This is a genomic window from Roseateles chitinivorans (assembly GCF_050632145.1).
Taxonomy (GTDB): Bacteria; Pseudomonadota; Gammaproteobacteria; order Burkholderiales; family Burkholderiaceae_C; genus Roseateles; species Roseateles chitinivorans_B.
On record NZ_CP192577.1, the window covers coordinates 450,816 to 564,663 of the forward strand.

At 69.6% G+C, this 113,848-nt stretch carries 98 protein-coding genes and 3 pseudogenes (2 of these 101 only partly in view); 44 read left to right on the top strand and 57 right to left on the bottom strand.

What is annotated here, in order from left to right; genetic code table 11:
• The 7 genes from ACQ86G_RS02120 to ACQ86G_RS02150 form a co-directional block, all read left to right on the top strand.
• Positions 1-913, top strand: partial view of a glycosyltransferase gene (locus ACQ86G_RS02120; RefSeq protein ID WP_431259094.1) — the 3' portion only. Its footprint begins 320 nt before the window's first position; 913 of the gene's 1,233 nt are visible here — the last part of the coding sequence; its start codon lies off the left edge, out of view; it ends in the stop codon at positions 911-913.
• Positions 914-1,054: 141 nt separating this feature from the next.
• Positions 1,055-2,305: a hypothetical protein gene (locus ACQ86G_RS02125; RefSeq protein WP_431259095.1), complete on the top strand. Its 1,251-nt coding sequence runs from the start codon at positions 1,055-1,057 to the stop codon at positions 2,303-2,305.
• A 25-nt stretch (positions 2,306-2,330) separates the two neighbouring features.
• A complete protein-coding gene (locus tag ACQ86G_RS02130; RefSeq protein WP_431259096.1) occupies positions 2,331-3,101 on the top strand; it encodes a glycosyltransferase family 2 protein in 771 nt (256 codons plus the stop codon).
• Complete coding sequence (locus tag ACQ86G_RS02135) at positions 3,098-3,862, top strand: hypothetical protein (RefSeq protein ID WP_431259097.1); 765 nt, start codon at positions 3,098-3,100, stop codon at positions 3,860-3,862. The genes ACQ86G_RS02130 and ACQ86G_RS02135 overlap by 4 nt, the downstream gene beginning before the upstream one ends.
• Positions 3,820-4,161: a glycosyltransferase gene (locus ACQ86G_RS02140; protein WP_431259098.1), complete on the top strand. Its 342-nt coding sequence runs from the start codon at positions 3,820-3,822 to the stop codon at positions 4,159-4,161. Before ACQ86G_RS02135 ends, ACQ86G_RS02140 begins: the two co-directional genes overlap by 43 nt.
• Positions 4,158-4,895, top strand: a complete 738-nt coding sequence (locus tag ACQ86G_RS02145; protein ID WP_431259099.1) for a glycosyltransferase family 2 protein — start codon at positions 4,158-4,160, stop codon at positions 4,893-4,895. The genes ACQ86G_RS02140 and ACQ86G_RS02145 overlap by 4 nt, the downstream gene beginning before the upstream one ends.
• Before the next feature lie 28 nt (positions 4,896-4,923).
• Positions 4,924-5,733: a 2OG-Fe(II) oxygenase gene (locus tag ACQ86G_RS02150; protein ID WP_431259100.1), complete on the top strand. Its 810-nt coding sequence runs from the start codon at positions 4,924-4,926 to the stop codon at positions 5,731-5,733.
• A gap of 61 nt (positions 5,734-5,794) precedes the next feature.
• On the opposite strand, the gene ACQ86G_RS02155 is transcribed toward ACQ86G_RS02150, so the two are convergent.
• The 15 genes from ACQ86G_RS02155 to ACQ86G_RS02225 form a co-directional block, all read right to left on the bottom strand.
• Positions 5,795-6,766, bottom strand: coding sequence for a hypothetical protein (locus tag ACQ86G_RS02155; RefSeq protein ID WP_431259101.1), 972 nt, complete (start codon positions 6,764-6,766; stop codon positions 5,795-5,797).
• Complete coding sequence (locus ACQ86G_RS02160) at positions 6,673-7,176, bottom strand: hypothetical protein (protein WP_431259102.1); 504 nt, start codon at positions 7,174-7,176, stop codon at positions 6,673-6,675. Before ACQ86G_RS02160 ends, ACQ86G_RS02155 begins: the two co-directional genes overlap by 94 nt.
• A gap of 13 nt (positions 7,177-7,189) precedes the next feature.
• Complete coding sequence (locus ACQ86G_RS02165; protein ID WP_431259103.1) at positions 7,190-8,113, bottom strand: UDP-N-acetylglucosamine 4,6-dehydratase family protein; 924 nt, start codon at positions 8,111-8,113, stop codon at positions 7,190-7,192.
• A complete protein-coding gene (locus tag ACQ86G_RS02170; protein ID WP_431259104.1) occupies positions 8,098-9,069 on the bottom strand; it encodes a nucleoside-diphosphate sugar epimerase/dehydratase in 972 nt (323 codons plus the stop codon). The genes ACQ86G_RS02165 and ACQ86G_RS02170 overlap by 16 nt, the downstream gene beginning before the upstream one ends.
• A 17-nt stretch (positions 9,070-9,086) precedes the next feature.
• Positions 9,087-9,680 (bottom strand): sugar transferase, encoded by a 594-nt coding sequence (locus ACQ86G_RS02175; protein WP_431259105.1) that lies wholly within the window; start codon positions 9,678-9,680, stop codon positions 9,087-9,089.
• A 59-nt stretch (positions 9,681-9,739) separates the two neighbouring features.
• Positions 9,740-10,948 carry a DegT/DnrJ/EryC1/StrS family aminotransferase gene (locus tag ACQ86G_RS02180; protein WP_431259106.1) on the bottom strand — a complete coding sequence of 403 codons (1,209 nt, stop codon included), beginning with the start codon at positions 10,946-10,948 and terminating at the stop codon, positions 9,740-9,742.
• Positions 10,945-11,670: a class I SAM-dependent methyltransferase gene (locus tag ACQ86G_RS02185; RefSeq protein ID WP_431259107.1), complete on the bottom strand. Its 726-nt coding sequence runs from the start codon at positions 11,668-11,670 to the stop codon at positions 10,945-10,947. Before ACQ86G_RS02185 ends, ACQ86G_RS02180 begins: the two co-directional genes overlap by 4 nt.
• A gap of 112 nt (positions 11,671-11,782) precedes the next feature.
• The gene (locus tag ACQ86G_RS02190) at positions 11,783-13,015 is read right to left on the bottom strand and encodes a glycosyltransferase family 4 protein (RefSeq protein WP_431259108.1); all 1,233 of its coding nucleotides are present in this window, start codon (positions 13,013-13,015) and stop codon (positions 11,783-11,785) included.
• A 58-nt stretch (positions 13,016-13,073) separates the two neighbouring features.
• Entirely contained in the window at positions 13,074-14,222 is a 1,149-nt protein-coding gene (locus ACQ86G_RS02195; protein WP_431259109.1) for a glycosyltransferase, read from the bottom strand.
• Entirely contained in the window at positions 14,219-15,523 is a 1,305-nt protein-coding gene (locus ACQ86G_RS02200; RefSeq protein WP_431259110.1) for a lipopolysaccharide biosynthesis protein, read from the bottom strand. The genes ACQ86G_RS02195 and ACQ86G_RS02200 overlap by 4 nt, the downstream gene beginning before the upstream one ends.
• Positions 15,520-16,773 carry a DegT/DnrJ/EryC1/StrS family aminotransferase gene (locus ACQ86G_RS02205; protein ID WP_431259111.1) on the bottom strand — a complete coding sequence of 418 codons (1,254 nt, stop codon included), beginning with the start codon at positions 16,771-16,773 and terminating at the stop codon, positions 15,520-15,522. The genes ACQ86G_RS02200 and ACQ86G_RS02205 overlap by 4 nt, the downstream gene beginning before the upstream one ends.
• A complete protein-coding gene (locus tag ACQ86G_RS02210; RefSeq protein WP_431259112.1) occupies positions 16,770-17,330 on the bottom strand; it encodes an acyltransferase in 561 nt (186 codons plus the stop codon). Before ACQ86G_RS02210 ends, ACQ86G_RS02205 begins: the two co-directional genes overlap by 4 nt.
• An 8-nt stretch (positions 17,331-17,338) precedes the next feature.
• Positions 17,339-18,442: a DegT/DnrJ/EryC1/StrS family aminotransferase gene (locus tag ACQ86G_RS02215; protein WP_431259113.1), complete on the bottom strand. Its 1,104-nt coding sequence runs from the start codon at positions 18,440-18,442 to the stop codon at positions 17,339-17,341.
• Complete coding sequence (locus tag ACQ86G_RS02220; RefSeq protein WP_431259114.1) at positions 18,439-19,035, bottom strand: acyltransferase; 597 nt, start codon at positions 19,033-19,035, stop codon at positions 18,439-18,441. Before ACQ86G_RS02220 ends, ACQ86G_RS02215 begins: the two co-directional genes overlap by 4 nt.
• Before the next feature lies 1 nt (position 19,036).
• A complete protein-coding gene (locus tag ACQ86G_RS02225; RefSeq protein WP_431259115.1) occupies positions 19,037-20,101 on the bottom strand; it encodes a Gfo/Idh/MocA family protein in 1,065 nt (354 codons plus the stop codon).
• 53 nt (positions 20,102-20,154) lie between these two features.
• On the opposite strand from ACQ86G_RS02225, the gene lysS reads away from it, so the two are divergent.
• The gene (lysS, locus tag ACQ86G_RS02230) at positions 20,155-21,696 is read left to right on the top strand and encodes a lysine--tRNA ligase (protein ID WP_431259116.1); all 1,542 of its coding nucleotides are present in this window, start codon (positions 20,155-20,157) and stop codon (positions 21,694-21,696) included.
• 227 nt (positions 21,697-21,923) lie between these two features.
• Here the strand turns inward: lysS and ACQ86G_RS02235 are convergent, their stop codons facing one another.
• The 7 genes from ACQ86G_RS02235 to ACQ86G_RS02265 form a co-directional block, all read right to left on the bottom strand.
• On the bottom strand, positions 21,924-22,208 hold the full coding sequence (locus ACQ86G_RS02235; RefSeq protein WP_431259117.1) for a DUF4148 domain-containing protein: 285 nt from the start codon (positions 22,206-22,208) through the stop codon (positions 21,924-21,926).
• Between the two features lie 284 nt (positions 22,209-22,492).
• Positions 22,493-23,302, bottom strand: coding sequence for an enoyl-CoA hydratase (locus tag ACQ86G_RS02240; protein WP_431259118.1), 810 nt, complete (start codon positions 23,300-23,302; stop codon positions 22,493-22,495).
• Between the two features lie 76 nt (positions 23,303-23,378).
• Positions 23,379-24,362 (bottom strand): DUF3108 domain-containing protein, encoded by a 984-nt coding sequence (locus tag ACQ86G_RS02245; protein WP_431259119.1) that lies wholly within the window; start codon positions 24,360-24,362, stop codon positions 23,379-23,381.
• Between the two features lie 238 nt (positions 24,363-24,600).
• Positions 24,601-26,367, bottom strand: coding sequence for a M61 family metallopeptidase (locus ACQ86G_RS02250; RefSeq protein ID WP_431259120.1), 1,767 nt, complete (start codon positions 26,365-26,367; stop codon positions 24,601-24,603).
• A gap of 125 nt (positions 26,368-26,492) precedes the next feature.
• The gene (locus ACQ86G_RS02255; protein ID WP_431259121.1) at positions 26,493-26,963 is read right to left on the bottom strand and encodes a DUF3429 domain-containing protein; all 471 of its coding nucleotides are present in this window, start codon (positions 26,961-26,963) and stop codon (positions 26,493-26,495) included.
• Between the two features lie 35 nt (positions 26,964-26,998).
• Positions 26,999-27,799, bottom strand: a complete 801-nt coding sequence (locus ACQ86G_RS02260) for a DsbC family protein (protein ID WP_431259122.1) — start codon at positions 27,797-27,799, stop codon at positions 26,999-27,001.
• Between the two features lie 41 nt (positions 27,800-27,840).
• Positions 27,841-28,953, bottom strand: a complete 1,113-nt coding sequence (locus tag ACQ86G_RS02265; protein ID WP_431259123.1) for an FAD-dependent monooxygenase — start codon at positions 28,951-28,953, stop codon at positions 27,841-27,843.
• 163 nt (positions 28,954-29,116) lie between these two features.
• On the opposite strand from ACQ86G_RS02265, the gene ychF reads away from it, so the two are divergent.
• Positions 29,117-30,208, top strand: coding sequence for a redox-regulated ATPase YchF (gene ychF / locus ACQ86G_RS02270; RefSeq protein WP_431259124.1), 1,092 nt, complete (start codon positions 29,117-29,119; stop codon positions 30,206-30,208).
• A 76-nt stretch (positions 30,209-30,284) separates the two neighbouring features.
• Here ychF and ACQ86G_RS02275 read toward each other — a convergent pair whose 3' ends face one another.
• Both ACQ86G_RS02275 and ACQ86G_RS02280 read right to left on the bottom strand, forming a co-directional pair.
• Positions 30,285-31,703, bottom strand: a complete 1,419-nt coding sequence (locus tag ACQ86G_RS02275) for a sensor histidine kinase (protein WP_431259125.1) — start codon at positions 31,701-31,703, stop codon at positions 30,285-30,287.
• Entirely contained in the window at positions 31,700-32,365 is a 666-nt protein-coding gene (locus ACQ86G_RS02280) for a response regulator (protein WP_431259126.1), read from the bottom strand. Before ACQ86G_RS02280 ends, ACQ86G_RS02275 begins: the two co-directional genes overlap by 4 nt.
• A 216-nt stretch (positions 32,366-32,581) precedes the next feature.
• Between ACQ86G_RS02280 and ACQ86G_RS02285 the strand changes: the two genes are divergently transcribed.
• Positions 32,582-33,385 (top strand): MipA/OmpV family protein, encoded by an 804-nt coding sequence (locus ACQ86G_RS02285; RefSeq protein ID WP_431259127.1) that lies wholly within the window; start codon positions 32,582-32,584, stop codon positions 33,383-33,385.
• A 33-nt stretch (positions 33,386-33,418) separates the two neighbouring features.
• Here ACQ86G_RS02285 and ACQ86G_RS02290 read toward each other — a convergent pair whose 3' ends face one another.
• From ACQ86G_RS02290 to ACQ86G_RS02390, 21 genes and pseudogenes are all read right to left on the bottom strand, one after another.
• Positions 33,419-34,288: a glycoside hydrolase family 16 protein gene (locus ACQ86G_RS02290; RefSeq protein WP_431259128.1), complete on the bottom strand. Its 870-nt coding sequence runs from the start codon at positions 34,286-34,288 to the stop codon at positions 33,419-33,421.
• Positions 34,289-34,315: 27 nt separating this feature from the next.
• Complete coding sequence (locus ACQ86G_RS02295) at positions 34,316-35,632, bottom strand: extracellular solute-binding protein (RefSeq protein WP_431259129.1); 1,317 nt, start codon at positions 35,630-35,632, stop codon at positions 34,316-34,318.
• On the bottom strand, positions 35,629-36,507 hold the full coding sequence (locus ACQ86G_RS02300; protein WP_431259130.1) for an MOSC N-terminal beta barrel domain-containing protein: 879 nt from the start codon (positions 36,505-36,507) through the stop codon (positions 35,629-35,631). Before ACQ86G_RS02300 ends, ACQ86G_RS02295 begins: the two co-directional genes overlap by 4 nt.
• 55 nt (positions 36,508-36,562) lie before the next feature.
• On the bottom strand, positions 36,563-37,966 hold the full coding sequence (locus ACQ86G_RS02305; protein ID WP_431259131.1) for a glycoside hydrolase family 30 protein: 1,404 nt from the start codon (positions 37,964-37,966) through the stop codon (positions 36,563-36,565).
• A 186-nt stretch (positions 37,967-38,152) separates the two neighbouring features.
• On the bottom strand, positions 38,153-38,800 hold the full coding sequence (locus ACQ86G_RS02310; RefSeq protein ID WP_431259132.1) for a diguanylate cyclase: 648 nt from the start codon (positions 38,798-38,800) through the stop codon (positions 38,153-38,155).
• 120 nt (positions 38,801-38,920) lie between these two features.
• On the bottom strand, positions 38,921-40,033 hold the full coding sequence (locus tag ACQ86G_RS02315) for a hypothetical protein (RefSeq protein ID WP_431259133.1): 1,113 nt from the start codon (positions 40,031-40,033) through the stop codon (positions 38,921-38,923).
• Between the two features lie 102 nt (positions 40,034-40,135).
• Positions 40,136-42,124, bottom strand: coding sequence for an RICIN domain-containing protein (locus ACQ86G_RS02320; RefSeq protein ID WP_431259134.1), 1,989 nt, complete (start codon positions 42,122-42,124; stop codon positions 40,136-40,138).
• A gap of 128 nt (positions 42,125-42,252) precedes the next feature.
• On the bottom strand, positions 42,253-44,235 hold the full coding sequence (locus ACQ86G_RS02325; RefSeq protein ID WP_431259135.1) for a glycoside hydrolase family 2 protein: 1,983 nt from the start codon (positions 44,233-44,235) through the stop codon (positions 42,253-42,255).
• A 110-nt stretch (positions 44,236-44,345) separates the two neighbouring features.
• Positions 44,346-45,380, bottom strand: coding sequence for a galactofuranose ABC transporter, permease protein YjfF (gene yjfF, locus ACQ86G_RS02330; protein ID WP_431259136.1), 1,035 nt, complete (start codon positions 45,378-45,380; stop codon positions 44,346-44,348).
• On the bottom strand, positions 45,377-46,336 hold the full coding sequence (locus ACQ86G_RS02335) for an ABC transporter permease (RefSeq protein WP_431261314.1): 960 nt from the start codon (positions 46,334-46,336) through the stop codon (positions 45,377-45,379). The genes yjfF and ACQ86G_RS02335 overlap by 4 nt, the downstream gene beginning before the upstream one ends.
• A gap of 133 nt (positions 46,337-46,469) precedes the next feature.
• Positions 46,470-48,151: pseudogene (locus ACQ86G_RS02340) on the bottom strand (sugar ABC transporter ATP-binding protein).
• Complete coding sequence (locus ACQ86G_RS02345; protein ID WP_431261315.1) at positions 48,151-49,089, bottom strand: ABC transporter substrate-binding protein; 939 nt, start codon at positions 49,087-49,089, stop codon at positions 48,151-48,153. The pseudogene ACQ86G_RS02340 and the gene ACQ86G_RS02345 overlap by 1 nt, the downstream one beginning before the upstream one ends.
• A gap of 142 nt (positions 49,090-49,231) precedes the next feature.
• Positions 49,232-52,015, bottom strand: coding sequence for a TonB-dependent receptor (locus ACQ86G_RS02350; RefSeq protein WP_431259137.1), 2,784 nt, complete (start codon positions 52,013-52,015; stop codon positions 49,232-49,234).
• 325 nt (positions 52,016-52,340) lie between these two features.
• Positions 52,341-53,816, bottom strand: a complete 1,476-nt coding sequence (locus ACQ86G_RS02355; RefSeq protein WP_431259138.1) for an extracellular solute-binding protein — start codon at positions 53,814-53,816, stop codon at positions 52,341-52,343.
• Positions 53,761-54,600 carry a carbohydrate ABC transporter permease gene (locus ACQ86G_RS02360; protein ID WP_431259139.1) on the bottom strand — a complete coding sequence of 280 codons (840 nt, stop codon included), beginning with the start codon at positions 54,598-54,600 and terminating at the stop codon, positions 53,761-53,763. The genes ACQ86G_RS02355 and ACQ86G_RS02360 overlap by 56 nt, the downstream gene beginning before the upstream one ends.
• The gene (locus ACQ86G_RS02365) at positions 54,597-55,562 is read right to left on the bottom strand and encodes a carbohydrate ABC transporter permease (protein WP_431259140.1); all 966 of its coding nucleotides are present in this window, start codon (positions 55,560-55,562) and stop codon (positions 54,597-54,599) included. Before ACQ86G_RS02365 ends, ACQ86G_RS02360 begins: the two co-directional genes overlap by 4 nt.
• Positions 55,559-56,701, bottom strand: a complete 1,143-nt coding sequence (locus ACQ86G_RS02370) for an ABC transporter ATP-binding protein (RefSeq protein ID WP_431259141.1) — start codon at positions 56,699-56,701, stop codon at positions 55,559-55,561. The genes ACQ86G_RS02365 and ACQ86G_RS02370 overlap by 4 nt, the downstream gene beginning before the upstream one ends.
• Positions 56,702-56,781: 80 nt before the next feature.
• Entirely contained in the window at positions 56,782-57,885 is a 1,104-nt protein-coding gene (locus ACQ86G_RS02375) for a hypothetical protein (protein WP_431259142.1), read from the bottom strand.
• 13 nt (positions 57,886-57,898) lie between these two features.
• The gene (locus ACQ86G_RS02380) at positions 57,899-58,957 is read right to left on the bottom strand and encodes an aldose epimerase family protein (RefSeq protein ID WP_431259143.1); all 1,059 of its coding nucleotides are present in this window, start codon (positions 58,955-58,957) and stop codon (positions 57,899-57,901) included.
• The gene (gene galK, locus ACQ86G_RS02385) at positions 58,954-60,165 is read right to left on the bottom strand and encodes a galactokinase (RefSeq protein WP_431259144.1); all 1,212 of its coding nucleotides are present in this window, start codon (positions 60,163-60,165) and stop codon (positions 58,954-58,956) included. Before galK ends, ACQ86G_RS02380 begins: the two co-directional genes overlap by 4 nt.
• Positions 60,162-61,304, bottom strand: a complete 1,143-nt coding sequence (locus ACQ86G_RS02390; RefSeq protein WP_431259145.1) for a UDP-glucose--hexose-1-phosphate uridylyltransferase — start codon at positions 61,302-61,304, stop codon at positions 60,162-60,164. Before ACQ86G_RS02390 ends, galK begins: the two co-directional genes overlap by 4 nt.
• A gap of 111 nt (positions 61,305-61,415) precedes the next feature.
• Between ACQ86G_RS02390 and ACQ86G_RS02395 the strand changes: the two genes are divergently transcribed.
• The 3 genes from ACQ86G_RS02395 to ACQ86G_RS02405 all read left to right on the top strand — a co-directional run bounded on the left by ACQ86G_RS02395 (position 61,416) and on the right by ACQ86G_RS02405 (position 65,188).
• Positions 61,416-62,423 carry an ArsR/SmtB family transcription factor gene (locus ACQ86G_RS02395; protein ID WP_431259146.1) on the top strand — a complete coding sequence of 336 codons (1,008 nt, stop codon included), beginning with the start codon at positions 61,416-61,418 and terminating at the stop codon, positions 62,421-62,423.
• Positions 62,424-62,643: 220 nt separating this feature from the next.
• Positions 62,644-63,825 (top strand): glycoside hydrolase family 43 protein, encoded by a 1,182-nt coding sequence (locus ACQ86G_RS02400; protein WP_431259147.1) that lies wholly within the window; start codon positions 62,644-62,646, stop codon positions 63,823-63,825.
• A gap of 13 nt (positions 63,826-63,838) precedes the next feature.
• A complete protein-coding gene (locus tag ACQ86G_RS02405) occupies positions 63,839-65,188 on the top strand; it encodes a sialidase family protein (protein WP_431259148.1) in 1,350 nt (449 codons plus the stop codon).
• A 72-nt stretch (positions 65,189-65,260) separates the two neighbouring features.
• Here ACQ86G_RS02405 and ACQ86G_RS02410 read toward each other — a convergent pair whose 3' ends face one another.
• A complete protein-coding gene (locus tag ACQ86G_RS02410) occupies positions 65,261-67,531 on the bottom strand; it encodes an aminotransferase class V-fold PLP-dependent enzyme (RefSeq protein WP_431259149.1) in 2,271 nt (756 codons plus the stop codon).
• Between the two features lie 103 nt (positions 67,532-67,634).
• Between ACQ86G_RS02410 and ACQ86G_RS02415 the strand changes: the two genes are divergently transcribed.
• The 3 genes from ACQ86G_RS02415 (at position 67,635) to ACQ86G_RS02425 (ending at position 69,993) form a co-directional block, all read left to right on the top strand.
• Complete coding sequence (locus tag ACQ86G_RS02415; protein WP_431261316.1) at positions 67,635-68,096, top strand: Lrp/AsnC family transcriptional regulator; 462 nt, start codon at positions 67,635-67,637, stop codon at positions 68,094-68,096.
• Between the two features lie 155 nt (positions 68,097-68,251).
• Positions 68,252-68,959: a hypothetical protein gene (locus ACQ86G_RS02420; RefSeq protein ID WP_431259150.1), complete on the top strand. Its 708-nt coding sequence runs from the start codon at positions 68,252-68,254 to the stop codon at positions 68,957-68,959.
• Between the two features lie 347 nt (positions 68,960-69,306).
• Positions 69,307-69,993: a PEP-CTERM sorting domain-containing protein gene (locus ACQ86G_RS02425; RefSeq protein ID WP_431259151.1), complete on the top strand. Its 687-nt coding sequence runs from the start codon at positions 69,307-69,309 to the stop codon at positions 69,991-69,993.
• 37 nt (positions 69,994-70,030) lie between these two features.
• On the opposite strand, the gene ACQ86G_RS02430 is transcribed toward ACQ86G_RS02425, so the two are convergent.
• Positions 70,031-70,672: an NrsF family protein gene (locus tag ACQ86G_RS02430; protein WP_431259152.1), complete on the bottom strand. Its 642-nt coding sequence runs from the start codon at positions 70,670-70,672 to the stop codon at positions 70,031-70,033.
• Positions 70,669-71,232, bottom strand: a complete 564-nt coding sequence (locus ACQ86G_RS02435) for a sigma-70 family RNA polymerase sigma factor (protein WP_431259153.1) — start codon at positions 71,230-71,232, stop codon at positions 70,669-70,671. The genes ACQ86G_RS02430 and ACQ86G_RS02435 overlap by 4 nt, the downstream gene beginning before the upstream one ends.
• 158 nt (positions 71,233-71,390) lie before the next feature.
• Between ACQ86G_RS02435 and ACQ86G_RS02440 the strand changes: the two genes are divergently transcribed.
• The 9 genes from ACQ86G_RS02440 (at position 71,391) to ACQ86G_RS02480 (ending at position 82,213) form a co-directional block, all read left to right on the top strand.
• Complete coding sequence (locus ACQ86G_RS02440) at positions 71,391-71,666, top strand: BufA1 family periplasmic bufferin-type metallophore (RefSeq protein ID WP_431259154.1); 276 nt, start codon at positions 71,391-71,393, stop codon at positions 71,664-71,666.
• A gap of 23 nt (positions 71,667-71,689) precedes the next feature.
• Positions 71,690-72,538: an MNIO family bufferin maturase gene (gene bufB / locus ACQ86G_RS02445; RefSeq protein ID WP_431259155.1), complete on the top strand. Its 849-nt coding sequence runs from the start codon at positions 71,690-71,692 to the stop codon at positions 72,536-72,538.
• A complete protein-coding gene (locus ACQ86G_RS02450; RefSeq protein WP_431259156.1) occupies positions 72,535-73,353 on the top strand; it encodes an HvfC/BufC family peptide modification chaperone in 819 nt (272 codons plus the stop codon). The genes bufB and ACQ86G_RS02450 overlap by 4 nt, the downstream gene beginning before the upstream one ends.
• On the top strand, positions 73,350-73,847 hold the full coding sequence (locus tag ACQ86G_RS02455) for a DoxX family protein (RefSeq protein ID WP_431259157.1): 498 nt from the start codon (positions 73,350-73,352) through the stop codon (positions 73,845-73,847). The genes ACQ86G_RS02450 and ACQ86G_RS02455 overlap by 4 nt, the downstream gene beginning before the upstream one ends.
• Before the next feature lie 165 nt (positions 73,848-74,012).
• The gene (gene groES / locus ACQ86G_RS02460) at positions 74,013-74,303 is read left to right on the top strand and encodes a co-chaperone GroES (protein WP_297524612.1); all 291 of its coding nucleotides are present in this window, start codon (positions 74,013-74,015) and stop codon (positions 74,301-74,303) included.
• Between the two features lie 50 nt (positions 74,304-74,353).
• Positions 74,354-75,991 (top strand): chaperonin GroEL, encoded by a 1,638-nt coding sequence (gene groL / locus ACQ86G_RS02465; RefSeq protein ID WP_431259158.1) that lies wholly within the window; start codon positions 74,354-74,356, stop codon positions 75,989-75,991.
• A 186-nt stretch (positions 75,992-76,177) separates the two neighbouring features.
• Entirely contained in the window at positions 76,178-77,323 is a 1,146-nt protein-coding gene (locus ACQ86G_RS02470) for a DUF1631 family protein (RefSeq protein WP_431259159.1), read from the top strand.
• A 282-nt stretch (positions 77,324-77,605) separates the two neighbouring features.
• Positions 77,606-79,726 (top strand): DUF1631 family protein, encoded by a 2,121-nt coding sequence (locus ACQ86G_RS02475; protein ID WP_431259160.1) that lies wholly within the window; start codon positions 77,606-77,608, stop codon positions 79,724-79,726.
• Between the two features lie 93 nt (positions 79,727-79,819).
• The gene (locus tag ACQ86G_RS02480; protein WP_431259161.1) at positions 79,820-82,213 is read left to right on the top strand and encodes a patatin-like phospholipase family protein; all 2,394 of its coding nucleotides are present in this window, start codon (positions 79,820-79,822) and stop codon (positions 82,211-82,213) included.
• Positions 82,214-82,249: 36 nt separating this feature from the next.
• On the opposite strand, the gene yihA is transcribed toward ACQ86G_RS02480, so the two are convergent.
• On the bottom strand, positions 82,250-82,927 hold the full coding sequence (gene yihA / locus ACQ86G_RS02485; RefSeq protein ID WP_431261317.1) for a ribosome biogenesis GTP-binding protein YihA/YsxC: 678 nt from the start codon (positions 82,925-82,927) through the stop codon (positions 82,250-82,252).
• A gap of 640 nt (positions 82,928-83,567) precedes the next feature.
• Here yihA and ACQ86G_RS02490 point away from each other — a divergent pair.
• From ACQ86G_RS02490 to ACQ86G_RS02525, 8 genes are all read left to right on the top strand, one after another.
• Positions 83,568-84,149 (top strand): c-type cytochrome, encoded by a 582-nt coding sequence (locus ACQ86G_RS02490; protein WP_431259162.1) that lies wholly within the window; start codon positions 83,568-83,570, stop codon positions 84,147-84,149.
• A gap of 127 nt (positions 84,150-84,276) precedes the next feature.
• Positions 84,277-86,439 carry a cytochrome c biogenesis protein ResB gene (locus tag ACQ86G_RS02495; RefSeq protein WP_431259163.1) on the top strand — a complete coding sequence of 721 codons (2,163 nt, stop codon included), beginning with the start codon at positions 84,277-84,279 and terminating at the stop codon, positions 86,437-86,439.
• Position 86,440: 1 nt separating this feature from the next.
• Entirely contained in the window at positions 86,441-87,862 is a 1,422-nt protein-coding gene (gene ccsB, locus ACQ86G_RS02500) for a c-type cytochrome biogenesis protein CcsB (RefSeq protein ID WP_431259164.1), read from the top strand.
• Between the two features lie 255 nt (positions 87,863-88,117).
• Entirely contained in the window at positions 88,118-90,436 is a 2,319-nt protein-coding gene (locus ACQ86G_RS02505) for a hypothetical protein (protein WP_431259165.1), read from the top strand.
• Positions 90,433-93,273 (top strand): hypothetical protein, encoded by a 2,841-nt coding sequence (locus tag ACQ86G_RS02510; RefSeq protein ID WP_431259166.1) that lies wholly within the window; start codon positions 90,433-90,435, stop codon positions 93,271-93,273. Before ACQ86G_RS02505 ends, ACQ86G_RS02510 begins: the two co-directional genes overlap by 4 nt.
• 134 nt (positions 93,274-93,407) lie before the next feature.
• Positions 93,408-94,400 (top strand): protein-methionine-sulfoxide reductase catalytic subunit MsrP, encoded by a 993-nt coding sequence (gene msrP, locus ACQ86G_RS02515; RefSeq protein WP_431259167.1) that lies wholly within the window; start codon positions 93,408-93,410, stop codon positions 94,398-94,400.
• Between the two features lie 19 nt (positions 94,401-94,419).
• Entirely contained in the window at positions 94,420-95,109 is a 690-nt protein-coding gene (locus ACQ86G_RS02520; protein WP_431259168.1) for a sulfite oxidase heme-binding subunit YedZ, read from the top strand.
• A 64-nt stretch (positions 95,110-95,173) separates the two neighbouring features.
• The gene (locus ACQ86G_RS02525) at positions 95,174-95,695 is read left to right on the top strand and encodes a GNAT family N-acetyltransferase (protein ID WP_431259169.1); all 522 of its coding nucleotides are present in this window, start codon (positions 95,174-95,176) and stop codon (positions 95,693-95,695) included.
• A 42-nt stretch (positions 95,696-95,737) separates the two neighbouring features.
• Here the strand turns inward: ACQ86G_RS02525 and ACQ86G_RS02530 are convergent, their stop codons facing one another.
• The 3 genes from ACQ86G_RS02530 to ACQ86G_RS02540 form a co-directional block, all read right to left on the bottom strand.
• Positions 95,738-96,529, bottom strand: coding sequence for an SDR family NAD(P)-dependent oxidoreductase (locus ACQ86G_RS02530; protein WP_431259170.1), 792 nt, complete (start codon positions 96,527-96,529; stop codon positions 95,738-95,740).
• Between the two features lie 334 nt (positions 96,530-96,863).
• On the bottom strand, positions 96,864-97,433 hold the full coding sequence (locus tag ACQ86G_RS02535) for a DUF6881 domain-containing protein (RefSeq protein WP_431259171.1): 570 nt from the start codon (positions 97,431-97,433) through the stop codon (positions 96,864-96,866).
• A 40-nt stretch (positions 97,434-97,473) separates the two neighbouring features.
• Positions 97,474-97,944, bottom strand: a complete 471-nt coding sequence (locus ACQ86G_RS02540; RefSeq protein ID WP_431259172.1) for an NUDIX hydrolase — start codon at positions 97,942-97,944, stop codon at positions 97,474-97,476.
• A 57-nt stretch (positions 97,945-98,001) separates the two neighbouring features.
• Between ACQ86G_RS02540 and ACQ86G_RS02545 the strand changes: the two genes are divergently transcribed.
• Entirely contained in the window at positions 98,002-98,832 is an 831-nt protein-coding gene (locus tag ACQ86G_RS02545; protein WP_431259173.1) for an APH(3') family aminoglycoside O-phosphotransferase, read from the top strand.
• Between the two features lie 101 nt (positions 98,833-98,933).
• On the opposite strand, the gene ACQ86G_RS02550 is transcribed toward ACQ86G_RS02545, so the two are convergent.
• Positions 98,934-101,051 (bottom strand): alpha/beta fold hydrolase, encoded by a 2,118-nt coding sequence (locus tag ACQ86G_RS02550; protein ID WP_431259174.1) that lies wholly within the window; start codon positions 101,049-101,051, stop codon positions 98,934-98,936.
• A gap of 291 nt (positions 101,052-101,342) precedes the next feature.
• Between ACQ86G_RS02550 and ACQ86G_RS02555 the strand changes: the two are divergent.
• The 6 genes and pseudogenes from ACQ86G_RS02555 to ACQ86G_RS02580 form a co-directional block, all read left to right on the top strand.
• Positions 101,343-102,269 (top strand): annotated as a pseudogene (locus tag ACQ86G_RS02555) (FAD-dependent oxidoreductase); the annotation flags it as partial.
• A gap of 87 nt (positions 102,270-102,356) precedes the next feature.
• Positions 102,357-102,725: a dihydroneopterin aldolase gene (locus ACQ86G_RS02560; protein ID WP_377161568.1), complete on the top strand. Its 369-nt coding sequence runs from the start codon at positions 102,357-102,359 to the stop codon at positions 102,723-102,725.
• Between the two features lie 165 nt (positions 102,726-102,890).
• Positions 102,891-103,835, top strand: a pseudogene (gene ttcA / locus ACQ86G_RS02565) (tRNA 2-thiocytidine(32) synthetase TtcA); the annotation flags it as partial.
• 241 nt (positions 103,836-104,076) lie between these two features.
• On the top strand, positions 104,077-104,718 hold the full coding sequence (locus tag ACQ86G_RS02570; RefSeq protein WP_431259175.1) for a DUF4136 domain-containing protein: 642 nt from the start codon (positions 104,077-104,079) through the stop codon (positions 104,716-104,718).
• A 130-nt stretch (positions 104,719-104,848) separates the two neighbouring features.
• The gene (gene glmU / locus ACQ86G_RS02575; RefSeq protein WP_431259176.1) at positions 104,849-106,222 is read left to right on the top strand and encodes a bifunctional UDP-N-acetylglucosamine diphosphorylase/glucosamine-1-phosphate N-acetyltransferase GlmU; all 1,374 of its coding nucleotides are present in this window, start codon (positions 104,849-104,851) and stop codon (positions 106,220-106,222) included.
• Positions 106,223-106,502: 280 nt separating this feature from the next.
• A complete protein-coding gene (locus ACQ86G_RS02580) occupies positions 106,503-106,892 on the top strand; it encodes a hypothetical protein (RefSeq protein WP_431259177.1) in 390 nt (129 codons plus the stop codon).
• Between the two features lie 93 nt (positions 106,893-106,985).
• Here ACQ86G_RS02580 and ACQ86G_RS02585 read toward each other — a convergent pair whose 3' ends face one another.
• Positions 106,986-107,771: a transposase gene (locus tag ACQ86G_RS02585; protein ID WP_431259178.1), complete on the bottom strand. Its 786-nt coding sequence runs from the start codon at positions 107,769-107,771 to the stop codon at positions 106,986-106,988.
• A 271-nt stretch (positions 107,772-108,042) separates the two neighbouring features.
• Positions 108,043-108,525, bottom strand: coding sequence for a thioredoxin family protein (locus tag ACQ86G_RS02590; RefSeq protein WP_431259179.1), 483 nt, complete (start codon positions 108,523-108,525; stop codon positions 108,043-108,045).
• A gap of 156 nt (positions 108,526-108,681) precedes the next feature.
• On the opposite strand from ACQ86G_RS02590, the gene ACQ86G_RS02595 reads away from it, so the two are divergent.
• The 4 genes from ACQ86G_RS02595 to ACQ86G_RS02610 are packed head-to-tail and all read left to right on the top strand — an operon-like array spanning position 108,682 to position 112,026.
• Positions 108,682-109,596, top strand: a complete 915-nt coding sequence (locus tag ACQ86G_RS02595; RefSeq protein ID WP_431259180.1) for a DUF808 domain-containing protein — start codon at positions 108,682-108,684, stop codon at positions 109,594-109,596.
• A 5-nt stretch (positions 109,597-109,601) separates the two neighbouring features.
• Positions 109,602-109,844, top strand: a complete 243-nt coding sequence (locus tag ACQ86G_RS02600) for a hypothetical protein (RefSeq protein ID WP_088405006.1) — start codon at positions 109,602-109,604, stop codon at positions 109,842-109,844.
• 46 nt (positions 109,845-109,890) lie between these two features.
• The gene (locus ACQ86G_RS02605) at positions 109,891-110,502 is read left to right on the top strand and encodes a UPF0149 family protein (protein ID WP_431259181.1); all 612 of its coding nucleotides are present in this window, start codon (positions 109,891-109,893) and stop codon (positions 110,500-110,502) included.
• Positions 110,503-110,526: 24 nt separating this feature from the next.
• On the top strand, positions 110,527-112,026 hold the full coding sequence (locus ACQ86G_RS02610; protein ID WP_431259182.1) for a M48 family metalloprotease: 1,500 nt from the start codon (positions 110,527-110,529) through the stop codon (positions 112,024-112,026).
• 55 nt (positions 112,027-112,081) lie between these two features.
• Here the strand turns inward: ACQ86G_RS02610 and ACQ86G_RS02615 are convergent, their stop codons facing one another.
• A complete protein-coding gene (locus ACQ86G_RS02615) occupies positions 112,082-113,068 on the bottom strand; it encodes a hypothetical protein (protein ID WP_431259183.1) in 987 nt (328 codons plus the stop codon).
• Positions 113,069-113,121: 53 nt separating this feature from the next.
• On the bottom strand, positions 113,122-113,848 hold the 3' end of the coding sequence (locus tag ACQ86G_RS02620) for a S41 family peptidase (RefSeq protein ID WP_431259184.1). The gene runs 938 nt beyond the window's last position; 727 of the gene's 1,665 nt are visible here — the last part of the coding sequence; the start codon falls outside the window, past its right edge — the gene reads right to left on this strand; the stop codon is at positions 113,122-113,124.

Genomic DNA, 113,848 nt, shown 5'->3' on the forward strand with positions numbered 1-113,848 from the left:
CCCGCGCGCGCTCGCCCGGGCCACCGCCCGTCTCCGGCTCGACGCCCTGCTGCCCGCCATTGCGCCGCAACCGGCCGACGGGACGCCATGGGTCGGCTATGTCTTCGACTTCCAACACAAGCATCTCCCTCAATTCTTCACCGGTGAAGAACGTGTCAAGCGCGACGTCGAATTCGGGCGCATGCTGGACAACGCGACGGCGGTGATCGTCAACGCGCGGGACGTGGTGAAGGACATCGAGCAGTACTACCCTCGACGCCGTGCGAAGGTGTTCGCGATGCCGTTCAGCCCGGCACCGGGCGGCGACGCGTTCTCCGTGGACGTCGCCGACGCCCGCCGCCGCCATGGCGTGGGAGGCCGCTATTTCATCGTCTGCAACCAGTTCTGGAAGCACAAGGACCACGGCACGGCATTCAAGGCCTTCGCCGCCTTGTCAGCGCGTCATCCGGAACTTCAGCTGGTCTGCACGGGCGCGACCAGCGACCATCGCTTCCCGGGCCACTTCGACGAACTGATGCGTCAGGCGGACCGGGACGGCGTGGCGGACCGCATCCTGGCGTTGGGACTGATCCCCAAGCTGGACCAGCTCGCACTGCTGCGTGGTGCCGTCGCCCTGGTTCAACCGACCCTGTTCGAAGGCGGGCCCGGCGGTGGCGCGGTCTTCGACGCAGTCGCCGTCGGCCAGCGATCCATCGTTTCCGATATCCCGGTCAACACCGAGATCGACGAACCCGGCGTCACCTTCTTCGAGGCGGGCAACGCGGCGTCGCTGGCGGCCCACATGGAAGCCGCCCTGGCGCACGAAGCGCCCGCTGCCCCCGATCCCGCCGAACTGATCGCCCGGGGCATCGAACGTCGGCGCGCCTGCGGCCAGGTGCTTCTTCAGGCAGTCGACTTCGTGCGCGCTGCCTGAGCGCCCGGCATCGCCCTCATCGACCCCGTCCGCGGCCATGAACTCCTTCCCACTCACCGCCTCGCGCCAGGTGCAGCCCCCCGGCCGCCCGCCGCCGCCGCGCTGCCGAGCCGCCGCGGCTATTCGCTGTACCTGTGGGTGGTGGCGCTGCTGCTGCCCATCGACTGGTTCGGACCGACCGGACTGCTCCTGCGCGAATTCGGCGCCAAGCCGGTCAGTCTGGTGCTGACCCTCGGCGGCCTGTACGGACTGGCCCTCTGCCGCGCCCCCCGGGGCGTGGCCGGACGGGTGGAGCGCAATGCGGTCCTGGTGTGCGGGGCACTCCTGGCCCTCGGCACGATCGCGTTCTGCATCAACCAGATCGTCGACTGGACGCCCCGCGGCTATTCCCGCAGCCCGTTCGTGCAATTCGTCAACCAGACCTTGCTCGTCGTCACGGCCATGCTGTCCGTGCTCGGCAACGCGCGTCTCGCATGGCGTCACGACGCCGTTGCCCGGCTGCGGCGCATCGTGCCTGGCGCGGCGGCCTTCCACCTGGTCATCTTCAGCCTCCAGGCGCTGTCGATCATCGATCACTTCTCGCCGGTCCTCCTGCTCTTCCGCAACGACGAGGGCGTGATCGAGCGGGCCACGGGCCTGATGAGCGAACCGTCCTACTACGGCGTCTGCGCGGCGCTGTTCGGCGCGATGCTGCTCACGCTCCCGGCCCAAGGTGCGCGCCGGGTCTTCCACGTCCTCCTGGCCGGCGCGCTCTATGGAACGGCCATCGGCATCAACGCCAAGACCATGGTCATCGTCGCGGGCGCCCAGATCATGCTGGCGATCCTCTTCCCCTCCGCCGGCAGGATCTCCACCCGCACCGCACTGCTGCTGCTCGCGGCCATCGGCGTCGCGGCGGTGTCGTTCATCGTCCGCTTCTCCGCCCTCGACGTCAGCGAGAACCTGAGTTCCGCCATGCGTTTCGGTTCGACGCTCCTGTCGATCAATGTGAGCACCAGCGGGTACGCGATCCCGGGCATCGGCATCGGCCAGTTCCACTTCTTCTATCGCGATGCGTTCGCGCCGGAGTTCCTCTACCTGAGCGAAGAGGGCCTCAACCAGTTGAGCCTGGACGCCGCCAACCGGGCGTCCACCTTCAACTTCTACACGCGCCTCCTGCTCGAGGTCGGGCTGGCCGGGTTCATCGGCTTCTTCCTGGCGATGCTGGCGCTGCTGCGTACCCGGTTGAACGCCAACACGCGCTACATCGCGACGCTGCTGAGCGGCTCGCTGGGATTCCTGATGACCCAGGACACCTACTTCTACCCTCCTCTGGTGATGGCCTGCGCATTGCTGCTCAGCGTGCGATACCTCCCCGTCACCTCCGACCCCGCCCATCCGCAACGACCATGAGCGCGCTGCCCCCGTCCCCTTTCCGATGACGCCCGCCCCGGACGCCGCCCCGCGCCCGCGCTTCAGCATCATCACCGCCACCTACAACTCGGGCGCGCTCTTCGACCGCACCGCCGCGAGCGTGCGCGCGCAGCGCCTGCGTGACTTCGAGTGGATCGTCGTCGACGGCGCGTCCAAGGACGACACCGTCGCCCGCATCCGGGCCCAGGGCGATCTGGTCAAGCACTGGATCAGCGAGAAGGACCGCGGCATCTCCGACGCCTGGAACAAGGGGCTGGCGCTGGCGCGTGGCGATTACGTGCTGCTGCTCAACGCCGGCGACACCTACGACCCCGAGTTCCTCGAGCAGGTCCTGGCCCATGCCGGCGACGGCCGCCGCGTCATCTGCAGCCACGCCCGGCTGCTGACCGAGACCGGCGAGACCGTCGGCACCATCCGCTCCGAACCGCACAAGCTCTACCGCGCGATGCACCTGGCCCACAACTGGTGCGCCGTCCCGCGCGCGCATTACGAGCAGCTCGGCGGCTACGCCGAGATGCGCCTGGCGATGGATTTCGAGTGGTTCCACCGCTACTTCCGCCGCCACGGCGTCGACGGGTTCACCGTCATCGACGCACCGCTCGGTGTCTACCACCTGGGCGGCACCAGCGACGTCAATTACGCCGCCAGCTTCCGCACCAACGCCGACATCTTGATCCACCACGGGACGCCCGGCCCGGTCGCCAACTTCTGGCGCCTGGCCTACACCGCGAAGCACGCATGGCGGGCGCGCCGGCTGCAGGAGCCCGCGCGATGAGCGCCGTCATCGTCGTGCCGTCGCTCAAGATCAGCGGCGGCAACCGCGAGGCGTTGCGGCTGACCACCGAGCTCAACCGCGACGGCCACGCGGCCAGCGTGCTCTCGCTGTGGGTCAGCCCGCATGCGATGGCCAGCACCGTGCCGGTGGCCCACCTGTCCTCGTGGCCGCCCCGTGCGGCCCGCGCGCTGGGGGAGCTGCCCATCCTGACCTACCGTTTCGCCCGCTGGTGGCGGCACACGGCGCGGCGCGCCAGCACCGTCGTCTTCACGCACTACGCGACGCTGCCGCTGGCACTGCTGGTGCCGCGTCGCCAACGCTTCTTCTTCGTGCAGGATCTGGAGTGGAACTTCGTGGGCAGCGGCCCGCTGTCCCGCCTGCTGCGCCGCGTCGTGCTGGGCATCTACCGCTCCGGCCGCATCATCTCGGCCAATGCCTACCTCAGCGAGCGCCTCGCCGACGAGGGCATGGACGTGGCGCTGGAGGCGCCGATCTGGGCCGACGCCGATTTCCTGGCGCCAGACGCGCCCACCCAGGACATCGACTTCGCGATGGTGCTGCGCAAGGGCGACCACAAGCGCCTGGACCTGTACCTGCGCTTCATCGCGCTGGCGCGTGCGCGCCAGCTGCGCGTGGGGGTCATCACGCCCGAGGACGACATCGCCGCGCAGGTCCGCGACCAGGTCGAGGTGCTGCTGCTGCGCCCCAGCACGCGCAGATGCGCGACCTCTACGCACGCAGCACCTGCTTCATCCACCTGAGCGAGCATGAGGGCTTCGGCCTGCCGCCGCTGGAATCGATGGGCGCCGGCTGCACGCCGGTGTGCCGCGATTCGGGCGGCGTGCGGGCCTTCATGCGCGACGGACCCTGCGCCGATCTGCTGCTGCCGCTGTCGATGCCGATCGAGCAGGTGCTCGCGCGCGCCGAGGCCGTGGTGCGCGATCCGGCGCGGATCGCGCGCCGGGCGTCCGCGCGCGATCATTTCCAGCGCGGACTGGTCCGCTGCGAACAGGCCCGCAGCGGCCTGGTCGCCGCCATGCTGACGGAGCAACACCAATGAGCGGCACCGAGGCCCGAGGCGTCTGCCTGTCCATCGTCAGCCACGGGCAGGGTCGGTTGATCCGGCCGTTGCTGGGCGACCTGCTGGCGCTGCGCGAGCGTCTCACGGAAGTGATCGTGACGCTCAACATCCCGGAGGACGAGGCGTTCCTGGCCGAGTTCCAGGACCGCCTGCCGATCCGCGTGCTGCGCAACGCACAGCCCAAGGGGTTCGGCGCGAACCACAACGGGGCCTTCGCCGCCAGCACGGCGCCGTTCTTCGTCGTCGTCAACCCCGACATCCGCCTGCGCGACTTCGCGCTGGACGCGCTGCTGGCGGCCGCTGCCGAGCCCGGCGCCGGCGTGGCCGCCCCGGTCGTGTACGCCAGCGACGGCCAGCTGCAGGACAGCGCCCGTCGCTTCCCGACCGTGGCGCGTCTGGTGCGCCGCAAGCTCGGCGGCCCGCAGGGCCCGGATTACAGTCTCGGACAGGTCCCGCTGGCCGTGGATTGGGTGGCAGGCATGTTCATGGTCTTCCGGCGCGAGGTGTACGCGTCGGTCGGCGGTTTCGACGATCGCTACTTCATGTACTTCGAGGACGTGGACCTGTGCCACCGCCTGCACCGCGCCGGCCTGCGGGTCCTGCTGCTGCCGCAGGCGCGCGTGATCCACGACGCCCAGCGCGCCAGCCGGCGCCAGCTGAAGTATTTCGTATGGCATCTTTCGAGCGCCTGCCGTTATCTCCTGACGGCCTGACGCTTTCTTCGCTCCTGGAGACGCAACGATGAATCGCAAAGAACTGGCGGACGGCATCCTGGCCCGCATGAACGAGCGCCGCGAGGACATCGCGACGCAATGGCGGGCCTCGGCCCCGATCCACCACTTCGTCCTGGACGACGTGCTTCCGCCGGCAACGGCGCTGCGCATCCGGAAGGCGTATCCGGCCGGCGATTCCATGCGCGTGCGCAAGAGCCTGCGGGAGCTGAAGTTCGTCGCCGCCCAGATGGACCAGTACGACCCGATCCTGGAGGAGATCCTGTTCGCCTTCCAGGATCCGCGCATCGTCGCGCTCGTCGAGGAGATCACCGGCCTGAAGGCCCTGGAACCCGACGACCTGCTGTACGCGGGCGGCATCTCGATGATGGCCAAGGGCCACTTCCTGAATCCGCACCTCGACAACTCGCACGACAAGGAACGCGAGCGCTATCGCGTCCTGAACCTGCTGTACTACGTCTCCGAGGACTGGGGCCTGAAGGACGGCGGCAACCTCGAGCTGTGGCCCGAGGGCCCCAAGGCGCCCCAGGTGACCGTCGAGAGCCGCTTCAACCGTCTGGCGGTGATGATCACCAACTCCGGGTCGTGGCATTCGGTGTCGCCGGTGAAGGCCGACCGCCCGCGCTGCTGCGTCTCGAACTACTACTTCTCGAAGCACCCGGCCGAAGGGGAGGACTACTTCCACGTCACGACCTTCCGCGGCCGTCCGGAGCAGGTGTTGCGCGATGTGGCGCTGCGCGCCGACTCGGCGCTGCGCATGGGCGTGCGCAAGCTCTTCCCCAAGGGCGCCGTGAAGACGGACCACTACTACAAGAAATAAGCGCCCCGCCACGGATCCGCGCAGCGGCCGGATCCGGGTGCCGGCCGTCGATGGGCACCGTTCAGTCCGGTCTCAGGATCAACGCCGGCACGGTGCGCCGATCAAAGGCGGCCCGGGCATGAACGTCCAGGAACGGCGGCGCGTGGTCGCCGATCACCACCACCAGCGGTCGCGGCGACGGCAGATCCCGCGCGAGGTCCGCGACGGTGGCCAGCAAACGGCCCTGTGCCGCTGTCAGTTCGCACACGTCGCGCGACACCCGTTCACGGTCGCAGAGGCCCTGCCAGTCAGCCGGCACCGTGACCGGGTCGATCGGCAGGTGCGTATTGAGCGTCAGCGTGTAGACGAACTGCCGCGGCTCCCAGAGACGGCGCGCCGACGTCTGCAGCAACTCGACATCGCAGACACCGCGGAACGCGCCGCCGCACAGCGGCAGTTCCTCGCCCAGGTCCTCCAGGAACAGGGCCTGGCGCAGACCGATCCGCGGCCACCAGCCGCGTCGATCGAACATGCGTCCCGAGAAACCGTGCAGACCTGTGGTGGTCCACCCCATGCCGGCCAGACGCGCCGGCAGACACTCGGCGGCCTGGGCGTCGGACAAGTCCGCATACGCGCCGATCACGCCGCACAGGGCGCGCAGCTCGCCGTAGGTCGTCGAGCCCTTGAAGGGGAGTTGCCTGAGTTCGACGCGATAGGCGTCACCACGGAGGGCGCCGTCCATGGCCTTCATCAGTTGCCGGCGCAGCGCCTCGTTCTCCATCCAGCCCATCGATTCCACGACCACCAGCCAGATGCTGCGATCGGGATGGGCCCGCGCCCAACCGGCCAGATCCGCGACGGCAGCGATCGATTCGCCCGGTCCGAGCGCCACCGGCGGCTCATGCCGCTGCGAGGCGGCCACCTGCCGGCTGAATGACACGATCGGGCTTCCGGCGATGTTCAGAGGCACGGCGCGGCGGTCCGCGACGGCGTAGCGCGACGAGCCGTTGAGCAGATCCAGCGCCGCCACGACGACGATGGCGGCGAGCGCCATCCCCATTCGGGCCGACGTCGTCGCGCGAGCCACCAGGATCCCCAGGCGGCGCCGATGAACATCAGCAGACTCGACGTCGCTTCCCACGAGACGAACCCCGCCAGCCTCAGATCGCCGGCGAAACGTGCGCTGTCGAGGAAGGCGGCAGGCGACAGGAAGTGGTACGCCATCGACTGGCTCACCACCCCGTCCACGGCCCAGCAAAGCACCATCAGCGCCAGTCCCCAGGCGGGACGCCAGGCGAGCACCGCGATCGCGAGGAGCAGGTCGACGCTGACCTGGGCCCGCTCGATCGCATAGAACTGCGACAAGATCCAGAACGGCAGATGCGCCAGCACCACGGCGGCAACGAAGGATCCCAGGCGACACAGCCAGCCCGAGGCCGCCCCTCGAAGGCTCAGAAGCGACATGTCCGCGCGCCCCTCACGCCAGATCGCGCCGCTGCGGCGCATAGTCGGCCAGCAGCGCCTTCAACGACCGCTTGACCTCCGGATCCGGCAGGGCCGCCCCCGGCTCGCCGGCACGCCGCAGCAGGGCGGCGAGCGTCGTCTCGTACCCGGAGTCGCGCAACTGCGCGATCCGGATGCCTTCCCGAACCGACGCCACCGTCCGCTCGTTGTCGACCAGCAACTCCTCGTAGAGTTTCTCCCCCGGTCGCAAGCCCGAGAACTCGATCTTGATCTCCCGCTGATCCTTCCCGCTCATCCGGATCATCGTCTGGGCCAGGTCCACGATCTTCACCGGCTCGCCCATGTCGAGCACGAAGACCTGCCCCGAATCCCCGATCGCCCCGGCCTGCACCACGAGTCGTGCCGCTTCGGGGATCGTCATGAAGTAGCGGGTGATCTCCGGATGCGTCACCGTCACCGGCCCGCCCTTGGCGATCTGCTCCTTGAACTTCGGGATCACGCTGCCGCTGGAACCGAGCACGTTCCCGAACCGCACCGCCATGAACCTCGTCGCGTGCCCCTGCCCGGCCATGTGGCTGATGACCAGTTCCGCCGCGCGCTTGGTCGCCCCCATCACGTTGGTCGGATTGACCGCCTTGTCGGTCGAGATCATCACGAAGCGCTCCGCGCCGGACTCCGCCGCGGCCGTGCACGCCTGGTACGTCCCCAGCGTGTTGTTCCTCAGCGCCGCCCAGGCGTTCTCCTCCTCCATCAGCGGCACATGCTTGTAGGCCGCCGCATGGAAGACGATCTGCGGCCGGTACTTCCCGAACGTGAAGCGCAGGTGCTCCAGGTCCTTCACGTCCCCGATCAGGCGCACCAGCGGGATGTGCGGGAACTTCTCCGACAGCTCCTGCTCGATCCGGTACAGCGCGAACTCGCTCAGCTCGTACAGCACGATCCTCGACGGCCCGTAGCGCGCCACCTGCCGGCACAGCTCCGACCCGATCGAGCCCCCGCACCGGTGATCAGCACCACCTTGCCGCCGATGCACTCGCTGATGCCGCCCTCGTCCAGTTCCACCGGCTCGCGCCCCAGCAGGTCCTCCGGCTCGATGTCGCGCACCTGGTTCACCGCGCGTCCCGCCAGCAGTTCCTGGCTGCTCGGCACCGTCAGCACCGCCAGGCCGGTCTTGCCCGCCAGATCCAGCGCGCGGCGCCGCTCCGGCGTCGTCGCCGCCGGCATCGCCACGATCACGTGCGTGATGCCGTGCAGGTCCGCCTGCCGCGTCGCGTCCTGCAGCGTGCCGATCACCGGCACGCCGGCCACGCGCGCGCCGCGTTTCTCCGGCGCGTCGTCCAGGTAGCCCACCACCACCCAGCCCTGCTGGTGCTGGATCCCGGCCACCAGCAGGCGCCCGGCGTCCCCCGCGCCCATCACCAGCGCGCGGCGCTGCTCCAGCGCGCTGCCGCTGATGCGGCTGCGCATGTGCTCGTACAGCATGCGGTAGCCCATGCGCATCATCGCCAGCACCATCAGCGTGAACACCGGATGCAGCGCCAGCACCGCGCGCGGGACCTTGGTCAGCTGCGCCATCAGCACCGCCACGGCCGCGACGAGGCCGGCGGTGACGCAGACCGCCGCCAGCCGCTTGACCTCGCCGAAGCCGCTGAAGCGCCACATCCCCTTGGGCACCTGGAACGCCTTCAGCAGCAGCCCGTACAGCGCCACGATGCCCAGCATCACCCAATGGTCGTAGTCGGGCCGGGCCTCGAACCAGCGCTCGAAACCGAGCCGGAACAGATAGGTCGCCTGCCACGCGAGCGCCACCGCCACCATGTCCAGCGCGAGCGCCGCGGCCTCGCGGTACGGACGGATGCGCGTCAGGAATGCGTCGAGGGACAACCAGTTCATCGTGTTCTCTTGTTCTCTCAGGCCTTGATCGCGCCCAGCGTCGCCAGGATCAGCCGGATGTCGCCGCCCAGGCTGGCGTTGCGCACGTAGTCGGCCGCCAGTCCCAGCTTCATCGGCATGACGACCTCGACGTACTCGCGCTCGGGATCCTCGGCCCGCGCCAGCAACTCGCTCTCGTTGCGGAAGCTCAGCGACGCCGGATCGGTGATGCCCGGCCGCACCGACAGCACCAGCTCGCGCAGTTCCGCCGGGTACAGCGCCACGTAGCGCGGCACCTCGGGCCGCGGTCCCACCAGGCTCATCGCGCCGCGCAGCACGTCCCACAGCTGCGGCAGCTCGTCCACCTTGCTCGCCCGCAGCCAGCGGCCGCTGCGCGTGATGCGCGCGTCGTCGCCGATCGTGATCTGCGGACCGAGCGCCGGCGCATCGACCCGCATCGTCCGGAACTTGTGGATGCGGAAGGTCCGGCCGAAGCGCCCCACCCGCTCCTGCCGGAACATCACCGGTCCGCGCGAGTCCAGCCTGATCCACACCGCCACGGCCAGCAGCAGCGGGCTCAGCAGCAGCAGGCCCACGCCCGCGCAGAAGATGTCGAAAAGTCGCTTGGCCATCGGCCGTCCTGGTCCTGTTCCCGTGTCCGTCTTCCGGAGCGTCCGCGCGCGGGCCAGGCTCAGAAGCCCAGGCTGCGGCGCACCGCGGCGATCACGCGCTCGACCTGGTCGTCGGTCATCGCCGTGTACAGCGGGATCGTGACCGTGCGCTCGTAGGCCTTCTGCGACTCGGGGAACATCTCCGGCGTCAGGCCGTAGAGTTCCTGCCAGTACGGATGCTGGTGCAGCGGCACGTAATGGACGCTGCAGCCGATGCCCTGCTCGAACATGCGTTCGATGAACAGGTCGCGCGTCACGCCGGCCGCGATGGCCGCGTCGGACAGGCGCAGCACGTACAGGTGCCAGCTGTGGACATCCTCGTTGGGCGCCTTCGGCGGGAGGATCAGCGGCAGGTCGGCGAGCGCCTCGAAGTAGCGCGCGGCGATCTGCTCGCGCCGCTTCTGGAAGGCCGGCAGCCGCTTGAGCTGGTGCAGCCCCAGCGCCGCGGCGATGTCGGTCAGGTTGTACTTGAAGCCGGGGGCCACGATCTCGTAGTACCAGCTCGGCACCTTCGCGGTGAAGCGGTCGAAGGCGTCGCGGTTGATGCCGTGCAGCCGCATCACGCGGGCGCGCTTGGCCAGCTCCGGATCGCGCGTGACCAGCATGCCGCCTTCGCCCGTCGTCATCGTCTTGTTGGCGTAGAAGCTGAACACGGTGGCGTTGCTGCCCATGGTGCCGATCAGTTCCTTCTCCAGCGTCGTGGGCAGCGCGTGCGCGGCGTCCTCGACGACCTTCAGGCCGTGCTTGCGCGCAATGTCCAGCAGCGTCAGCATGTCCACCGCCAGCCCGGCGTAGTGCACCGGGATGATCGCCTTCGTGCGCGGCGTGATCGCGGCCTCGATCTGGTCGATCGCGATGTTCATCGTCGCCGGGTCGATGTCGACCAGCTTCACGTCCGCGCCCAGATAGCGCACCACCTCCGCCGTCGCGGTGAAGGTGTGCGTCGTCGTGATGACCTCGTCGCCGGGCCCGATCCCCAGGGCCTCCAGCGCCAGATGCAGGCCGGCGGTGGCGGAGTTCACCGCGATGCATTCGATCTGCGGCTCGGCCAGGAACTCGGCGAAGGCCTGCTCGAAGCGGCGCGCCTTCGGACCGGTCGTGATCCAGCCGCTCCTGAGCGTGTCGACGACCTCGGCGATCTCCTCGTCGCCCAGCTCGGGCAGCGCGAAGGGGAGGAACGGGAGCTTGGCCTCGGCCTGAGGATCGGACTTCGGATCGGTGGTGCTCATGGTGTCTTGGTGATCAGCGCCAGCACGTGGCTGCGCAGGAAGGGGATCGTGTTGAGGACGCGGTAGGCGCCGGGGTGGACGCGACAGGCGGCACGCGCGATCGGCGGAGCCAGCGTGACGCGGCGCACCGCCATCCGGCCCTCGGGGAACAGCGCGCGCACGCGTCTCAGCGGCACGCCCCGGACATCGGGATTGCGCGGATTGTCGACGATGAAGTCGTACCAGAGCACCGCCCCGCCCGGCGTCAGCCAGCGCCACATCGCGTCGGCCAGCCGGCGCTGCAGGCCGTCGTCCAGGATCGAGGAGAACACCGTCGACTGCAGCACCAGGTCCTGGCTGCCGGGCTCGACGTCCGCCTGCGACGCGTCGCCGGCCAGCAGCCGCACCTGCTGCGGCAGCGCGGCACGCGCGACCTCCAGGCGCTCGGGCAGCAGTTCGATGCCGGTCAGGTGCTGCGGCAGCAGGCCCAGCCGCAGCATGTCCATCAGGTTGCCGCCGGCGCCGCAGCCGACTTCGGCCATGCGCCAGCCGCTCAGCGGCGCCGCGGGGTCGACCAGCGATGCCCGGTGTGCGGCCAGCAGCCGCAGCATCGCGGCCTGGCGCTCGTGCAGCATCTGCCAGACCTCCGGGCGCAGCAGGCTGTAGCGCTCCAGCCCGGCCAGCCGCTGGTCGCGGCGGGCGTAACGCTGGGCGATGGCCTGGAGTTCTCGGTCCTGGGTCATGTCGTCGTCGGCCGGGGCCGCGGTGAGGACTGCGTTGATCGGGACTGCGGGACGGAAAGGACGGCGAGGGAACGACTTGGGAAACGGTGGATTCTGACGACGATCCCGACGCTCAAGACACCGCGTCGATGAATCGCTGCGCGAGCACCGGGTAGGTGTGATTCGCCAGCACGAACTCGCGGCCGCGGCGGCCCATGGCCGCGCGCTCCTCGGCCGGGACGGCGGCGAGCTTCAGCAAGCCGTCGGCAACCGCCTTCGCGTCCTGCGGCGGCACCGTCAGCCCGGCGCCGGCCTCGGCCACCGGGTCGTTGCCCGCCTCCACCGAATGCAGCACCGGCCGCTGCGCCATCATGTAGTCCATCAGCTTGTTGGGCGCGATGCCGAAACGGTAGATCGGCGTGCGCTGCCAGCCGATGTAGGCGATGTCGACACCCTTCAGCAGCGACGGGATCTGCGCCTTCGGGATCGCGGGGAACATCGCGACGTTCGTCAGGCCCTCGTCCCTCACGCGTGCCTCGAGCTTGTCCCGCAGATGGCCGCCGCCGACGAGCACGAAGCTCAGTGCCGCGCTCTCGGCGCTCGGCTCGTCCTTGAGCCGCTTCGCCGCGTCCAGCAGCACATCCAGCGCGTTGGGCTCGCCCATCGAGCCGGCGTAGCCGACGACGGTGCGCCCCGCCGCCCGTTCGGCGTCCAGGTGCGCCTGGATCGCGGCCTCCAGCGGCTCGCCGTGCTCGGACCATTCGTCCAGCGTGATGCCGTTGGGCACGATGTGCAGCTTCTTCAGGTCGAGGCCGTGCGCGGCCATGTGCTGGTGCACCTTCGGCAGCATCGACACGACGACGTCGGCATCGCGGTAGGCGTCGTTCTCCGCCTTCTGGCAGAGCATCGCGAACGGATGCCACTTCGACATCCCCGACAGCTCGATCGGCGACAGCGGCCAGAGGTCGTGCACCTCGTAGACCAGCTTGGCCTTGGCGAGCTTCGCGACGCGGCGCGCGACCCAGATGTCCATCGGGTAGGTGCTGGAGGCGATCACCACGTCCGGCGCGAACTCGCGCGCCAGGATGTCGGCGTCCTTCCAGACCTGGCGGCAGAAGGACCAGATGTTCTTGACCCGGCCGGTGCCGTTGCCCTGGTACTCGGGCGTGTCGTAGAAGAGGTAGTTCACGCCGCTCATGGCCGCCATGCCGGGCTCGGGCTGGGTGGTGCGGACATGCGAGTAGGACGCGCCCAGGATCAGCGCCTGGTGCCCGGTCCGGACCCATTCGCGGGCCAGGTAGAACGGGCGGAATTCCATGCCGTGCTTCGGCGAGCCGGCGTAGTGGTTGATCAGCAGCAGCTTCATGGGAAGAAGGGAATGGATCGGTCGGCTCGAAGGACGCGGAAGGCTTGAAGGGCGCGGCTCAGAGGCGCTTCAGGCGCTCGATGAAATTCTTGACGGCGGGGGCGAACATCGCGTGCTCGGCGACCCAGGCGCGATTCGCGGCGCCGAGGCGGTCGGCGTCGACCGAATGGCCCGCGACGTCGCTCTGGCCGACCATCAGCTGCAGCCGGTCGGCCAGTGTCGTCAGGTCGTCACCGTCCTTCAGGATCAGGCCGTGCCGGCCCAGCAGCTTGACGTTGGGATGCATCGCCGCGTCGACGCTGCCGGTGCCGCCGGTGCCGAGCACCTCGTCGTTGGCGGGCAGGTCGGACAGGATGGGCAGGCATTCATGCGCCATCGCCTCGAGCACGGACACGGACACCGAGTCGCTCTGAGGCAGGCTGAGGAACCAGCGCGCCGGCGCATAGCGGCGCCCTTGCGAGGTCGCATCCAGGCGCCCGACGAACTCGACGCGGTCCGCCAGGCCGAGCGACGCCACCTGCGCTTCCATCGCGTCGCGCAGGGAGCCGTCGTTGGCAACGACCAGACGGGCCTCGGGCTGCTTCGCGGCGATCGCGGCGAAGACCTCGATCACGCGATGCGGCCGGTAGATCGGCTCCAGCCCGCGGTTGGCGTAGAAGAGCCAGGGCTGCTTGCGGACGTTCTGCTTCGGGAGCTGTTCCAGCCCGAACGGGAAGGTCATCACCTCGGCCGCGCCCAGCTCGCGCATGCGGGCGCTCATGTGTTCGGAGTCGGAGGTCGTGATCGTGCAGGCCTTCAGCACCTGCGTCGTCAGCCAGCGGTAGGCCCAGCCCTGCTCGGGCGCGACGAGGATGTCGCTGCCCCAGGCGGAGCCGGCGATCTTCGCGCGCAGCTTCCAGCCGCGGCGTGCCGCCCAGGCCAGCGTGCCGTGCGAGGTCAGGTAGTGCGCGTGCAGCCAGTCGGCGTCGACCCGCTTCAGCCACGCGCCCAGCGCCGGCAGCTGCCGGAGCACCGAGATGTTGCCGCCGGCATGCGCGGGATCGGTGTTCAGCGCGAGGCGGCGGTCTTCCGGGATCAGGAACTGGAACTCCGGCGCGAAGCCGCGCGTGGACGCGGCCCACAGTTCGAGCTCGCGCTGCTGCGACAGCGCGCGCGCCCATTTCAGGAGGTGGGGGCTCTCGCCGTCACCGATCAGGACCAGTCTCATGCAGGGGCTCCGTGCAGGGCAGGACGCGGCGCGGAACCGCGCACCAGCCACGCCAGATAGATCGCGAAATAAACCGGCAGCAGCACCGCGATGGCGGCCAGCGCCGTCGTCAGCGCACCGCCGGTACTCAGCACCAGCGCGACCGGCAGCACATACAGCGCGTTGCCGACCAGGCTGAAGACCAGCGCGCCGCGCTGGCGGCCGGTGACCATGGGTGTGACCGTCAGCGGCGCCGCGATGAAATGCGCCGCGACGTACGGGGCCAGCCAGCGGCCATACTCGCCGGCACGGGCCCAGTCTTCGCCCAGCAGCCAGCCGAACAGCGCCGGCCCGATCGCGATCAGCACGACCATGCAGGGCAGCGCGACCAGCGCCAGCAGCCGGATGCCGCGCAACAGCCGTGGACGGAGGTCGACACCACGCTGCCAGTCGCGGGCGAGCTCGCCCAGCAGCGCCTCGGACAGCGCGCCGCCGACCAGCGTCGCCGGCGCCTTCACGAGGCGCACCATCAGCGCGTAGTACCCCGCCGTCGCAGCGTCGGCCCAGGCGGCGATCATCGCGAGCACCAGGGTCTCCTGCGCCGCGTTGACGAAGGCATGCGGGCTGTTCAGCAACGGGAACTGCTTGTAGCGCCAGGCCAGGCGCCGCAGATGGCGCCAGTGCCAGGTCTTGCCGGCCCGGTCCAACCGTGTCGCACGGCGCCAGCGGGCCCCGCGCCGCAGCAGCCACAGCGGCGCGAGCAACGCGGCCAGGCTCTGCGACAGCACCAGCGCCGCGACACCGGCGAAACCGCCCAGCGCGGCCGCGGCCTGGGCGGCGGCCATCACCGTCTGCTGCAGCACGCGGGCCTGGGCGATCACGTCGATGCGGCCCTGGCGGTTGTTCCACAGGCTCAGCGCCTGCTGCATGCCGGCCAGCGCGACCACCGGGGCGAGCATCAGCAGCCAGGGGTCCAGCTGGTCGAGCGCCACCCAGCGCCCGCCCAGCTTCGCGTGATGCGCCATCACCAGGTGCCAGCCCGTGGCGCCGACCGCCGTGAGCAGGCCCATGCCGAGCGCGATCCACAGCGCCAGCTGCAGCACCAGCGCCGCCTCGCCGTCGCGGCGGGGCAGGACGATGGCGAACTCGTAGCGCGCGTTGGCGATCGTCGCGAGGTTCGCGGCCAGCGCCACGAACAGCGCCCAGTGGCCGAGCGCCTCCGCGCCGTACCAGCGCGTCAGCAGCGGCGCGATCAGCATCGGGATCGCCTGCGTGAACATCGACGCGCCGGCGAGCTGGGCGAAGCGGCGGCGGACGGTCATCGGACCTTGCCCCCGTGACGCTCCGCGATCGCGCGCAGGTCGGCGCGTTGCGACGGGCGAAGCCGTGCATGGCGTCCCAGCGGCAGGTTGAGCACGGTGCGGGCGGCGCGCTCGCCGTTCGGGCACTCGCCCTCGGCGTAACCGAAGCGCCGGCTGCCGCGCGGATGGACGACGTCGTCGAACCAGGTGCCGCCGACGATGCCGGCGTCCTCGAGCGCCGCGATCGCCGCGTCGCGCGTCGCGGCATCCGGCAGCAGCACCGGATAACGCAGCAGCACGGCACCGGGCGCGCGCACGGGCCACTCCCAGCCCGGCAGGTTCGCCAGCAGCGCGTCGTAGTCCTGGGCCTGCGCGCGGCGCATCGCCTGCAGCTCGTCGCAGCGTCGCGCCTGCATCAGCCCGACCGCCGCGCTCAGCGGATGCAGGCCGGCGCGGTAGTCGGGCGCCGTCTCGCCGGCGACCTCGCTGTCGGGCGTCTTCGCGACGACGCCCAGCATCCGCGACGGCGCGCGCAGCAGCGCGACCAGCGCGCGCAGCGCCGGGCGCGGCAGGCTCATCGTCAGGCGGTGCCAGCACAGGGTCAGCAGCTGCTTGACCACGGTCGATGCCGCTGGCGAGCGCAGCGCGGGCATGCGCGCCGCGAAACGCGCGCGCGATGCGGGATCGTGGATCACCAGCGCCCCGCCGATGCCGGTGGTCAGCGGCTTCGAATACTCGAAGCTGAAGAAGGCCGCGTGCCCCAGCGTGCCGACGGTGCGGCCGATCGCGTCGGTGCTGCCCCAGGCGTGGGCCGCGTCCTCGACGAACACGACGTCCGGATGCTTCGCCCGCAGCGCGTCCAGGCCCTCGGTGACGAGACCGAAGTTGTGCGGCACGACGACGAGCCGGGTGTCCGGGGACATCTCGTTGGAGAGGGCGTCGGGCGTCGGGTTGAAGTCGTCCCGGGCGATGTCGACGTAGCGCACCGCGAGCCCGAGGTGCATGAACACGTTGGGCACGACGACGCAGGTGTAGCCCGGCAGCAGCACCTCCGAGCCGATCGGCAGGTCCAGCGACGCGACGAACGCGTGCAGCGCCGCGCGTCCCGTGCCGAAGAGGCGGACCTCCCCGACCTCCGCCGGATCGAGGCCGAGGGAACGGGCGAACGCGGCGCGGAAGTCCTCCACGCCGGCCTCGCCGCGGCGGAGCCAGTGCAGGAGCGCCCCGGGCAGGTCGCGCCAGCGCAGCGCGCCGGCGACATGACCCTTCACGGGCCGGTCGACGGCGGACGGGCCCCGTCGATCCGGTGGAGCGGACGCGCCGGCACGCCGCCGTAGACCCAGCCGCTGGGCAGGTGGCCGCGCACCACCGCATGCGCCGCGACGACGACGCCGTCGTCGATGAAGCTGCCGGGCAGCACCGTCACGCGGGCACCGATGAACACGTTGCTGCCGATGCGGATCTCGCCGCGCCGGTAGTGGTCGCGGAACAGGCCCGCGGCCGTCACGGCGTTGGATTCGCAGAACAGCATCAGGCCGGGACCGATGGCGACGTCGTCGCCGATCGACAGGGCCTGGTCGCCGACCAGCAGATAACCGCCGGGGGCGATGCGGCTGCGCGCGCCGATCGTGAAACGGCCCTCGCCGGTGGCGAGGACCTGGACGTCGCGGTACAGGATCGATCCCGCGCCCAGCACGCTGCCCGCGCCGCAACGCACGCGCGCGCCGGGGTGGATCTGCGCGCGCACGCCCACGTCCAGTCCCAGCCACGCCGCGACCCGCGCGCGCATCCGGGCGCGCACCGCATCCAGCGTGTAGCCGATCAGCATCGGGGCGGTCAGGTCAACGCAGCCCGCAGCGCGGCCACGACCTGGTCCTGCTGCGCCTCGCTCAGGTCGGGGCTCATGGGCAGGCTCATCACGCGCTGAGCGGCGGCTTCCGAGTTCGGCAGCGGCGTCGCGGCGCGGCAGCGCTGCTCGTAGGCCGGCTGGCGGTGCAGCGGCTTCGGGTAATGGACCGCGGTCGGGATGCCGGCCTGCTTCAGCGCTTCCAGCACCGCGTCGCGGCGGTCCACCTGCACGGTGAACTGCGCCCAGACGCAATCGCGGTCCTCGCGCACCGCCAGGCGCTGCAGCGGCAGCCCGGCGATCAGGCGCTGGTAGCGCTCACCGATCGCCAGGCGCTGCGCGATCTCCCAGTCGAAGCGTTCCAGCTTGCCCAGCACCACCGCGCACTGCAGCGTGTCCATGCGGCCGCCGACGCCCACCCGTGTGTGCGTGTAGCGCTGGCTCTGGCCGTGCACGCGGATCTCGCGCGCGGCCTGCGCCAGCGCGTCGTCGTCGGTGAACAGCGCGCCGCCGTCGCCGTAGCAGCCCAGCGGCTTGCTCGGGAAGAAGCTGGTCGCACCCCAGGTCGACAGGCCGCAGCTCTTCTTCCCCTTGTAGGAGGCGCCGAAGCTCTGCGCGGCGTCTTCGATCACGGGGATGTTCCCGTGCTTCGCCGCGACCGCATTGATCGCGTCCATGTCGCAGACCTGGCCGTACAGGCTCACCGGCATGATCGCCTTCGTGCGCGGCGTGATGGCGGCCTCGATCAGGGTCGCGTCGAGGTTGCAGCTGTCGGGCTCGATGTCGACCAGCACCGGCACGCCGCCCAGCAGCACGATGGTCTCGACCGTCGCGGCGAAGGTGAAGGGCGTCGTGATGACCTCGTCACCGGGCTGCAGGTCCAGCGCCATCAGCGCGATCAGCAGCGCCTCGGTGCCGCTGGCGACGGTGATGCAGTGCTTCGCGCCGACGTAGGCCGCGAGCGCGGTCTCCAGCTCCTTGACCTCCGGGCCCATGATGTACTGGCCGTGGTCCAGCACACGCTGGATGCGCGCGTCGATCGTCGTCTTCAGCGCGGCGTACTGGGCCTTGAGGTCGATGAAGGGAAGGCTCATGGCGCGGGATCCTGGGTCTTGACCAGCGTCAGCGTCTGGCCGTCGAGTTCATAGAGATCGCCGCCTGCGGGGCAGGTCGCGCGGCCGTGGCCGTCGACCGGCAGATCGAGCTTCTCGCCGTGGCGGCTCATCCAGCCGATCTGGCGGGCCGGCACGCCGACCATCAGCGCGTACGGCTTCACGTCGCCCTTGACCACGGCGCCGGCGCCGACGAAGGCGTACTCGCCGATCGTCGCGCCGCAGACGACGGTGCAGTTCGCGCCCAGCGTCGCGCCGCGCTTGACCAGCGTGCGGCGGTACTCGCTCTTGCGCGGCACCGCCGAGCGCGGGTTGTAGACGTTGGTGAAGACCATGGACGGGCCGCAGAAGACGTCGTCCTCCAGCGTCACCGCGTCGTAGACCGACACGTTGTTCTGGATCTTCACGTTGCGGCCGATCGTCACGTCGTTGCCGACGTACACGCCCTGCCCCAGCGAGCACCCGTCGCCGACGCGCGCGCCGGCGCACACGTGGCTGAAGTGCCAGACCTTGGTGCCGTCGCCGAGCTGGGCGCCGTCGTCGACGACCGCCGAGGCGTGTTGCCAGAAGCTCATGTCAGAACACCAGCGGCAGGCCGACGCGCTGGCCGTCGCGGGCGCTGCGGTAGGCGGCGATCAGCAGCTCCAGCGAGCGCAGGCCCTCGTAGCCGTCGACCTGGGCCTGCGCCTCGCCGCGCAGCGTCTGGATGACGTTGTCGTAGTAGGCGGCGTGGCCGAAGCCGTAGACGCTGGTCGTCTCGTAGCTGGCGTTCTTCACCAGTTCGTCGTCGGGATGCGGCGTGTCGAAGGTCCAGTGCTCGATCTTGTTGACGGCGGTGCCGCCGATCTTGACCGTGCCCTTCTCGCCGAGGATGGTGATCGAGCCTTCCAGGTTCTGCGGATAGGTCAGCATCGTCACGTTGATGCTGGCCAGGCCGCCGTGGCGCAGGCGCAGGGCCAGCACGCCGGTGTCCTCGGCCTCGATGTCGCGGGCCAGCGTGGCGGTGTAGGCGTGGACGTTGTCCACCGGGCCCACCAGCCAATCCAGCAGGTCGACGTAGTGGCTGGCCTGGTTCATGAAGGCGCCGCCGTCCATGTCCCAGCGGCCGCGCCAGCGGGCGGCGTCGTAATAGCTCTGCGGGCGGGTCCAGAACACGTTGACCGTGCTCATGAAGATGCGGCCGAAGCGGCCCTCGTCCAGCGCCTTCTTGACCAGCTGCACGGTCGCGTTCAGGCGGTTCTGCTTGACGACGAAGAGCTTCACGCCCGCGTCGCGGCAGGCGCGGACCATGGCCTGGCCCTCCTCGAACTTGGTCGCCATCGGCTTCTCGCTGAGCACATGGCGGCCGGCCTGGGCGCAGGCGATGGCCTGCTGCGCATGCAGCCCGCTGGGGGTGGACAGCACGATCAGGTCGGCGTCCGAGCCCGCCAGCAGCGCGTCCAGCGAGGCGAAGCCGCGGTCCGCGGGCAGGCCGGTCTGGGCCAGCGCGGCCTGCACCGCCTCGGGGCGCGTGTCGCAGACGGCGACCAGCTCCGCGCGGCCCTGATGCCGGGTCAGCGCGTCGACGTGGTTCTTCGAAATTCGGCCGCAACCGACCAGGGCGACGCGGACCGGGCGGTCCAGGATGGGGAACTGAGGCATGGGGCGTGATTTTAAGAGCCTAAAATCGCCCCCTGCCTTTTTTGCAGCCCACGATGAGCCAGCCCCAAGACCCCCAGACCGGCACCGACACGCCGGCGCCCGCCCAAGACGAGAACAAGCTGATCGCCGAACGCCGCGAGAAACTCGCCGCCGTCCGCGAGAAAGCCAAGGCCAAGGGGGTCGCGGCCTTCCCCAACGACTTCAAGCCGCAGCACCGCGCGCAGCCGCTGCAGGCGCAGTACGGCGAGCTCCCCAACGAGGAACTCGAGCCGCAGGCCGTCGCGGTGACGGTGGCCGGCCGCATGATGCTCAAGCGCATCATGGGCAAGGCCAGCTTCGCCACGCTGCAGGACGCCACCGGCGCGATCCAGCTGTTCCTGTCGAAGGACGCGCTGGGCGAAGAGGTCTACACCGACTTCAAGCACTTCGACCTGGGCGACATCCTGGGCGCGGAGGGCACGCTCTTCCGCACCCGCACCGGCGAACTCTCGATCAAGGTCACGACCCTGCGCCTGCTGACCAAGTCGCTGCGCCCGCTGCCGGACAAGTTCCACGGCATGGCCGACCAGGAGCAGAAGTACCGCCAGCGCTACGCCGACCTGATCTCCGACGGCAAGGCACGCGACCGTTTCGTGGCGCGGTCCAAGGCCGTGTCCTCGATCCGTTCGTACATGGTCGAGAACGGCTTCCTGGAAGTCGAGACGCCGATGCTGCACCCGATCCCGGGCGGCGCGAACGCCAAGCCCTTCATCACGCACCACAACGCGCTCGACCAGGAGATGTACCTGCGCATCGCGCCGGAGCTCTACCTGAAGCGCCTGGTGGTGGGCGGTTTCGAACGCGTCTTCGAGATCAACCGCAACTTCCGCAACGAGGGGATCAGCGTCCGGCACAACCCCGAGTTCACGATGATGGAGTTCTATGCGGCCTACTGGACCCACCAGGAGGTCATGAGCTTCACCGAGGAGGTGATCCGCCACGCCGCGCGTGCCGCCACGGGCAGCGCCCAGGTCACCTACGCCGGCAAGCCGGTCGACCTGGAGAAGCCGTTCACGCGCCTGTCGGTGCGCCAGTCGCTGATCGTGCATGCGGGCGTGACCGAAGCCGAGGCCGATGACGCCGAGGTGCTGCGCGCCAAGCTCAAGGAACTGGGCGAGGAAGCGCCGAAGCACTGGGGCCTGTCGGCGCTGCAGTTCGGCCTGTTCGAGGCGGCGGTCGAGGAGAAGCTCTGGGAGCCGACCTTCATCGTCGACTACCCGGTCGAGGTCTCGCCGCTGGCGCGTGCGTCGGATGCGGACCCGACCATCACCGAGCGTTTCGAGCTCTTCATCACCGGCCGCGAGTATGCCAACGGCTTCTCCGAGCTGAACGATGCCGAGGACCAGGCCGCGCGCTTCCAGTCGCAGGTCGCCAACAAGGATGCGGGCGACGAGGAGGCGATGTTCTTCGACGCCGACTTCATCCGTGCCCTGGAGTACGGCATGCCGCCGACCGGCGGGTGCGGCATCGGCATCGACCGCCTGATGATGCTGATCACCGACAGTCCCTCGATCCGCGACGTGATCCTGTTCCCGGCACTGCGCCGCGAAAGCTGATCCAGGCGCAGCAGATGCGCACCACCTGACCCCATTCAACGTGCAGTCAAAGGCTGCGAGTGGGGCCGGAATGGGGCTGGGGGTTCGCGGACGCGATGCCCCCTGCCCCGTGGAGTGCCCGCGCTTGGCCTCACGAACGCAAAAAGGACACCCTCCGGGTGTCCTTTTTCTTGCTGGCCCCCAGGCCGGCCGGTGCGTCCGGCAGTGTCTCGGGGGAAGCGTGGGCCTTACTTGGCCGAGTTGCCTTCCGTGGCGGCGCCCTTCTTGGCGGCGGTCTTGACCGCGGCCTTCTTGGCGGCGATCTGGGCCGAGGTCGGCGCGTTGATGCCGTTCTCGAGCGAGCCGACGCCTTCCTGTTCGGACGTCAGCGCGGACAGTTCGCCGGATTCACGGGCGGCTTGCAGCTCGGCGATGACTTCGGCGCGGGTCTTCTGGACCGGTTCGGCGGCGAAGGTGGCGCCGGCGGTCAGGAAGGTGGCGGCGATCAGGGTGGTCTTGATGAAGGTGTTCATGGCGGGCTCCTAGCGGTTCGTTGCACCGGACTCCGCACTCCGCGTCGTCCATGGGTTGAACTCTAGGCGCCAGCGCCTAGGGGAAACACTAGGCAATCTGGAAAGATCCGTTCACGGATTGTCAACAATCCCCCAACCGGTAACTCAGCGTACACCGATCGGGGTCAAGGATTGTTTCAATCAGGGCCGGGAATGAGGTGGACTGCCGAGGCCGCTGGCCCTCACTTCCACCCTCTCCCGCGGTGCGGGAGAGGGGCCACCCCAGTGCTCCTGCGGCGAATGGTTCAGCTGTGCTTGAACACCGGCGCCCGCTTCGCCAGGAACGCGTCCATGCCCTCGCGCTGGTCGTCGGAGCCGAACAGCGCGTGGAAGTAGCGGCGCTCGATCGCGACGCCGTCGGTCAGCGGCCCTTGGTAGGCCAGGTTGACCAGTTCCTTGATCAGCATCGTCGACGGGCCGCTGAAGCCGTTGATCGTCTCCGCTGCGGCCAGCGCCTCGGTCATCAGCTGATCGGCCGGCACCACGCGCGACACCAGCCCGGCGCGCTCCGCCTCGACCGCGTCCATCATGCGGGCCGTCAGCAGCATGTCCATCGCCTTGCTCTTGCTGACCGCGCGCGGCAGGCGCTGCGTGCCGCCCGCGCCGGGGACGATGCCCAGCTTGATCTCCGGCTGGCCGAAACGCGCCGTGTCCGCCGCGATCAGGAAGTCGCACATCATCGCCAGCTCGCAGCCGCCGCCCAGCGCAAAACCTGCCACCGCGCCGATCACCGGCTTGCGCACCTGCAGGATGGTCTCCCAGTTCTTGGAGATCAGCCCGCTCTTGAACGCCGAGATGAAGGTGTGCGGCGCCATCGTCGGGATGTCCGCGCCCGCCGCGAAGGCGCGCTCGCTGCCGGTCAGCACGATGCAGCCGATGCCCTCGTCCGCGTCGAAGGCCAGCAGCGCGCGGCCCAGTTCGTCCATCAGCGGGTCGCTCAGCGCATTCAGCTGCTTGGGGCGGTTCAGGCGGATCACGCCGGTCTTGCGGTCGCCCGTGCCGGCCACCTCCACCAGGATGTTCTCGAACGTCACGCCGGTCAGGGCTGGGATCATGGGATGTCTCCTTGAACTGGAATGGCGGCAACTATAGGGGCGCCCGCGGACGGCGATGTCCGCGGCTCCGGGACGCTCAGGGGCCTGCGGCGGAGGCCGGGGCGGCCGGCGCCTGCGCCTGCTTCGGCGGCGCCTTCAGCACCAGGTCGATGTGCGTGCGCGGATCCTGTGGCCGGTTCTGCCAGATCCGCACCCGCACCGGCAGGTACTGCAGCGACGGCGCCAGCCAGAACTCCGCCTGCATGTCGCCGCGCGTGTCGGACATGTCGGAGTCCACGTGCCACGCCGGGATGGTCCCCAGCGGCGTCGCGACGTCCTCCAGGTCCCTGATCTTGTAGCGCCAGAGATGCACATGGCGCGGCAGCGCCAGCGGCTGCTGGATCAGCACGTCGCCCTGCGCCGCCTGCCGGCCGGTCAGGAACAGCCAGGTGAACTGCACGAACTGGCTGGCCGCGTCCTGCGTGCCGTCGGGCACCGGCTCGCGACGACCATCGGCCAGGCGCACGCCGCCGAGATCGAAGAGCATCGTCGTCTGGCGCTTCCCGCCCGCGAGCCCGCCGGTCACCTCGTCGAAGCGCTTCGGTGCCAGGCCCAGGGGCGTGATGTCGCCGTCGCTGCTCATCCGGCGCGACATCAGCGGCGCGATCTTCGGACCGATCCAGGCTTCGAGGTGGACCTGATAGTGCGCGCCGTCGCGCAGCCATTGCACGCGGGCATCGCCATGAATGGCACCGCGGAAATCACCGGTGAGCTTGTACTCGAGCTCCGTCGACAGCGGCCACTCGATCCCCGGCGTCCATTCGCCGACCGCGTCCGAGACCGCCAGCGCCGGCGGCATCGCCAGCGCCTGCAGTTCAGGCGGCGGCTCGCTGGCGGCGGGATCGGGCGGCAGCGGCGCCGGTCCTCGCCGAGCGCCGGCATCGATTCGATGCGGCGTTGCGGCGTGCCCGGCGGCTCGTCCTTCGGCGGCGTGGTCGACGGCGCCGGCGGTGGCGCCGGTGCGAGTTCCCGGACGAAGGCGGCCTGCAGCCGCTCCGGTTCCGGCGTGTCGGGCATCCATTGATCGTGGAGGTCTCGGGCGCCGCTCAGCAGCCAGAGATGGGCGGCGACCACCGCCGCCGTGAGTCCCGCCAATGCCACGTGGTGCCGGCGGACGCGGGCCGCCGCGTCGCGCCAGCGACGCGGATCGGCCAGGCGCGTCGCGAGGGCCGCCGCACCCCTGGCCGTTGCGGACAGCCCGCGGCCGACCACCCGTCCGGCGTGCTGGATCTGCCGGATCTCGAGGGCGAGCCGCCGTCTCAGCCACCCAGCCATGCGCGCCGCAGGCTTTGCGCACGCGCGGGCGCCTTGTCGAGCAGACCCAGGCAGACCGGCCGCGCGGCGCTGTCCTGCGTCGGCAGCGTCAGCGCGAGCGTCAGCATCCGCTGGTCACGCGTCACCAGCAGTTCCAGCCGTTGCGGGTCGATGTGGTTCAGCGTCAGCGGCAGGTCCTCGAGCTTGCGCACGCGCCAGCCGTTGCAGGCGACGATCTCGTCGCCCGCGCTCAGCCCCGCGGACAGCCCGGCGCCGTCGAGCAGCACGTTCTTGACCGTCACGATGCCGTCGTTCTCCGTCACCCGCAGGCCCAGGCGCTGCGCCAGCGTCGGCTTGTCCAGGCACCAGCGCACGCCGACACGTTCCAGCAGCTGGGGCAGCGGCAGGTCCTCGGTGCCATGCACCCAGGTCGACAGCGTCTGCGCGACCGCCTCGCCGCCGATGTCGACGAGCTTCTGCAGGATCTTCGCCTCGCTGACCGGACCGCCGCCCGTGTCCTTCCAGAGGCCGCGCATCAGGTCGTCCACCGACTGCGGCTTCTCGCACTTCTCCGCGCCGCGCAGCGACAGGTCGAGCGCCAGCGCCACCATCGACCCCTTGGCGTAGTAGCTGACGACCGCGTTGGGCGTGTTCTCGTCCTGGCGGTAGTACTTGGTCCAGGCCTCGAGGCTGGACCGCGCCACGCTCTGGTGCTTGCGCCCGGGCGCGCCCAGCACCTGCGTCAGGGTGTTGGCGATCAGCTTCAGGTAGCGGGCCTCGTCGATCAGGCCGGCGCGGACCAGGAAGAGGTCGTCGTAGTACGAGGTGAAGCCCTCGAAGAACCACAGCAGCTCGGTGTAGTTCTCCTGCTCGTAGTCGTAGCGTTCGAACACGTCCGGCCGCAGCCGCTTGACGTTCCAGGTATGGAAGTACTCGTGGCTGATCAGGCCCAGCAGCTTGACGTAGCCGTCGCTGGTCTCGGACTGGCCCAGCCGCGGCAGGTCGCGCCGCGCCGCGATCAGCGCGGTGCTGGCGCGGTGCTCCAGGCCGCCGTAGCCGTCGTCGGTGCAGTTCAGCAGGAAGACGTAGCGCGACATCGGCGGCTTGCTCTTGCCGCAGTGCCAGAAGGCGATCTGCGTCTCGCAGATCTTCTGCGCGTCGCGCAGCAGACGCTCGCCGTCGAAGATCGGCAAGGCGCCGGACACGACCAACTCGTGCGGCACGCCGCCGGCGACGAATTCGCCGCGCCAGAACGGCCCCAGTTCGAACGGATGGTCGGCCAGCTCGTCGTAGTCGGCGGCCTCGAACTGCAGCGGCGCGTCCTCGACCGGCGCCATCGCCGTGGCGACGTCCCAGCCCAGCGGCAGGCCGGTGAGCTCGACGCGATGCGGCAGGTCGTCCTTGCCGTGCGCGCGCAGGCACAGGCTGGTCGCGTTGAAGAAGCCGCGCTGCGCGTCCAGGAAGGCGGCACGCACGGACGTGTCGAAGGCGTAGACGGGATAGCTGATGACCAGCGCCCCGCGGCCGGCGCAGTCGAATTCCCAGCGGTTCTTCGCCGTCTGCGTGACCAGCACCTCGCGCTGCCCCTGGCGCGCCGTGACGGCGCCGAGGTGACGCGAGAACTCCCGCACCAGGTAGCTGCCCGGGATCCACACCGGCAGGCTCAGGGCCTGGCGCGGCTCCGGGGCCGGCACGGTCAGCGTGACCTCGAAGCGATGCGCATGCGGGTCGGCGACGGCGATGCGGTAATGGATCGTGGGGCGAGCGGTCATGGGGAACAGCCTACCAAGGCTGGCCCGCGCGTGGTGCGGGCTGTGCGCGTTTTTGGGCGGTTCTCGTTCAGGAGACCCGCACCAGGGTTCGTCCGGATCGACGCCCGTGCGGGCGTCGAGAAGGCTCAGGTGCCTTGCGCGGCGATGAAGCAGCTGAGCGCGGCCACGGCGCTCAGCCGGAAGCGCAGCGTCAGCCACGGCGAGGCGCCCAGCGACGGGTACAGCTTGCGGTCGGCGAAGTAGCAGGCGATCAGCAGGAAGCCCTCGATGACCAGGCCGGCATAGGGCGGCATCGTCGAGGCGATCCAGGCCAGCACCGCGGGCACGATGCCCCAGATGAACGGGGTGGGCGACGGGATGCTCTGGCGCATGCCCAGGCCCCAGTGGATCGCCCCCAGGAACGTGATCACGATGGCGGCGTAGCGCGACAGCCCGTCGGTGACGTAGGGGTGCGCGTCCTCCCGCACCAGCCAGACCAGCACCGCACCGAGCACGAAGGGGATCAGGCCGGCATAGCCCAGTCGCGCGGCGATCGGGTTGACGGAGGCCGAGGCGGCATGTACCGGGGCGGCGTGATGGGGCGTGCGGTCGCTCATGGGGATCAATCGGGATCAGGACTTCTTCGGCGGGATCAGGATTTCTTCTGGGTCTTGTCCGCTTCCTGGATCGCCTGGAAGCGTTGCTCGAGCTGCTGCGGACTGATCGCGCCCGGGGCGCGGGTGCCGTTCTCGAACAGGATGGCCGGCGTGCCGTTGACGCGGATCTTCTGGCTCAGCGCCAGGTTGCGCTGGATGGCGGAGCTGTCGCACTTCGCGTCGGCCGGGCCCGCCATCGCGCCGTCGATCATCCAGTTGCGCCAGGCGACCGTGTTGTCCTTGGCGCACCACACGGTCCGCGACTTCTCCGGCGAGTCGCCGCCGAGGATGGGGATCACGAAGGTGTAGACGGTGATGTTGTCGACGTCCTGCAGCGACTTCTCGAAGCGCTTGCAATAGCCGCAGTTCGGGTCGGCGAAGACGGCGATGCGGCGCTTGCCGTCGCCCTTCTTCCAGACGATCGCATCCTTGAGCGGCAGCGAGGCGAAGTCGATCGCGGTGAGCTTCTCGATGCGTTCCTGGGTGACGTTCTTGCGGTTCTTGAGGTCGAGGATCTCGCCCTCGACGAGGTACTGGCCGCTGGCGTCGGTGTAGCGGATCTCGCTGCCGATGCGGACCTCCCACAGCCCGGCGATGGGGCTGGGACGGACCTCGTCGATCTTGATCTCCTTGGGCATCATCGTCGCGAGGTTCTTGCGGATGGTGTCCTCGTTGGCCTGCGCGGAGCAGCCGTACAGGCCGAGCGCGGCCAGCGACGCCACGAGGGGCAGGCTCTTGCGGGAGAAGCGGGAGACGCGGGAGACCCGGGACAAGGACTTGGACGGCAATGCGGTCATGGGGACTTTCAAGGGACTTCAGGGTGAACGGACCAGGCCGTTCATTGGCCGAGCGCGCGCGCCGTGAGCCACTTCTTGAGCGGGCCCGCGCGGTCGACCAGGCGCAGGCCATCATTGCGGAGCCGGGCCAGGACGGGGGCCTGGCTGGCGAAGCCGCGCAGCAGGCCGTCGGTCAGTTCCCCCATCGCCCAGGTCGGGGCGACGCGGGCGCGGGCGTAGCGGCGCAGCAGCTTCTCGTCGCCGAGGCTGCGCCAGGATTCGCGACGGACGATGACGTCGACCAAGGCCTCGACATCGGCCAGGCCGAGGTTCAGGCCCTGCCCGGCCAGCGGGTGAACGAGGTGGGCGGCGTCGCCGAGCAGCACCCAGCCGGGGCCGCACAGCGCGTCGGCGCGGCACAGCTGCAGCGGCCAGGCCTGACGCTCGCCAGCGAGCTTGAGCGTGCCGGCGGCCCCGCCGGTCGCTTCGAGCAGCGCGGATTCGAATTCGGCCGGGCCGGCGGCCATCAGGCGGCGGGCCTCGTCCTTGGGCAGCGACCAGACCAGGCCGTAGCTGTGGCCGGGTTCGGGACGGTCGAAGGGCAGCAGCGCCAGCACGTCCGGCGAGCGGAACCACTGCCAGGCCTGACCCTGGTGCGGCTTGCTGGCGATGAGCCGGGTGGCGACGCCCAGGTGGCCGTAGTCGTGACGCTCGTAATGCACGCCGAATTCCTGCGCCGCGCCGGTGTCGCGGCCTTCGCACAGGGCCCGCAACGTGGCGGGGACCGGCTCGGTCACGCGCTGCACGTGCGGGGCGAAGCGCAGCGCGGCGTCGAGCTGGTCCTCCAGCGCGGCCGCGTCGACGATGTGGGCGAGTTCGCCGGCGCCCTGCTGCCAGGCGCTGAAATGCAACTCGGCGCCGGCGCGGTCGCCGTGGATGCGCATGTCGTGCACGGGGGTGCGGGCGTCCTCGGCCAGGCCCTCCCACACGCGCAGCCGGCCGAGCAGCGCGACGGACGCGGCATTGAGCGCGTAGGCGCGCACGTCCGCGGAGGAGGATGGGGAGGCGGTCGGCCGGGCGAGCAGCGCCACGCGCAGGCCGCGGGCGCCGAGCGCCAGCGCCAGACTGCGACCGACGCAGCCGTTGCCGCGCACCAGGACGTCGAACTTTTCCATGGAGGACGATTGTAGGCAGGGGCGATGGGGCGGTCCCGACCGGTCTTCCAGGCGGCGCACGGCGCCCGGACCGGCGGTTGACTAAAATGCCGGTTTCGCCCGCGCGCTGCCGCAGGTCCGTACAGCCCCAGCATTCCCCCAGCATTTCCCCCGAAAGCCAACCATGAGCCTCAAATGCGGCATCGTGGGCCTGCCCAATGTCGGCAAGTCCACCCTCTTCAACGCGCTGACCAAGGCCGGCATCGCCGCCGAGAACTATCCCTTCTGCACGATCGAGCCGAACGTGGGCATCGTCGAGCTGCCCGATCCGCGCCTGGGGAAGCTGGCCGAGATCGTGAAGCCGGAGCGCATCGTGCCGGCGATCGTCGAGTTCGTGGACATCGCGGGTCTGGTGGCGGGGGCGTCCAAGGGTGAAGGCCTGGGCAACCAGTTCCTGTCGCACATCCGCGAGACCGACGCGATCGTGAACGTGGTGCGCTGCTTCGAGGATCCGAACGTGATCCACGTCAACGGCAAGGTGGACCCGATCTCCGACATCGAGGTGATCCAGACCGAGCTGTGCCTGGCCGACCTGGGGACGGTGGAGAAGAGCCTGCACCGCTACAACAAGGTGGCGCGCGCCGGCGACAAGGACGCGGCGGCGCTGGTGAAGGTGCTGGAGAAGTGCCAGGTCGCGCTGGACCAGGCCAGGCCGGTGCGCTCGATCGACTTCAGCAAGGAAGAGCTGGTCATCCTGAAGCCGCTGTGCCTGATCACGGCCAAGCCGGCGATGTTCGTGGGCAACGTGGCGGAAGACGGTTTCGAGAACAACCCGTTCCTGGACCGCCTGAAGGAGTACGCGGCGGGCCAGAACGCGCCGGTGGTGGCGATCTGCGCCAAGACCGAGGCCGAGCTGTCGGAGATGGAAGACGAGGACCGCGCGATGTTCCTGGCCGAGATGGGCCAGGACGAGCCGGGTCTGAACCGCCTGATCCGCGCCGGCTTCAAGCTGCTGGGCCTGCAGACCTACTTCACGGCGGGCGTGAAGGAAGTGCGCGCGTGGACCATCCACGTCGGCGACACGGCGCCGCAGGCGGCCGGCGTGATCCACACCGACTTCGAGCGCGGCTTCATCCGCGCGCAGACGATCGCCTTCGACGACTTCATCCAGTTCAAGGGTGAACAGGCCGCGAAGGACGCCGGCAAGATGCGCGCGGAAGGCAAGGACTACGTCGTCAAGGACGGCGACGTGCTGAACTTCCTGTTCAACGTCTGACCCTCCTTTTCCGCCCCCGAAACGCCCGCCTCCGCGGGCGTTTTTCATGGCGGGCCGAACGCGGGGACCGCGACGCTCATGGTGCGTGCGACCCGTCCCCCTCGCGCGCCACGCGCCAGAGCAGCGTCACCTGGAGGCCTCTGCCCCCGAGGCCCGGCGAGAGCTTGACCCGGCCTCCCAGCTGACGCGCGGCGGCCAGCACGATGGACAGGCCGAGCCCCGAGCCGGATGTGGACTGGCTGGCCGCGTGGCCGCGCCAGAAGCGCTCGAAGGCCTGCTCCCGGTCGACGTCGGCGATGCCCGGCCCGTCGTCGCTGACGCTGATCGCGCACCAGTCATCCTCGCCGCGCTCCAGCACCGCCTCGACGTGTCCGCCGGCGCTGCCATGGCGGATGGCGTTGCTGACGAGGTTGTGGACGATGGTCTCGACGCCGTGTTCCGGCACCCAGGCGATCAGGCTGTCGCAGCCCTGGTAACTCAGCTCGATGCCGCGCGTGGCGGCGTCGCTCGCATGGAGCGCGAGGCAGTCGCGCATCAGGTTCGCCAGGTCGATGCGCGACCGGCGAGCCCCGTCGCCTGCCTCCAGGCGCGCGAGCACCAGCAGCTGGTTCACCAGCCGCGCCGAGCGTCCGACGCCCAGGCCCAGGCGCTGCATCGCCTCGTCTCGCTGCGGCCCCAGCGGCGATTGCTTCAGCGTGTCGTACTGCGCCGAGATGACGGCCAACGGCGTCCGGAGCTCATGCGCGGCATCGGCAAGGAAGGCCCGCTCCCGCTGCAGCAGCTCGGACAGTCGTGCCAGCGTGTCGTTCAGCGCGTCCGCCATCGGCATCAGCTCGCGATGCGGCGGATCGATCTGGACCGGCGCCAGATCGCCGACCTGCCGCGCCGCCAGGCTCTCCGACAGCCGCCGCAGCGGCGCCAGTCCCGTCCAGACCGCCAGCCAGATCGGCAGGAACAACAAGGGGATGCAGGCGAGCAACTGGGCCAGCGCGGTCGCGTTGAAGGTGCCGGCGCGGAGCATCCTCATGCGCATCTCCCGGGTCTGCGCCACCAGGATCACGCGAGCACCGCCCAGGGACACCTCGCGATGCACGCGCCACCGTTGACCGTCCACATCGGCATCGAAGAATCCGTCGACGCCCGTCTCCTGGAACTCGGGCAGCGGCACGCCGCCGCGCGCGACCCGCGCCTGCGCGCCGTCCCGGATCTCGAACCCGTAGGGCGCCCCGTCCACGCCCGCCAGGATGCCGTCTTCCACCAGCTTCAGGCGCACGCTCTCCAGCGCGGAATGCAACGACAGGTCGGGGTCCCTGAGCACGCTGTCGATCACGTGCGACATGGCGCGCATCTCCTTGTCGAAGTCGCCCGAGTCCGACCAGGTCGAGGCGCTGAAGGAGATCCCCGTCACCACGACCCAGACCACCGCATAGGCGCCCAGCAGCGAGACCAGCTGCCTGCGCGCGATGGACGGGCGCGTGAACCAACGGCGCATCATTCGGAGAGGCTGTAGCCCACGCCGCGCGTGGTGAGGATGCGGGTCTCGCCCAGCTTGCGGCGCAGGTTGGCGATGTGCCACTCCAGCGCGCCGAAATCCAGCGGTTCCGACAAGGGCGAGATCGCCTGCGCGAGGCGATGCTTGGCGACGACTTCGCCCGGACGCCGCGCCAGTTCCGCGAGCACGCCGAACTCCTTGGGCGACAGCGCGACGAGGGCGTCGTCCAGCCTGACCTCGTGGCGCGCGGTGTCGATGCGCAGCGGGCCGATCGTCCAGATCGCGGTCGCATAACCGCCCGCGCGTCGCGTCACGGCGCGGATGCGCGAGGCCAGCTCCTCGGCGGCCACCGGCTTGAGGACGTAATCGTCCGCGCCCGCGTCCAGCCCGGCCACGCGCGTCTCCAGCGCGTCGCGCGCGGTCAGCACGATCACCGGGACCGTCAGCCCCTGCTGGCGCCAGTGCGTCAGCAGCTTGAGTCCGTCGCCGTCCGGCAACCCCAGGTCGAGCAGCACGCAGGCGAACCGTGCCGCGTCGTCGCCGTCGGTCAACGCGCGGGCCGGCGCCACGCCGCGCACCCATTCGCTCGTGAACCCGCAACCGGCCAGCGCGCGCTGCACGTCGGCACCGAGATCGAGGTCGTCTTCAACGAGGAGGAGGTGCACCGGCAGGACCCGAGAGGCTGTGGAACGACCAGTCTAGCCAACGCCAACCGAGGACTTGCCCAGGTCCTCCGCGGCTACGGCGCAACGGGGGCACTCGGCATTTCCTGGGCATCGACTTTCAACAATCCCGTCACCGCATGCCGACCCGCCCGGGTCACGCGTCCGATTCACCCGCATCACCTGCATCACCTGCATCACCCGCCTCGACACCCAGCCATGACTTCACTTCAACAGTTCCGCATCACGCTCACGACCGCCCTGCTGGCCTATGGTTGCTCCGCATTCGCGCAGGAATCGGCCCCGCCCCTGGGCCTCAGCGGTCAGGTCGGCGTTGCCGCCGTCAGCACGTCCACCTACCTCGGCAGCCCGAACCGCGTGACGGTGCCGGCCCCTGATCTCAGCCTCAGCTACCGCACCCGCGATTGGGGCCACATCGATCTCGATGGGCGCTCGGGCCTGAGCTGGAATGCCGAGGTCGGCGCGTTCTGGGGCGGCATCCTGGTGGGGGTCGATCCTGGCCGGAAGGAACGCAAGCCGAGCGGCGGATTCCCCGTCCCCGGCGACACCCGCCTCAAAGGCATGGGAGACATCCGCAGCAGCGCGCAGGTCGGCGCGATGGCGGGATACGGACCGGTCGGGGTCATGGTCCTGAAGTCGGTCGGCAGCCGTGGCAGCGAGGGGGCGCAGTTCAGCCTGCTGGCCCGGCACGCGATGCCGGTGGGAGACCGGCTCACCGTCACGGTGGACGCCAGCGCGACCTGGGCCGACCGCAAGATGATGCAGGCCTACTTCGGTGTCACGCCGACGCAGTCGGCCGCCAGCGGCTTCGCGGCCTACGCGCCCAAGTCCGGCCTGGAGAAGGCGGACCTGGCGCTGGGCGCGGAGTACAAGATCGCCGATCACTGGACGGTGAAGGGCCACATCGGCGCGACCCGTCTGCTCGGCGACGCGCGTCGCAGTCCGATCGTCAGCAAGCCGACGGTGGCGACCGTCGGGGCTGGCGTGGCGTACCAGTTCTGATCGTCACGAGGCGGGGCGGAATCCGCCTCAGGATCACTTCCCCGCCTGATACACCTTCACGTAATCGACCTCGTACCCGATCGGGAAGATCTTGTCGTCGATCTCCCCGCCGAGGTCACCGCCGATGGCGAGGTTGAGGATCAGGAACTGCGGCTTGTCGAACGGCCATTGCGCCGTGCCCTGGCCCAGGTTCGGATACGCCGCGTGCACCTGACCGTCGATGCCGAAGCGGATCTCCTTCGGCGTCCACAGCATCTGGTAGTTGTGGAACACGCCGCAGGCCGTGGCGAGCTTGCGGCCGTCGCCGACGCCGTGCCCGCCATGCCCCGAGGTCGTGTGCACGGTGCTGAACACCCAGTCCGGCTTCTGTCCCATGTGCTCGAGGATGTCGAGCTCGCCCGACGCCGGCCAGTCGCCCTGGCTGCCGAGCGTCCAGATCGCCGGCCATGTGCCCTGCCCGCAGGGCAGCTTCGCGCGGATCTCGAAGTAGCCGTAGGTCCACTCGGCCTTGCCCTTCGTGATCAGCCGCGTCGACGTGTACTGCTGGCCGCCCCAGTCGGCCTGCGTCGACAGCGACTCCTTGCGCGCCGTGATCACCAGCCGGCCGTCCTTCAGCGACGCGTTCTCGGCGCGCGGGCCCGAGTAGTACTGCTTCTCGCGGTTGTGCCAACCCTGCTTGTTCATGCCGGTGTCGTAGGCCCACTTCGACTCGTCGGGCAAGGTGCCCTTGTCGAATTCATCGGCCCACACCAGCGTGTAACCCGACGGCAGTCCGATCGGGCCGGTCGCCGCGCCGCCCTTGCCTGTCGCCGTCTGGGCCTGCGCGAACGCGGCACCGCCATCGATCGCGAGGGCGGCCAGCAAGGGCAGCGCCGCCCAGCGACGCGTCAGTCGTTGCTTCATGAACCGGGTCTCCGTGTCTGTGGATGTTCAGCGCTTCGCGCGCCGTTGCAGCAGCTGCTCGGCGTCCGCCAGCGCCACCTTGATCGTCTTCTGTCCGCGCAGCACCTTGTCGAGCTCGGTCTGCACGACCTCCTCCGCGAACTTGGCCTGCTTGTGCACCGGCAGCGCCGTGATGCGCAGTGCGTCGTCGCGCCACAGCAGCCGTGCGCGCTGGCCGCCGAGGAAGTCCACCGGCTCGCTGAAGAACGGGTCGTCGTGGACGTCCCGCAGCGCCGGGAAGGCGTCGTAGGACTTGAAGGCCTGCAGCTGCCGCTGCGGGTTCAAGGTCATCAGCTGGATGAAATCCCACGCCAGCCGCTTGCGCGACGGCGCCGACTTGCGCGCGATCGCGTAGAAGGTGCCGCCGTACGGCGCGTGCGACCCGCCCGGCAGCGAGGACACCCGCCACAACCCCTTGGTCTCCGGCGCGATGAACGCATTGAGCTGTCCCACCAGCCATGCGCCGGACAACTCCGTCGCCAGACGTCCCTGCTTGAAGCCCGCCCCCCAGTCGTTCGACCAGGCCGGCACCTTCGCGTCGAGCCCCTTCTGCCGCGCCCGCAGCGCGACCTCGAACGCGCGCTCGAAGCGCGGCGAGTTCACCAGCACAGTGGACTCGGTGTCGAAGTAGATGCCCTCGCCCGGCTTCAATCCGTCGGCGATCAGGATGTCCTTGATCTCCTGCACGTTCGCGATCAGGTAGGCCCCGGTCCGCGCCTTGATGCGCTCGCCGGTCGCCACGTAGGCGTCCCAGCTGCGCGTCAGGTCCTCCGGCGTGACCTCCGCGCGCTCGGTGACGTCCTTGCGGTAAAGCAGCGTGCCCGGCCCGATGTCCGCCGGCATCGCGACCACCGCGCCGCTGCGCGCGATCGCCTGGTCATACGCGTAGGGCACGATGCGCGACCGGAAGGCCTCGATGCCGAACGGCGGCTGCCGCAGATCGTCGAGCCCGCCGCCCTGCGCGAAGCGGCCGACGAAGCTCGACTCCAGCGCCATCACGTCCGGCAGGCCCACCGCCGTCGACAGCGCGGTCGTCATCGCCGTGTGGTGGTCGCTGTACTGGCGCATCAGGATGCGCAACTCCACGTCCGGATGCATCGCCTGCCACGCGGGGATCGCGGCCTTGGCGATCTCGTCCATCAGCGGGAAGGCGGCGATCGTCAGCACCTCGCGCGTCTGCGCCAGCGCCGGCACGACCAGCACGCCGGACCACGCCGGCGCCGTCATCGCCGCGAGCATGCCGCGGCGGGTCAACCCGCGCGGGAGGCGCCGATCGCGCCCGTGGTTCTCGTCATGTGCGCTCAAAAGTCGAGCTCCATCGTCAGGACGGTGCCTTCACCCAGCGATCCGCCCGGCGGCGGTTGCAGGTAGACACCGAAGCGTGAGGCCTCGCCCGGCCAGCGTTGCGCGCTGAGCTCGGAAATCGCCGCGTCGACGCCGGGGCTCACCTCGCCGGTGTCCGGGTCCACATTCGGGACGATGCAGCGCTCGCAGGCCGAGGCGTAGGTCATGCGTCGCCACCAGCCCTCGCCGTCGCGCCAGACCAGCTGCAGCAGATGTTCCTCGACGAACGGCACCAGCGCTTCCTGCAGGCCGCGCAGCACGAGGTTGGGACGCAGCCGACGCACGTCGACGCGATCGTGCCGATGGGCCGCGAGGTGCTCGTTGAGCTCGACGACCGACCCCGTGGAGACCGCATGCAGCGCATTCGGCGCCGTCGCCAGCATCGACGGGCGCTCGAGCTTGACGAGGCGGAGGTCCTCACCGGTGACCTCGCGCAGGAACTGCGCGGCCACCGCGCCCGCGTCGCGACCCGGATAGATCACCATGCGGCGCTCCTCGGCGTGCCAGATGAGCGCCTGCGTGACATCGCCCTCCGCCTCGCGCGACAGGCGCAGCGGCTGCTGTCCTTGGGCGCGCAGCAGCAGCGCGTCGGCCAGCAGCTTGGGCTGCAGCAGCGCCAGCTTCGAATGCGATCCGAGCCAGGCGAGCTCGCCCCGTGCATCGACGACGATCCACTCGCGATCGCCGACGATGCGGCCGTCCGCATCGAAGCGCAGATCGGACACGCGCACGCCGGCGCAGGACTTCACCGGATACACGTACAGCGCCTCGACGCAGGCGTAGGCCGTCGATGACGCGCTGGCGCGGTCGCCGTCGGCGGCGGCCCTGGTGGTCATGGCGCCCGTGGAAGCGGTGGTGGGGGCGATGGGGGCGAAGTGGCCCACGTCGACCTCAGCGCGGCAGCACGTAGGTCGCGATGCAGCGCGGCGGCAGCGCGGCGACGCCCGCCTGGCCGTCGATGCGCAGCGAGAAGCGGTGTTCCCGCTCGCTGCGGTTCATCACGACGACGGCGATGCTGCCGTCCTCGTTGACGGCCGCGGTGCATTCCAGGTCCTGGCTGCTCGCCGAGCACAGCACGCGGAACGCGCCCGGCTTGATGAAGCGGCTGAAGTGGCCGAGGTAGTCGTACGAGCTCTGCGGCATCAGCCGGTTCTGTTCGCGGTCCGCGAGCATCGGCGCGCTGCACAGGTTGCCGACGTGGTTCGGGCCGCCGGTCTCGTCGAGCAGCAGGTTCCAGTCGATCCAACCCACCGTCCAGCGGTTCAGGTCGTTGAGGATGCTGCGGCCGTAGCGCTCGCCGGTGTTCCACGAACCGATGTGCGGCCCGCCTTCCTGGCAGCCTTCGGTGAACAGCAGCTGCTTGTCCGGATACGCGTCGTGCAGCAGGCCGACGTGGTCGAAGTGGTCCTCGACGTACCAGTGGAAGCCGCAGCCCCACACGTATTTCGCGGCCTCGGGGTCCGAGTAGACGACGTCGGCGCGCTGCACCATCTGGTCGCGGTTGTGGTCCCAGATGACGACCTTGATCCGCTGCAGTCCCGCCGCATGCAGGGCGGGGCCGAGGTGGTCGCGGACGAAGTCGCGTTCCTCCTCCGCGGTGTAGACGCAGGAGTCCCAGCGCTGCACCGCATCCGGTTCGTTCTGCACCGACACGCCCCACACGGGCACGCCTTCGGCCTCATAGGCCTGGATGAACTTCACGTAGCACTGCGCCCAGGCCTTCGCGTACTGCGGCAGCAGCTTGCCGCCGTTGTTCATCTGGCCGTTGGTCTTCATCCATGCGGGCGGGCTCCACGGCGACACCAGCAGCTTCATCGGTCCCGGCGCGACCTTCATCGCGGCCTGGATCATCGGCAGCAGCGCACGGCGGTCGCGGTCGATGTTGAAGTGCGTCAGCGCCTCGTCGCCCGGCACGTCCGCATGCGCGTAGTTGCCCAGCGCGAAGTCGCAGCTGTTCATGTGGACGCGGTTGAACGTGTAGCCGTGGCCCGCGGTCGCGTCGAAGTAGGCGTGCAGGAGCGCGTTCGCCTCGGCGGGCGGCAGCTTCTGCCAGGTCGTCGCGGAGGCCTCGGTGAAGGCGCCGCCGAAGCCCTCGATGCGCTGGAAGCGCTTGGCGCTGTTCACCACCAGCTTGGGCATGCCGGCGATCGCGGCATCGGCCATCAGCTGCGCCACCGGCTGCAGCGCCAGCTCGGGCTGCGCCTTCAGGCGCGTCGAGCTCGCCAGGTCCGCGCCCTTGGCGGACAGGGTCCATCGCAGGGACGCGTGCGCGCCCGCTGAAGTTGTCTCCGTCATCGAACTACCTTTGTTGTCGTGTCCAGGCCAGCGCTTGAAAGCGCTTTCATGGCCCGAGCATAGAGGCAGTCGGCTTGACGGTCAATTCAGGGATGGCCCGGAGGTGGGGCGCGACGCGCACGACGGGCGGGCGTGCCCGGCGTCGCAGCCCCGCCGCTGCCCCCTCGCTGCCCCCTCGCTGCCCGTTCAGCGGCCGGTCCGCTGCGCCCGCTGCCCCCGAGGTTCCCGCGGATGCAAGGTGTCGGTGCCGGCTGCCGCTGCGCGCCGGGCCGGCTCGGGCATCAGGCGACGACCGCCCTGCCGCCAGCCGCGCCACAGTTCCTCGAGATAGGGCACGAATTCGAGGAAGGCGACGACGGCGAGGACACCGACGATGTAACCCACGGGCAATGCCGGCGACTTCCAATGCAAGGCCCAATCCGCCGGCTCGGTGCCGCTGCCGAAAAGCGCAAGGAGCTGCGGCCAGTGGAGGGACGCGACCGCGATGATGGCCATCAGCGGCACCATCTCGAGGAAGCTGTGGACGTGCTGCTCGATCGGCGTCACGACGCGCGCGGTGACCGCGTAGCTGACGTCCCAGAGCGCCGTCGCCTCGTGGACGAAGAAGGCCACGATCATCAGCGCGATGACGCCCGCGTTGATCTGCAGGAACAGCCCGGCCAGCACGGGCAGGCCGACCTCGGCGAACATCAGCAGATGGATCAGCGATTCCTTCGCGCCGGTCGTGCGGCCGATGCCGGAGGCGCGATGGCAGAACCAGTCGACCATGCCCGCGATCAGCCAGACGGGCACGATGAAGTACAGCAGGATCAGTTCGGTGGGATCTTGGGTCATGGGAAGCGGCACTCGCGTGCGGAGAGTTCGTTGAACTCCCGCAGCAAGCCCGGGTCCCACGAGCGCGTTCTAGATCCCCGCCCCTAATGGACGGCGTCCCTCAGGCTGCGCCGGAGTCGGTCACTTCCCCGCCTTCTCCGTGCTCTCCGGATACGCCTTCCTCAACGCCTCGTACTGCGCCTTCGTGATCGGCATCATCGAGCCGTGCCGCAGCTGGGCGGGCATCTCGAAGCGGTCCCACTCCTTGCGGCGCGAGTTGCCCCAGACCTCCACCCACGGCCCTTCGAGTCGCGGCGCCATCGACAGGCCGTAGCCGTTGCCCGCGTACTGCTCGTAGTACAGGAACCAGTCGATGCCGTTGGGCGCGCGGACCAGCGTCGGTGCCTCGCGGAACGCGGGGCTCAACGCCGGGCCGGGCTCGGGATACGGGCCGAGCAGTTCCTGCGCGCAGGTCATGCGGATGGTCTTGCCCGTCGTCCAGATGTAGGACGGGTAGCGCTCGTCCTTGATCACCGCGCAGTAGCCGCCCTCCGGATTCGCGATCAGGAAGGTGTCGATCGTCGCCATCTCCCAGTTGAACAGGCGCTTGGGCGGCGCGTCGAAGCGCTTCAGGTCCGGCGACAGCGCATAGAGCGTGCGCTGGCTCGACCAGTAGCGTTCGGGATCCTCGGGGACGCCGGGCACCGTGGCCGTATGCCACAGCACCACGAACTGGTTCGACGGCTTGTCGAAGTAGAGCTTGGGCGCGCCGATGCGCTGCATCGCGTTGGGCAGGCCGGCGACCTTCGACAGGTCGGGCCGGTAGGTGCCGAAGACCTGCCACTTGACCAGGTCGTCCGAGACCCAGAAGCGGATGTCCGGATCGTCGTCGCTCTTGTTGCCGACCAGGTAGAAGCGGCCGTCCGGCCCCTGCGCGATGGACGGGTGGCCGTGGTACTCCTCGTTGACGGCCTTGCCGCCGTTGAGCTTCGTCCAGTGCAGGCCGTCCAGGCTCACCGCGTAGTGCAGCACGCCGTAGCGCGCGTCGGTCATGTGGGCGAAGAGGTAGGCCTCCGGGCCGGTCTTCGCGAGCGCGGCCGCGCTCGGCGGGCCGGCCGTATGGGCCGGGTTCGCCACGACGGCGGGCCGCGCCGCGGCCGGCGATGACGTGGCAGTCTGTGCCGCGGCGACACCCGTCGTCGTCACGGCGGCCATCGCCAGGATCGCGCCCGCAAGCGCCCGGATACGTCTCATGTCTCTCTCCTTGTTTGCATTGCTGACTCGATCCTGCGCGATGGCTTCTCCTGCAGGAGCCGCGCGCGCCTCGACGCGCGGCTCCTCACTCACATCCCTGCGTCACGGCGCCGAGATCGCCCATCGCTGGCAGTCGCCGCCCAGCCATTCCCACTGCTGGACCTTGGCGCCGTTGGCCGTCGAACACGCGTTCACGTCGAGCACGCGGCCGCTGTTCTTGTTGATGAAGCGCCAGTAGCCGGCGCCGACGTTCTCGATGCCCCAGCGCTGCGTGGCCGCGTTGTTGGACGTCCATTGCCGCACCTGCGCGCCCATCGCCAGCGAGGCGTCCTGCACCTCCAGCTTCAGGCCGCTGTTCACCGAGGTCAGCTCATAGAAGCCGTCCGGGGTCGCGGTGACGTTCCAGCGCTGGCAGTTGGCGCCGCTGTAGGGCCACTGCTGCACCAGACCGCCCGCAGCCGTCGAGCAGCCGGCCACGTCGAGCGCCTGCGCGCTGTGCTTCGCGATCACCTTGTAGGTGCCGTTGGCGACGTTGTTCGGGCTGACGCGTTCGAACTTCCAGCGCTGGCAGTCGCCGCCGATCCAGCTCCATTGCTGGACCTTGGTCCCGGCCGCGGTCGAGCACGCATCCACGTCCAGCACCAGGTTGCTGTTCTTGTTGATCACCCGGAAGTAGCCGTCGCCGACCGGTTCGATGCGCCACTTCTGGCAGTTGTTGTTGACCACCGTCCAGGTCTGCACCTTGCCGCCGTTGGCCGTGGAGCAGCCGTCGACATCGAGCTGCTGCCCGCTGTGCTGCGCGGTCAGCGTGTAATCGCCGTTGCCGGTGTTGGTGACGCGCCAGCGCTGGCAGTCGCCGCCGACCCAGCTCCATTGCTCGATCTGCGTGCCGGCGGCCGTCGAGCAGCCCGTCACGTCGAGCACCTGCCCGCTGTGCTTCGCGACGAGCCGGTAGACACCGTCCGCGACCGGCTGGTTCAGCGGCACGCTCGCGAACTGCACGCGGCAGGCGACGTTGGCCATCTGCAGCACGCGGGTGCCGTCGGTCGACGGCAGCAGCTGGCTGCTGTAGTTGCTGCACGGATCGGTGCCGGTATTCGGCGTCACCAGCGGCGCGGCGGCCTCGGTCCACGGCCCGGCCCCACCGTTCGTGTTGAACATGTAGATGCGGCCGTTGACATCGTCGTTGATCGCGTTGCCGGCGTTGCGGCGCACGATCTGGCCGATCAGCAGCAGGCGGCCCTGCGCGCTGCCGTCATTCATCCACGACACCGTCGGCGCATGCGAGAAATGGTTGCCCGCCGTCGATTCGACGCGCGTGCCCATGTTGCTCGCCGTGCCCCAGCTGCTGCCGTTGGACGAGGTCCGGAGGTACACGTCGCAGCTGCGCGAGCCGCAGATCTCGTAGCTCATCACGTAGCTGCCGTTGGGCAGCCGGCGCACGATGGGCATGCCGGGACGCAGGTCGCCGTTGTCGCTGATCCCGACGTCGATCGTGTCGGCGCTCCAGGTGAGTCCGCCGTCGGTCGAGACCTTGTGGGCGATCAGCTGGTTGAAGCCGCCGGACTTGTATTCCTCGCTCGAATAGAACATCAGCAGCCGGCCGGCGCTGTCGACCGAGAACTCCGGCTCCCAGGTGCCGACGCTGCCGGTCGCCGCGATGGCGTGCGAGGTCCAGGTCCGGCCGACGTCCGTGCTGCGGTAGATGCGGATCGAATACGCGCTGCCGTTGCGGGTCGTCGTCGCCCAGAACAGCGTGCCCGGCGCGGTCGAGCCGAGCTGCTGCGGCACCTCCCACATCCCGCTGCAGCAGTGCCACGGCTCGGGCACCGTGACGCTGCCGACCTGGGTCCAGGTCGTGCCCTGGTTGGTGCTCTCGTAGATCAGCGACTGCGCGCCGCCGAGGTCGTAGGACGCGATCAGGCGGCCGTTGGCACCACCGCTGGCGGCCAGCCGGATCATCCGCGGGTAGAAGCTGTCCTGGTTGCCCAGGACCGTCTCCGCCGCCTGCGACGGTCCGGCGACGAAGGCGGTCGCCGCCATCACCATCGCGAGCAGCCAGCGCCACCCACTCCAAGCGAACTTGCTCATGCGTGTCTCCATCTGCGGCCTCGCGGGCCGCGTTGCTGTCGTCGAACGGCGAGGTAAGCGGCGCCGGTCAGGGGAAGGGGCGGCTCTGCGGCCGCCGCCGGGTTGTCTGGGACGAGGCGGTCGACGCCTCAGCGCGGGCCCGCGGCGCCTGAGGCGGCGGAGGCCGCCGGCGCCGCCGATGCAGCGGGTGCAGCGGGCGCTGCCGATGCGGCGGGCGCGATGGAGGCGGCCGATGCGGCAGGCGCCACTGGAGCAACCGCCTCCGGTGGCAGGCCGTCGATCAGCGCCTGGTTGGCCTTGGCCACGCGATCGAAGTCCAGCTTCTTCACGCGGCGGTCGTAGGTGAAGAAGCCGTTGAGCTCCTCCTCGACGTCCGTCGTCTCGGTGTAGATCGCCGCGCTCAGGCCCTTGTCGGCGCGGAAGCCGCGCAGCGTGTTGACCTGCGCGACATACGCGTCGTTGATCGCGGCCGCGCTGTCGAACAGGTGGTAGCAGCACTTGGACTCGGGCCGGTACATGTGGTCGGGCACCTTCAGGCTGTTGCCGCCGTACTCGCCGAGCACGGCGATGCGCCACGGCTGATACGCCGGCGCGGCCGGGCCGGGATAGTCGTGCAGGTCGATCAGGTCGCCGCCGCCCTCGTCGTGCGGCTCGAAGTTGATGCCGGAGTGCGCGTTGATCAGCCGCGTCGGATCCAGCGCGCGGAACTGCGCGGCCATGCGGCGATGCTCGAAGTCGCCCCAGCTCTCGTTGAAGATCACCCAGGTGACGATGGACGTCTCCGACCGCAGCTGGTCGACGATCCCGCGCCACTCGACCTCGGTCTTCGCGCGCACGGCCAGGTCGGTCTCCGCATCCCAGGCCTGCGGCATGTCCTGCCACACCAGCAGGCCGAGCTTGTCCGCGTGGTGGAACCAGCGCGCCGGCTCCACCTTGATGTGCTTGCGGACCATGTTGAAGCCGAGCTTCTTCGTCTCCTCGAGATCGAAGCGCAGCGCGGCGTCGGTCGGCGCGGTGTAGAGACCGTCCGGCCAGAAACCCTGGTCCAGCGGACCGAACTGGAACACGAACTTGCCGTTCAACAGCGGGCGCGGCACGCCGTCGACCATGCCGACCTCGATGCTGCGCATGCCGAAATAGCTGTCGACCTGGTCGACGACCTTGCCGTCGCGGCGCAGCGTGACCTTGAGGTCGTAGAGGAAGGGATCATCGGGAGACCACAGCCGCGGCTGCGGCACGGGCAGCGAGAGCGCCTTGCCGGCGGCGCCGCGCACGCGACCGATCGCCTTCCCGTCCTTCAGCGCGACGGCCTCGACCTGCAGGCCCTTCGCCTCGCCGGCACGGACGGTCAAGGCCAGGCGCTGCTCGCCGACCACCGGCGTCATGTCGAGCTTGGCGATGTGCGACTGGCCGACCGGCTCGAGCCACACCGTCTGCCAGATGCCGGAACTCGGCGTGTAGAAGATGCCGCCCGGCTTCAGCGACTGCTTGCCGAGCGTGCCGTCGTTGGTGCTCGGATCGAAGGCCGCGACCACCAGCTCATTGCGGCCGGGTTTGAGTTGGGGCGTGATGTCGAAGCCGAAGGACGTGTAGCCGCCTTCGTGCTGGCCGACACGCGTGCCGTTGACGTAGACGGTGGCCAGCCGGTCGACCGCGCCGAAGTTGATGCGCACCCGACGACCGGCCCAGGCGGCGGGCACCTCGAAGCTGCGGCGGTACCAGAGGTTCAGCTCGCCGAGACGCTCGATGCCCGACAGCAGCGATTCCACCGGATACGGGACGCGCACGCGTTCGGCCGATGCCGGGAAGCGCGGTGCGGAGGCCGGAGGCACACGCGCGTCCGGCGCGCTCGTGCCGCCCCAGTAGTCCCACTGGCCGTTGAGGTTGAGCCAATCCGCGCGGACCAGTTGCGGACGCGGGTACTCGGGGAACGGCACCGGGGCCTTCAGGGCGTCGTCGGTCCACGGCGTGGTGAGGCGCACATGCGGCGCGGGCGCGACGACGGCCTGCGCGTCCTGCCAGGGCTGTGCCATCGCGATGGGGGCGGTGCCGGCGAAGGCGGCGGCCACCGCGAGCATCGCGGCGATCCGGGCGGAAGAGTTCGATGACATCGATCAGATTCCTCGTTGTTCCGATGAAGACGTTCGGGCGCCGCGTCGGCGGCGACCGCCGCGGCTGGACACCGGCCCGCCCACGAGGCGCGGACCGACGTGGTCGGGATTCAGGCGCGCCGCGACGAGCGGCCGTGCCACAGCACCATCACGCGCTGCAGCCCGCAGAACAGCCCCAGCAGCGCGCCGATGACGATGCGGGTCCACCACGAGCTCAAGGTGCCGTCGAACAGGATCAGCGTCTGGATCAGGCCCAGCATCAGCACGCCGGTCAGGGCACCCAGCACATGACCGATGCCGCCGCTCAGCAGCGCGCCGCCGATGACGACCGCGGCGATCGCGTCGAGCTCCAGTCCCTGCGCATGCAGCCCGTAGCCGGACAAGGTGTAGATGCCGAAGAGGACGCCACCGAGCGCGGCACAGCCGCCGCTGAGCGCGTAGACGCCGATGCGGGTGGCGGCGACCGGCAGGCCCATCAGCCGCGCGGACGTCTCCTGGCCACCGAGCGCGAAGACGGCGCGGCCGAACGGCGTCGATCGCGACACGGCCACCGCCAGCACGAGCACCGCCAGCGAACAGACCGCACCCGGCGTGATCTCGCCGAGCGGCCCGAGCGACCAGCGCGCCTGTGACCACGCGGTCAGCGTCGTGTCGGTGATCGGGATCGAGTCGACGCTGAGCAGGTAGCAGAGTCCGCGCGCCAGGAAGAGCCCGGCCAGCGTCACGATGAACGGCGGGATCGCGAAGACATGGATCACCGCGCCCATCAGCGCCCCGAAGGCGGCGCCGCCGATCAGCAGCAGCGGGATCAGCACCAGCGGCGACAGATGCGCGCGTTCGACGCCGAGCGCCAGCAGCATCGTCGTCAGCGCGACGACCGATCCCACCGACAGGTCGATGCCGCCGGACAGGATCACGAAGCTCATGCCGACGGCGACGACGAGCAGGAAGGCGTTGTCGATCAGCAGGTTCAGCAGCACCTGGGTCGACAGCAGTCCCGGGTAGGCCGAGGCGCCTGCCAGCGCGCCGACGACCAGCAGCAGCACGGAGGCCCAGCTCGGCAGATCCCGCGCGTGGATCAGGGATCGGACGTTGCGCAAGCCGCGCCTGACATCGCTGGCGTTTCCGGTCGTGGCTCCGCTCATGACGTCGCTCCCACCCGGCGTTGCCAGCGCTCGCGCCAGGCGCGCCACACCGGCGCCTGGCTGATCGACACCGCGAAGACGACGGCGGCCTTCACCACCAGCGTGACCTCGGGGGCGATGCCCAACGCATAGATGCTGGTCGTCAGCGTCTGGATGATCAGCGCGCCCAGCAGGCTGCCGCGCAGGCTGAACCGGCCGCCGAGCAGCGAGGTGCCGCCGAGCGCCACGGCGAGGATCGCGTCGAGCTCCAGCATCAGGCCCGCGTTGTTGGCGTCGGCGCTCTTGATGTTGGCGCTGATCATCAGTCCGGCCACGCCGGCGCAGAGGCCGCACGCGATGTAGACCGCCAGCGTCAGCCCGGCGGCGTGCACGCCTGCCAGTCGCGCCGCGGCCGGATTGGCGCCGCTGGCCTGGAGGAAGAGTCCGAGCGCGGTGCGGTGCTTCAGCAGGCCGAACAGCGCCGCGACACCCAGGGCGATCCAGGGCGCGAACGGCAGCCCCAGCAGGAAGCCGCTGCCGAGGAAGAAATACGGCTCGTGATAGATAGTGATGATCTGGCCATCGGTGATCAGCTGCGCGATGCCGCGCCCCGCGACCATCAGGATCAGCGTCGCGATGATCGGCTGGATGCCGCCGGCGACGACGAGCAGGCCGTTGAACAGCCCGCACAACGCGGCCGCGCCCAGTGCGCCGAGGATCGCGGCCGTCATCGGCATCGCCGCGCCCTCGCCCGTCACGAGCAAGGCCGCCACCGCGCCCGCGATCGCGACCACCGCGCCGACCGAGATGTCGATGCCGCGCACGGCGATCACCAGCGTCATGCCCATCGCGACGACCATCAGCGGCGCCGCGCGGTTGAGGATGTCGATCAACGGGCCGTAGGCATGGCCGTCCTGCCAGCGCAGGCTCAGGAACTGCGGATTCAGCAGCGCGTTCAACGCCCAGAGCGAGAGCAGGACATAGGCGGCGTGCCGCGCGCCGGCATGGTGGTCGGCCCCCGCCGCGCGGGGCGATTCGCGACGGTGCCGGCCGCCGCGGTCGTGGCCGCGCCGGCGTCACGCCGCCAGCGGCGCAGGAAGGACGGTGCGCTCATGCGTGCGCCTCCGTGGCACCGGCCATCTCGTGCAGCAGGCGGTCCTCGTCGAGCCCGAGCGCGTCGAGTTCCGCCACCTGGCGGCGCTCGCGCAGCACGGTGACGCGGTCGCTCGCGCGCAGCACCTCCGGCAGCTCCGAGGAGATGAAGATCAGCGCCATGCCTTGACCGCACAGCGTCAGCACCTGGTCCATCAGGTCCTGTTTGGCGGCGATGTCGATGCCGCGGGTGGGCTCGTCGAGGATCAGCAGCCGCGGCTCGGTCGCGAGCCAGCGCGCGAGGATGGCCTTCTGCTGGTTGCCGCCGGAGAGCAGGCCGATGGGCGTCTCCGCATCGGCGGTCTTGATGCCGAGCCGGGTGATGAAGCGCTGCGCGAGCTCGCGTTGCGCGGACCCCGTCAGTGTCCTGAACACGCCACGTCGGGCCTGCAGTGCCAGCACGATGTTCTCGCGCACGCTGAGCTCCGCGACGATGCCGTCGATCTTGCGTTCTTCGGGGCAGAAGGCCATGCCAGCGCGGACCGCATCGCGCGGGCTGCGCAGACGCACGGCGGTGCCGTCGACGCGGATCTCGCCGGTGTCGGCGCGATCGGCGCCGAACAGCAGGCGCGCCGTCTCGGTCCGGCCGGCGCCGAGCAGACCGGCCAGACCCAGCACCTCGCCGGCGGCGACATGGAGGCTGATGTCTTCGACCGCGCCACGGCGCCCGAGCCCCAGGGTGGCGATGATCGACGGCCGCTGGCCCTCACCCCCACCCTCTCCCGCGCTGCGGGAGAGGGGCCACCCCAGTGCTCCTGCCCCGATCGACTCGCTCCCGCGCTTACCCCCTCTCCCGCTTCCGGGAGAGGGTCGGGGTGAAGGCCCGCGGCCGTGGAAGTGCTGGAGCTTCTTGCTCCCTCTCCCGCTTGCGGGAGAGGGTGGGGGTGAGGGCCCGCGGCCGTGGAAGTACTGAACTCCCGACCGAGCATCAAGGTCACGAGTTCCATGCGCGGCAGCTCGGACACCGAACGCTCCCCGACGAACTCGCCATTGCGGAACACGGTGAAGCGGTCCGCCACCGCATAGGCCTGATCGAGGAAATGCGTGACGAGCAGCACCGCGACGCCTTCATCGCGGAGCTTGCGGATCATCGTGAGCAACCGCTCCGTCTCCGCTTCATCGAGCGACGACGTCGGTTCATCGAGGATCAGCACCCGCGCCTGCTGATGCAGCGCGCGGGCGATGGCGATCATCTGCTGGACGGCCACCGGGAAGTCGCCGAGCGGTCGTCGGACATCGGCCTGGATGCCGAGCCTTGCGAGTGCCGCGCCAGCCTCCTCGCGCACACGCGGCCAGTCGATGGCCACGCCGCCCCACCGGCGCGGAAACCGCCCGGCGAGCACGTTCTCCGCCACCGACAGGTTCGGGCAGAGCTGGACCTCCTGATGCACGACCGCGATGCCGGCGCGCTGCGCCTCCAGCGGCGACCCTGCCGCGAAGGCCACGCCGTCGAGCGTGATCGACCCCGCGTCGCGGTCCTGCACCCCGGCGAGGATCTTGATCAGCGTGGACTTGCCCGCGCCGTTCTGCCCCATCAGCACCTGCACTTCGCCGGCGCGCAGCGTCAACGCCGCGTCCAGCAATGCGGGCACCCCGCGGAAGGCCTTCGCGACCCCGCGTGCCTCCAGCACGATGCTCATCAGTACTTCCGCTTGGGCAGTTCCTGCGCCGCGACTTCGGCGGGGAACACGCCCTCCTCGGTCACGATGCGGCGCGGCACGGTCTTGCCGGCCTTCAGGTCCTTCACCGTCTGCATCAGCTGCGGCCCCAGCAGCGGGCTGCACTCGACGGTGACGTTGAGCTTGCCCGCGACCATCGCCTGGAACGCGCCCTTCACGCCGTCGATGGAGATGATCAGGATGTCCTTGGCCGGCTTCAGCCCGGCCTCCTCGATCGCCTGGATCGCGCCGATCGCCATGTCGTCGTTATGCGCGTAGAGCACGTCGATGTTGCGGCCTTCGGCCTTGAGGAAGGCCTCCATGACCTCCTTGCCCTTGGCGCGGCTGAAGTCGCCGGTCTGCGAGCGCACGATCTTCAGGCGCGGGTCGGCCTTGATGCCTTCCTCGAAACCCTTCTTGCGATCGAGCGCCGGCGCTGCGCCGACAGTGCCCTGCAGTTCGACGATGCGGATCTCCTTGCCCGCCGGGCGGCTCTTCACCTTGTCGGTCAGCCACTTCGCGGCGCGACGGCCTTCCTCGACGAAGTCGGAACCCATGAAGGTCGCCCACAGCGTCTGGTCCGTCTCCTGCACCGTGCGGTCGGTCAGGATCACCGGGATGCCGGCGGCTTTCGCCTCGCGCAGCACCGTGCCCCAGCCGGTCTCGACGACCGGCGACAGCGCGATCACGTCGACCTTCTGCGCGATGAAGGCGCGCAAGGCCTTGATCTGGTTCTCCTGCTTCTGCTGGGCATCGGCGAACTTGAGATCGATGCCGGACTCCTTCGCCGCAGATTTGATCGAGGCCGAATTGGCGGTGCGCCATTCCGACTCCGCGCCGATCTGCGAGAAGCCGAGGACGATCTTCTTGTCGGCGGCGAATGCGCTGGGGATCGCGCCGAGCGCGACGAAGGCGCCCATCGACACGGAACCGAGAACGAAACGGCGGCGCGCGGCCGGACGAGCTTGTCGCATGGAAACTCCTTGGTCTGCGAAGGTCGCTGGCCCTCACCCCCGCCCTCTCCCGCAAGCGGGAGAGGGGAGGGAACGGGAGGGCGCCGGATCAGTACTTGGCGTTGAAGCTCAAGCCGTAGAACTTGTCGTCCGACCGGATGTCGTGCGGGAAGCTCTCGTTCTGGAAGTAGCTGTAGTACTTCGACCCGGTCAGGTTGTTGGCGTTGAAGCTCACGCTCAGCTTCTCGCTGAACGCGTAGCCGATCGCGAAGTCCAGCCGGCCGTAGTCCTTGACGCGGTTGTAGGTCGGCGGCACGTTCGGATCGCAGGCCGCGACCGCCATGCCGTTCTCGGCCGACGGCGCCAGCAGGCAGCCGAAGGAGCCTTCGTTGAACTTGCTGCGCCAGGTGTAGGTCAGGCGGCTGGTGAAGCCGTACTTCTCATACAGCAGACCGGCGTTGAAGCTGTGCTTGGACACGCCCAGCAGCGGCTTGCCGAACAGCGGATCGGTCTTGGTGTTGACCTCGCTGTCCGCCAGCGTGTAGTTGCCGAAGACGCCCAGGCCGCTGAACGCGCCCGGCAGGAAGTCCATGAAGTACTGGCCGCTCAGCTCCAGGCCCTTCAGCGTCGCCTTGCCGAGGTTGCGCGGGCGGCTGATGTCGTACTCGACGCCGTCGATGACCTCCGGCGCGGTCGAGCGCACGACGCGGTTCTTCAGCACGCGGTGGTACACCGCCGCCTGCAGGTAGCTGCCCTTGTTGAAGTACTTCTCGATCGACAGGTCGTAGGCGGTGCTGGTCTGGTCCTTCAGCTCCGAGTTGCCGCCGCTGCCGCTCGGGCGGATGTTGGCGTTGGTCGGGATCGAGTAGGTCAGCGACGGGTTCAGGTCGCCCAGCGCCGGACGCGACATCGTCTTGCCGGCGGTGGCACGGACCAGCAGGTTGGGCACGACTTCCAGCTTGGCGCTGAAGTTGGGCAGGAAGCGCGAGGCCGTCGAGCTCGCGGTCTGCGGCGTCACCACGCCGTTGACCCGGCCGGCGCCGCTGATGTCGCGCTCCAGGCGCACGAAGCGGCCGCCGATCACGCCGTCCAGCGGCAGGCCGGCGAGCTTGGTCTCGTAGTGCGGCTGCACGTAGACGGCATAGGTCTTCTCGTCGGAGTCGTAGTTGTTGAGCGGGTCGTAGGACGGATCCCCCAGGGCGCCGCCGTACAGCGCGCGCAGCGTGTCCGTGTTGTTGAGCAGGTAGTCCGGATTCGGCGTCATCCACGGCGAGCAGTTGTTGATCTGCGGGATGCAGTTCGGCGCCGTGATCAGGAAGTTGCCCGGCAGCTGCGTCGCGCTGCTCACCAGCGTCGCGCGGTTGCCGCCGGGGGCGTTCGGGCCGCCCGGCGCATTGGCGCGCCAGTGCGATTCGCGCTTGGTCACGCGCGCGCCGAAGTCGACGTTGCTGATGAAGCCGCCCAGCTCGTAGTTGCCGCTCAGCGCCACCGCGTCCTGCTTGGACTTGGCGCGGTTGATGTCCTGGAACAGCGAGTTGGCGAAGCGGAAGTCCGTCGCCTGGCCGAGCGGGTTGCCCGGCATGTTGGTGGTGCCGTAGCCGCCGTTGTTGATGACGATGTCGACGGCGTTGATCTGCTTGCCGAGGTCGACGATGACCGTGCGGTTGCTGTTGGTCGACTCCATCCGCGACAGGTCGAGGTTCATCGACAGCGGACCCGAGTTGTACTTCCAGCCGCCCGCCAGCACGCGCTGGTCGGTGGACTGCTTCTTGGCCTGCGTGCTGGTCAGCCCGGGCACGTTGTTGAAGGTCGCCGACACGCCGTTGCACAGGCGCTGGATCGGTTGCGACGACGGGCCGAGGAAGCCCGCGCCGTCGACGTGCGCGTCGAAGCAGTCGTCGCTGCCCTTCGGGTTGGTGATGTTCTGCGCCGCGAAGATGTCCGAGAAGATGAAGAAGGTCGCGAACTTCGCGCGGTAGCCGGCGTAGAGGCCGTCGACGTAGAACTCGTTCTCCTGGTTCGGGCGCCACTGGAAGGACGCGTTGACCTGCGGACGCTGGTACTCGCCAGTGTCGGTCAGGCCGCCGACGCAGGTCGGCAGCACCAGGCCGGGCGCTCCGGGCGGGCCGTTGGTGCCCGAGCGCGGGTCGCAGTTGAACGAGATCGGCCGGTTGAACTTGTGGTCGGCGTAGGAGATGTCGACCAGGCCGCCCATCTCGCCCGCCGGCGTGTTGGTGCGGTAGGAGCCGAGCAGGCCGAGCTTGGTGCTGGGCTTGTCGGCGTAGTCGCCCTGGCTGGCGCGGCCGTTGAGCACCAGCGTCAGGCCCTTGCTGAACTCCAGCGGCTTGCGCAGCCGCAGGTCGATCGCGCCGGCCACGCCGCCTTCGATCAGGTTGGCGCCGGCCGACTTGTAGACGTTGGCGCGCGAGATCGCTTCCGCGGGCAGGTCCTGGAACGCGAAGCCGCGACCCACGCCGGTGAACATCTCGCGACCGTCGACGGTCGTGATGATGTCGCCGATGCCGCGGATCAGCGGGTTGACGATCTCGTTGTTGAAGTTGACGACGGTCTGCACGCCCGGCACACGCTGCAGCGCCTCGGCCACGGTGTTGTCGGGGAACTTGCCGATGTCGTCGGCGACGATGGACTCGACGACCTGGTCGGCGTCGCGCTTGGTCTGCACCGCCGCCGCGCGGCTGGCGCGCTGGCCGACGATGACGACCTGTTCCAGCTTGGTGCCCGCCGCGCCCGAGGCGGCGGTCTCAGGCGCGGCCGGGGCCGCGGGAGACTTGGGGGCGTCCTGCGCCAGGACCTGCTGGCCAGCGAGGCACAGCGTCAGGCAGGCAGCCGCCGAGATCGGCGAGAGCCGGAGGGAATGGGGGATTCGATTCATTGTTGTCTCCAAGGGCCTCGTGACCGGTGCGCGGGGAGGAACGCACGCCTGGTCCGGGCCGGGTTTTAATACAAACAACTTTTCTTGCAGTATTCGGCGAGATTCGGCGCCTGCCGGCACTCGATGCGTGCCTGCCGCTGCCCCGGTGTGGCGGGATCTCCGCCGGACCGGTCCTACTTCTGAAGCTCAGGAAGCCGTCGAAATCGACGCGAACGCTGTGACCGTCGCGGGGACCCGGGCTCGTGCTCCGGGCTGCGCCGACACGGTCTTTCAGGACCTTAGCGTTCGGTTTTTGTGATTATTCACAAATTAATTCGTTATAAACCTAGCGCAAACCATGAGAGACGCCGGCCTGTGCCGTCGGCGCCACGCCCGTGTCGCTGGAGGCCGTGCCGAGGAAGCGCGATTCGCGCTCCAGCAGGCGGTTGATGCGCTGCTGGCCCTTGGCCAGCGTCGCGTCCAGCGGTTCGCCGGAGACGACGATGGAGGCCACCGTGTCCCCCAGCAGGCCCATCACGCGGGACTGCCGCGCGACGGTCGTCGGCAGGCCGGTGCCGTGCGCGGCGACCGGGCCGAGCGACGCGCGCATCGGCAGCGCCTTGAACGCGGCGCTGTCGACGGCCGACTGCCGCGCGGGCAGTTGGCCGGTGCGGGCCCAGGCCAGGCTCTCGTCGTTGAGGAAGCGCAGGAACCGCAGCGCCGCGGCGCGCTCCTGCGGCGTCTGCCGCGGGTTGCGCAGCATCACCCACACGTGGCTGTCGGCCCAGGTCGCGGGCTGCGTGAAGAGCGTCGGCTCGGGCACCGCCTCGTACTGGCCGCTCAGCGGATTGCCGGCCTTCGCCGCGCGCGTGGTGAGATCGCCCAGCAGCCAGGTGCCGTTGGGCATCACGCCGCCGGCGCCGGCCATGAAGGCCTGCAGCGCGGCGCTGTAGTCCATGTTGCGCGTGGACAGGCCCTCGGCGTAGACGGTGCGCATGAACTGCACGGCCTCGCGGACCGGCGGCGACGTGAGGTCGACCGCCTGGTCGCCGCGCGGGAACAGCGTGCCGCCCTGCTGCGCGACCAGCCCCAGGACCGAGCGCGCGAAGAAGCTCGGATCGTTCAGCGTCAGCCAGACGAAGTAGGGCTTGCCGGTCGCGCGCTTGAAGGCGCGGGCCTGGTCGAGCGCCTCGGCTGCCGACCTGGGCAGACGGGCATGGCCCTTCGCATCGACCAATCCCGCCTGCTTCATCAGCCCGAGGTTGATGTGCCACAGCGCCGCATGCGAGTCGTACGGCAGCGCGACGACATGGCCCGCGAAGGTCACGCCGTGGCGCGCATGCGGGGTGAAGTCCTCGACGGCCACGCCCTCGCGGGCGAAGCCGTCCTCGAGCGGCTGCAGCAGGTCGCGCTTGGCGAAGTCGCCCAGCACCGAGCTGTGCATGATCGCGATGCTCGGCAGGTCGCCGCCGACGATGCGCGCGCCCAGCTGCTGGTAGTAGGCCGAGTGCTCCACGACCTGCGTGTCGACGTGGATGCGGCCGGCCTCCCGCGCGTTGAAGCGGTTGGTGAGCGCGGTGATGATCCCGCACTCGCTGCTGGCCTTGGACGGATCGGTGACCTGGCCGTACTCCGCGTCGCAGCTGCCGAAGAAGCGGGCGAGCGTGATGTGGACTTCGCCGCCCGACGCGCCCCCTGCCCTTGCGCGAACGTCGCGACGTTCACCGTCAGCAAGGCCGCGAGCGCGATGTGCTTGAGGATGCGCTTCATGCCGCCTTCCCTCCCGCCACCGCGGCGACGATGTGCCGCTGGAAGAAGGCATAGAGCACCAGCACCGGCAGCGCCGCGAACACCGCCTGCGCCATCAGGAAGCCCAGCCCCTCGGACTGCGCGAAGTTGGTCTGCGTGGCCGCCAGGCCCAGCGTCAGCGTGTACATCTCGGGACGGGTCGCGGAGATCAGCGGCCACAGGTAGTCGTTCCAGGCCGCCAGGAAGCTGAAGATCCCCAGCGTGGCCTGCGCCGGCAGCGTCTGCGGCAGGATCACGCGCCAGAAGATCTTCCAGCGCGAGGCGTTGTCCATCAGCGCCGCCTCTTCGAGCTCGCGCGGGATCGCCTTGAAGAACTGCGTCATCAGGAACACGCCGAACGGCGCGGCCAGGCGCGGCAGGATCAGCCCGGCATAGCTGTTGTGCAGGCCGAGCTCCGCGAAGATGCGGTGCAGCGGGATCACGACCGCCGGCTCCGGCACCGCGAGGCCGGCGAGCGCGAGCGCGAAGGCGATGCGGCGGCCGGGGAACTCGCAGCGCGCGAAGCCGTAGCCCGCCAGCGACGAGATGAACAGCACCAGTGCCGTCTGCACCAGCGCGACGACGCAGCTGTTGAGCACCCAGCGGAACACGGCCGGATTGGCCAGGATGTCCGCATAGTTGCGCAACGTGAAGGGCGTCGTGAGGATCGCATCGGTGCGCTCCATCAGCACCGCGTTCGACTTCAGCGACAGCGCGAAGACCCACGCGAGCGGGAGCATCCACAGCAGCGCGAGCGCGATGGCGGCGCCCAGGAGCACGCGGTCCCACGGACCGTTCTGCCAGACCCGGGCGCTCATGCCTGCGCTCCTTCGCGACGCTCGGCCCAGCGCTGGACGGACACGCCCAGCACCATCAGCACGAACAGGATCTGCGCGGCCGCGGCGGAGTAGCCCAGCGCCCATTGGTCGAAGAGCGCCTCGTAGATGAACATCACCAGCGTGCGGGTGCTGTTGTTGGGACCGCCGTTGGTCAGCAGCTGCGCCTGGCCGAAGACCTGCAGTTGCCCGATCACCTGGATGATCGCCACCATGATCAGCGTGCGGCGCAGCGCCGGCAGCGTGATGAAGCGGAAGCTGCGCCAGCGGCTGGCGTTGTCCAGCGCGGCGGCCTCGTAGAGATCCGGCGGGATCTGCTGCAGCGCGGCGAGGATCAGCATCATCGGCAGGCCGATGCCCCACCACAGCGTGACCAGCGCGATGAAGGGCAGCGCCAGGGATTCGTTGCTGAGCGGCGCGAGATCCGGCAGGCCGAAGGCCGCGAGGCCCTGGCTCAGCAGCCCGCGGTCGGGCAGCAGCACCAGGCGCCAGATCAGCGTCACGACGGTCACCGACAGCACGTTGGAGGCGAAGAAGGTGCCGCGCAGCCACGCGCCGGTGCGGCCGGGACGGTTGAGCACCAGCGCGAGCGCGAGGCCCAGGCCGACGAAGGCCGGCGTGCAGATCGCCGCGAAGAAGATGGTGTTGCGCGCGCAGAGCAGGAAGACCTCGTCGCGCACCAGGTCCAGGAAGTTGGCCAGGCCGACGAACTGGCCCTTGCCGGTCAGCAGGTCGACGGCGTTGAAGGAGAGCCAGACCCCTTCGAGCACCGGCGCCGCGAGCAGGCCCAGGTAGCAGAGCGCGAACGGCGCAATGAAGGCCCAGCCGACCCACGCCGGTCCGTCCATGGCGGAGCGGCCCAGCGCGCCGCGCGGCGGCTCGGCGCCCGAGACGACCTCGGCCGCCTCGCTGGCGGTGCCGGCGGTGAGTGTCGCGGCGCTCATCGGACTTCCGCCGCGGTGGCGCCCGCCACCAGCGCTTCGGCCGGCACGCCGTCCGGGCGCGGCTCGGCGTGATGCGCGAGGCCGGCGCCGTCGAAGAGGTGCACCTGCTCGAGGTCCGGTCGCAGGCGGACCGTCTCGCCCATCGCGAGCGTGCTGCTCACCGGGACCTCAGCCACGACGACCGTGCCGTCGCCCAGCCCCACGTGCGCGAGGCTGCGTTCGCCGAGGCGCTCCAGCAGCTCGACGCAACCCGCGATCGGGCCGTCGGCGGCGAGGCGCAGGCCTTCGGGCCGCACGCCGATCTCCAACTGGCCCGCGATCGGCTTCGCCGCGATCTGCGTCGTCACGACGGCGCCGCCAGGAAGTCGGACGGCGATCCGCCCCTGCTGGTCGGCCATGCGCTCGACCGGCAGGAAGTTCATGGACGGGCTGCCGACGAAACCCGCGACGAATCGGGTGCGCGGGCGCTGGTAGATGTCCATCGGCGGACCGGCCTGGTCGATGCGGCCGCCGTTGAGCACGACGATGCGGTCGGCCAGCGTCATCGCCTCGACCTGGTCGTGGGTCACGAAGACCATCGTCGCGCCCAGCCGCTTGTGCAGCCGCGCGAGCTCGATGCGGGTGCGGTTGCGCAGCTTGGCGTCGAGGTTGGACAGCGGCTCGTCGAACAGGAAGGCCTTGGGCTCCTTCACCACGGCGCGACCGATCGCGACGCGCTGTCGCTGGCCGCCGGACAACTGCGCGGGACGGCGCTGCAGCAGCGTGTCGAGCTCCAGCATGCGCGCGGCGTCCTCGACGCGGCGGCGCACCTCGGCGTCGGCGATGCCGATGTTGCGCAGGCCGAAGGCCATGTTGTCGAACACGCTCATGTGCGGGTAGAGCGCGTATTGCTGGAACACCATCGCCAGCCCGCGCCGGCCGGGCGGCAGCGCGGTGACGTCCTGGTCGGCGAGCAGGATGCGGCCGCCGGAGACGCTCTCCAGCCCCGCCAGCATGCGCAGCAGCGTGGACTTGCCGCAGCCCGACGGGCCGAGCAGCACGATGAACTCGCCCGCCCCGATGCTGAGCGAGAAGTCGGGAATGATGTCGACGGAACCGTAGCGCTTGGCCACGCCGTCGAACACGATGCTTGCAGTCATACGTCTCCTGCCGGGCGCCATCCGTCGCAGCGCCTCTGGTCATTGGCGACCGGGGCCGTGGTGCCCCGGTCCGCCGTGTCTCAATCCGCGCGGGTCGATCCGCGCTTGCGGGCGCCATGTTGCCGCAACAGCTCGGCCTCGCGCTCACGATACGGCGTGCCGTCGGTGTGCAGCACGTCGTGGAACCAGACCAGCGGCGGATCGATGGTGTACGGCTTCTTCCACGAGTCCCACGGCATCTTCGTCTGGCTCTTGCCGTCGACGAAGCCCCAGTTGAGCATGCCCACGTCCTCGCGCCAGGCGATCGGCAGCGCGACGTCGAAGGTCGAGCCCAGGCTGCGCGCCATGTACTCGGTGCAGATCAGCGGACGGCCGTAGGCCTGCAGCTGCCGGATGCGGGCCTCGAGTTTCTCGGGCCAGCTGTAGTCGTGGAAGCTGACGACGTCGGAGCCGGCCAGTTGGGCCCGCTGCACCGCGTTCAGTTCCTTGGACTCGGGGCCCCAGTCGTCGCCCAGCCACACGCCGCTGGTCAGCGGCTGCGAGGGCTGCTGCGCGCGTGCCCAGTCGAAGACCTGCGGGATCAGCTCCGCCACCAGCGCGATCTTGTCCTTGGCCTCGCGCGGCAGGTAGTAGCCCATGCCGCCGCCCTGGTTGTCGGGCTCGTTCCAGACGTCCCAGTAGGTGACGCGCGGATCCTGGCCGTAAGTCTTGACGATGTCCTCGACGTAGGCGCGCAGCGCGGGCCAGGTCGAGCGGTCGGCGAGCTGCGTCGCGGACGGGCTCTGCACCCAGCCGGAGTTGTGCACGCCGGGGATGGGCTCGCGCTGCGGGCCGAGCTTCGGATGGGGATCCCAGCAGGAATCGAACAGCACGAACATCGTCTTGATGCCATGGCGGTCGGCGATGTCCAGGTACTGGCCGATGCGGCCCTTGAAGCCCGCGGCGTCCTGCGCCCACAGCAGGTCGTGCAGGAACACGCGCATCGTGTTCATGCCCAGGCCGGCGGCCCAGCCGAGTTCGAGGTCGATGCGGTCGGCGTCGAAGCTGTCGGCCTGCCACATGGCGAGCTGGTTGATGGCGGAGGCGGGCACGAAATTCGCGCCCAGCGCCGGCGGCTGCGCCTGGAACCAGACGTGGGCCTGCTCGGGCGTCCAGCGGGCGGGAGCGGAGGTGGCATTGCTCATGGGAGTCTCGGGGTCAGGCCTTGTCGGCCGGGGAGGTCGAGGAAGAGGACGAAGGGGAGGCCGGGGAGGCCGAGGGAACGAATCGGTAGGTCAGGCGATGACGATAGACCTCGCCGGGACGCAGCACCGCGCCGGGTTGCGGCCATTCGGGGTGATGCGGACTGTCGGGCAGCGCCTCGGGCTCGATCGCCAGGCCGCCGTGCTTGAGGTGCGGGCGGCCGTGCCGGTCGGGCGTCTGCGGCAGGAACTCGCCGGCATAGAACTGCAGGCCGGGCGCGTCGCTGTGCAGCGCCAGCATCAGCTGGCCATCGCCTGAACGGAGCACCGCGGCCGCGCCCTCGCCGGCCGGCTCGTCGATCAGCCAGCAGTGGTCGTGGCAGGCGGGCAACACGTCGAGTCGACGCAGCGCCTCGAGCGCGTCGCCGATGCGGCGCGGCTGGCGGAAGTCGAACGGCGTGCCCGCGACCGGCGACTGCTCGCCCGTGGGGATCAGGTCGGCCCGCACCGGCAGGTAGCGGCTGCCCGCGATCCGCAGCTGTTGATCGAGGATGAGCCGGCCCGGTCCATCGAGGTTGAAGTAGGCATGGCTGCTGACGTTCACCAGCGTCGGCGCATCGGTGCGCGCCTCGAAGCTGATGCTGACCGTCAACGGGGCTTCGACGCGGTAGACGACGCGGACGTCCAGGCGGCCCGGATAGCCCTGGTCACCATCTTCCGAGCGCAGCGTCAGTTCCAGCGACTGCTCGTCGTGATGCGCGACGTCCCAGACCTTGCGGTGGAAACCGGCCGTGCCGCCATGCAGCTGGTTCGGCCCTTCGTTCGCGTCCAGCGCGAAGCGCTGTCCGTCGAGTTCGAACGACGCGCCCGCGATGCGGTTGGCGTAGCGGCCGACCACGGCGCCGAGATAGCCCGGCTGGCGCAGGTAGTCCGCCGGCGTTTCGTAACCGAGCAGGACCTCGCGGTCATCGCCGTTCACGGGGACCACGCAGGACATCCACGACGCCCCCGCATCGGTGATGGCGATGCGCAGTCCGTCCGGCGAGCGCAGCTCGAAGGTCTTGAGCGCGCTCATGCGAGCACCCCCGCGCCATCGGAGGCGGCGCAGACGTGGACTTCCGCCGCGCGGCCGTCCGGCGAACGGTAGCCGCGTTCGACGGCGACGCGGATCTCGTCGACCATCGCCCGCGGGGCGAGCGCGATGACGCAGCCGCCGAAGCCGCCGCCGGTCATGCGCGCACCGCCGTGTTCGCCGATGACATCCTGCATCAGCGCGGCGAGCGCGTCGATCGCGGGAACGGTGATCTCGAAGTCGTCGCGCATGGACCAGTGGGATTCGCGCATGAGGTGGCTGATCGCGGCGAAGTCGCCGCGAGACAGCGCGTCGGCCAGGCCGGCACAGCGGTGGCTGTCGGAGATGATGTGGCGCGCGCGGCGGCGCACGACCGGGTCGAGCTGTCCGCCGAGCCGCGACCAGAGCGCGTCGTCGACATCGCGCAGCGCCCTCACGCCGAGGCCCTGGGCCGCCGCCTCGCATTGCTGGCGGCGCAGGTTGTATTCGCTGTCGACGAGGCCGCGCTGGATCTTCGAGTCGACCACCAGCACCGCGATGTCCTCGGGCATCGGGATCGGTCGGACCTCCAGGCTGCGGCAGTCCATCAGCAGCGCGTGACCCTGCACGCCGAGCGAGGACGACAGCTGGTCCAGCACGCCGCAACGGCAACCGGCGTAGACGTTCTCGGCGCGCTGGCCGGCGAGCGCCATCGTCGTCGGCGGCAAGGTCCAGCCGTTCAGCGCGGAGAACGCGTGGCCGATCGCCATCTCCAGCGAGGCCGACGAACTCAGCCCCGCGCCCTGCGGCACGTTGCCCGCGATCGACAGCGTCGCGCCGCCCACGGCGTGGCCCTGCTCGCGCAACACGGCGACCATGCCTTGCACGTAGCGCAACCATTGGGGACTTGCGGACACGTCCGCCGCGTCGCCGATGCGGAAGCGGCCAACAGCGCCCCGGGCGCCGTCGTCCTTCCCGCCCTTGGCGTCCGTCCCGCCCGGCAGGTCGCAGGCGAGGACCTCGATCACCTCGTCGTCGCGCCGCGCCGCGGCCACGACCGTGTCGCGGTCGATCGCGCAGGGCATCGCGAAGCCCTCGTTGTAATCGGTGTGCTCGCCGATCAGGTTCACACGCGCCGGGGCGCGGCTCAGGCGCTCCGGCGACTGGCCGAAGGCGCGCTCGAATCCTTGCACCGCGCGGTCGCGCGGTGTCGCTTGACGATCCTGGCTCATGCGCCCTCCGCCTGTGCGGCGCGACGCGCCTGCCGGTAATGCACGGTGTCGCTGACCTCGCGCAGCCGCTGCGCGGCGGTCTCCGGCGTGAGGTCGCGCTGCGCCTCGCCGAGCATCTCGAAACCGACCATGAACTTGCGCACCGTCGCCGAGCGCAGCAGCGGCGGATAGAAATGCGCGTGCAGCTGCCAGTGGCCGTTCGCGCCGTCGTCCGGCCGTCCGGCGCCGTGCGGCGCCCCGTGCCAGCCCATCGAGTACGGGAAGGAGCACTGGAACAGGTTGTCGTAGCGCGTCGTGAGGCGACGCACGGCGACGGCGAGGTCGTCCGCCTGCGCCGGCGTCATCGCGTCGAGCCGCAGCGTGTGCGCCTTCGGCAGCAGCAGCGTCTCGAACGGCCAGGCGGCCCAGTACGGCACGAGGGCGACCCAATGCTCGGTCTCGACGATCACGCGCTCGCCCGCGACCAGCTCGTCGCGGACGTAGCGCACCAGCAGCGGTTCGCCGTGGCGATCGAGGTAGTCGCGCTGATGCGTGTCGGCGAGCACCGCTTCGTCGGGCAACTGGTCCAGGCCCCAGACCTGGCCGTGCGGATGCGGGTTGGAGCACCCCATCGCCGCACCCTTGTTCTCGAAGACCTGCACCCAGCGGTGACGCGCGCCCATGTCGGCGGACTGGTCCATCCAGGCGCGCACGACGGCATGCAGTTCAGGGAGATCGAGCTCCGGCAACGTGCGGGCGTGATCCGGCGAGAAGCAGAGCACGCGGCACTCACCGGCGACAGGCGCCGCCTGGAACAGGTCCGCGCCCGCCTCGTCCGCGACGGCGAGGCCCGCCTCGTCGCCGCGCGCCGGCTGCAGTGCCGCGAAGTCGTTCGTGAACACGAAGGTCCCGGTGTAGTCCGGGTTGTGCTGGCCGTTCGCGCGGACATTGCCGGCGCACAGGTAGCAGGTGGGGTCGTGGCGGGGCAGCGGCGTGTCGTCGACCGACTCCTGCGCGCCCTGCCAGGGCCGCTGCGTGCGATGCGGGGAGACCAGCACGTGACGGCCGGTCAGCGGATTGCGGCGGCGGTGGACGCGGCCGGGGGAATCAGCGGAGGTGGCGGTCTCGGCGCCTCGCCCGTCGTGGTGTGCGGGGTTCATGGCGGCCATTATCACGAACTTGTTTGTTAGTAATGATCGGTCTTTACCCTAAGGCCTCAGAGGAGCGGAGCGATCCGCATAAACTCGCGAAAAATCTTTTGGGGACGCGCAATGGTGGAGGTCTCGGGCAGCCGGGTCTTGATGGTCGAGGGGGACGCGGCGCTGGCCGTGGCCAAGGCCCTGGCGTCGGACACGCGACAGGCGATGCTGGGGCTGCTCACGCACCAGGTGCTGAACGTCTCCGAGCTGGCGGGCGCGATGAACCTGCCGCATTCGACGGTGAGCTTCAACATCAACCAGCTGCAGGCCGTGGGCCTGGTGTCGGTCGAGGTCGAGCCCGGCACGCGCGGCCAGCAGAAGCTCTGCTCCAAGCGCTACGACGAGGTGCGCCTGCGCCTGCCCGGCGCGGCCATCGAGTCGCGGCCCAACGTCATCTCGATCAGCATGCCGATCGGCAGCTATCGCCACGTCGAGGCCAAGCCGACCTGCGGCCTGGTCAGCGAGAGCAAGATCATCGGCATGCTGGACGACTCGCGCTCGTTCTTCGAGCCGGAGCACGTCTATGCGCAGCTGCTGTGGTTCGGCGGCTCGGGCTACGTGGACTACGCCTTCCCCAACAACCTCCCCTACGGCGCGGTGCCCAGCCACCTGGAGCTCTCGATGGAGATCTGCTCCGAGGCGCCGCAGTTCAACGAGGACTTCCCGTCCGACATCACGCTCTGGATCAACGACCGGGAGATCGGCACCTGGACCAGCCCCGGCGACTACGGCGGCAAGCCCTCGCTGCTGATGCCGAGCTGGTGGCAGGTGGACCGCACCACGCACGGCCTGCTCAAGCAGTGGAGCGTGGGCGAGAAGGGCTCGATGATCGACGGCGTCGCACTGGGCACGGTGAAGATCGGCGACCTGGACCTGCCGCAGACCAACCACATCAAGGTGAGGCTGGGCATCAAGGACGACGCCCGCAACCGCGGCGGCCTCAACCTGTTCGGCCGCAAGTTCGGCAACTACCCGCAGGACATCGTCATGCGGATCGCGTTCGATTTCCCGCGCGGGCACGGCCCGGACGCGGTCGGCGCGGATGCCTCCGCCTCGCCGAGACCGCGCGAGATGCGCTGAGGAAGCGCTGAAGTGCTGAGAGGCGCCGGGGAACCTCGAGAAGTACTCAGGCGCGCCGGACGCGAAAGCGGCAGCCCCTGAAAGCCGGTGGAATTTCAGCGAGGCTCGTTAGTAACAAACATACTTGTTATTAATGACCGATCCGGTCTACCATCCGCGCCGATCCCACCCGGGGCGCGGCATGAGGCCGCGCCGATGCGGCGGGACAGGAGACCTCCCCATGCATCCAGACACGGACGCGGACCTGCCGCGCCGCCGTTGGCTCGGTCTGGCCGCCGGCCTGGGACTCGCGGGCGCCGCGATGTCGACCGGCTGCGCCAGCGCCTCATCCGCCCGCCCCTCGGCCGCTGCGCCGGCCGCCCCGTCCTCTGCCTCCTCCGCTTCCACCGCCGTGAAAGCGGCCGCCGCCTCCGGGACCGCCATGCCGACCACCTTCACCAACCCCGTGCTGCCGGACCGCGAGGCCGGGGATCCCTTCGTCGTCTTCCATGAAGGCGCGTACTACCTGACGGCGACCTTCGATCCCGAAGGCGGCGTGTGGGTCTACCGCTCGGACCGGCTCAGCGACTGGCGCCAGGCCGAGCGCAGGAAGGTCTGGACCGCCGATGCCAGCGGCCCGCGCAGCGCCATGATCTGGGCGCCGGAGTTGCACCACCTCGACGGCCGCTGGTACCTGTACTTCACCGCGTCCGATCACGTCGACGCCAACCACCGGCACTACGTGCTCGAGGCCGACCACCCGATGGGCCCGTACCGCGACCTCGGGCGCGTGCACCTGGCGCATGAGCGCTATTCGATCGACGGCTCGGTGCTGCGGCTGGCCGATGGCCGGCTGTTCTGGATGTACGCCGACGCGGGCCTCTGGATCGCGCCGATGTCGAGCCCGGCCAAGGCCGACGGTCCCGGCGTGCGCATCGTCCAGGGCGAGCACGACTGGGAGCGCGGCTGGCACAAGGTCGACGGCAAGTGGCAGGTCCAGCCCAAGGACTACTGGATCGAGGCGCCGCAGCCGTTGCGGCATGCAGGCCGCGACTTCGTCGTGTACTCGGCGGGGCACACGGCGGCGGTGTACTACCTCGGGCTGCTGGAGCTGACCGGGAAGGACCCGATGGATCCGAAGAGCTGGACCAAGCATCCGAAGCCGGTGTTCGGCCCGACGGACGGACCGACCGGCGTGGCCGGCGTCGACGGCGTCTTCGTGCCGGGCCACAACAGCTTCACGAAGTCGCCGGACGGCACCGAGGACTGGCTGGTCTATCACGCCAAGGACAGCGCCGAGAACGACCCGCACGGCCGCACGATGCGCATCCAGCGCTTCACCTGGACGGCGGACGGCCGGCCGGACTTCGGCCGCCCGGTCCCCTCGGGCGTGCCGCAACGCAAGCCCTCGGGCGAAATCTGACCCGGAGGACACGATGACCCCTCGCTCCCCCTCCACCGCCTCCGCCGCCTCCTCCACCGAACGGGCGTCCGCGCCCCGGCCTCTGGCCAGGCATCCCCTCCTCCGCGGCTTGACGACCGGCGCCGGCGTGCTGCTGACGGGCCTGCTGCTCGCCGCCTGCGCCAGTTGCGGCGGCGGCTCGTCGAGTTCTGACGCGGCCACCCCCAGCGCCCCGCCCCCGGTCACCCCGCCACCGGTCACGCGCGCTGGCACGCTGCTCAACGGCGACGCGCCGGCCTTCTATCCGCGACTGATCCGACTGCAGCATCAGAGCGACGCCTCGCTGAACGGCGCGCTGCTCGCCAGCGCGATCACCTTCGACGGCGATCGCGGCCAGGGCAAGCTGTTCCTCAGCAAGGATGACGGCACCACCTTCCAGCCGCAGGGCGTGGTCACCGACGCAGCCTGGCCGAAGGGCCTGTGCTGCGGCTCGGTCCATGAGTTGCCGTCGGCGGTCGGCGTGCTGCCGGCAGGCACGCTGCTGTGGTCGGCCTCGGTCGGGCAGGACACGCCCGGCCAGCCGATGACGCATCCGATCCACCGCAGCAATGACGGCGGCAAGACCTGGCGCTTCCTCGCGAACTGCGGCGTCGGCAACAAGCCGCGCGGCGCCGACGGGACGGGGATCTGGGAGCCCGAGTTCCTCGTGACGCGCGACGGCGCGCTCGCCTGCCTGTATTCGGACGAGACGGACGGCACGAGCGCGGGCGTCTCGCAGACGCTCAAGCGCATGAGCACGATGGACGGCGCGACCTGGACCGCGCCGCGCGTGATCGTCGACGCGGTGAAGCCGACCGACCGTCCCGGCATGGCGGTGGCGAGCCGGCTCGGCGACGGCAGCTTCCTGCTGAGCTACGAGCACTGCAGCACCGCCGGGCTGGACTGCCGCGTGGCGCTGAAGCGCTCGTCGGATGGGCTGGACTGGGGCGATCCGGCCGTGCGCGGACCGGAGCCGAAGACGGCCGACGGTCGCTTCTTCCGCCACACGCCGACGCACGTCTGGCTGCCGGGTCGGCAGCGGATCGCGTTGATCGGGCAGATCCTGTTCAACGCCGCCGGACAGGTCGATGCGGCCGGCAACGGCGCGACGATCTTCCTCAGCTCGACCGCCGACGGCAGCGGCGCGTGGACGACGATGGAAGCGCCGGTCAAGCCGCTGAGCCCGCCCGCGCAGACGAACTGGTGCCAGAACTATTCGTCGCCGCTGCTGCCGAGCGCGGACGGATCCCGGTTGATCATGCTCGCGAGCGACTTCGAGACGAACGCGACAGGGCAGCAGGTCTGCCGCACCCGGTTCGGCAGCGCGGCGCTGCCGGCGCCCTGAGCCCTTCTTCCCCCTCTGCCGCGTGCGGCGGAGGACGGGGTTGAGGGCCAGCGGCCGACGCCGTACGCCCGCTCAGATCGCGATGGCGTCGAGCGCGGTGGTGGTCCGGGCGGTCGGCCACAGCGCGAGGCCGCCGGCCAGGCTCCACGCCCGACCGTGCCCGAGCCGGCGCAGCGCCCGCGCCGCCTGCGCGCTGCGGTTGCCGCTGCGGCAGAAGAAGATCACCGGCGTCTGCTCCGGCAGCGCGCGCCAGCGCGGCAACGCGTTGATCAGCGCCGACAGCGGCACCGCCTCCGGCGCGAGTTCCTCCGTGGGGCTCATCCGCGCCTCGTAGGCCTCGCGGACGTCCACCAGCACCGGCTTCGCCCCGAATCCGTCGCCCAGCATCGACTGCAAGCCGGCGACGTCGAGTTCCACGCGCTCCGTCGTCCGCGCGCAGTCCACGCGCGCGCCACAGGCCATGGTCTGGTACTCGGTCGGCGCCAGGTCGTGCTCCAGCACGCCCTTGCCGATCGCGAAGGCCTCGGCGCTCAAGCGGCCCTTCAGCACACCGTCGAGCAACGGCTGCGCGCCGCATTCGACGGCGAGCGTCGTCGCGAAGCGGTCGTCGTAGTCGTGGCCCGGCAGCAGCAGCCCGTTCGGACCGACGTGGCGTTCCAGAGCCTTCAACGACGGGCCGAAGTCGGCCGGCGCGCTCTGCTCGAAATCGCTGCGACCGAGCGCGCCCGGCATCACCGTGTCCCCGACGAAGGTCGCGATCGTCTCGCTGCCTGTGTGCAGCAGATAGGCGGTGGAATCTTGCGTATGCCCCGGGATCGCGAGGCGCGACAGCCGGTGCGCGCCGAGCGCGATCTCCTCGCTGCCATTCGGCCACCCCAGCGCGTCGACGCGGTCAGCGAGCGCCTCCTCGGCGAGCAGGCTCGTCATCGCGTCCCGCAGGGACTGCGCCGACGACGCATGGTCGCCGTGGCTGTGCGTGTCCAGGATCGCGGCCAGCGTCAGCCCGCGACATCGCATCCATTGCGCCAGCGTGCCGGTCAGTTCGGGCAGCGGGTCGACGACGACGCAGCGACGGCTCGACACATCGGCGACGACGTAGCAGCAGGCGCCGTCGACGGCGAAGCGCGTGAGCAGTTCGGGCGCCTGCGGGGTCTCGTTCGGCGCCGGCGTCTGGCAGGTCGCGCGCAGCGACTCGCCGCAGGCGCGCAGACGTCTGCAGGCTTCGTCGATGGTCGACTCGGCATCGGCCGCGCCGAAGGACAGCCGCACCGCGGAGCCGGCGCGCCACGCCGGCAGACCCATCGCCTGCAGCACGTAGCTCGGCGCCGCCTTCGACGCGCCGCAGGCGGAGCCGCCGCTGACGCGCAGTCCGGCGGCGTCGAACAGGTCGAGCAGCAGCTTCGCGCTCAGGCCCGGGACCGACACGTTGAGCGTCGTCGGCAGGCTGGTGTCGAACGGTGCATTGAACACGACGCCGGGGAACGCGTCGCGCAGCGCGTCGGCCAGGCGCTGCCGACGGTCCAGCAACTGGCTGAGCGACGCGAACACGCCGCCGCCCTCCAGCGCTTCCAGCACCGCGCCCAGCGCCGCGATGCCCGCCATGTTCTCGGTACCCGAGCGCTGCGCGCCCTCCTGCCCGCCACCCGCCATCAGCGGCGTGAACGGGGCGCCCTCGCGGACGTAGAGCATGCCCACGCCCTTGGGCGCATAGAGCTTGTGGCCGGAGAACGGCGCGTAGTCGATGGCGCGCTCGCCGAGCAGCAGCGGCAGCTTGCCGAGCGCCTGCACGCCGTCGACGAGCCAGAGCGCGCCGGTGCCGCGCAGCGCGTCGGCGATGCCGTCGAGGTGGCTGATGACGCCCGTCTCGTTGTTCGCGGCCATCGTGCAGACCAGCCCTGCCGACAACGCGTTCGCGCGCAGCCAGGCCAGGTCATGGCGGCCGTCGATGTCGACGGGGATGGCGACGATCTCCAGGTCCAGGCCCAGCAACGTGTTCCAGTGACGCAGCGCTTCAGGCACGGCCTTGTGCTCGGTGGCGCCATAGAGCAGCCGGGGCGGGATGGCCTGACCCGCCTCGCGGCGCTGCCGCAGCGCGGTCAGCGCGGACAGGACGGCGGTCTGGATGCCCTCGGTCGCGCCGCTGGTGAACACCAGCCGGCCCCCCGGCGCGCCCAGCACGCGGCGCGCGGTGGCGCGGACCGCGTCGAGCCGGGCCCGGGCCTTCAGCCCGCTGCCATGGATGCTGCTCGGGTTCCCGAACGCGTCCGCCATCACGGAGAGCGCGGCATCGCGGGCCTGCGGCAGGACGGGGGTGGTGGCGTTGGCGTCGAGATAGATTTCCATGACCGTCGATTGTCAGAATTCACTCGTGGAATTCGGGTGCAAAATCTATCTTTACTTTGCCAATTTCGGCAATTTCATTCCAAGATTGATCGACATGGCGAAACTGGATTCCATCGACCGGAAGATCCTGGATATCCTGCAGCGCGACGCCTCCGTGCAGATGAGCGATCTGGCGGCGGAGGTGGGACTGTCGACGACGCCCTGCTGGCGCCGGGTGCAGCGGCTGAAGGAATCCGGGGTGATCACCCGCAACGTGATGCTGGTGGACCCGAAGCAGGTCAACGTGGGCGTGACGGTGTTCGTCTCGGTGCGGACCAACGTGCATTCGCAGGCCTGGTTCGACCAGTTCCGCGCGGCGATCGACGCGATCCCGGAGGTCGTCGAGTTCTATCGGATGAGCGGCGATGTCGACTATCTGCTGCGCGTCGTCGTGCCGGACATCGCCGCCTACGACCAGGTCTATCGCCGGCTGATCGCCGGGACGCAGCTGTCGGACGTCAGCTCCAGCTTCGCGATGGAGGAGCTGAAGTTCACGACGGCGTTGCCGTTGTCGTATATCGCCTGAGGCTCGCGTCTGACAAGTCGGAGCACGGACTGACCCCGACCAACAGCGGGCGTATACCGCAATTCGTCAAGTCATCGAACCAGCCCATTTGCACATCGTTTGAGGCGTCGAAGCGACCCTGAGAATTTTGGCTCCGAAGAGGAGATTCTCAGCAGATGACAGTCGAGACGAACGATGTGGCCCGCGGAGACGCGGTCGCGGTTGGATGGGCGAGCCGGGGCTCGACGGCGATCAGTCCCTCGCAGTTGCCGAACGCCCTGCCGGCGGCACCGGCTGCCTACGTCCAGGCGGCCTCATCGGCGATTCCATCAGCCACCATGCAGGTGTCGATGGTCTCCGGCGCGGACATGGCAAAGGCGGACCTGTTCGCTTTGTTCCAGGGCTGGGTGAAAGGCACGCGTCCGGCGCCAGGCGACGCTCCGGATGAAATCGTGTGGTTCCTCAGCAAGCGCGCGACCGCGCTCATCAACACCTGGCTCAACAACCGGAAGCTCGCAGCGTTGCATGCCAACGGCGCGAAGCTCGGCGCCATCGTGATTTCGCGGGAGCGAATCGAGCATGTGCGAGAGAGTCGGTCGACGAAGGACAGCGTCGGGGCGCCCGGTGTTGTCGAACTGCTGGCGGGGCTGTTCATCCACGGCATCCCGAAGTACGCACCGCACCCGGAAAACAGGAAGTACCCGACCCAACTGCTGATGTTCGATCCGGCCTACAAGGCGAAGGACTCGGCGGCAAGCGGCGAATCGCCTGTGGCCGCGCTCCAGTTCATCGGCACCCCTGTGGCGCACCTTCGTCTGGAGACGGCGTACTGGGCAAACCCCGGAAAAACAAAGGCGCTTGATGCTCAAGCGCTTCGAAAATAGAAAATGACTTCGCAACCAAGGAGGACGGCTGAGAGACCGGATTCCGACCCTTGGTCGGTCACCTTGTCCAGAGGGAACCTCTGCAAGGTCTCCCATTTTCCTCATCAACATCGAGTCGAGTGCACCGAGCTCGATCACCGGGACGCCTTTCCGGGTCTCTCGGTTGCGAAGTGATTGAAGTGTACCGGACGAGGGCCGTCTCGGCGTTTCAAGCGGGATGCCCGGCCTTGTCACTGGAAGGCAGCGCAGCGGCGGCTGGATTCGGCCTTCACGCGTTTCTAATCTTCCGGGCCGGACCGGTGGGAGCCCCGCTGCTCCAGACAAGCCGCGGCACCCGGGAGATCACCATGAACGTCCGCTCGCTGCTGCGCAGGTGCGCGCTCGCGTTGTGCTCGCTGCTGCTGCCGCTGCTCGCCGGGAACGCCCGGGCCGAGGAGTACCGCTACAGCTTCGTGACGACGCCCTTCACGACCACCGCGTTCTTCCCGAGGGCGTCGCCCGATGTGCCCCAGGATTGGACCTTCGAGAGCCGGCTGGTGGTCAGCGTCTATACCGACGGGCTCCTGACCGGCCCTGCCGGCGAGGCCGACATCCGGCGCTTCGAGATCACCTGGGTCCTGGGCGCCGGCGCACCGCCGATCTCCGGCGGCACGCTCGGCTCGCCGTTCCCGGATCCGGGCTGGGTCTGCTGCTCCGTCTATACCGAGTACACCTGGAACATGAACATCGGCTCGCTGGATGCCAACGGCCTGCCCGCCACCTGGGACATCTGGATCAACCGCTACGAGATCAACCCGCAGGCCCAGGTGAACTTCCGGCTGGCGTCCTCCAACACCGGCAACAGCCTGTCGCAGGTCGCGGACAGCTACTTCTACATCGGCGGCTCGGGCACCGCCGCGCCGGGCACGCTGGCCGGCGTGTGGTCCGTGGCGCTGGTGCCGGAACCCGGGACCGGCGCACTGATGCTGGCGGGCCTCGCGATCGCCGGCCTGGCGGCCGGACGGCGGCGGCGGATGAGCGCGCGGGCTCAGTGACTCGCGAGCGGGCGCCGACGGCGCCCAGGCCGCGCGTTCACCATCTCAGCCAATGCCGCCCCGCGAGCGCCCCCAGCGCCGCGGACATGCCCATCCCGAGCACGTACCAGATCGCCACGAAGGGCGCCTCCATCTCGGGGCAGTGCAGCGAGTAGACGCACGCGCCCACCGCGCCCGCCAGCCAGCCGGCGGCCGCGCCGGTCAGCACGGGCCGCGTCGGCGCCAGGCCGCGCAGCGCCCACAGCAGCCCGATGCCGATCGGCAGCGCCGTCGCCGTCACGTTGAAGACGCAGACCCGCCACGTGGTGCCCAGCACCAGCGGCAGGCGCGCGCCGGGCTCGGCCATCCAGAGCACCACCGCCGCCCAGATCCACAGCAGCGACACCGGCAGCCACACGCCCAGCCACCAGCCGTTCATCCGCGCGCCGGGGTGACCGAGGCGGAACACCACGACCAGGCCGGTCGCCGCCACCGCGAGCGGCATCGCCACCTTCCGCCAGAACGCGGCCGTGCCCATCACCTCGGCCAGGTCGGCACGGATGCCGAAGGCGCCCTGCACCCACGCCAGCGCGAGCATCACCCCCACCAGCAGCGCGACGGCGAACCGCCGTTCGCCGGTGCGCGTCGGCACCGGGCCGGCGTCCTGCGCCAGCAGTCCGATCAGATCGTCGGTCTTCATGTCATGTCCTTCCACAGCCGCGCCAGCGTCTTCAATCCCCGGTGCACGCCGACCTTCACCGCCGACTCGCTCAGGCCCGTGAGCTGGGCGGTCTCCTGGACCGACAGCCCTTCGACCTTCGTATGCAGGATCGGCAGGCGCTGGTTCGTCGGCAACCGGTCCAGCAGCCGGCTCAGGTCGCGGCGCGAATCGCCGGCCTCGTGATCGGCGGCCGCAAAGACCGCGAGTTCGTCGTCGAGCGGCTCGTTCAGCGCATCGTGCCGCTCCCGCCGCCGCCAGAGGTCGACCAGCTTGTAGCGGGCGACCGCGTGCACCCACGCCGTCAGCGGCTCGCCGCGGCGGTAGGTCTGGCGTTGCGCATGCACGGCCATCAGCGTCTCCTGCACCAGGTCCTCGACCTCGTCCGGCAACTGCTGCAGGCGCCGCCGGAAGTACCCGCGCAGCAAGGCCCCCAGACGCTGGAGGAAGCGGTGGTAAGCCCCCGCATCCCCGTCCAGCCCGGCCACGAAAAGGTCGTGCAACTCATGCTCTGTCGCGATCACGGGATCTATTCGCGTCATGGGGTCGGAAGGTTACAGGGGCTCTGAAAAAAGAGATCGAAAAATTTCCGGCACCGCTGTAACCCCTTGCCGATCGGCTACGAACTAGCTTGCGGAACGTGACGGGCAGACCGCCGCGTCCGACCCTCAACTCGCATCCAACGCACAAGGAGTGCCCCATGAAGTCGACCACACTGAGCCTCGCCCTCGTCACCCTGACCGCCCTGTCCGCCTCCGCGATGGCGCAGGACGCCAAGCCCGCCGCCGAGAAGGAACGCTGCTACGGCGTCTCGATGGCCGGCAAGAACGATTGCGCCGCGGGCCCGGGCACCAGCTGCGCCGGCACCGCCAAGATGGACTACCAGGCCAACGCCTGGAAGTACGTCCCGGCAGGCACCTGCACGACGATCAAGACGCCCAAGGGCATGGGCTCGCTGGCCCCGGTCAAGTCCTGACCCTTCCCGCCCGTTCGACCGCCATGACACACACGCTGGGCGCCGGCCTGGGCTTCAAGCCCGAGTTCGCGGAGGACGCGCTGGCCTCGCGCGATCCCGGACTCTGGTTCGAGGTCCATCCCGAGAACTACCTCGTCGCGGGCGGCCCGCGCCTGGCGCTGCTCGAGACCTTGCGCGCGAGGCACCCGGTGTCGCTGCACGGCGTGTCGATGTCGCTGGGCGGCGCGGCGCCGCCCGACCCCGACCATCTGCGGCGTCTCGCCGCATTGGCGGACCGGCTGCAGCCGGCGCTGGTGTCGGAGCATCTGGCCTGGAGCCGCTTCGGCGGCGCCTATGCGCCGGACCTGCTGCCGGTGCCGCGGACGACGCAGGCGCTGCGTCACGTCGCCGCGAACCTCTCCCGCATGCAGGACGCTCTCCGGCGACGCGTCGCCATCGAGAACCCCACGCATTACCTGACCCTCGCCCACGAGTGGGGCGAGGTCGACTTCCTGCATGAACTGGTCCGTCGCACGGGCTGCGGGCTGCTGGTCGACGTGAACAACGTGTTCGTGTCCGCGAGCAACCTCGGCCTCGATGCGGACAGATGGATCGACGCCATCGACGGCGACGCGGTGATGGAGATCCACGTCGCCGGTCATCGCGCCGACAGCGATGCCGGCACCGGGCTGTTGATCGACAGCCACGACGACGCCGTGGCGGCACCGGTCTGGGTGCTGCTCGATCGGCTGACCGCGCGCATCGGCCCCCGACCGACGCTGATCGAACGCGACGGCAATCTGCCGCCATTCGCCGACCTGATCGCCGAACGCGAACGCGCGCAGTCGCTGCTCGACGTCCGGGCCCGGGTGGGGCTGGAGGTTGCGGCATGACGCAGGTCGAATCGCGCGTCGAACTCTCCCTGAACGACGCGGACACCGGGTCGCTTGCCAGATTCCAGGCAATGTTCTGGCGCGACCTCTGGGTCGAGCCGGACGCGAGCGCCGCGCCTGTCGGCGCAGCGACTGCCCTGCAGCCCGGCTTCGCCGTCTACCGCAACACCGTGCTGAAGGGCTGCGCGGACGCGCTGCTGTCGCTCTATCCGTCGGTGCATCGCCTGACCGGGGACGAATGGATGAAGGCCATCGCGCTTGACGCCGTGCGTGCCGACCCACCGTCGGGCGGCGACCTCCAGCACTACGGCGCGAGCTTCCCCGCGTTCCTCGATGAAGCGCTCGCGGACAGCGAGTGGCCCTGGCTCGGCGACGTCGCAAGGCTGGACCGACTGTGGAATGAGAGCCATGTGGCTGCCGACGCGTCGGTGCTCGACGTCGGGACGATCGCCCGGCTCGATCCCGAACGACTGGCCGCCGCCGCCCTGATACCGCATCCCGCGGCGCGCTGGCGCTGGTGCGCCGGCTGGCCCGCGTTCAGCCTCTGGGACGCCGCGCGCTCGCAGGCCGCCGATCCGAATCCCCCGCACTGGCAAGGCCAGGGCGCCCTGCTCACGCGGCCCTCGGGCGCCGTCATCGCGCTCGAGATCGACGCCGCCGGTTGCGCGCTGCTCGACGCCTGCGCCGAGGGCACCCCGCTCGGCGTGGCGCTCGACGCGGTCCAGGCCCGCTTTCCCTCCTTCGACCCCGGCGCCGCGCTGGGGCGTCTGCTGAATCAAGGCGCCTTCGCCGCCGTCACGGAGATTCCGACATGACCCTGATCCCCTCGACTTCCCGCCCGACCTCCCCTTCAGCGTCCGGCGCCTCCTGGTCGCCGGCCGCCCTCCGGGAGCGCCTGGAACGCCTCGTCTCCCCCGATCTCATCGCATTGGCCTGCCGGTTCAGCATCGCGGGCGTGTTCTGGCTCTCGGGCCGGACCAAGGTCGAGGGCTGGTTCACGCTGACCGACACCACCTTCCTGCTGTTCCGACAGGACTACGCGCTCCCGCTGATCCCGCCGGAATGGGCGGCCTACCTGGCCACCGGCGCGGAGCATCTCCTCCCCCTCCTCCTGGTGCTGGGGCTGTTCACGCGCGTGGCGGCGCTCGGCGTGCTGGGGATGACGGCGGTGATCCAGACCTTCGTCTATCCGTCGGGCTGGCCGACCCACCTGAGCTGGGCGGCGCCGATGCTTTACCTGCTGGGCCGCGGGCCAGGGCGGTGGTCGCTGGACCATGTCGTCGGCTGGGGTCTTGAGCGCCGCCCTTGAAACGTCAACACCCGTCCATATAATCTCCCTGCTAGCACTCGCAATGGTCGAGTGCTAACAAGCCCCGCGGCCCTGCCGAGGGGCTTACTTCTTGTGAGGGGCTGGCCGGTGCGATGAGCGCACGGCGGGTCCTTGAAGCAAGTCTGCATTAGTCAAGGAGATCTGATGAAACTGCGTCCTCTGCACGATCGCGTGATCGTTAAGCGCCTGGAAAACGAAACCAAGACGGCCTCCGGGATCGTCATCCCCGACAACGCCGCCGAGAAGCCCGACCAGGGCGAAGTGCTGGCCGTCGGCCCGGGCAAGCGCAACGACAAGGGTGAATTCATCGCCCTGAACGTCGCCGTCGGCGACCGCGTCCTGTTCGGCAAGTACAGCGGTCAGACCGTCAAGGTCGACGGCGACGAGCTGCTGGTCATGCGCGAGGAAGATCTGTTCGCCGTCATCGCCAAGTAATCGGCGACCGCGACAGACATTCATTCAGATAGAGATTCGGAGAGATACACATGGCAGCAAAAGACGTTGTCTTCGGCGGCGAGGCCCGTGCCCGCATGGTCGAAGGCGTGAACATCCTGGCCAACGCGGTCAAGGTCACGCTGGGCCCCAAGGGCCGTAACGTGGTGCTGGAGCGCTCGTTCGGCGCCCCCACCGTCACCAAGGACGGTGTCTCGGTCGCCAAGGAGATCGAGCTCAAGGACAAGCTGCAGAACATGGGCGCCCAGATGGTCAAGGAAGTCGCTTCCAAGACCTCGGACAACGCCGGTGACGGCACCACCACCGCCACGGTCCTGGCCCAGGCCATCGTCCGCGAAGGCATGAAGTACGTGGCCGCCGGCATGAACCCGATGGACCTGAAGCGCGGCATCGACAAGGCGGTCACCGCCCTGGTCACGCAGCTGAAGGCGGCCTCCAAGGCCACCACGACCTCCAAGGAGATCGCCCAGGTCGGCACCATCTCCGCCAACTCCGACGCCGACGTCGGCGAGATCATCGCCAAGGCGATGGACAAGGTCGGCAAGGAAGGCGTGATCACCGTCGAAGACGGCAAGAGCCTGGACAACGAGCTCGACATCGTCGAAGGCATGCAGTTCGACCGCGGCTACCTGTCGCCGTACTTCATCAACAACCCGGAAAAGCAGTCGGCGATCCTGGACAACCCGTTTGTCCTGCTCTACGACAAGAAGATCTCGAACATCCGCGATCTGCTGCCGACCCTGGAAGCCGTCGCGAAGTCGGGCCGTCCGCTGCTGATCATTGCCGAAGAAGTCGACGGCGAAGCGCTGGCGACCCTGGTCGTCAACACGATCCGCGGCATCCTGAAGGTCGTCGCCGTGAAGGCCCCGGGCTTCGGCGACCGCCGCAAGGCGATGCTGGAAGACCTGGCCATCCTGACGGGCGGCAAGGTCATCGCCGAGGAAGTCGGCATGTCGCTCGAGAAGGTCACGCTGGCTGACCTGGGTCAGGCCAAGCGCGTCGAAGTGGGCAAGGAAAACACCACCGTCATCGACGGCAACGGCTCCAACGACGACATCCAGGCGCGCGTCAAGCAGATCCGCGTCCAGATCGAGGAAGCCACCAGCGACTACGACCGCGAGAAGCTGCAAGAGCGCGTGGCCAAGCTGGCCGGCGGTGTTGCCGTCATCAAGGTCGGTGCCGCCACCGAAGTCGAGATGAAGGAAAAGAAGGCCCGTGTCGAAGACGCGCTGCACGCCACCCGTGCCGCCGTTGAAGAAGGCATCGTGGCCGGCGGCGGCGTTGCGCTGCTGCGCGCCCGTCAGGCTGCTGGCGCCATCAAGGGCGACAACGCCGACCAGGACGCCGGCATCAAGCTGATCCTGAAGGCCATCGAAGCCCCGCTGCGCGAGATCGTCTACAACGCTGGCGAAGAGTCGTCGGTCGTCGTCAACACCGTGCTGGCCGGCTCCGGCAACCATGGCTACAACGCGGCCAACGGCACCTACGGCGACATGATCGAGATGGGCATCCTGGACCCGACCAAGGTGACCCGCACCGCGCTGCAGAACGCCGCGTCCGTGGCCTCGCTGATGCTGACGACCGAGTGCATGGTCGCCGAAGCGCCGAAGGACGAGTCCGCCGGCCCGGCCATGCCCGGCGGCATGGGCGGCATGGGCATGGACATGTGATGTCCGCCTGAGCCAGACGCGCAGCCCTCGGGCCGCGCGTCCTCGCTCTGCAAAGGGGTCGCTTCGGCGACCCCCTTTTTCATTTCCGTGCAGTGGACTCACCCTGTCCTGACTTGAGGCGAACCCGGACGCCCTCTCCCGGTACCCAGATCGTCATGCGCCCTCGTGGCGGGCAACCTGTCAAGCATGATGGTCCAAGCGTCATCGACTTCCCTCGCGTTCCTGATCGACCAGACACTGGCCGAGGTCCCCACCTTGGCGCACGCGGTGTACAACGGCCTGCAGGATGAACTCAAGGATCGCCTCGAGCATCAGTACCTGCTGGGCTGCTGGAACAGGCACCGGGCCCGCTTCATCGCCGATCTCGAAGACTCGCTCTCGCAATCGCTCCTGATCGCCAGAACAGGTGGCGCGCCACTGCCGTACCAACGTCCTCCGCAGCGGGACGGCGAGCTGCCCTTGAGCCTCGTCGATGACGCGCAAGTCCTGAAGGATGTCGCGATCGCCCATGTGACCCAGGCGATCGAGGAGCACTCCCGGGCCGAACTCCACCAGTTGGGCAACTTCTTCGCCGCGCTGCGCGGCATTGCCCGTCCGCTGAAGAACGACAACCCGCTGCGGGCCGCGTTGTTCGCACAGGCGCTGGCGCGCACGATCGACGGTGTGCCTGTCGACGCCGACAGCCGCTACGCCTTGATGCGCATGGCTGCGCCACCGCTGACGGCCAGCCTGCACCACCTCTACAGCTCGCTCTGCCAAAGCCTGAGAGCGGCCCGGTTGAGCGGCCTGCTGATCAGCCACGGCTCGCCGAGCCAGGGGGCGGAGCGGCGCCAGCGCCAGTGGGGCACGGTGCCGGACATGACGATGCGGCCAGCGGCACCGGGCTCGTTCGCCATGTCAACGCCGGCCGTCCCACAGTCCGACGAGGACCTGCAGGGTCGCGAGCAGCACCGCCAGGCATGGCTGCGGAAGCTGCGAAGCCAGTTGCAGCGCCAACTCGACCACGCCCAGGCCGGCAAGCTGATCCGGCGTTTCCTGCTCGGTCCCTGGATCGAGGTCATCGCCCAGGTCATGATCCAGCATGGGGAGGAGGCGTCGGAGACGCGGACCTGCCTGGGTCTGGTGACCACGCTGCTCCACAGCGTCTCGCCGCAGCCGGACGAAGCCGCCCGTGAACGCCTGAGGGCCCAGTTGCCTCGCCTGATCGAGGCGCTGAACCGTGGCATGGACGTCATCGCACTCCCGCCGATGGAGCGAAAGACCTTCCTCGACGCGCTGATGCGCCGGCACGGTCGCGCGCTGCAGTTGCCTGGATGCCTGATGTCGCGCTGAGCGTGAAGCGGGCACTCCGGCGCTGCTGTCCACTCGACGACGGGTCAGCCGGGGCGGCGTCGTCGGGCCAGCCCTGCCAGTTTGCAGGGCTCGGCGCAGGGCCCGGCGCAGGGGCCGGTGCAGGGGCCGGCGTGTTGCACTTCGATACGAAGTAAGCTTCGCGCTGCCGATGTCCGGGGACGCCAATCGCCCAGAATCGTTCTGGCCGCCGGTCCGGTCCCACCGTCACCATCGGGCTTTCCCCAGGTCGCACGTCCCCGTGCCCCAGGGGATGTCACCTGAATGAGGGGCGACCATAATGCGGCTGACAACTTGTCACAAATGATGGTCCAAGCGTCTTCGCCCTCCCTGCAGTCCCTGCTCGACGACATGCTCGCGCATGTGCCCTCGCTGGCGCACGCGGTGTACAACGGCCTGCAGGACGAGCTCAAGAGCCGGCTCGAACATCACCAGCTGCTGGCCGGCTGGTCCAGGCGCCGCGCGAGCTTCGCCGCGGACTTCGAAGGCTCCCTCACCATGCTGCTGAAGATCGCCCGCGACGGCGGCGATCCGCTGCAACAGGAAAAGCCGGCGCCCCAGCGCGGCAACGACTTCTCCTTCAGCCTCGTCGACGAGAGTCAGGCGCTGAAGGACGTGGCAATCTCGCACGTGATCACCGCGATCGAAGACCAGTCGCGGGCCGAGCTGCACCAGCTGAGTAACTTCTTCGCCGCGCTGCGCGGCATCGCACGGCCGCTGAAGAACGACAACCCGCTGCGGGCCGCGTTGTTCGCGCAGGCCCTGGCGCGCGCCATCGAAGGCGTGGACCTCGACGCCGACGGCCGGTATGCGCTGATGCGCCTGGCCGCGCATCCGCTGGCGATCCGGCTTCAGCCGATCTACACCCTGCTCTGCCAGGGCCTGAGACAGGCGCAGTTGAGCGGCATGCTGACCAGCCACGGGTCGGCAATCAAGGAATCGGAACTGCGACTGCGTCAGTTCAAGACGCTGACCGACACGCCGACGCAGAACGCCACGCTGGATCAGGTCGCCATGAAGCTGGACCTGATGAACACGCGCGCCGCCGAACTCGGACCGGCCCGCGTCGCGACGTCCTCCTCCCCCACCGGGGCACTGGGTGCGCCGCCGCCGAAGCTGGGTCCGGGCACCGGCGCGCCCGGCTCGGACCTGCTGTCGCGCCTGTACGACCAGATCCTGGCCGACGACAGCCTGCAGCCGCCGCTCAAGGTGCTGATGGGTCGCCTGCAGGTCGCGATCGTGCGCCTGTCCAAGGCCGATCCGACGTTGCTGCGCCGCCAGGACCATCCGACCTGGCAGCTGCTGAACCGGCTGGCCGCGCACGGCGCGGGCTTCCAGCGCAGCGACGATGCCGAACTGAAGGCCTTCCTGCAGTTCCTGGAACGCGTGATCCAGCCGCTGCTGGACAGCGCGCATCCGTCCGCCCTGCAGTTCCAGCAGGCGCTGACTGAAGTCGATTCCCACATCCGCGCGCAGGCCGAGGCCCGCGGCCAGCGCAGCGCCGTGGCGCTCGAGCGGCTGGACCGCGAGCAGCGCCGCCAGGAATGGCAGCGGATGCTGCGCGACCAGCTGCAGCATCAGCTCGACGACGCCCAGGCCGGCAAGCTGATGCGCCGCTTCCTGCTCGGCCCCTGGGTCGAGGTCATCGCGCAGGCGATGGTCCAGCACGGTCGGGACGCGTCGGAGCCGCAGACCTACATCGAGCTCGTGGACGCCTTGCTGCACAGCGTCTCGCCGCAGCCGGACGAGGCCGCCCGCCAGCGCCTGCGCAGCCAGTTGCCGGAGCTGGTCCGCGCGCTGGATCGCGGCATGGACGCCATCGCGTTGCCGCCGATGCAGCGGCAGACCTTCCTCGACGAGTTGATGCGTCAGCACGGTCGCGTGCTGCGCGGACAGCCGGCCGTCGAGGAAGCCTTGCCGGCCGCGCCCTCGCTGCGCCGTCCGGCGCAGACGCCGGAGGAACTGCTGCAGCAGCTGCTCGACGAACGCGAATCGCAGCTCCCGTCGCGCTGGGCCCACGAGCGCGTCGACCGCGGCCAGTTGCCGACGGTGCCGGTGGCGCTCTACAGCGAGGAGCACTCGCCCCACGCGCATGCCGCGCTGCAGGACTGGATCGCCGGCGTGCACATCGGCGGCTGGTACCACCTCTTCCACCGCAGCGAATGGATCACCGCGCAGATCGCGTGGATCAGCGACAGCCGCCAGATGTTCCTGTTCATCGGGCAGGTGGCGGAGGAGCGTCACTCGGTCACCCGCGGCGCGCTGGAACAGCTGGTGGCCAACGGCCTGATCACGCAGCTGGAAGACCAGCCGCTGCTGCAGCGCGCGATCGGCACGCTGATGCTGGACCTGGATCGCGCGCCGCACAACGGCAACGATCACTGACGGACGCCGCCGGTTCGATATCGAACCGGTTCGGGTCACAATGCGCCCGCCTCGCGCGCTTGCCGCGGGGCTTCCCGCAGCCCGATGTCCGCCGTGTCCCGAGATCCCCGCGCCCTTTCCCGCGTCCAGCCCCGCGTCCAGCCCCGCGTCCTAGCCCGCGCACTGAGCCGCGCACTTGCCCGCGTCAGCCGCCACCGCCGGCTGACGCTGTTCGTCGCCTGGCTCGCGCTGACCACGCCCGCCGTGCTGCCCGCGCAGACGGTGCCGCCCAATCCCCCGCCCGGTCCGGTGGCCACGCCCTCGGCCGACCAGGCCCGGCGGCCCAAGCTCGGCCTGGTGCTGTCGGGCGGCGGCGCACGCGGCCTGGCGCACGTCGGGATCCTGAAGGTGCTCGAGCGCGAGCGCATCCCCGTCGACATCGTCACCGGCACCTCGATGGGCGCGATCATCGGCGGCCTCTACGCCAGCGGCATGTCCGCCGACGATCTCGACCGCGAGCTGTCGAGGATCGCCTGGGACCGGCTGTTCGCGAGTCGCGTCGACCGCCAGGACCTGTCGCAGCGCCGCAAGGAGGAGGACTTCGAGTTCTCCGCGACGATCGAGTTCGGCCTGCGCGACGGCGAGGTCCGCGTGCCCACCGGCACGCTCTCCAGCCGCGGACTGGAAGCCCTGCTGCGCCGGCTGACGCTGCCGGTGCGCGAGGTCCACCGCTTCGACCGCCTCCCGACGCCGTTCCGCGCCGTCGCCACCGACATGGAGAACGGCCGCGAGCGCATCCTCGCCGAAGGCGACCTCGCCCTGGCGCTGCGCTCCAGCATGAGCGTGCCCGGCGTGTTCGCGCCGGTCGAATGGGAGGATCGCATCCTCGGCGACGGCGGCCTGGTCAACAACCTGCCGATCGACGTGGCCCGCGAGATGGGCGCGACGCGGCTGATCGCGGTGAACGTCGGCACGCCGGTGGGCGGGCGCGAGACGCTGAACTCGCTGCTCGGGCTGACCGCGCAGATGATCAACATCCTGACCGAGCAGAACGTGCAGCGCTCCATCGCCAGCATGTCCGCCGGCGAGGACCTGCTGATCACGCCCAGGCTGGGCGCGCTGACCTCGGGCGACTTCGACAAGGTCCGCGACCTGATCCGCGCCGGCGAGGAAGCGGCCGAGGCGATGCTGCCGCGGCTGCGCGCCTACGCCGTCGACGAGCGGACCTACACGGACTGGCAGATCGCGCGCATCGGCACCAAGGCGCCGGGCGTGTTCATCGCCGCGGTGAAGATGGAAGGCTCCGACAACACCAACCCGGAGCGCTTCCGCAGCCAGCTCGAGTCCAAGCCGGGCCAGCCCTTCAACAACGAGACGGCGGAGCGCGACATGCGCTTCCTGTCCTCCAGCGGCGACTACAACCGCGTCGACTATCACGTCGAGCAGCGCGCCGAAGGCGAGACGCTGGTCTTCAACATGGAAGACAAGCCCTGGGGGCCGAACTACTTCCGCGTGGGGATGGATCTGTCCACCGACTCGGGCGGCGACAGCTTCTTCAACCTGCGCCTGAGCCACAACCGCCACTGGCTGACCGACAAGGGCACCGAGTGGCGCAACCAGGTCACCATCGGCGAGACGCCGCGGCTCTACACCGAGCTGTACCACCCGCTGGGCCTGAAGCTGGGCGTGGCCGACGACTGGTTCGCCAGCGCCTGGGCCGAGGCCAACCAACGCAAGCAGATCGTCTACGACGACAACGACCCGGACAACGCCAGCGTGGGCCAGGCGCGGCTGGTGCGGCGCGACGCCTCGGTGGGTCTGGACCTGGGTCAGCCGTGGGGGCGCTGGGGCGAGGTGCGCCTGGGCGTCATCACCCAGATCCGCCATGCGAAGCCCGACCTGATCACGCTGCTCACGCCGGAGATGGGCAAGCTGCGCTGGACCAGCTATGAGCGCGGCTTCCGGCTCCGGACCGTCGTCGACCAGCTGGACTACGCGAACTTCCCGCAGCACGGCTACCGCTTCACCGTCGAGGCGCAAGGCGGACGCCAGGACAACCGCAACCTCAACAGCGGCCGCTTCCTGCGGCTGAACACGGACGGGAACGTGGTGCGCAGCTTCGGCGGGCACACGGTCAGCCTGTACGCGCGCGCCGTGGCGTCGCAGCAGCCCGACGACACGGGGCTGGGCGGCTACACGCTGGGCGGGTTCCACCAGCTGTCGGGCTACAACCCGAACCAGCTCAGCGGCAACTCGCTGCTGTTCACGCGGGCGACCTACTACCGGCGCCTGAACGACCAGCCCTTCCTGTCGCGCGGGTTCTTCGTCGGCGGCACGCTCGAGGCGGGCAACACCTGGCTCTCCCACCGCGACATCAGCGTCAAGGACATGCGCTACGCGAGCAGCATCTTCCTGGGTTCGGACACGGGATTGGGCCCGCTGTACGTGGGCATCGGCTACGCACCGCGCGGCGGCACCGCGTTCTACGTGTTCATCGGCCGGCCGTGAACGACATCGCCGGCCCGGGGCCGGCGACAGGCGGGGTCAGGCCTTGCCGGCGCCGTCGTCCGGGGCCGCGTCGTCCTCTGGGCCATCCTCCGATGCGTCGTCGTCGTCACCCGCGTCATCCTCGCTGTACGGCACGCGCGGCTCGGCGTGCGCCCAGTCGTAGATCACTTCGGCGACGTCCTCCAGGCCCTGCTTGCTCAGCGCCGAGAACAGCGTGACGCCGATGTCGGAATCCTCGGTCGCCAGCACGCCCAGCTCCTTCTGGACCTGCGCCAGGATGGCGGCGCCTTCCTTGCGGTTGAGCTTGTCGGCCTTGGTCAGCACGACCAGCAGGCTGACCTCGCCGGCGGTGACGCGGTCGGACACGTACTCGAGCAGCTGCTTGTCGAGGTCGGTCAAGCCGAGGCGGGAGTCGACCATCAGCACCACGCCCGACAGCTCCTCGCGCTGGCCGAGGTAGTCGGCCATGACGCGCTGCCAGCGCAGCTTGGCGTCGCGGGCCACCGCGGCGTAGCCGTAGCCGGGCAGGTCGGCGAACAGCGCGGTGGGCGCGTCGCGCGGGCCCACCGCGAACAGGTTGATGTGCTGCGTGCGGCCCGGCGTCTTCGACGCGAAGGCCAGGCGCTTCTGCTGCGCCAGCGTGTTGACCGCCGTCGACTTGCCGGCGTTGGAACGACCGACGAAGGCGATCTCCGGCAGGCCGCGCGGGGCCAGGTCTTGCGCATGCGCCTCGCCCTCGCCCTCGCCCTCGCCAACGCCCTCGCCGACGCCCTCGCCAACGTCCTCGCCGATCGCTTCGGATTGCGAGCCGCTTTCCGACGCGTCTTCCGAGGTGTCCTCCGCGCCGCCGACGTCCTCATCCTCATCAAGCAGCGCCTCGTCGAACCCGGCGGCCTCGGCCTCGGCCAGCGCCGCCTCCTCGCGCGCCCGCGCCTCTCCGGGCAGCACACCGTCGACCGGCAGGTGCTTGAGCTGGCTGGCCGTGGTCAGGAAACGCGCGGTGTGCGTCCAGGCCAGCGCGCGCTTGCCGGGCGTCATCGGCTCGGTGCTGGCGGTTTTCTTCACCGGCGGGGGCAGGCCTTGCGCCTTCGCCTTTTCGGCGTTCTTCGCGCGGGCCTTGGCGGCCGCGCGCATACCCGTTTTCCCGGGGCCCTGCTTCTTCTTTGACGCGCCAGCACGTCCCGCGCCACGGCCTGCGGGTTTCCCTGGGGCCGCAGGGGCGGGTTTCTTGTTGGAATCGGTCATCGGGCTGCGCAGGCTCTAAAGAGGTGCATTGTAAGATCCTGCGGTTGCGCTCACCCAACCCTCAACATTCATGAAGACTGCCGCTTTCTTGTTGTCGAGCATGGTTTTGATGTCCGGCGCCGCCAACGCCAATGAACCCACCCCAGCGGCCAAGCCCGATCTGACCAAGGGCCAGGCCATCAGTTCGCAAGTCTGCGCCGCCTGCCACACGGCGGACGGCAGCCGCGGCAGCCCCGCCAACCCCATCATCGCCGGCCAGCACGCCGACTACCTCGCCAAGCAATTGCACGAGTTCAAGTCGGGCAAGCGCAAGAACGCGGTGATGTCGGGCATGGCCGCGCCGCTGACGGACGACGACATCCGCAACGTCGCCGCGTTCTACGCCAGCAAGGGCTCCAAGCCCGGCTTCGCGAAGAACAAGGAGCTGATCACCCTGGGCGAGAAGATCTACCGGGGCGGCATCGCCGACAAGCAGGTGCCCGCCTGCGCCGGCTGTCACAGCCCCAACGGCGCCGGCATCCCGGCGCAGTACCCGCGCCTGGGCGGCCAGCACAGCGACTACACCGAGGCCCAGTTGACGGCGTTCCGCGCCGGCGGCCGCCCCAACAGCCCGCAGATGCTGGCGATCGCCGCCAAGATGAGCGACCGCGAGATCAAGGCGGTCTCCGACTACATCGCCGGCCTGCGCTGAGCGGCCGTCCCCCGGGGCGCACCTTTCGGGGAAGGTTCCGACGAACGAGGCCGGTGATCCGATCACCGGCCTTCGCTTCTGCCGGCCCTCGCCCGTTTCGTCACCCGGGGCGACGAGAATGCCGGCCATGACCCAGTCGTCTCCTCAGCCGTCCCCCGAGATGTCCCCCGAGAGCCCTCCCCGCCCGAAAGCCCAGGCGGCCGCGCGCGCCGTGCTCGACGACGCGATGGAACTGGTGGCGTCGATGCGCTTCGCCATCGCCCTGCTGACGGTCCTGTGCATTGCCTCCGTGATCGGCACCGTCGTGCAGCAGCGGCAGCCGATGCCGAACTACGTCAACCAGTTCGGCCCGTTCTGGTCGGAGCTGTTCGGCAAGTTCGACCTGTACACCGTCTACAGCGCCTGGTGGTTCCTGCTGATGCTGGGTTTCCTGGTCGTGTCGACCAGCCTGTGCATCGCGCGCCATACGCCCAAGATCCTGCGCGACCTGAAGACCTACAAGGAGACGATGCGCGAGCAGTCCATCCAGGCCTTCAAGCACAAGGCCCTGGGCTACCTGCACATGAATCCGGAGGCCGCGCTCGGCCAGATCAACGCATGGCTCGGCGCCGAAGGCTGGAAGGCCCGCGCGCAGGTGCGCAACGGCGGTGTCATGATCGGTGCGCGCAAGGGCTCGGCGCACAAGATCGGCTACCTGGCGGCGCACTCGGCCATCGTGCTGATCTGCCTGGGCGGACTGTTCGACGGCGACCTGGTCGTGCGCGTGATGATGTGGGCGCAGGGCAAGCAGATCTACCAGGGCGACGACCTCACCAAGGTCACCGACATCAACCGCCTGACGCCGGCCAATCCCAGCTTCCGCGGCAACCTGTACGTGCCCGAGGGCAGCCGCTCGTCGACCGCGCTGATCTCGATGCCCAGCGGCGTCGTGGTGCAGGACCTGCCCTTCGACGTCGAGCTGAAGAAGTTCATCGTCGAGTACTACTCGACCGGCATGCCCAAGCTGTTCGCGAGCGACGTGATCCTGCACGACCGCCGCGACGGCACGTCCACCAAGGCAACCGTCAAGGTCAACGAGCCGGTGACCTTCCGCGGCGTCACGCTCTACCAGAGCAGCTTCGAGGACGGCGGCTCGTCGCTGAAGCTGAAGCTGCGCGCGCTGCAGGCGGCGCACGACACGCCGCTGGACGGCAAGGTCAACGGCACGACGACGCTGACGGCCGACGGCGAGAAGTACGGGCTCGAGTTCACCGGCCTGCGCGTCATCAACGTCGAGAACTTCGCCGACGACGGCAAGGACAAGAACGGCACCGACGTGCGCAAGGTCGACCTGGTCGGCCGGCTGGAGCAGCACCTGGGCTCGGGCGCCAACCTCGAAGGCAAGAAGACGCTGCGCAACGTCGGCCCGTCGTTCAGCTACAAGCTGCGCGACGCCAGCGGCCAGGCCCGCGAGTACAGCAACTACATGCTGCCGCTGGAGCTGGACGGCCACCGCGTGATCCTGCTCGGCGTGCGCGACACGCTGTCGGACAGCTTCCGCTACCTGCGCATCCCGGTGGACGGCAAGGACAGCATCGAAGGCTGGCTGGCGCTGCGACGCGTGCTGGCCGATCCGGCCCAGCGGCTGCAGGCGGCCCGGCAGTACGCGCTGGGCGCCAGCCCGGCGGACAAGCCGGCGATGCAGGCGCAGCTGGAAGCGACCGCGCTGCGGACGCTGACGCTGTTCGCCGGCGCCGAGGGCCTGAAGGCGGACGCGCCCGCGCAGGGCGCGGCCGTCGGCGGCCTGCCGGCGCTGTCGCAGTTCATCGAACGCGAAGTCCCCGAAGCCGAGCGCGCCCGCGTGTCCGAGGTGCTGCTGCGCATCCTCAACGGCAGCCTGTACGAGCTCCACAAGCAGGCCGAGGAACAGCTCGGCCATCCGGCGCCCCAGCCGGGCGAGGCCACGCAGGCCTTCATGACGCAGTCGGTGATGTCGCTGTCGGACGCGATGTTCTACCCGTCGCCGGTCATCATCCAGATGGACGACTTCCAGCAGGTGCAGGCCAGCGTGTTCCAGGTGACGCGTGCGCCGGGGCAGACCCTGGTCTACCTCGGAGCGGTATTGCTGATCATCGGCGTGTTTGCGATGCTCTACGTCAAGGAACGCCGGCTGTGGATCTGGCTGGAAGCCGCGCCGGGCCGCAACGAACAGACCCGCGTCCGCATGGCGCTGTCCAGCAACCGCGACACCCCCGACCTGCCCGTCGAATTCGAATCGCTCAAGCAGCGCCTGCTGCATGAGGAGGCCTGACATGAACACCACCACCGCGGACTCGTCCCACATGCCTTCCCAGCTGCCCTCGCAGCTGCCGGGTTCCACCGAGGCCACGCCCGCACGCTCGCTGGTCATCGGCAAGCGCGGCTACTTCCAGGGTCGCAACCCGTTCGACTGGATCTTCGCGGCGCTGGTGCTGATCGGCGCCGGCTTCGCCTTCAGCCGCTACAGCGCCTCGATGGATGTCTACGAGAAGGGCATCCTGGCCGGCGCCACGCCGGCGCTGATCGCGCTGGGCTGGTTCTGGCGGCCGATGCGGCTGCTGTGCCTGATCGTGGGCGCGGCCAGCCTCTTCGCGATCCAGCTCTACCTGCGCCAGACCGACAGCTTCGGCGCCGACCTGGCGGCCGGCGAGAAGGTCTTCTTCCTGAAGTACATGCTGTCCAGCCAGAGCGCGATCCTGTGGATGAGCGTGCTGGTGTGGATGAGCACGCTGTTCTACTGGCTGGGCTTCCTGAAGAAGGACGGCGTCAGCGCGGCCGAGGCGATCGGCACGCGGCTGGCCTGGGGCGCCGTGGGCATGGCGCTGATCGGCACGATGGTGCGCTGGTTCGAGAGCCACCAGATCGCGCCCGACATCGGCCACATCCCGGTCAGCAACCTGTACGAGGTCTTCGTCCTCTTCACCTGGCTGACGACGCTGATGTACCTGTACTACGAGCAGCGTTTCGCGACGCGGGCGCTGGGCGCCTACGTGATGCTGGTGGTGAGCGCGGCGGTCGGTTTCCTGCTCTGGTACACGATGGCGCGCGAGGCCCACGAGATCCAGCCGCTGGTCCCCGCGCTGCAGAGCTGGTGGATGAAGATCCACGTGCCGGCGAACTTCATCGGTTACGGCAGCTTCGCGATGGCCGCGATGGTGGCCCTGGCGACGCTGCTGAAGACGGCGACGCCGCGCGCGCTGGTGATCGGCCTGATCGGCGTGCCGGTCGGCCTGGTGCTGGTGCTAGTGGGCTTCCGCTTCGGCGCGAACGTCTCGCCGGAGATCGCGACCGGCCTGAACGGCTGGGCCGGCAAGATGGCCGGCGTGGCGGTGTTCCTGGCGGCCAGCGTCGCGTTGCGCGGCCCGCTGACGGCGCGTCTGCCGACGCTGACGGTGCTGGACGACCTGACCTACAAGTCGATCGCGCTGGGCTTCGCCTTCTTCACGATCGCGACCATCCTGGGCGCGTTCTGGGCCGCGGAAGCCTGGGGCGGCTACTGGAGCTGGGACCCGAAGGAAACCTGGGCGCTGATCGTCTGGCTGAACTACGCCGCCTGGCTGCACATGCGGCTGATCAAGGGCCTGCGCGGCGTGGTCGGCGCCTGGTGGGCGCTGATCGGGCTGCTGGTCACGACCTTCGCGTTCCTCGGGGTCAACATGTTCCTGTCGGGACTGCACTCGTACGGGACGCTTTAAGGCGGTCGCCCCTCGACAGGGCGGCGTCGGGCGGGAGCCTGACGCCGCCCTGATCCATTTCTGGCGGGACTTCTGGCGGGACGCACGCTGCGGGCGCGGCAGCGCGCCACCCTCCTGTGTCATGGCCGTGGCACGAGGAGGTAGTACGAAGGGAGCGACTTCGCATCGGCGCCCAGCCCTTCGCCATATGCGGATGACAGATAAGCAAGGACGCTGACAGTCGGAAAAAGCCAGCACAGCTGGGGAGGCGTCCCGATGAGCAACTTCTTCCGAACGCACTTCGGCGGGCGAGCCGCGCAGTCCACGCCAACGACCACCGGCACCACCGCCAACCCCGCCACGGGGACGGGCAACACCGGCGCACCACAGACCCCTCAGCAGGCGCCGCAGTCCTTCGCCCTGCGCAACCTGGTCACCCGCAACAACAACGCGACGCAGGCGCGGCCGCGCGGCGCGGCGCCGACACGCGCAGGCGGCGGACAGGCCGCGCCGCTGCAGCCGCAGACGCCCGCCCAGCGCCATCCGGAGATCGGCCAATCCCTGAACCAGGCCCGGGACGCCCACGCGGAGGTCCCGGTGCGCGCCGATCGACAGTCGGACGCGAATGCAGTCGAGCGTTCGCGCGGCGAGTCGATCCAGGATCTGCAGCGGCAGCACACCGGCGCCGACGCGGAAGCGACGACGCAATTGACGGCCCGGCGCCAGACGGCGACCCAGGCGGCGACGGCCGAAGGCGCCGCACAGACCCTGGTCGATCAACGGCAGGCGACCTTGGACGGCCACCACCAGCAGTTCCAGCTCGCCGACGGCGCGACGGCCGGACTGGTGGCCGCCCGCAACGCCGCGCGCGACGACCCGGCCTTCACCGCGGCGGTCCAGGCCCGGAACCTGGCCCAGACCGCCTTGGCGACCGCGCAGCACGCCGCCGCGCACCCACCGCCGCCGGCCGCGCCGCCCGCGCCCGGAGCGCCGCCGAATCCGCCGGCATTGACCGCCGCGCAGCTGCAGGCCAATGTCCAGCAGGCGCAGACCGCCCTCACCCAGGCCGCCGCGACCTTGCAGCCGCTTCAACAGGCCTTCGACACTGCGCAGCAGGCTGTGGACACCAATGCCACGGCCGTCGCCACGCATCGCACCGCGCGCGAGGCCGCACGAGCGCCCCTCGCCGCGGCGACCACGGCGCACGCCGCGGCGCATCGGGCCAGGACCGCCGCGGACAACGCAGTCACCGCGCTGGAAACGGCGCAGCAGCGGGCCACCGCTGCGTTGACTCAGCACCTGGGCCCGATGACGGCGCACCACACCGCCGCGACCGCCGCCGCCACGGCCGCGACGACGGCCGCCGACGCGCATCGCGATCTGGCCACGCTGACCGCGCGCGTGGCCACGACGACCGAACAGGCGCATCTGGCCAACGACACCCTCGCCGCGCGTCGCAACGACCGGACGACGGCGCAGAACACCGTCGACGGGCTCCAGCAGCAGCTCGCCCCCGGCGGTCCGTTGCGGCGGGCCGTCCGCGACGCCGAGCAGACGGTCCGGAGCCTTCAAGCCGGCCTGAACCAGGCGAACCAGGCCGGACCGTCGACCGGTCCCCAGGTCAACGTCACCGTTCTCCAGAGCCGGCTCACCGTGGCACAGCGCGACCTGCGCAGCGCCCAGGCGCCGGTGATGCGCCTCGAGGGCGAATTGACCACCGCCCGGACCGCCCTGGGCGCGGCCGACACCGCGCTGCAAGCCGCGACCACGGCCGCGCAGACCGCGAACATCGCGCGTGCCGCCGCGACCGCCGCGCACGGCACGCACCAGCGTCAGGTGGCCGGGCCGGCGGATGCCGCCGCGGCGTTGGCGGTCACGACCCGCGACGGACTCCAGGGGGCCGCCGACACGTCGAGGGACGCGCTCCACCAGGCCGTGACCCAGCTGTGCGAGGCGATGCGGCCCGCGCCGGCCACGCCGCCGGCGGACGAGCGCGGCGTCGTGAAGAAGGGCACCGACGGGATGGGCCGGGCCTTCGAGGCCCTGAAGAACCGCACCGGCCCCGCCAAGCTCGACTTCGCCACCGGCAACTTCAGCGGGTCTACCAACGGCGGCGCACCGACGCGCTTCCGCGACAGCCCGTCGCCCGCGAACACGGTCACCACGGCCACCAGCGCGAGTCAGCTCAACGCCGTCGACAAGAAGGTGAAGACCGCGACGGCCGCGGCGGCCAACCTGCTCAGCGGCGGCGACGTGTCGACGAAACAGCCGGCGCGTCTGCCGGACGCCTTCAGCAATGCGGTGGCGTTCACGACCGAGGTGAGCCGCAAGTTCACCGCGCACGCGGACGGCACGCCCGGCGCCGCCACCGCCGCGCAGGCCACCGAGGCCACGCCCGCCGCGACCCGGCTGGCGCAGGGACTGCTGGGTCATCCGCGCTCCAACGCCGCCAGCCGGCCTGACGGCCACCCCTTGCGACACGACGAGGCGCTGCTGATCGCGTCGGTGCTGCGTTCGGTGACGCAGGATCCGGCCAAGGCCACGGCGGTCTACAACCACATCTGGAACTCGGCCCCCCGCCACTCTCGAACGTGACGCCGCGCGCCGCCAACACGCCGTCGCCGCTGGCCGACGGTGGCGCCACCGCGCCCAGCACCGATCCCGAGATCCAGCGCATGGCCAACACGGCGCGCCGCGCGCTGGCGGCGACCACGGGCGGCATGGAGGCGCTGCTCGCGATGCAGGGGCTCAGCCTGCCCGCGGCGACCGATCCGAACCGGCTTCACGCGGAGCACGCCGTCGAGCACTACAAGCTCGGCCTGCGCGCCGAGGATGCGCTGGTGAAGCTGCTGGGCGTCGGCGGCACGCAGTCGACGGCCGACATCCAGGCCGCGACCGACACGCCGGCGGCACGGCGGGCGCAGATGCGCAATCCCGACTGGCTGGGCACCGGCAACGCGCGGCGCGCCGGCGGCATCGGCCATCGCGAGGAACATCGCGCCACGCTGCCGGCCCAGGCGCTGGAATTCGCGCTCGCCAACATGAACCGCGCGCCCGGCGCCGCCGAGACGAACGCGGCGATGAAGCCCGCCTACGTCGCACTGCGCAACGGCTTCACCGAGAGCGGCCAGGGCAGTGATTTCCACCTGATGGCCAAGCGGCTGCACAAGTTCAACACCTACATCGACCTGGCCTGCAAGACCTCGGTGGCGGGCCCCACGGCGCTGGACAAGCTCAAGGACCCGGTCGGCACGATCCGGCGCAAGGTCGGCAAGGACAAGACGCCGCTGAAGACGCTGATGCAGGCGGGGCCGCTGGGCTCCAACCTCGGCACCGTGCCCGGCGAGCACGCGAAGCGCCTGACCCAGGCGCTCGCCGACAGCCAGACGCAGTTGCGCGGCGACCTGACGGCGAAGTACGGCGCGCTGTCGCAGCAGGACCACGCCCGCGGCGTGATGCGCCTCGCCGCGATGCAGTTGTGGGCCGAGCAGGTCCCGGCAGCGTTCAATCCGAAGATCGATCTGACGCAGGGCACCCGGATCTCGCCGGAGGCGGTGATGGCGCGCGCGCAGGCGCTCAACCAGACCCTCGCCGGGGAGGCGGGACAGCCGCCCCGGGCGCTGCACGACGCGACGATGGCCGACGAAGCCAGGACCCACCTGGGCAAGCCGCTGATGGTCAGCACGCTGGACGGGTGGTTCGGCGGCGGCAAGCTGGCCGACTCGTCGGTGACGATCAACACGCCGCAGATGACGGCACTCAACGACGACGTGAAGATCCTGCGCGGCAAGGCGCAGCTGGACAGCAAGCTCGACGACCTCCAGACCCGCTTCGATGCCGCCAGCAAGGACGACCGCAAGGACATCCTGCGCCAGGTCATGATCTCGGTCGTCGCCGGCGGCGACATGGCGGATTACAGCGACGGCCGCAAGAACGGCATCGGCGGCATGTTCGGCTACCTCGCGGCGCAGGTCGACGGCATCGGCGGCGTGAGCACCGGCATCACGCCGGTCGGCGAGTTCAACGTCGACCACACGCGCACGGCGGTCCTGCGCGCCGGCGTGGCCTCCAACACCGGCGTGATCTACCTGGGCAACGAGACCAAGGTGACCGAGATGCTGGGCGTCGGCGTGCGCGCCGGCGCGGCGCTGGGCCCGGTGGGCGTGACGGGGCAGGTGATGGGCCGTCTCGGCGGCTCGCACCTGTTCAGCGAAGGCCTGATGATCCGCACCAACAAGCAGGGCAAGGAACACGAGTCGCTGCCGCTCCCGCCGGCGCCCGGGCAGCCGCAGGCCCAGCCGGGCACGCCGCCGGCGATGACGTCGAACAACTGGAAGCGGATGAGCGAGACGGTCGTCAACTCGGTCTTCGAGCTCGCCTCGCAGCCGCCGGCCCAGCGGCCGAAGAACGGCGGCGAGATGTGGAAGGAGATGGTGGCGCGCGTCGGCGACTACCGCGACATCTCCTTCGGCTGGAACGCCGGCCAGAACCACCAGATCAACGGATCGATCAGCGCCGACGGCATGCTGGGCGGCTCGGTCGGCCTGGGCAGCGCCTCGGTGACGGGCAACATCGGGCTCAAGCACACCTTCCTGAACCGCGGCAAGGCGCGGGACACCAGCGGCGCGACCAAGGCGGTGCAGGCCAGCAGCGGCTCGCGGACCGCGCTCGGCATGGGCGCGACAGCGGGCATCTCGCATCCCACGATCAAGAACCACGACCATCCGGACGTCGGCCTGTTCACGCGGCACAAGGTCGGCATCGAGACCGACATGGTGCTGCAGGCCAAGAACGGCTTCGTGCGCATCACCACCGAGGACGGCAAGGTCAAGCCGAACATCTCCTACAAGCACCGCGAGTTCGCGACGCAGGACGCCTTCTTCAAGCTGGTCAACAGCCAGCCCGAATGGGCGGCGCGCCTGGGCGAGCGCGGACCGGACGGCACGCTGCGCGGCGGCGACGAGATGCTGCAGGGCTTCCTGCAGCAGACGGCCAACCTGCCGGCCGGCAACAACCGCCTGTTCATCGAGCGCAAGTGCCTGACGCAGGACGCGGCGGATGCGATCAACGCGTGCATGGAACAGCTGGCGGTGATCGAGCGCCCGCTGGCGCCGGGCACGGCGCCGGATCCGGACGCGGCGGCGCAGATCCGGTCGCTGCAGAAGCAGATCGCCGCGCACGTGAGCGACGAGGGCAGCTGGCAGCCGTTCCGCCTGTTCGTGAACGAGACCAACCAGCGGGTGAAGGAGCAGTCCTCGACCGGCGGCGAGATCCGCGCCACGCCGAACAAGGTCGACGACAAGGAAGCCGGGCCGACGGGGATGGCCGAGCGTTTCCTGGGCGGCGGCAAGGTCACGATCGGCGGGAAGATCAACAGTGCCCACGGCGGACGGGACCTGATCACCATCGATGCGTTGCCGGTGAGGGCCTGAAGCGTCGGGCGCCGCCGGCGCTCCCCGGGGCCGCGGGGGCGGCACCGCCCGGACGCGGGGGCCTTAAGCGCAACCTCATGTCAACAGGCGGCGACTGTCGTAAGGTTCGGGCTTCCCTGCCCCGAAGGTCCGCCATGCATTTCCACCCGCGCCGCGACGGCCAGCGCATCCGCGCTTCCGAGATCACCTCCCGCGAGGTCTACGACAGCCGCCGCGACTGGTTGAAGTCGGCCGGCGCGCTCGGTCTGACCGGGCTGGGCCTGGGCGGCCTGTCCGACCTGGCGGGCGCGCAGACGGCCGGTCCCGGCAAGCTGGCGAAGCTGCCCGGCGCCAGGAGCGCCGTGCCGGGCGCGACGGTGATGGAAAAGCTGACGGCCTACAAGGACGTCACCTCGTACAACAACTTCTACGAGTTCGGCACCGACAAGTCCGATCCCGCGGAGAACGCGCACACGCTCAAGCCGCGGCCCTGGTCCGTGGTCATCGAGGGTGAATGCGCCAAGCCGGGCCGCTTCGGCCTCGACGACCTGCTGAAGGTCGCGCCCATGGAAGAACGCGTCTACCGACTGCGCTGCGTCGAGGGCTGGTCGATGGTGGTGCCCTGGGTGGGCTACTCGCTGGCCGAGCTGCTGAAGAAGGCGGAGCCGACGTCCAAGGCCAAGTACGTCGAGTTCACGACGCTGGCCGACAAGGCGCAGATGCCGGGCGTGCGCTCGGGCGTGCTGGACTGGCCCTATGTCGAAGGCCTGCGCCTGGACGAGGCGATGCACCCGCTGACGCTGATGGCCTTCGGCCTGTACGGCGAGGTGCTGCCGAACCAGAACGGCGCGCCGCTGCGTCTGGTGGTGCCGTGGAAGTACGGCTTCAAGTCGGCCAAGTCCATCGTCAAGATCCGCTTCGTCGAGAAGCAGCCGGTGAGCAGCTGGACCAAGGCGGCGCAGCAGGAGTACGGCTTCTTCTCCAACGTGAACCCGCAGGTCGACCACCCGCGCTGGAGCCAGGCCTCCGAGCGCCGCATCGGCGAGGACGGCCTCTTCGCCAAGCGCCGCCCGACCTTGATGTTCAACGGCTACGAGGCGCAGGTCGGGCAGCTGTATGCCGGCATGGACCTGAAGAAGAACTTCTGACGCCGCCAGGGATCCCGCCATGAGTGCCTCGCCCGCCGCGCCATCCCGGTCGCAGCCAGCCCCGCCCACGCCTCGACGCCCGCCCGCGAAGCGCCATCCGCTGCTGCATCCGGCGGCGAAGGTCGTGCTGTTCCTGCTGTGCCTGCTGCCGCTGGGCTGGTACCTCTTCGGCGCGATCGCGCAGCCGGATCTGCTCGGCGCGAATCCGGCGGAGACGCTGATCCGCGGCCTGGGCGACTGGACGCTGCGTTTCCTGTGGATCACGCTGGCAGTGACGCCGGTGCGCACCTGGACGAACCAGCCGGCCCTCGCGCGCTTCCGGCGGATGCTGGGGCTGTTCGCCTTCTTCTACGCGAGCCTGCACCTGCTGGCCTACGGCTGGCTGGACAAGAGCCTGGACCTGAGCGACATCCTGCGCGACATCGCCAAGCGGCCGTTCATCCTGATGGGCTTCGTGGCCTGGCTGCTGCTGGTGCCGCTGGCGGCGACCTCGTTCAACCGCGCGATCAAGGCGCTGGGCGCGGCACGCTGGCAACTGCTGCACAAGCTCGTCTACCTGATCTCCATCGTCGGACTGATGCACTTCATCTGGATGCGCGCGGGGAAGAACAACTTCGCCGAGCCGATCGTGTACGGGACCATCCTGGCGGTGCTGCTGGGGTGGCGCGTGTGGACGCGTCTGAAGCGTCCGAAGCGCGTGCAGCCCTGAGTCGATCGGGCAGGCGGTCCGCGCGTCGGCATCGCCGGGCGCGACGCCGCTATGCTCGGCGCCCATGCTGAGCCTCCATCCCGTCTCCGAGCGCGACCTCGCCGATCTGCGGCGCTTCGAATTCGACAACCGCGCGTTCTTCGAAGCCCACATCAACGCGAGGCCCCCGTCGTACTACGCCGACGGCGGCGTCGAAGCCGCCATCGCGACCGCACGCCGCGAGGCCGAGGCGGGCACCGGTCACCAGTTCCTGATCCGCGGCATCGCGGGTGCGCTGGTCGGCCGCATCAACCTGAGCCAGATCAAGCGCAAGCACTACCACTCGTGCGAGCTCGGTTATCGCATCGCCGAGCACGAGAACGGCAAGGGCCATGCGAAGGCAGCGGTGCGCCTCGTGTTGGAGAAAGCGTTCGGCGAGCTGGGCCTGATCCGCATCGAGGCCAAGGCGCGGGCCGGGAACGCCGGCTCGATCAAGGTCCTGCAACGCAACGGCTTCACCGAGTTCGGCCGCTCGACGCGCAGCTTCCAGCTCGATGAAGCGTGGGAAGACATGCTGCATTTCGAGTGCCGCGCGCCGGGGCAGTAGCGGCAGTAGCGCCACCTCGCCCCGACGACTCGCCCCTTCGCGTCAGAACGCACTCTTGACGACGCCGCCGTCCACCCGGAGCGCCGCCCCCGTCGTGGCCGACGCGAGCGGACTCGCCACGTAGGCGACGAGGTTCGCGGTCTCCTGCGGCGCGGCGAAGCGCTTGATGAGCGAGGTGGGACGCACATGCTCGAAGAATTCGGCTTCGACCTGTTCGAAGCTCTTCGCGTTGGCCGCGGCCAGGCTCTCGACGAAGTCGCCGACGCCGCGCGACTTCGTCGGTCCCGGCAGCACGCTGTTCACCGTGATGCCGGTGCCCGCGACCGACTCCGCCAACCCCCGGGACACGGCGATCTGCGCGGTCTTCGTCACTCCGTAATGGACCATCTCGGGCGGGATCTGGATCGCGCTCTCGCTGGAGATGAAGATGATGCGGCCCCAGTTGGCGCGCCGCATCTGCGGCAGCACGAGCCGGGCCAGGCGGACGCCGCTCAGGACGTTGACCTCGAAGAAGCGGCGCCAGTCCTCGTCGGGGATGTCCTCGAAGGGCTTGGGCTCGAAGATGCCGAGGTTGTTGACGAGGATCTCGATGCCCGCGAACCGGCGCACCACCGCCTCCGCCGGCTCGGCCAGGCTCAGGTCGCCGGCGAACCCCTCGGCCGTCGCGCCCGTCTCCGCGCGGATGCGCTCGATGGCCTCGTCGACGGCCGCCTGCGTCCGTCCATTGACGATGACGCGTGCGCCTTCCCGCGCCAGGGTGCTGGCAATGGCGTAGCCGATGCCGGCGGTGCTGCCGCTCACGAGTGCGAGCTTTCCATTCAACTGCAAGTCCATGTCGTGGCTCCCTTTCAATCCTGATGGCCGGGGGTGACGGTGTCGAAATCCCGGCGGGTTGCATCACAGCGCGTCGAACTTTGCGCCTGTTCCTCGAAGGCTGCACAAGGCCTGTTCCCGGCCGGGTCTTCGAATTCGGGATAGACGGATCCGGTGCGGCCGGAACGACGCGCTCAGAGAGACGCGTCGAGTGGAAGCAGGACGAAGAGCGTTGGCATCGAAGGCGATCTCTGGCGTGGAGGCACTGTCGGTTCAAGCGCCTCGACCGTCTACCTTCCGCCGGGTAAGCCTGGCATTGCACTTTCGGGCGATGCGGCAGCGAGCAGGAGCGCCGTCAAGCCGGCCAACGCTGCCCGGCCACTGCGGCCGACCACGCACGCTCAAACTCGAGCGCATCGAATCCGAGCACCTCGAACTCAGGATCCGCATCGATCTCGGCGGCGGACGGCGTCTCCACTGCGCCCAGTTCACAGTCGTCGAATTCCTCGCCCTCCTGCGCATAGGCCATCCGACCATCGGCGTACACGTGGACCTTGCGGACCTCGTGGCGTTCAACGTCCAGCTCGCAGTACAGCAGCACGGGATCACGACTGTCCCAGTGATGCCAGCGCACTTTCAGGTGAGTGACCGACACGGGCGATTGGCCCTGCCGTAGCGCCCACTCGTCGGGATAGGGCCAGTAGTCCTGGGCGTGATGCGTCGTGTAGGCGCCCCACTCCTGCAGCGCGTAGTACCGGGTCATGGCCTCGAAATGGCTGCCGGCCCGCAGCGTGGTCACGAGCCGTGCACCCGGGCCGCGCCGGGTCCGGGCCGCATCGCCGTCGGGGCCGGCCAACTGCAAGCTCGGCAACCACTGCCCCTGCTCATCCGGCACTTCCCACACTTCATGCAGCAATTGAGCCATCGATCCGTTCTCCGCAGACTGCGTTCCCCGTCCACCTGGCCTACCAATACCCAGCCGTGCGCAGCATGCCGGGCAGATCCTCCGGCCACACCGTGGCCGTCGTTGCCGCCAACTCGGCGGCCGACCACCAGCGATGGTCGGCCATGACCTGACGTTCCAGGGCCGTCCAGGCATCGCGCGTCAATGCACGGTCGGCGGCGCGCACGACGAAGAACCGTTCCTGCGCCCACACCCGTTCGCCGTCGGGCAGCAGGAGCTCGAAGTCGCGCCTCGCGATCGACTCGCCGACGTCGGAGACGACGATCCCCGTCTCCTCCCGCAGTTCGCGGATCGCGGCTTCGGCGAAGGATTCATCCGGCTCGACGCCGCCGCCGGGCGTCGCCCAGAAATCCGCGCCCGCCATCGGTCCGTCCTTGTGGACGAAGCGGAACAGCAGCAGGTTCAAGTCGGGATCGAGGACCAGCAGTCGCGCCGACGGACGTCGGCGCAGGGAAGCAGCTTCAGGCGTCATGGGCGGCGATTGTCCGCCGTCGATACTCGACCGGTCTTCATCGCCTCATCCCGCTTCATGACCGACCGCGACGAGTCCGACGCTCCCAGGGAAGTTCCCACGCACGCGCCCGAGCTGCCTCCGGCCCTCGCATCGAGACTCGCCGGCCACGCCTGGCACCGCAACCTCGTCGGCGAGGCCGGCGCGCAGGTCCATCGACTGCATCGGACGGAGGGACCGGCGCTGTACCTCAAGCACGGCGACGGTGACGCGGCGACGGTCATCGCCGACGAGTTCTCCCGCCTGCAGTGGTTCGCCGACCGCTGGCCGGTGCCGCGCATCGAGCACTTCGAGTGGTCGGACGGTGCCGCGTGGTTGCTGACCCGCGCCTTGCCCGGCCGCACCGCCTACGAGTGGCTGGCCGACGATCCGGCTCGCGCCCCGGCGATCGTGACGTCCCTCGGTCGCCTGCTTCGCGACCTTCATGCGCAGCCCATCGCATCCTGTCCGTTCAATGCGGACCATCGCCTGCAACTCGATCTCGCCCGGCGGCGCCTCGAAGCCGGACTGATCGATGCCGACGACTTCGACGATGCGCGCCAAGGATGGACGCCGCAACGGGTGTGGGAGGCACTCGGCGCGATGCTTCCGCTCGCGGAAGATCGGGTCGTGAGCCACGGCGACTTCTCGCTCGACAACATCCTCCTGAGCAGCGGCGACGAGGTCGTCGGCGTGATCGACCTCGGCCGCGCCGGCATCGCAGATCGCCACCGCGACCTCGCGATCCTCGCGAACTGCCTCGACGAATTCGATCCGGCGCTGCGCGACACGCTGTTCAGTGCCTACGGCCTCGCGAACCCGGACGCCCGCAGGCTCGAGTTCCACCTGCTGCTGGACGAATGCTTCTGAGAGGCAGCCCGTGCGACGGCAAGCCGGGCGTCACCGGTGGCTCCCGCCCGGCACCGCGATCCACCGCCCGGTGACGAAGCGGGCGCCCGTCGCCCGCCGGCCTACTGCGCGCCGTGGCTCGCCGGGACGTCGGCGGTCGCCGAGGCCGGACGATCCGTCCCGGGGGTCGGCCCCACCCCGATGTGACGTTCGAGGAACTTGAGCATCTCGGTGTAGAGCTCGACCTTGTTCTCGAGCTTGCCGTAGCCGTGACCCTCGCCGAGCTTGATCATGACGACCTCGGGCGGCTTCCCCGCCTTCTTGAGCGCGTCGACCATCAGCCGAGTCTGCTCGATGGGCACGCGGTAGTCGTCCATGCCGGCATAGATGAACAGCGGCAGGCGCGAGCGGTCGGCATGGCGGGCGGGCGCCACCTCGTCGGCGACGCTCCAGTCGTCGCCCTTGACGCCCAGCACCCGCTTCCAATGCGCGACCGCCCCCTTGTTGTAGGCGTAGTCGGTCTGCGTCGACGTGTTCTGGACGCGGGGATCGCTCGGCGCCATCCCCGCCACGGCACAGGCGAAGACGTCCGGCGACTTGATCGTCGCCCACAGGGCGGCCGCGCCGCCGTAGCTGGCGCCGCTGATGCAGATGCGCTTCGGATCCGCGAAGCCTTGCGCCACCGCCCAGGTGGCCGCGTCCTCATGGTCCTCCGACATCTTGCGTCCGTATTCGCCGAAGCCGGCGCGATAGATCCTGGTGCCGAATCCGGGGGTGATGCGGAAGTTGGGCAGCACCACCGCGTACCCGCGCGAGGCCAGCGCCTGGGCCTCCATCACGCCGAAGCCCCCCATGAAGCCCCAGGTGTCGGCCCTGGCGAACGGCCCGCCATGGATGTGCACGACCACGGGCAGCTTCTGGCCGGGCCGGTAAGTGGCAGGCAGGAAGTAGTAGGAAGGGATCTCCAGCCCGTCGCGGGTCTTCAGCAGGAACGGCCGCATCGCCACCAGGTGCCGCTCGTCCAGCACGTCGGACGACCGCAGCAGCTCCCGCAACGACTTGCGCTCCTCGTCGTACAGGTAGTAGACGACCGGTGCGCGGTCGCTGGAGACGCTGACGAGCGCCAGCCCCGAATTCGTATCCTGCACCCGCACGGTCCGGCCCGGGAACGACTTCTCGAGCATCACCTGCCGGCGCGCCAGCCTGTCGTCGAAGTAGGCGGTCTGGACGAACTCGTCCTCGAACCGCACTCCGGCCACCTTGCCGTCGATCCCGATCAGGTGGGCACCCGCGCCGCCGTCACCGGTCAGCCCGAGGTCGTAGCGCGGGTGTGCCGCCAGCACCTCGGCCATCTCGCCCTTCGCCACATCGAACCGGTACAGGGCCGAGGTATCCCGACCGCCGTGGTACGACACGATCAGATCCCGGTTGTTCTCCGCGAACTTGAGCGGCGTCCAGCGATAGCGGGTCTCCGCGGTGAACTTCGCGATCTCGCGCCATTCCCCTTCCATCGTGTCGCGCAGCATCACGCGGACCACGCGCCGGTTCTCCGGCAGTTCCTCGTCCGCCTTGTCGTCCATCACGGCCAGGCGCGGCAAATTCTCCTGGTCCGTCACCCATTGACGCACCCGTCCCGGATGACGCTCCGTGAGCAGCACGCGCTCGTTCGTCTCCAGGTTGATGCGATACATGTCCGGCGACCCGGCATCGCGCAGGTTGGCGTGGACGACGATCTCGTTCTTGCCCTTGCCGCGGCCCGCGTAGCTCATGGACCGGATGTGCAGCTGCCCCGCGCCGACCTGCTCGCGCACGGTGCTCGCGAGGGTGCGTGTCCTGCTGCCGTCGGCGCGGACCGCGAACAGCCCCCCGCCGTCGCCGGAATCCGGGCCCGTCGGCGAGCCCAGTCGTCCCATGGAGAACACCAGCCACTCCGGACTGGCCCAGTCGAACCAGGTCACGTCCAGCTCGGTGAAGCTGGAGTGCTGCTGGACCTTCAGCGTCGCCGCGTCCAGGACCACCAGATTGCGCTTGCCGCCCACCGGCGCCAGCACCGCCAGCAGCTTGCCGTCCGGCGACAGCAGCGCGTTGCTGTACTGCGCCGGCTTGACGTATTCGGCGATCGGCAGCGGTGCCGACGCCGCATCCGCCTCTCCCGTCCCCGCCAGCGCGCCGCCTGCGGCCAGCATCGCTCCCAGCGTCACGGCCGTCAGGCCGATGCGCCACATTCCAACCAGGCTCATGCTCTTTCCCTCGGATTCAAGCGGGTCGTCGAGGCGCCCCGTCACGGGCGCGGTCACCAGGCGCCCTCCAGCCGGCGATTATGAGGAGCCCCGCCCCTGTCGCCCGCCCCTCTGGCGCGGAAGATCCCTCGGGGTTTTCCTGGCCGCCGTCGCGCGCCTGCCGAAACGATTGGGGATAATCGGGGGTTGCGCCCGCCTTTCCGCCCGCCCCTGCTCGCCCCTGCCGTTTGCCCTCCCATGCCCGACGCCCTGGCCGCTCCTGTTCCGGAGGTCTCTCCGCGCCCCCTGCCCATGACGGTGGATGCCGCCATCATCGGCGGCGGCCCGGCGGGTTGCAGCGCCGCGAGCTGGCTCACGCAGCTGGGTCTGAGCGTGGCGTTGATCGAGCGCGCGCCCCGCCTGTGCGACAGCCTGCGGCCGCTCGACTACCGGCAGGACTGGCTGCTCGGCGCGCCCGGCGACTCGCTGGCGGCGCTGGGCGAGCGGTACGCGCGCCACGCCGCGGCCCAACCGGGCGTCCACACCGCGCTCGGCCAGACGGTCAACACGCTCGACTGGCAGGCCGAACAGGGTTGGACGCTCTACCTCGACGGCGGCCCGGCCTTCGCGGCGCAGGCCGGCGACACGCCCGAACCCGCCGCGACCGGCAACCTGCGCCCGCTGCGCGCCCGCTCGCTGCTGCTCGCCACCGGACTGACGCCGCGCCATCCCGCGCCGCTTTACCCCGAGCGGGACCGCCACGACCGCGTGCTCGACGCCATCGAGCTGACCGCCGCCCGTGACCGCCTGCCGCCCGGCAAGGTGCTGCTGCTCGGCGGCGGCGACAACGCCATCGAGAACGCGCTGTACCTGGCCGGCCGCGGTCATGCGGTCACGCTGTGGTCGCGCTCCGAATGGCGCGCGCAGAGCCACCTGATCCAGCAGCTCGACGGCGTGAGCGGCCTGCGCCGCCGGCCTGCCCAGGCGCTGCCGACCGCGGTGGCCGCGTCGCCCGACGGCGTGACCGTGACATCCAAGGCCTACGGCGAGGAGCGCTTCGACCACGTCGCCGTGCTGCTCGGCTACGAGCCCGCGCCGTCCGCCTGGCTGCTGGTCGCCGATGCGCTGCAGCGCGCCGGCGTCACCGCGCCGTCGCAGCCCTTCCGCGACGAGCCGCGCTTCGGCGTGCTGGGCCTGTTCGTCGCCGGCGACGCCAGCGGCCGCCAGCATCCCTGCGTGCAGACGGCGCTGGGCGACGGCGTCGTCGCGGCCAAGCAGATCGAATCCTTCCTGCGTCCGCTGCGCGAGTCGCAACCGCCCCCGGCGCTGCGCCGCAACAACCGCCAGGTCATCCACATCAACGGGCTGCGCTTCGGCGCCAACCTCGGCGTGCTCGACTTCGAGCGCGAGGGCCCGCAGCCCATCCTGGTCGACGCCGAGATCAACCTCGGCGCGCAGACCATCGTCTCGCGCGATGCCGACATCGGCCACGTGCTCGACTACCGCCGCGTGCGCACCATCATCATCGACGAGTGCACCGCGGAACACACCGACCTGCTCGAGGCCCTGCTGGGCAAGCTCTGCGTCCGGCTGATGAAGCTGCCCGGCGTGGTGGGCGTGCGCATCAAGGTGACCAAGCTCGAAATCTTCCCCGACTGCCAAGTCGCCATCTCTGCCGAATGCGGCACCTGGTAGCCCCACCCCCTACGCGCTGACGCGCGCCCCTCGAGGGGGCGGGCCCGGCGGCCCGGCAGAGCCGGTTCCGCGGGCCCTGCTTGACGAACACATTGAGGACCGAACATGACCGACTCGACCACCACCATTGACGGCATCGACCTGGCCGCCGCGGATGCGGCCGCCAAGAAGCATGCGCACGAGATGAACAAGCTCTCGAAGCGCCTGCACCGCCAGGTCGGCCAGGCGATCGGCGACTTCAACATGATCGAGGACGGCGACAAGGTCATGGTCTGCGTGTCCGGCGGCAAGGACAGCTACTCGCTGCTGGACATCCTGATCAACCTGCGCGACCGCGCGCCGATCAAGTTCAGCATCGTGGCCGTGAACCTCGACCAGAAGCAGCCCGGCTTCCCCGAGGACATCCTGCCCGCCTACCTGAAGTCGCGCGGCGTCGACTTCCACATCGAGGAGCAGGACACCTATTCCATCGTCAAGCGCCTGGTGCCCGAGGGCAAGACGACCTGCTCGCTGTGCTCGCGCCTGCGCCGCGGCATCCTCTACCGCGTGGCGGGCGAGCTGGGTGCGACCAAGATCGCGCTGGGCCATCACCGCGACGACATCGTCACCACGCTGATGCTGAACATGTTCTTCGGCAGCCGCATGAAGGGCATGCCCGCCAAGCTGGTCAGCGACGACGGCAAGAACGTCGTCATCCGGCCGCTGGCCTACGTGAAGGAATCGGACCTGGAGCGCTGGGCCGAGCATCGCGAGTTCCCGATCATTCCGTGCAACCTCTGCGGCAGCCAGCCGAACCTGCAGCGTGCCACCGTCAAGGCGATGCTGCAGGACTGGGACAAGCGCTTCCCGGGCCGCGTGGACAACATGTTCACCGCGATGGGCAACATCGTGACCTCGCACATGATGGACCGCGAGCTGTTCCCGTTCCAGACCATCAAGGCCACCGGCGCCCCGGTCGCCGACGGCGACATCGCCTTCGACGAGGACGAGCAGTGCGGCACCCCGGCGCCGGCCACCGGCGTCGTCAACTTCGTCCGTCCAGGCGCCAAGGGGCAAGTCCCGGCCCCCGTCGACGACGCGGGCGAGGCCTACTCGGCCGCCGAGGACTGACGCCGCGGCTCCGCACGCCCTCTTCCCCTCGCAGAAGCCCGGCCCCGCGCCGGGCTTCGCGCTTTCCAACGAAGAGAAACCCGCCGCTTACCGCACCCTCACGCGCTCCGCACGCGCGGGTCAACCGGCTGGGGCCACAATCGTTGCACTGTCACGCCGCACCTCGGCGTCGGCGGGGCGTCGCCGGGCGCGGCAACTGCCCGGGTCGACGGTCCGTCGCGGTATCCGACTGGAGGTCTCCATGTTCACCTTGAATCGTCGAGTCGCCCTGCTGAGCCTGGGCGCGGCAGCCGCGCTGTCGCTCACCGGCTGCGCGGCCCTCAATACCGTCACTGCCGACGCCCAGACCTTCGGCAGCTGGCCGGCGGGTCGCCAGCCCGGCACCTTCGCCTTCGAGCGGCTGCCGTCCCAGCAGCGCAACGAGGCCAACCAGGCCGCGCTCGAGGACGCCGCCCGCGGCGCGCTGCTGAAGGCGGGCTTCACCGAGTCCGCCGACCCGAAGTCGGCCGACGTCGTCGTGTCGCTGGGCGCGCGCGTCAGCCGCTCCGGCCCCGCGCCATGGGACGACCCGCTGTGGTGGCGCTGGAACGGCAGCTACTGGGGCTGGCGCTACGGCCCGGCCTGGCGGCCGTACTACAGCCGCTGGGGCTACTCGTACCCGATGGATCCGATGATGGAGCGCCGCTACGACCGCGAGGTCGCCATGCTGCTGCGCGACCGCAAGACCAACGAGCCGCTGTACGAGGCGCGCGCCTCCAACGACGGCCTCACCGAGGGCGGCAAGGAGCTTTTCGGCGCGCTCTTCGAGGCCTCGCTGACCGACTTCCCGCAGACGCGGCCCGAACCGCACCGGGTGAGCGTGCAGTTGACGCCGGCGAAGTAGGCCGGCCTCCGCCCGCGGGCGCCGGGCGGCACCCACAAGTGGCGACAACCGGTCACCGTGATGCCATGAAACGCATCGCGGGCGACCCCGATAATCGTGGTCTCTCCACCAGGGAACCGCGATTCTTCTTATGTCGCTGAACATCGTCGTCATGGCCGCGGGCAAGGGCACCCGCATGAAGTCCGGCCTGCCCAAGGTGCTGCACAAGCTGGCCGGCCGCGCGTTGCTCCAGCACGTGCTCGGCAACACCGCCGCGCTGGACGCGCAGGCCCGCATCGTGATCACCGGCCACGGGGCGGACCAGGTCGAGGCGGCCGTCGGCGGCGAGGGCCTGCGCTTCGTGCGCCAGGAACCGCAGCTCGGCACCGGCCACGCGATCCAGCAGACGGTCCCGGCGCTGGTCGCCGGCGGCACCACGCTGATCCTGAGCGGCGACACGCCGCTGATCAGCACCGCGACCACGCGCGCGCTGGTCGAGGCCTGCGGCGGCGACAAGCTCGTGCTGCTGACCATCGAATACGCCGACCCGACCGGCTACGGCCGCATCGTCCGCGAGGGCGAGCTGGTCAAGGCGATCGTCGAACACAAGGATGCCAGCGAGGCGCAGCGCGGTATCCGCGAGTGCTACACCGGCATCATGGCCGCGCCGACCGAGGCGCTGAAGCGCTGGGTCGGCCAGCTGGACAACAACAACGCCCAGGGCGAGTACTACCTGACCGACATCGTCGCGATGGCCGTGGCCGAGGGCGTGGCCGTCGTCGGCGTGAAGACCCGCGACGAGACCGAAGTGCTGGGCGTGAACAGCCCGTCGCAGCTGGCGCAGCTGGAGCGTCGCTTCCAGCTCGTCCAGGCCGAGGCGCTGATGACGGCCGGTGTCCGTCTCGCCGACCCGTCGCGCTTCGACCTGCGCGGCACGCTGAGCTGCGGCAAGGACGTCGAGATCGACGTCAACTGCGTCTTCGAAGGCCAGGTGACGCTGGGCGACGGCGTGCGTGTCGGCGCCAACTGCGTGATCCGCAACGCGACGATCGCCGCCAACGCCCGCATCCACGAATTCACCCACATCGACGGCGAGGCCGCCGGCGCCAGCATCGGCGAGGGCGCGCTGATCGGCCCGTTCGCGCGACTGCGCCCCGGTGCGCAACTGGGCGCCGAGGTCCACATCGGCAACTTCGTCGAGGTGAAGAACTCGACGCTGGCCAAGGGCGCCAAGGCCAACCACCTGGCCTACCTCGGCGACGCGACCGTCGGCGAGCGCGTCAACTACGGCGCCGGCAGCATCACGGCCAACTACGACGGCGCCAACAAGCACCGCACGACGATCGGCGCCGACGTGCACGTCGGCTCCAACTGCGTGCTGGTCGCGCCGGTCACGCTGGGCGACGGCGCCACCATCGGCGGCGGATCGACCATCACCAAGGACGTCGAGCCCGGCGGCCTGGCTGTGGCGCGGGGCCGACAAACCGTGATTTCGGGCTGGAGCCGCCCCAAGAAGGCGAAGTGATTCACCCAAATCAGCGATGAAACGCCGTAAGCTCGGCTTGTTCGTGTCACGAAGTGTGACAAGTTCCCGGGTATCGGCGCTTCGGCGTCGAACTGAAGAGCGTTCCCCCCGAGCCGTGGGAGGCGCGTTTGCCGGTAGCTACCTAGGATCTGTGTCGTTGATTGGCTGAACCGCTGTTCCCCAGCTGAATCCTTATGGCGAACTCCAAGACTGCATCCCCGCTGCTGCCCCAGGACGACGACGTGCGCGCCGTCCCCCGGCGTCCGCCGCGCTGGACGCGTTGGCGGACCGCTCGGACGATCCGGCCGCCCAGGCGGCCCGGGCCGAGTCGCTGGAACAGCTGGCGATGTCGCATGCGATGTCGGATCAGGCCGCGGAAGCCTGCTTCTACCTGTGCCGCAGCCTGGGACTGGCTCGCCAACAGCGGGCGCCGGACGCCGAACCGGATCTGGAACTGCTGTTCCAGTTGCTGGGTGCGCTGGCGGATCTGCCGGCCGAGGTGTCGGCCCTGCCGATGCCGGAAGGCCAGGCCGACGGCCTGGGTGTCGCCGAACTCTGTCATCAGCTGAGCGCCGCTCGCGACATGACGACAGCCGCCTGGAACGAGGCGGCCGAGTCGGATGAGTCGGTGGCAGCATGCCCTGCAGCGCCGGCAAGAGCCTTGCACTGACGCCACGGCAGCGTTGAAAGGCTGCCAATCTAGGCGCAAAGCGGAGCCGTAGCAGCGCTACGGCGAGCATTTGCAACGACGAGTGGCTGCCTTTCAGCGCTGCCGTTCGTGGCCGGCTATGAGGCGGCTTACGCGGGAGACAGACAGTCCCAATTCGCGCGCGAGTTCGGTCATCGATTGACCGCCTTCGGTATGCGCGCGATACAGCGCCTCTTCCCGGCTGCCGCTGGACTTGAGCCAATCCCCCCAACGGCGTGGCCGCGGCGTGCGGGGCGGGTGTTCGCTCAGCCGGACGGTTCGCTGCACAAACGCCGCATCGCCCAGGAAGATCTGATGCCGCAACTGGCTCCAGATGTCCAGATCCGGCTCGGCCTCCACGATCGCCTGATACCGCTGCGCCGCCTTGCGGCGATCCGCCGCGTTCTGCGGCACGCGGCCCAGCACGTTGGTCCACAGGCCGTCGACCTCCAGCCATTCGGGCGCCGTCACCAGCCCGGCATGCGCCTGCAGGCTGCTCCAGCGCCAAGTCGTCGGCGACGACGCCAGCCCGGCGCGCCGCCCGATCAGTTCCACATAGCGGCAGGCATCGAGCAGCAGATGCTCGCGATCCACCAGCACCGCCTTGAAACGCCCCTGGAAGACATGCCCGATCTGCCCATGCCGCCGGTTGTGCGCCTGGGTGTACACGCCGTTCAGATGGCGCATCAATCGGGAGAGGTTCGCCTGCCGCGTGAACAGCAGCAGTTCGTAGTGTTCGCGGCCCAGCCCGTAGGCGAGCACCTGGGCGTCGAAACGCTCCGCCGCCTGCTGGATCAGGCCGAGCATCGCCTGGCGATCCTCGTCGTCGGTGAAGACATGCGCGTCGCCGCGCGTCGCCACGTGGTAGACGGCGCCGGGAAATTCGATGCGAAGGGGCCTGGCCATGCCCAACAAATAGGCGATGGCCGCACAAAAGACAAGCGCCCGGCGCCGTATTCGGGCCGGGACGCAAGACTTGACCCCTGATCGCGGGGCCTGCGGGCATGCTGCAGTGCGGAAGGGTCCGCCGGCGCGACCGCGGCGATAGCCGGAGCACTATCGGGGGTCAGGACTCAACAGCAAAACCTGGAACCCGGAATCCCTGCCTATGCATGGATCCGGGAGTTCCGGCTCAGCTCTTGCCGAGCGACTCCAGCACCTTCAACACGGCGTCTTCGCCCATGTTGCGGGCGTCGGCGAGTTCGCCGCCCTTGGTCGTGCCCAGGACCTGGCCGTCGGTGCCGATCACCGCGACGGTCGGGATGCCCTTCTTCAGCGTGACACCCATCTGGTTGGCGACGTCCACGTTCTTGTCGAAGCGGCCGACGTTGACCTTGACCGTCACGAAGCGCTTGTCGACGGCGGTGCCGAGGTGGCCGTCGCCAAAGCCCTTGTTCAGCGCCAGGCAGTCCTTGCACCAGTTGGCGCCGTAGACCACCAGCACCTGCTTGCCGTCCTTGGCGGCACGGGCGACGGCATTGTTGATGTCGGCGCGGGCGTCGGCCTGCTCGTCGTAGGGACCGGGTCCCGAGGCGGCATCGGCGGCGTGGACCGAGGTCACGGACACCGCGGCGAGCGCGGCGGCGAACAGCAAGGAGGCGGTGCGGCGTTTCATGACGCCGGAGTGTGCCACCGGCGGCAATCCCGTGACGGCGACGCGGCGCGGCCGAGGCCGAGAAACCGCCCTTCGCGGCTCGAAAGCCGGACGGCTTGCGGTACAAAGGCGGGCTTCGCACAAATCATCACTTTCAGGGAACGGGATCCTTCCGCCATGGCCTCCAGCCTGCTCGCACTGCTCGACGACATCACCACGGTCCTGGACGACGTGGCCCTGCTCTCCAAGATGGCCGCCAAGAAGACGTCCGGCGTCCTGGGCGACGACCTGGCGCTCAACGCCCAGCAGGTCACCGGCGTCAGCGCCGACCGCGAACTGCCGGTGGTCTGGGGCGTCTTCAAGGGCTCGATGGTCAACAAGGCCATCCTGGTCCCGGCCGCGCTGGCGATCAGCGCCTGGGCGCCCTGGCTGGTCACGCCGCTGCTGATGGTCGGCGGCGCCTACCTCTGCTTCGAGGGCGTCGAGAAGCTCGCCCACAAGTGGCTGCACACCGCCGAGGACGACGCCCACGAGGCTGCGCTGTCCGAGGCCGTCAAGAACCCGGCCGTCGACCTCGCCGCGCTGGAGCGCGACAAGGTCAAGGGCGCGATCCGCACCGACTTCATCCTGTCGGCCGAGATCATCGCGATCACGCTGGGGACCGTGGCGGACGCGTCCTTCACGACCCGGCTGCTGGTGCTGTCCGGCATCGCCATCGTGATGACGATCGGCGTGTACGGCCTGGTCGCCGGCATCGTCAAGCTGGACGACGCCGGCCTCTGGCTGAGCCGCAAGGCGGCCGCCTGGCAGCAGGCGCTGGGCCGCGGCCTGCTGTGGCTGGCGCCGTGGCTGATGAAGGCCCTGTCCGTGGCGGGCACGGCGGCGATGTTCCTGGTCGGCGGCGGCATCCTGACGCACGGCGCGCCCTTCCTGCACCACGCGATCCAGCACGTCGTCGAGGCGATGGGCGTCACCGGCTTCGTCCGCACGGTCGTCGAGGTGCTGGGCGACGCCATCGCCGGCATCCTGGCCGGCATCGTCGTCGTGGCGGTGGTGACCGGTATCCAGCGCCTGCGTCATCGCCGAGAATGACGGCCATGAAGACGCATCACATCGAAGTCCAGAAGCTCAAGGGCGCCTCGAACTCCTCCACCAGCGGCCTGGTGACCTTCAAGCTGGATGCCCTGGTCAAGGAACGCGAGCCGGTCGACGGGATCGAGCCCAGCACGCTGCTCGTCATGACCGAGGCCAACGCCCGCGTGCTGATGGCGCTGCTCAAGACGCAGCTGACCGACATGGACGGCCGCAAGCCCAAGAGCCGTCACGGCCGCCACGGCTGACCTCACCGAATCCACCGAACATCGCCCCGACCCTCCAGGATCCGACATGGACTTTCCGCAGTACCAGCCCGACAAGGCCCTCTACACCCCGCTGACCGACGACGAGCTGTCGGACCTGGACGACTTCCTGTCCGAGCTGGACAACGACGCAGCGATGAACATCGAGGCGCTGGACGGCTACCTCAGCGCGCAGCTGCTGAGCCCGCTGCCGCTGAGCGGCAAGCCCGGCGCCGAATGGATGAGCCCGGTGTGGGGCGGCGGCGACCCGTTCCCCAGCGGCAAGCAGCGCAAGAAGATCGCCCTGCTGCTGCTGCGCCACGTGCACAGCCTGTCGGTGCAGTGGACCTCCAAGCAGGACGAATGGGAGCCGATCTTCAGCGTCGCCGAGGAAGGCGAGCAGCAGCTGGTGGACGCCGAGGACTGGTGCACCGGCTTCATGATCGGCGTCGACCAGGACGGCGAGGCCTGGACGCCGCTGTTCGACCACGTCAAGACGGCCGCCGCGCTGGCCCCGATCGCGCTGCTGGGCGGCGACGAAAGCCAGCTCAGCGCCGAAGACCAGGAAAAGCTCACCGACCTGCACTGGCGCGACGCGCTCAGCCGCGAAGTGCCGGAAGGCGTGCTGACGCTGTGGACGCTGCGTTCGCAGGCCGATTGACGATGAACGGAGACCGATGATCCGATGAAGCGCCACTTCCCGTTCGCGGTGCTCGCCACCGCCGTCTTGCTGACGATCGCCGGCTGCGGCACCAACGTCGTCAATCCGGTCACCGGTCGCACCGAGCGCAGCGCGATGAGTCCGCAGCAGGAAGTCGCGACCGGCCGTCAGGCGCATCAGGACGTGCTGAAGGAATATTCGGTCGTCGACGACCCGAAGCTCCAGGCCTACGTGACCGCGCTGGGCAACAAGCTGGCGGCGCAGTCGCACCGGGCCGAACTCGAGTGGCATTTCACCGTGCTCGACAGCCCGGAGGTCAACGCCTTCGCGCTGCCCGGCGGGTATGTGTACGTGACGCGGGGCATCCTCGCGTACATGGAGAACGAGGCCGACCTGGCCGGCGTGATGGGACACGAGATCGGCCACGTCACCGCGCGGCACGGCGCGCAACGCGCGACGCGGCAGCAGAACGCCGGCATCGGCGTGCTGGCGGCGACCGTGCTGGGCGCGGTGCTGGAATCGCGCGGCGTCAGCGGCGCGACCGACATCGCGGGTCAGGTCTCGCAGAACGCCGCGGCGGGCTACGTCGCCTCCTACAGCCGCGAGCAGGAACTGCAGGCCGACCAGCTCGGCGCCGAGTACCTCTCGCGCAACCGCTACGACCCGAAGCACATGGTCGACGTGATCCAGGTGCTGAAGGACCAGGAGCAGTTCGCCGCCGACCAGGCCAAGGCGCAGGGCAAGCTGCCGCAGACCGGCAACAGCTGGCTGGCCTCGCACCCGAGCAACGAGCAGCGCCTGCAGCGCATCCGCGACGAGGCCGCGCAACTGACCGGCGGCCAGCCGGTCGATGAGAACCGTGCGGCCTTCCTGCAGGCGATCGACGGCATGGTCTTCGGCGACAGCCCGTCGCAGGGCCTGGTGCGGGGCCAGCAGTTCCTCCATCCATCGCTGGACATCGCGCTGACGGCGCCCACCGGCTGGACGCTGCAGAACGGCAGCGAGACCCTGACGGTGATGAGTCCTCAACGCGACGCGGCGCTGATCCTGCAACCGGTGCCGGAGAAGGCGGGGACCGTGCACGACGACATCCTGCGCCGCTGGGGCGCGGAGCAGGGCCGGACCGACGCGAAGACGATCAACGGCCTCAAGGCCACGCACTTCAGCGGCGTGCGCAAGAACGCGCAGGGCCAGCGCGGCAACGCCGAGCTCACGCTGATCACGAGCGCCAAGGGCGCGGTGTATGCGCTTGTCTACGCGGCCAAGGACGGTCAGACGCTGCAGGCGCGTCGCGCGTCGCTGACGCAGACCGAAGAAAGCTTCCGCGCGCTGACGGCCGACGACAGGAAGCTGGCCAAGCCATGGAAGGTCGCACTGCGACCCTACCCGGCGGGCGGCTTCGCCGAGATGGCGAAGACCTCGGTGATCACCGAGGCGCAGCTGAAGCTGCTCAACGGCCGTTACGGCGGCGAGGCGCTGCCGAAGGTCGGTGAGCGCGTGAAGACGGTGTCGGCGACGCCCTGAGGCCGCGGCCGGTGCCGCGCTGCGGGAGGTCGGTCGACACTGTGGACGTCCCGAATCACTGCACGGGCGAGACCTCCATGCCGGCGCGTCGCAGGTCCTGAAGCAACCCGTCGCAGTGGCGGGAGCTGCCCTCATAGGGAAAGAGATGGGCGGCGCCCAGGGCCTCGAAGTGCGTCTTGCCGTCGTCGAGCCCCAACAGGCGTGGCAGCCAGCGTTCATTTCTTGGACAGACAAACACGTCCGTCAACAGATTCGGGTCGGTGTGGCCTTCCACAAAAATGCCGCGAGCGGCCTCTTCCATCTGTCGTTCGGCGATGGCGGACGTAGCCTGTTCGGGCGGATGCTCGGGATCGAAGTTGTCGACATGCCATCTCAGGATGTCGGCGCGCGTCTCGCTGCCACAGTAGGCCGCCCAAAGGTCGTCGGACTCATCCGCTGGGCGGGTGTCGATATCGGGCCGACGCGCCAGCAGCAGTTGGATCACCGGCGCCGGCAGCAAGTCCCCCGAGCGCTCGACAGACGATTGCACCAGGAATCGATACTGCAGCCGCAGCATCAGCACGAGGCCGAACTCGGAGACGTCGCGCACATAGAGCGCCGCATTCTCACGAAGCACCTCCTCGCTGGGAGTGCCGCCGGGAAGATCCGCGAGCACAGTCCTGAAATAGGACACGGCACCTCGTTGCAACAGGGCCCGTGCCTGCGTCACCACGGCGGCGTCCGTTCCTTTCAAGGGCTCCGGACAGGGCCGCTGCTGGTCGACGAACGTCGGCTCGCCGCCTTCGAAATGCAGCACATCCGACTGGGCGAATGCGGGAAGCACCGTGCGCTGGAAATAACCGTCCTGCTCCAGACGACTGCCGAAATGCGAAATTCCCAGGATGAATACGGTTGTCCCGGGGTGCGGCGTGACCCGCCACAGGCGAATCGGTTCGCGGTCGGCGGCCACTGCAGGAGGGACCGCCGCAAGCATTCCCCACGTGAACAACGCGCCGAGGCAAATCTTCATTGCCTTCCGAACGTCCGAACAGAATCGCCCCATCGACTGTCCCTCTGCCATCGACGAATCAATCCCGAAGATTCTTTCCGAAGACTTCAGCGACTGACAAGATCCCCTCTTGGGGTGGTATTCAACAGCGGCTCCCGACGGGCTGCGCAACGACGACCTGCCTCCGCCACGTACATGGCGGCGCTCAGTACCGGGTCCCGGCCAGCGGCAAAGTCCTCCGCCTGGATGACCACGTCGATGTCCGGGGTCAGTCCTTCCGCCGGCGCGAGCCGACCATCGGCGGTCATCACGTCATTGGCCGTGAACGATGCGACGAGTCCTCCAGGCAGTGAGACGGCGGCGATGTTGCCGTAGGTGCCGAAGGTCTTCGCACCGACGGTGCAGACCGTCGTGACCGACTGGAGCAGCAGCACCGAATAGTTGCCCTGGCTTTGCGTCTCCTCGCCGATGAGCGCGATCATCCGGGCAGGCCAGTGCACGGCAGCGCGCCTCAGGATCGTCCGAGGGATCTCTGCCCCCTCGGCCAGGCCTGCCCGAGGTTCCCAGTTCAACGGGCTCCTGGCGACCGGCTGCTTCTGCAGGCGGGCGGCAAGGTCCCATGCAGCGCCTCGCGGATAGCGGCGCAGGTCGACGATCAGCGTCTTCGCGCCGCGCAGGAGCGGGTCCACCGTCGAGAGATCCTCGATCGCCGAAAGGTCCAGATAGCCGACTGTTTTCGACAGCCGTCGCGCGGCGGGCCGGCTCACTTCCAGCGAAGGCTCCCGCGTCGCGAGCAATGTCAGATCGATCTCCCTGCCCTCCCGCCTCACGCGA

Excerpts from the sequence above, each read along its gene's own strand:
- ACQ86G_RS02130 (WP_431259096.1), top strand. The coding sequence starts at position 2,331 with ATGACGCCCGCCCCGGACGCCGCCCCGCGCCCGCGCTTCAGCATCATC.
- ACQ86G_RS02135 (WP_431259097.1), top strand. The coding sequence starts at position 3,098 with ATGAGCGCCGTCATCGTCGTGCCGTCGCTCAAGATCAGCGGCGGCAAC.
- ACQ86G_RS02140 (WP_431259098.1), top strand. The coding sequence starts at position 3,820 with ATGCGCGACCTCTACGCACGCAGCACCTGCTTCATCCACCTGAGCGAG.
- ACQ86G_RS02145 (WP_431259099.1), top strand. The coding sequence starts at position 4,158 with ATGAGCGGCACCGAGGCCCGAGGCGTCTGCCTGTCCATCGTCAGCCAC.
- ACQ86G_RS02150 (WP_431259100.1), top strand. The coding sequence starts at position 4,924 with ATGAATCGCAAAGAACTGGCGGACGGCATCCTGGCCCGCATGAACGAG.
- ACQ86G_RS02155 (WP_431259101.1), bottom strand. The coding sequence starts at position 6,766 with ATGGCGCTCGCCGCCATCGTCGTCGTGGCGGCGCTGGATCTGCTCAAC.
- ACQ86G_RS02160 (WP_431259102.1), bottom strand. The coding sequence starts at position 7,176 with ATGTCGCTTCTGAGCCTTCGAGGGGCGGCCTCGGGCTGGCTGTGTCGC.
- ACQ86G_RS02170 (WP_431259104.1), bottom strand. The coding sequence starts at position 9,069 with ATGAACTGGTTGTCCCTCGACGCATTCCTGACGCGCATCCGTCCGTAC.
- ACQ86G_RS02175 (WP_431259105.1), bottom strand. The coding sequence starts at position 9,680 with ATGGCCAAGCGACTTTTCGACATCTTCTGCGCGGGCGTGGGCCTGCTG.
- ACQ86G_RS02180 (WP_431259106.1), bottom strand. The coding sequence starts at position 10,948 with ATGAGCACCACCGATCCGAAGTCCGATCCTCAGGCCGAGGCCAAGCTC.
- ACQ86G_RS02185 (WP_431259107.1), bottom strand. The coding sequence starts at position 11,670 with ATGACCCAGGACCGAGAACTCCAGGCCATCGCCCAGCGTTACGCCCGC.
- ACQ86G_RS02190 (WP_431259108.1), bottom strand. The coding sequence starts at position 13,015 with ATGAAGCTGCTGCTGATCAACCACTACGCCGGCTCGCCGAAGCACGGC.
- ACQ86G_RS02195 (WP_431259109.1), bottom strand. The coding sequence starts at position 14,222 with ATGAGACTGGTCCTGATCGGTGACGGCGAGAGCCCCCACCTCCTGAAA.
- ACQ86G_RS02200 (WP_431259110.1), bottom strand. The coding sequence starts at position 15,523 with ATGACCGTCCGCCGCCGCTTCGCCCAGCTCGCCGGCGCGTCGATGTTC.
- ACQ86G_RS02210 (WP_431259112.1), bottom strand. The coding sequence starts at position 17,330 with ATGCTGATCGGCTACACGCTGGATGCGGTGCGCGCCCGGATGCGCGCG.
- ACQ86G_RS02215 (WP_431259113.1), bottom strand. The coding sequence starts at position 18,442 with ATGAGCCTTCCCTTCATCGACCTCAAGGCCCAGTACGCCGCGCTGAAG.
- ACQ86G_RS02220 (WP_431259114.1), bottom strand. The coding sequence starts at position 19,035 with ATGAGCTTCTGGCAACACGCCTCGGCGGTCGTCGACGACGGCGCCCAG.
- ACQ86G_RS02225 (WP_431259115.1), bottom strand. The coding sequence starts at position 20,101 with ATGCCTCAGTTCCCCATCCTGGACCGCCCGGTCCGCGTCGCCCTGGTC.
- lysS (WP_431259116.1), top strand. The coding sequence starts at position 20,155 with ATGAGCCAGCCCCAAGACCCCCAGACCGGCACCGACACGCCGGCGCCC.
- ACQ86G_RS02235 (WP_431259117.1), bottom strand. The coding sequence starts at position 22,208 with ATGAACACCTTCATCAAGACCACCCTGATCGCCGCCACCTTCCTGACC.
- ACQ86G_RS02240 (WP_431259118.1), bottom strand. The coding sequence starts at position 23,302 with ATGATCCCAGCCCTGACCGGCGTGACGTTCGAGAACATCCTGGTGGAG.
- ACQ86G_RS02245 (WP_431259119.1), bottom strand. The coding sequence starts at position 24,362 with ATGGATGCCCGACACGCCGGAACCGGAGCGGCTGCAGGCCGCCTTCGT.
- ACQ86G_RS02250 (WP_431259120.1), bottom strand. The coding sequence starts at position 26,367 with ATGACCGCTCGCCCCACGATCCATTACCGCATCGCCGTCGCCGACCCG.
- ACQ86G_RS02255 (WP_431259121.1), bottom strand. The coding sequence starts at position 26,963 with ATGAGCGACCGCACGCCCCATCACGCCGCCCCGGTACATGCCGCCTCG.
- ACQ86G_RS02260 (WP_431259122.1), bottom strand. The coding sequence starts at position 27,799 with ATGACCGCATTGCCGTCCAAGTCCTTGTCCCGGGTCTCCCGCGTCTCC.
- ACQ86G_RS02265 (WP_431259123.1), bottom strand. The coding sequence starts at position 28,953 with ATGGAAAAGTTCGACGTCCTGGTGCGCGGCAACGGCTGCGTCGGTCGC.
- ychF (WP_431259124.1), top strand. The coding sequence starts at position 29,117 with ATGAGCCTCAAATGCGGCATCGTGGGCCTGCCCAATGTCGGCAAGTCC.
- ACQ86G_RS02275 (WP_431259125.1), bottom strand. The coding sequence starts at position 31,703 with ATGATGCGCCGTTGGTTCACGCGCCCGTCCATCGCGCGCAGGCAGCTG.
- ACQ86G_RS02285 (WP_431259127.1), top strand. The coding sequence starts at position 32,582 with ATGACTTCACTTCAACAGTTCCGCATCACGCTCACGACCGCCCTGCTG.
- ACQ86G_RS02290 (WP_431259128.1), bottom strand. The coding sequence starts at position 34,288 with ATGAAGCAACGACTGACGCGTCGCTGGGCGGCGCTGCCCTTGCTGGCC.
- ACQ86G_RS02300 (WP_431259130.1), bottom strand. The coding sequence starts at position 36,507 with ATGACCACCAGGGCCGCCGCCGACGGCGACCGCGCCAGCGCGTCATCG.
- ACQ86G_RS02305 (WP_431259131.1), bottom strand. The coding sequence starts at position 37,966 with ATGACGGAGACAACTTCAGCGGGCGCGCACGCGTCCCTGCGATGGACC.
- ACQ86G_RS02310 (WP_431259132.1), bottom strand. The coding sequence starts at position 38,800 with ATGACCCAAGATCCCACCGAACTGATCCTGCTGTACTTCATCGTGCCC.
- ACQ86G_RS02315 (WP_431259133.1), bottom strand. The coding sequence starts at position 40,033 with ATGAGACGTATCCGGGCGCTTGCGGGCGCGATCCTGGCGATGGCCGCC.
- ACQ86G_RS02320 (WP_431259134.1), bottom strand. The coding sequence starts at position 42,124 with ATGAGCAAGTTCGCTTGGAGTGGGTGGCGCTGGCTGCTCGCGATGGTG.
- ACQ86G_RS02325 (WP_431259135.1), bottom strand. The coding sequence starts at position 44,235 with ATGTCATCGAACTCTTCCGCCCGGATCGCCGCGATGCTCGCGGTGGCC.
- yjfF (WP_431259136.1), bottom strand. The coding sequence starts at position 45,380 with ATGAGCGGAGCCACGACCGGAAACGCCAGCGATGTCAGGCGCGGCTTG.
- ACQ86G_RS02345 (WP_431261315.1), bottom strand. The coding sequence starts at position 49,089 with ATGGGCGCCTTCGTCGCGCTCGGCGCGATCCCCAGCGCATTCGCCGCC.
- ACQ86G_RS02350 (WP_431259137.1), bottom strand. The coding sequence starts at position 52,015 with ATGAATCGAATCCCCCATTCCCTCCGGCTCTCGCCGATCTCGGCGGCT.
- ACQ86G_RS02355 (WP_431259138.1), bottom strand. The coding sequence starts at position 53,816 with ATGCCTTCTTCCAGCGGCACATCGTCGCCGCGGTGGCGGGAGGGAAGG.
- ACQ86G_RS02360 (WP_431259139.1), bottom strand. The coding sequence starts at position 54,600 with ATGAGCGCCCGGGTCTGGCAGAACGGTCCGTGGGACCGCGTGCTCCTG.
- ACQ86G_RS02365 (WP_431259140.1), bottom strand. The coding sequence starts at position 55,562 with ATGAGCGCCGCGACACTCACCGCCGGCACCGCCAGCGAGGCGGCCGAG.
- ACQ86G_RS02370 (WP_431259141.1), bottom strand. The coding sequence starts at position 56,701 with ATGACTGCAAGCATCGTGTTCGACGGCGTGGCCAAGCGCTACGGTTCC.
- ACQ86G_RS02375 (WP_431259142.1), bottom strand. The coding sequence starts at position 57,885 with ATGAGCAATGCCACCTCCGCTCCCGCCCGCTGGACGCCCGAGCAGGCC.
- ACQ86G_RS02380 (WP_431259143.1), bottom strand. The coding sequence starts at position 58,957 with ATGAGCGCGCTCAAGACCTTCGAGCTGCGCTCGCCGGACGGACTGCGC.
- galK (WP_431259144.1), bottom strand. The coding sequence starts at position 60,165 with ATGAGCCAGGATCGTCAAGCGACACCGCGCGACCGCGCGGTGCAAGGA.
- ACQ86G_RS02390 (WP_431259145.1), bottom strand. The coding sequence starts at position 61,304 with ATGAACCCCGCACACCACGACGGGCGAGGCGCCGAGACCGCCACCTCC.
- ACQ86G_RS02395 (WP_431259146.1), top strand. The coding sequence starts at position 61,416 with ATGGTGGAGGTCTCGGGCAGCCGGGTCTTGATGGTCGAGGGGGACGCG.
- ACQ86G_RS02400 (WP_431259147.1), top strand. The coding sequence starts at position 62,644 with ATGCATCCAGACACGGACGCGGACCTGCCGCGCCGCCGTTGGCTCGGT.
- ACQ86G_RS02405 (WP_431259148.1), top strand. The coding sequence starts at position 63,839 with ATGACCCCTCGCTCCCCCTCCACCGCCTCCGCCGCCTCCTCCACCGAA.
- ACQ86G_RS02410 (WP_431259149.1), bottom strand. The coding sequence starts at position 67,531 with ATGGAAATCTATCTCGACGCCAACGCCACCACCCCCGTCCTGCCGCAG.
- ACQ86G_RS02420 (WP_431259150.1), top strand. The coding sequence starts at position 68,252 with ATGACAGTCGAGACGAACGATGTGGCCCGCGGAGACGCGGTCGCGGTT.
- ACQ86G_RS02425 (WP_431259151.1), top strand. The coding sequence starts at position 69,307 with ATGAACGTCCGCTCGCTGCTGCGCAGGTGCGCGCTCGCGTTGTGCTCG.
- ACQ86G_RS02430 (WP_431259152.1), bottom strand. The coding sequence starts at position 70,672 with ATGAAGACCGACGATCTGATCGGACTGCTGGCGCAGGACGCCGGCCCG.
- ACQ86G_RS02435 (WP_431259153.1), bottom strand. The coding sequence starts at position 71,232 with ATGACGCGAATAGATCCCGTGATCGCGACAGAGCATGAGTTGCACGAC.
- ACQ86G_RS02440 (WP_431259154.1), top strand. The coding sequence starts at position 71,391 with ATGAAGTCGACCACACTGAGCCTCGCCCTCGTCACCCTGACCGCCCTG.
- bufB (WP_431259155.1), top strand. The coding sequence starts at position 71,690 with ATGACACACACGCTGGGCGCCGGCCTGGGCTTCAAGCCCGAGTTCGCG.
- ACQ86G_RS02450 (WP_431259156.1), top strand. The coding sequence starts at position 72,535 with ATGACGCAGGTCGAATCGCGCGTCGAACTCTCCCTGAACGACGCGGAC.
- ACQ86G_RS02455 (WP_431259157.1), top strand. The coding sequence starts at position 73,350 with ATGACCCTGATCCCCTCGACTTCCCGCCCGACCTCCCCTTCAGCGTCC.
- groES (WP_297524612.1), top strand. The coding sequence starts at position 74,013 with ATGAAACTGCGTCCTCTGCACGATCGCGTGATCGTTAAGCGCCTGGAA.
- groL (WP_431259158.1), top strand. The coding sequence starts at position 74,354 with ATGGCAGCAAAAGACGTTGTCTTCGGCGGCGAGGCCCGTGCCCGCATG.
- ACQ86G_RS02470 (WP_431259159.1), top strand. The coding sequence starts at position 76,178 with ATGATGGTCCAAGCGTCATCGACTTCCCTCGCGTTCCTGATCGACCAG.
- ACQ86G_RS02475 (WP_431259160.1), top strand. The coding sequence starts at position 77,606 with ATGAGGGGCGACCATAATGCGGCTGACAACTTGTCACAAATGATGGTC.
- ACQ86G_RS02490 (WP_431259162.1), top strand. The coding sequence starts at position 83,568 with ATGTCCGGCGCCGCCAACGCCAATGAACCCACCCCAGCGGCCAAGCCC.
- ACQ86G_RS02495 (WP_431259163.1), top strand. The coding sequence starts at position 84,277 with ATGACCCAGTCGTCTCCTCAGCCGTCCCCCGAGATGTCCCCCGAGAGC.
- ccsB (WP_431259164.1), top strand. The coding sequence starts at position 86,441 with ATGAACACCACCACCGCGGACTCGTCCCACATGCCTTCCCAGCTGCCC.
- ACQ86G_RS02505 (WP_431259165.1), top strand. The coding sequence starts at position 88,118 with ATGAGCAACTTCTTCCGAACGCACTTCGGCGGGCGAGCCGCGCAGTCC.
- msrP (WP_431259167.1), top strand. The coding sequence starts at position 93,408 with ATGCATTTCCACCCGCGCCGCGACGGCCAGCGCATCCGCGCTTCCGAG.
- ACQ86G_RS02520 (WP_431259168.1), top strand. The coding sequence starts at position 94,420 with ATGAGTGCCTCGCCCGCCGCGCCATCCCGGTCGCAGCCAGCCCCGCCC.
- ACQ86G_RS02525 (WP_431259169.1), top strand. The coding sequence starts at position 95,174 with ATGCTGAGCCTCCATCCCGTCTCCGAGCGCGACCTCGCCGATCTGCGG.
- ACQ86G_RS02530 (WP_431259170.1), bottom strand. The coding sequence starts at position 96,529 with ATGGACTTGCAGTTGAATGGAAAGCTCGCACTCGTGAGCGGCAGCACC.
- ACQ86G_RS02535 (WP_431259171.1), bottom strand. The coding sequence starts at position 97,433 with ATGGCTCAATTGCTGCATGAAGTGTGGGAAGTGCCGGATGAGCAGGGG.
- ACQ86G_RS02540 (WP_431259172.1), bottom strand. The coding sequence starts at position 97,944 with ATGACGCCTGAAGCTGCTTCCCTGCGCCGACGTCCGTCGGCGCGACTG.
- ACQ86G_RS02545 (WP_431259173.1), top strand. The coding sequence starts at position 98,002 with ATGACCGACCGCGACGAGTCCGACGCTCCCAGGGAAGTTCCCACGCAC.
- ACQ86G_RS02550 (WP_431259174.1), bottom strand. The coding sequence starts at position 101,051 with ATGAGCCTGGTTGGAATGTGGCGCATCGGCCTGACGGCCGTGACGCTG.
- ACQ86G_RS02570 (WP_431259175.1), top strand. The coding sequence starts at position 104,077 with ATGTTCACCTTGAATCGTCGAGTCGCCCTGCTGAGCCTGGGCGCGGCA.
- glmU (WP_431259176.1), top strand. The coding sequence starts at position 104,849 with ATGTCGCTGAACATCGTCGTCATGGCCGCGGGCAAGGGCACCCGCATG.
- ACQ86G_RS02590 (WP_431259179.1), bottom strand. The coding sequence starts at position 108,525 with ATGAAACGCCGCACCGCCTCCTTGCTGTTCGCCGCCGCGCTCGCCGCG.
- ACQ86G_RS02595 (WP_431259180.1), top strand. The coding sequence starts at position 108,682 with ATGGCCTCCAGCCTGCTCGCACTGCTCGACGACATCACCACGGTCCTG.
- ACQ86G_RS02600 (WP_088405006.1), top strand. The coding sequence starts at position 109,602 with ATGAAGACGCATCACATCGAAGTCCAGAAGCTCAAGGGCGCCTCGAAC.
- ACQ86G_RS02605 (WP_431259181.1), top strand. The coding sequence starts at position 109,891 with ATGGACTTTCCGCAGTACCAGCCCGACAAGGCCCTCTACACCCCGCTG.
- ACQ86G_RS02610 (WP_431259182.1), top strand. The coding sequence starts at position 110,527 with ATGAAGCGCCACTTCCCGTTCGCGGTGCTCGCCACCGCCGTCTTGCTG.
- ACQ86G_RS02615 (WP_431259183.1), bottom strand. The coding sequence starts at position 113,068 with ATGGGGCGATTCTGTTCGGACGTTCGGAAGGCAATGAAGATTTGCCTC.